Annotated in this window: 105 protein-coding genes and 2 pseudogenes (2 of these 107 only partly in view); 28 read left to right on the top strand and 79 right to left on the bottom strand. The window is 70.4% G+C overall.

Annotation, left to right across the window (positions count from 1 at the left end):
- The 6 genes from ACFHW1_RS11605 to ACFHW1_RS11580 all read left to right on the top strand — a co-directional run.
- Positions 1-2,121, top strand: partial view of a nitrate- and nitrite sensing domain-containing protein gene (locus ACFHW1_RS11605; RefSeq protein WP_416554279.1) — the 3' portion only. Its footprint begins 378 nt before the window's first position; only the last 2,121 of its 2,499 coding nucleotides appear in the window; its start codon lies beyond the left edge, outside the window; the stop codon is at positions 2,119-2,121.
- Positions 2,122-2,160: 39 nt separating this feature from the next.
- Positions 2,161-2,577: a roadblock/LC7 domain-containing protein gene (locus tag ACFHW1_RS11600; protein WP_416554277.1), complete on the top strand. Its 417-nt coding sequence runs from the start codon at positions 2,161-2,163 to the stop codon at positions 2,575-2,577.
- Positions 2,578-2,587: 10 nt separating this feature from the next.
- Positions 2,588-2,974, top strand: coding sequence for a DUF742 domain-containing protein (locus ACFHW1_RS11595; RefSeq protein ID WP_123600961.1), 387 nt, complete (start codon positions 2,588-2,590; stop codon positions 2,972-2,974).
- A complete protein-coding gene (locus ACFHW1_RS11590; RefSeq protein WP_416554275.1) occupies positions 2,955-3,557 on the top strand; it encodes a GTP-binding protein in 603 nt (200 codons plus the stop codon). Before ACFHW1_RS11595 ends, ACFHW1_RS11590 begins: the two co-directional genes overlap by 20 nt.
- Positions 3,558-3,707: 150 nt before the next feature.
- A complete protein-coding gene (locus ACFHW1_RS11585) occupies positions 3,708-4,256 on the top strand; it encodes a hypothetical protein (RefSeq protein WP_416554273.1) in 549 nt (182 codons plus the stop codon).
- 524 nt (positions 4,257-4,780) lie between these two features.
- The gene (locus ACFHW1_RS11580) at positions 4,781-5,125 is read left to right on the top strand and encodes a histone-like nucleoid-structuring protein Lsr2 (RefSeq protein WP_282230225.1); all 345 of its coding nucleotides are present in this window, start codon (positions 4,781-4,783) and stop codon (positions 5,123-5,125) included.
- 157 nt (positions 5,126-5,282) lie between these two features.
- On the opposite strand, the gene ACFHW1_RS11575 is transcribed toward ACFHW1_RS11580, so the two are convergent.
- From ACFHW1_RS11575 to ACFHW1_RS11555, 5 genes are all read right to left on the bottom strand, one after another.
- Positions 5,283-6,182: a DUF2726 domain-containing protein gene (locus ACFHW1_RS11575; protein WP_416554271.1), complete on the bottom strand. Its 900-nt coding sequence runs from the start codon at positions 6,180-6,182 to the stop codon at positions 5,283-5,285.
- A gap of 330 nt (positions 6,183-6,512) precedes the next feature.
- The gene (locus ACFHW1_RS11570) at positions 6,513-6,758 is read right to left on the bottom strand and encodes a ferredoxin (RefSeq protein ID WP_416554269.1); all 246 of its coding nucleotides are present in this window, start codon (positions 6,756-6,758) and stop codon (positions 6,513-6,515) included.
- 247 nt (positions 6,759-7,005) lie between these two features.
- Positions 7,006-8,064, bottom strand: a complete 1,059-nt coding sequence (locus ACFHW1_RS11565) for a ferric reductase-like transmembrane domain-containing protein (RefSeq protein ID WP_416615371.1) — start codon at positions 8,062-8,064, stop codon at positions 7,006-7,008.
- On the bottom strand, positions 8,061-8,999 hold the full coding sequence (locus ACFHW1_RS11560) for an FAD:protein FMN transferase (RefSeq protein WP_416554265.1): 939 nt from the start codon (positions 8,997-8,999) through the stop codon (positions 8,061-8,063). The genes ACFHW1_RS11565 and ACFHW1_RS11560 overlap by 4 nt, the downstream gene beginning before the upstream one ends.
- 4 nt (positions 9,000-9,003) lie before the next feature.
- Complete coding sequence (locus ACFHW1_RS11555) at positions 9,004-9,372, bottom strand: hypothetical protein (protein WP_416554263.1); 369 nt, start codon at positions 9,370-9,372, stop codon at positions 9,004-9,006.
- A gap of 239 nt (positions 9,373-9,611) precedes the next feature.
- Here ACFHW1_RS11555 and ACFHW1_RS11550 point away from each other — a divergent pair, with 239 nt between their 5' ends.
- Positions 9,612-11,558, top strand: a complete 1,947-nt coding sequence (locus tag ACFHW1_RS11550) for a hypothetical protein (protein WP_416554261.1) — start codon at positions 9,612-9,614, stop codon at positions 11,556-11,558.
- A gap of 434 nt (positions 11,559-11,992) precedes the next feature.
- Here ACFHW1_RS11550 and ACFHW1_RS11545 read toward each other — a convergent pair whose 3' ends face one another.
- Entirely contained in the window at positions 11,993-12,640 is a 648-nt protein-coding gene (locus ACFHW1_RS11545; RefSeq protein ID WP_416554259.1) for a DUF4360 domain-containing protein, read from the bottom strand.
- 479 nt (positions 12,641-13,119) lie between these two features.
- On the opposite strand from ACFHW1_RS11545, the gene ACFHW1_RS11540 reads away from it, so the two are divergent.
- A complete protein-coding gene (locus ACFHW1_RS11540; protein WP_416554257.1) occupies positions 13,120-13,770 on the top strand; it encodes a DUF4360 domain-containing protein in 651 nt (216 codons plus the stop codon).
- A 239-nt stretch (positions 13,771-14,009) separates the two neighbouring features.
- On the opposite strand, the gene ACFHW1_RS11535 is transcribed toward ACFHW1_RS11540, so the two are convergent.
- Positions 14,010-14,492, bottom strand: coding sequence for a type II toxin-antitoxin system PemK/MazF family toxin (locus ACFHW1_RS11535; protein ID WP_416554255.1), 483 nt, complete (start codon positions 14,490-14,492; stop codon positions 14,010-14,012).
- A 107-nt stretch (positions 14,493-14,599) separates the two neighbouring features.
- Positions 14,600-17,206, bottom strand: coding sequence for a rhamnogalacturonan lyase (locus ACFHW1_RS11530; RefSeq protein WP_416568257.1), 2,607 nt, complete (start codon positions 17,204-17,206; stop codon positions 14,600-14,602).
- A gap of 394 nt (positions 17,207-17,600) precedes the next feature.
- Between ACFHW1_RS11530 and ACFHW1_RS11525 the strand changes: the two genes are divergently transcribed.
- The 5 genes from ACFHW1_RS11525 to ACFHW1_RS11505 are packed head-to-tail and all read left to right on the top strand — an operon-like array spanning position 17,601 to position 22,984.
- Positions 17,601-19,178, top strand: coding sequence for an ABC transporter substrate-binding protein (locus ACFHW1_RS11525; RefSeq protein ID WP_416568256.1), 1,578 nt, complete (start codon positions 17,601-17,603; stop codon positions 19,176-19,178).
- A gap of 9 nt (positions 19,179-19,187) precedes the next feature.
- The gene (locus ACFHW1_RS11520) at positions 19,188-20,132 is read left to right on the top strand and encodes an ABC transporter permease (protein WP_416554249.1); all 945 of its coding nucleotides are present in this window, start codon (positions 19,188-19,190) and stop codon (positions 20,130-20,132) included.
- Positions 20,129-20,986, top strand: coding sequence for an ABC transporter permease (locus tag ACFHW1_RS11515; protein ID WP_416554247.1), 858 nt, complete (start codon positions 20,129-20,131; stop codon positions 20,984-20,986). The genes ACFHW1_RS11520 and ACFHW1_RS11515 overlap by 4 nt, the downstream gene beginning before the upstream one ends.
- Positions 20,986-21,996, top strand: coding sequence for an ABC transporter ATP-binding protein (locus tag ACFHW1_RS11510; RefSeq protein ID WP_416554245.1), 1,011 nt, complete (start codon positions 20,986-20,988; stop codon positions 21,994-21,996). The genes ACFHW1_RS11515 and ACFHW1_RS11510 overlap by 1 nt, the downstream gene beginning before the upstream one ends.
- Positions 21,989-22,984 (top strand): ABC transporter ATP-binding protein, encoded by a 996-nt coding sequence (locus tag ACFHW1_RS11505; RefSeq protein WP_416554243.1) that lies wholly within the window; start codon positions 21,989-21,991, stop codon positions 22,982-22,984. The genes ACFHW1_RS11510 and ACFHW1_RS11505 overlap by 8 nt, the downstream gene beginning before the upstream one ends.
- Here ACFHW1_RS11505 and ACFHW1_RS11500 read toward each other — a convergent pair.
- From ACFHW1_RS11500 to ACFHW1_RS11385, 24 genes are all read right to left on the bottom strand, one after another.
- Positions 22,972-23,766: a thioesterase family protein gene (locus ACFHW1_RS11500; RefSeq protein WP_416554241.1), complete on the bottom strand. Its 795-nt coding sequence runs from the start codon at positions 23,764-23,766 to the stop codon at positions 22,972-22,974. The two genes, ACFHW1_RS11505 and ACFHW1_RS11500, sit on opposite strands and share 13 nt — an antisense overlap.
- Before the next feature lie 4 nt (positions 23,767-23,770).
- Positions 23,771-24,274 (bottom strand): hypothetical protein, encoded by a 504-nt coding sequence (locus ACFHW1_RS11495; RefSeq protein WP_416554239.1) that lies wholly within the window; start codon positions 24,272-24,274, stop codon positions 23,771-23,773.
- 83 nt (positions 24,275-24,357) lie between these two features.
- Positions 24,358-25,218 (bottom strand): HpcH/HpaI aldolase/citrate lyase family protein, encoded by an 861-nt coding sequence (locus ACFHW1_RS11490; protein WP_416554237.1) that lies wholly within the window; start codon positions 25,216-25,218, stop codon positions 24,358-24,360.
- Positions 25,218-26,375: an acyl-CoA dehydrogenase family protein gene (locus ACFHW1_RS11485; protein WP_416554235.1), complete on the bottom strand. Its 1,158-nt coding sequence runs from the start codon at positions 26,373-26,375 to the stop codon at positions 25,218-25,220. The genes ACFHW1_RS11490 and ACFHW1_RS11485 overlap by 1 nt, the downstream gene beginning before the upstream one ends.
- Positions 26,376-26,417: 42 nt before the next feature.
- Positions 26,418-26,897 (bottom strand): Zn-ribbon domain-containing OB-fold protein, encoded by a 480-nt coding sequence (locus tag ACFHW1_RS11480; RefSeq protein ID WP_416615369.1) that lies wholly within the window; start codon positions 26,895-26,897, stop codon positions 26,418-26,420.
- The gene (locus tag ACFHW1_RS11475) at positions 26,897-28,054 is read right to left on the bottom strand and encodes an acetyl-CoA acetyltransferase (protein WP_416568254.1); all 1,158 of its coding nucleotides are present in this window, start codon (positions 28,052-28,054) and stop codon (positions 26,897-26,899) included. Before ACFHW1_RS11475 ends, ACFHW1_RS11480 begins: the two co-directional genes overlap by 1 nt.
- Complete coding sequence (locus ACFHW1_RS11470; RefSeq protein WP_281554296.1) at positions 28,051-28,500, bottom strand: MaoC/PaaZ C-terminal domain-containing protein; 450 nt, start codon at positions 28,498-28,500, stop codon at positions 28,051-28,053. The genes ACFHW1_RS11475 and ACFHW1_RS11470 overlap by 4 nt, the downstream gene beginning before the upstream one ends.
- The gene (locus ACFHW1_RS11465; RefSeq protein ID WP_416554227.1) at positions 28,497-29,000 is read right to left on the bottom strand and encodes an FAS1-like dehydratase domain-containing protein; all 504 of its coding nucleotides are present in this window, start codon (positions 28,998-29,000) and stop codon (positions 28,497-28,499) included. The genes ACFHW1_RS11470 and ACFHW1_RS11465 overlap by 4 nt, the downstream gene beginning before the upstream one ends.
- Complete coding sequence (locus ACFHW1_RS11460) at positions 29,000-30,277, bottom strand: Rid family hydrolase (RefSeq protein WP_416554225.1); 1,278 nt, start codon at positions 30,275-30,277, stop codon at positions 29,000-29,002. The genes ACFHW1_RS11465 and ACFHW1_RS11460 overlap by 1 nt, the downstream gene beginning before the upstream one ends.
- Positions 30,278-30,291: 14 nt before the next feature.
- A complete protein-coding gene (locus tag ACFHW1_RS11455) occupies positions 30,292-31,650 on the bottom strand; it encodes an MmgE/PrpD family protein (protein WP_416615367.1) in 1,359 nt (452 codons plus the stop codon).
- A 10-nt stretch (positions 31,651-31,660) separates the two neighbouring features.
- On the bottom strand, positions 31,661-32,908 hold the full coding sequence (locus ACFHW1_RS11450) for a CaiB/BaiF CoA transferase family protein (protein WP_416568252.1): 1,248 nt from the start codon (positions 32,906-32,908) through the stop codon (positions 31,661-31,663).
- A complete protein-coding gene (locus ACFHW1_RS11445; protein ID WP_416554219.1) occupies positions 32,905-33,942 on the bottom strand; it encodes an LLM class flavin-dependent oxidoreductase in 1,038 nt (345 codons plus the stop codon). The genes ACFHW1_RS11450 and ACFHW1_RS11445 overlap by 4 nt, the downstream gene beginning before the upstream one ends.
- Positions 33,939-34,472 (bottom strand): MaoC family dehydratase, encoded by a 534-nt coding sequence (locus tag ACFHW1_RS11440; RefSeq protein WP_281554290.1) that lies wholly within the window; start codon positions 34,470-34,472, stop codon positions 33,939-33,941. The genes ACFHW1_RS11445 and ACFHW1_RS11440 overlap by 4 nt, the downstream gene beginning before the upstream one ends.
- Before the next feature lie 160 nt (positions 34,473-34,632).
- Positions 34,633-35,409 carry a FadR/GntR family transcriptional regulator gene (locus ACFHW1_RS11435; protein WP_281555537.1) on the bottom strand — a complete coding sequence of 259 codons (777 nt, stop codon included), beginning with the start codon at positions 35,407-35,409 and terminating at the stop codon, positions 34,633-34,635.
- A 94-nt stretch (positions 35,410-35,503) separates the two neighbouring features.
- On the bottom strand, positions 35,504-36,430 hold the full coding sequence (locus ACFHW1_RS11430) for a TIGR03564 family F420-dependent LLM class oxidoreductase (RefSeq protein WP_416615366.1): 927 nt from the start codon (positions 36,428-36,430) through the stop codon (positions 35,504-35,506).
- Between the two features lie 8 nt (positions 36,431-36,438).
- Entirely contained in the window at positions 36,439-37,209 is a 771-nt protein-coding gene (locus ACFHW1_RS11425; RefSeq protein ID WP_416554215.1) for an enoyl-CoA hydratase/isomerase family protein, read from the bottom strand.
- Positions 37,206-37,745 carry a MaoC/PaaZ C-terminal domain-containing protein gene (locus tag ACFHW1_RS11420; protein WP_416615364.1) on the bottom strand — a complete coding sequence of 180 codons (540 nt, stop codon included), beginning with the start codon at positions 37,743-37,745 and terminating at the stop codon, positions 37,206-37,208. Before ACFHW1_RS11420 ends, ACFHW1_RS11425 begins: the two co-directional genes overlap by 4 nt.
- Positions 37,742-38,563, bottom strand: coding sequence for an ABC transporter ATP-binding protein (locus ACFHW1_RS11415; RefSeq protein WP_281554286.1), 822 nt, complete (start codon positions 38,561-38,563; stop codon positions 37,742-37,744). The genes ACFHW1_RS11420 and ACFHW1_RS11415 overlap by 4 nt, the downstream gene beginning before the upstream one ends.
- On the bottom strand, positions 38,560-39,423 hold the full coding sequence (locus ACFHW1_RS11410) for an ABC transporter permease (RefSeq protein ID WP_289206805.1): 864 nt from the start codon (positions 39,421-39,423) through the stop codon (positions 38,560-38,562). Before ACFHW1_RS11410 ends, ACFHW1_RS11415 begins: the two co-directional genes overlap by 4 nt.
- 33 nt (positions 39,424-39,456) lie before the next feature.
- Positions 39,457-40,491: an ABC transporter substrate-binding protein gene (locus tag ACFHW1_RS11405; protein WP_416590850.1), complete on the bottom strand. Its 1,035-nt coding sequence runs from the start codon at positions 40,489-40,491 to the stop codon at positions 39,457-39,459.
- A gap of 248 nt (positions 40,492-40,739) precedes the next feature.
- Positions 40,740-42,266, bottom strand: coding sequence for a class I adenylate-forming enzyme family protein (locus ACFHW1_RS11400; RefSeq protein ID WP_416590851.1), 1,527 nt, complete (start codon positions 42,264-42,266; stop codon positions 40,740-40,742).
- Positions 42,267-42,271: 5 nt separating this feature from the next.
- Complete coding sequence (locus ACFHW1_RS11395) at positions 42,272-42,664, bottom strand: hypothetical protein (protein ID WP_416554206.1); 393 nt, start codon at positions 42,662-42,664, stop codon at positions 42,272-42,274.
- Between the two features lie 37 nt (positions 42,665-42,701).
- Positions 42,702-43,508, bottom strand: coding sequence for an enoyl-CoA hydratase/isomerase family protein (locus ACFHW1_RS11390; protein ID WP_416554204.1), 807 nt, complete (start codon positions 43,506-43,508; stop codon positions 42,702-42,704).
- Positions 43,505-44,440, bottom strand: a complete 936-nt coding sequence (locus ACFHW1_RS11385) for a hypothetical protein (protein ID WP_416554202.1) — start codon at positions 44,438-44,440, stop codon at positions 43,505-43,507. Before ACFHW1_RS11385 ends, ACFHW1_RS11390 begins: the two co-directional genes overlap by 4 nt.
- Before the next feature lie 248 nt (positions 44,441-44,688).
- On the opposite strand from ACFHW1_RS11385, the gene ACFHW1_RS11380 reads away from it, so the two are divergent.
- Positions 44,689-45,963, top strand: coding sequence for an MFS transporter (locus ACFHW1_RS11380; RefSeq protein WP_416554200.1), 1,275 nt, complete (start codon positions 44,689-44,691; stop codon positions 45,961-45,963).
- An 11-nt stretch (positions 45,964-45,974) separates the two neighbouring features.
- Here the strand turns inward: ACFHW1_RS11380 and ACFHW1_RS11375 are convergent, their stop codons facing one another.
- The 11 genes and pseudogenes from ACFHW1_RS11375 to ACFHW1_RS11325 all read right to left on the bottom strand — a co-directional run.
- The gene (locus ACFHW1_RS11375; protein WP_416554198.1) at positions 45,975-47,123 is read right to left on the bottom strand and encodes an NAD(P)H-dependent flavin oxidoreductase; all 1,149 of its coding nucleotides are present in this window, start codon (positions 47,121-47,123) and stop codon (positions 45,975-45,977) included.
- Positions 47,120-47,944 carry an aspartate/glutamate racemase family protein gene (locus ACFHW1_RS11370; protein WP_416615363.1) on the bottom strand — a complete coding sequence of 275 codons (825 nt, stop codon included), beginning with the start codon at positions 47,942-47,944 and terminating at the stop codon, positions 47,120-47,122. The genes ACFHW1_RS11375 and ACFHW1_RS11370 overlap by 4 nt, the downstream gene beginning before the upstream one ends.
- 121 nt (positions 47,945-48,065) lie before the next feature.
- Positions 48,066-49,379: an RNA polymerase sigma factor gene (locus tag ACFHW1_RS11365; protein WP_416554194.1), complete on the bottom strand. Its 1,314-nt coding sequence runs from the start codon at positions 49,377-49,379 to the stop codon at positions 48,066-48,068.
- A gap of 6 nt (positions 49,380-49,385) precedes the next feature.
- Positions 49,386-49,739, bottom strand: coding sequence for a YciI family protein (locus ACFHW1_RS11360; protein WP_416554192.1), 354 nt, complete (start codon positions 49,737-49,739; stop codon positions 49,386-49,388).
- A gap of 96 nt (positions 49,740-49,835) precedes the next feature.
- Positions 49,836-50,444 (bottom strand): PadR family transcriptional regulator, encoded by a 609-nt coding sequence (locus tag ACFHW1_RS11355; protein ID WP_416554190.1) that lies wholly within the window; start codon positions 50,442-50,444, stop codon positions 49,836-49,838.
- A gap of 153 nt (positions 50,445-50,597) precedes the next feature.
- Complete coding sequence (locus ACFHW1_RS11350; protein ID WP_416615361.1) at positions 50,598-52,181, bottom strand: cellulose binding domain-containing protein; 1,584 nt, start codon at positions 52,179-52,181, stop codon at positions 50,598-50,600.
- A 328-nt stretch (positions 52,182-52,509) separates the two neighbouring features.
- Positions 52,510-53,733 (bottom strand): MFS transporter, encoded by a 1,224-nt coding sequence (locus ACFHW1_RS11345; protein ID WP_416554187.1) that lies wholly within the window; start codon positions 53,731-53,733, stop codon positions 52,510-52,512.
- 91 nt (positions 53,734-53,824) lie between these two features.
- Positions 53,825-55,345: a glycoside hydrolase family 43 protein gene (locus tag ACFHW1_RS11340; protein WP_416554185.1), complete on the bottom strand. Its 1,521-nt coding sequence runs from the start codon at positions 55,343-55,345 to the stop codon at positions 53,825-53,827.
- A 67-nt stretch (positions 55,346-55,412) separates the two neighbouring features.
- Positions 55,413-56,714: an SPFH domain-containing protein gene (locus ACFHW1_RS11335; protein WP_416554183.1), complete on the bottom strand. Its 1,302-nt coding sequence runs from the start codon at positions 56,712-56,714 to the stop codon at positions 55,413-55,415.
- Positions 56,714-58,273 (bottom strand): SPFH domain-containing protein, encoded by a 1,560-nt coding sequence (locus ACFHW1_RS11330; protein WP_416554181.1) that lies wholly within the window; start codon positions 58,271-58,273, stop codon positions 56,714-56,716. The genes ACFHW1_RS11335 and ACFHW1_RS11330 overlap by 1 nt, the downstream gene beginning before the upstream one ends.
- A gap of 231 nt (positions 58,274-58,504) precedes the next feature.
- Positions 58,505-58,627 (bottom strand): annotated as a pseudogene (locus ACFHW1_RS11325) (nitroreductase family protein); the annotation flags it as partial.
- A 231-nt stretch (positions 58,628-58,858) separates the two neighbouring features.
- Between ACFHW1_RS11325 and ACFHW1_RS11320 the strand changes: the two are divergent.
- Positions 58,859-60,349, top strand: coding sequence for an RICIN domain-containing protein (locus tag ACFHW1_RS11320; protein ID WP_416554179.1), 1,491 nt, complete (start codon positions 58,859-58,861; stop codon positions 60,347-60,349).
- Between the two features lie 91 nt (positions 60,350-60,440).
- Here the strand turns inward: ACFHW1_RS11320 and ACFHW1_RS11315 are convergent, their stop codons facing one another.
- Positions 60,441-61,835, bottom strand: coding sequence for a short-chain fatty acyl-CoA regulator family protein (locus ACFHW1_RS11315; RefSeq protein WP_416554177.1), 1,395 nt, complete (start codon positions 61,833-61,835; stop codon positions 60,441-60,443).
- 192 nt (positions 61,836-62,027) lie between these two features.
- Here ACFHW1_RS11315 and aceA point away from each other — a divergent pair, with 192 nt between their 5' ends.
- Positions 62,028-63,365, top strand: coding sequence for an isocitrate lyase (gene aceA / locus ACFHW1_RS11310; protein ID WP_416554175.1), 1,338 nt, complete (start codon positions 62,028-62,030; stop codon positions 63,363-63,365).
- Complete coding sequence (gene aceB / locus ACFHW1_RS11305) at positions 63,362-64,966, top strand: malate synthase A (protein ID WP_416554173.1); 1,605 nt, start codon at positions 63,362-63,364, stop codon at positions 64,964-64,966. Before aceA ends, aceB begins: the two co-directional genes overlap by 4 nt.
- 105 nt (positions 64,967-65,071) lie before the next feature.
- Here aceB and ACFHW1_RS11300 read toward each other — a convergent pair whose 3' ends face one another.
- The gene (locus ACFHW1_RS11300; RefSeq protein WP_416554171.1) at positions 65,072-65,620 is read right to left on the bottom strand and encodes a type 1 glutamine amidotransferase domain-containing protein; all 549 of its coding nucleotides are present in this window, start codon (positions 65,618-65,620) and stop codon (positions 65,072-65,074) included.
- A 316-nt stretch (positions 65,621-65,936) separates the two neighbouring features.
- Between ACFHW1_RS11300 and ACFHW1_RS11295 the strand changes: the two genes are divergently transcribed.
- From ACFHW1_RS11295 to ACFHW1_RS11285, 3 genes are read left to right on the top strand one after another with little or no spacing between them, the layout of a single operon-like run.
- Positions 65,937-66,989: a patatin-like phospholipase family protein gene (locus ACFHW1_RS11295; RefSeq protein ID WP_416554169.1), complete on the top strand. Its 1,053-nt coding sequence runs from the start codon at positions 65,937-65,939 to the stop codon at positions 66,987-66,989.
- Positions 66,989-69,595, top strand: coding sequence for a hypothetical protein (locus tag ACFHW1_RS11290; RefSeq protein WP_416568242.1), 2,607 nt, complete (start codon positions 66,989-66,991; stop codon positions 69,593-69,595). The genes ACFHW1_RS11295 and ACFHW1_RS11290 overlap by 1 nt, the downstream gene beginning before the upstream one ends.
- A 39-nt stretch (positions 69,596-69,634) precedes the next feature.
- Positions 69,635-69,901, top strand: a complete 267-nt coding sequence (locus ACFHW1_RS11285; protein WP_416554165.1) for a hypothetical protein — start codon at positions 69,635-69,637, stop codon at positions 69,899-69,901.
- 29 nt (positions 69,902-69,930) lie between these two features.
- On the opposite strand, the gene ACFHW1_RS11280 is transcribed toward ACFHW1_RS11285, so the two are convergent.
- Positions 69,931-74,190 carry a carbohydrate-binding protein gene (locus ACFHW1_RS11280; protein WP_416615359.1) on the bottom strand — a complete coding sequence of 1,420 codons (4,260 nt, stop codon included), beginning with the start codon at positions 74,188-74,190 and terminating at the stop codon, positions 69,931-69,933.
- A gap of 322 nt (positions 74,191-74,512) precedes the next feature.
- On the opposite strand from ACFHW1_RS11280, the gene ACFHW1_RS11275 reads away from it, so the two are divergent.
- Complete coding sequence (locus ACFHW1_RS11275; RefSeq protein WP_416554161.1) at positions 74,513-75,148, top strand: MOSC domain-containing protein; 636 nt, start codon at positions 74,513-74,515, stop codon at positions 75,146-75,148.
- A 138-nt stretch (positions 75,149-75,286) separates the two neighbouring features.
- Here ACFHW1_RS11275 and ACFHW1_RS11270 read toward each other — a convergent pair whose 3' ends face one another.
- Positions 75,287-75,586 carry a hypothetical protein gene (locus tag ACFHW1_RS11270; RefSeq protein ID WP_416554159.1) on the bottom strand — a complete coding sequence of 100 codons (300 nt, stop codon included), beginning with the start codon at positions 75,584-75,586 and terminating at the stop codon, positions 75,287-75,289.
- Positions 75,587-75,614: 28 nt separating this feature from the next.
- Positions 75,615-76,562 carry an alpha-ketoacid dehydrogenase subunit beta gene (locus tag ACFHW1_RS11265; protein ID WP_416568239.1) on the bottom strand — a complete coding sequence of 316 codons (948 nt, stop codon included), beginning with the start codon at positions 76,560-76,562 and terminating at the stop codon, positions 75,615-75,617.
- On the opposite strand from ACFHW1_RS11265, the pseudogene ACFHW1_RS11260 reads away from it, so the two are divergent.
- Positions 76,489-76,644 (top strand): annotated as a pseudogene (locus ACFHW1_RS11260) (cupin domain-containing protein); the annotation flags it as partial. The gene ACFHW1_RS11265 and the pseudogene ACFHW1_RS11260 overlap by 74 nt on opposite strands.
- 197 nt (positions 76,645-76,841) lie before the next feature.
- Here ACFHW1_RS11260 and ACFHW1_RS11255 read toward each other — a convergent pair.
- The 3 genes from ACFHW1_RS11255 to ACFHW1_RS11245 all read right to left on the bottom strand — a co-directional run bounded on the left by ACFHW1_RS11255 (position 76,842) and on the right by ACFHW1_RS11245 (position 79,621).
- Complete coding sequence (locus ACFHW1_RS11255; RefSeq protein ID WP_416554155.1) at positions 76,842-78,122, bottom strand: glycosyltransferase; 1,281 nt, start codon at positions 78,120-78,122, stop codon at positions 76,842-76,844.
- The gene (locus tag ACFHW1_RS11250; protein ID WP_416554153.1) at positions 78,119-78,580 is read right to left on the bottom strand and encodes a GbsR/MarR family transcriptional regulator; all 462 of its coding nucleotides are present in this window, start codon (positions 78,578-78,580) and stop codon (positions 78,119-78,121) included. The genes ACFHW1_RS11255 and ACFHW1_RS11250 overlap by 4 nt, the downstream gene beginning before the upstream one ends.
- A 126-nt stretch (positions 78,581-78,706) precedes the next feature.
- Positions 78,707-79,621, bottom strand: a complete 915-nt coding sequence (locus ACFHW1_RS11245) for an SDR family NAD(P)-dependent oxidoreductase (RefSeq protein ID WP_416615358.1) — start codon at positions 79,619-79,621, stop codon at positions 78,707-78,709.
- Between the two features lie 87 nt (positions 79,622-79,708).
- Between ACFHW1_RS11245 and ACFHW1_RS11240 the strand changes: the two genes are divergently transcribed.
- On the top strand, positions 79,709-80,284 hold the full coding sequence (locus ACFHW1_RS11240) for a TetR/AcrR family transcriptional regulator (RefSeq protein WP_416554149.1): 576 nt from the start codon (positions 79,709-79,711) through the stop codon (positions 80,282-80,284).
- An 89-nt stretch (positions 80,285-80,373) separates the two neighbouring features.
- On the top strand, positions 80,374-80,547 hold the full coding sequence (locus ACFHW1_RS11235; RefSeq protein ID WP_416554147.1) for a hypothetical protein: 174 nt from the start codon (positions 80,374-80,376) through the stop codon (positions 80,545-80,547).
- A 34-nt stretch (positions 80,548-80,581) separates the two neighbouring features.
- Here the strand turns inward: ACFHW1_RS11235 and ACFHW1_RS11230 are convergent, their stop codons facing one another.
- From ACFHW1_RS11230 to ACFHW1_RS11210, 5 genes are all read right to left on the bottom strand, one after another.
- On the bottom strand, positions 80,582-81,757 hold the full coding sequence (locus ACFHW1_RS11230; RefSeq protein WP_416568236.1) for a helix-turn-helix domain-containing protein: 1,176 nt from the start codon (positions 81,755-81,757) through the stop codon (positions 80,582-80,584).
- Positions 81,754-82,038: a hypothetical protein gene (locus tag ACFHW1_RS11225; RefSeq protein ID WP_416615356.1), complete on the bottom strand. Its 285-nt coding sequence runs from the start codon at positions 82,036-82,038 to the stop codon at positions 81,754-81,756. Before ACFHW1_RS11225 ends, ACFHW1_RS11230 begins: the two co-directional genes overlap by 4 nt.
- Positions 82,035-82,208 carry a hypothetical protein gene (locus ACFHW1_RS11220; RefSeq protein ID WP_416615355.1) on the bottom strand — a complete coding sequence of 58 codons (174 nt, stop codon included), beginning with the start codon at positions 82,206-82,208 and terminating at the stop codon, positions 82,035-82,037. Before ACFHW1_RS11220 ends, ACFHW1_RS11225 begins: the two co-directional genes overlap by 4 nt.
- Positions 82,209-82,440: 232 nt before the next feature.
- The gene (locus ACFHW1_RS11215) at positions 82,441-83,556 is read right to left on the bottom strand and encodes a helix-turn-helix domain-containing protein (RefSeq protein ID WP_416554141.1); all 1,116 of its coding nucleotides are present in this window, start codon (positions 83,554-83,556) and stop codon (positions 82,441-82,443) included.
- Between the two features lie 163 nt (positions 83,557-83,719).
- Positions 83,720-84,055, bottom strand: a complete 336-nt coding sequence (locus ACFHW1_RS11210; RefSeq protein ID WP_416554139.1) for a hypothetical protein — start codon at positions 84,053-84,055, stop codon at positions 83,720-83,722.
- A 192-nt stretch (positions 84,056-84,247) separates the two neighbouring features.
- On the opposite strand from ACFHW1_RS11210, the gene ACFHW1_RS11205 reads away from it, so the two are divergent.
- Positions 84,248-84,931 carry a transposase family protein gene (locus ACFHW1_RS11205; protein WP_416554137.1) on the top strand — a complete coding sequence of 228 codons (684 nt, stop codon included), beginning with the start codon at positions 84,248-84,250 and terminating at the stop codon, positions 84,929-84,931.
- Here ACFHW1_RS11205 and ACFHW1_RS11200 read toward each other — a convergent pair.
- The 5 genes from ACFHW1_RS11200 to ACFHW1_RS11180 are packed head-to-tail and all read right to left on the bottom strand — an operon-like array spanning position 84,885 to position 89,736.
- Positions 84,885-85,592 (bottom strand): DUF624 domain-containing protein, encoded by a 708-nt coding sequence (locus ACFHW1_RS11200; protein WP_416615354.1) that lies wholly within the window; start codon positions 85,590-85,592, stop codon positions 84,885-84,887. The genes ACFHW1_RS11205 and ACFHW1_RS11200 overlap by 47 nt on opposite strands.
- Positions 85,593-85,603: 11 nt before the next feature.
- Positions 85,604-86,425 carry a carbohydrate ABC transporter permease gene (locus tag ACFHW1_RS11195; protein ID WP_416568806.1) on the bottom strand — a complete coding sequence of 274 codons (822 nt, stop codon included), beginning with the start codon at positions 86,423-86,425 and terminating at the stop codon, positions 85,604-85,606.
- Complete coding sequence (locus tag ACFHW1_RS11190) at positions 86,422-87,369, bottom strand: carbohydrate ABC transporter permease (RefSeq protein ID WP_416554131.1); 948 nt, start codon at positions 87,367-87,369, stop codon at positions 86,422-86,424. Before ACFHW1_RS11190 ends, ACFHW1_RS11195 begins: the two co-directional genes overlap by 4 nt.
- Positions 87,370-87,378: 9 nt before the next feature.
- Positions 87,379-88,665, bottom strand: a complete 1,287-nt coding sequence (locus ACFHW1_RS11185) for an ABC transporter substrate-binding protein (RefSeq protein WP_416554129.1) — start codon at positions 88,663-88,665, stop codon at positions 87,379-87,381.
- 57 nt (positions 88,666-88,722) lie between these two features.
- Positions 88,723-89,736 carry a hydroxyacid dehydrogenase gene (locus ACFHW1_RS11180; RefSeq protein ID WP_416554319.1) on the bottom strand — a complete coding sequence of 338 codons (1,014 nt, stop codon included), beginning with the start codon at positions 89,734-89,736 and terminating at the stop codon, positions 88,723-88,725.
- 169 nt (positions 89,737-89,905) lie between these two features.
- Here ACFHW1_RS11180 and ACFHW1_RS11175 point away from each other — a divergent pair, with 169 nt between their 5' ends.
- Positions 89,906-91,003 (top strand): substrate-binding domain-containing protein, encoded by a 1,098-nt coding sequence (locus ACFHW1_RS11175; RefSeq protein ID WP_416554127.1) that lies wholly within the window; start codon positions 89,906-89,908, stop codon positions 91,001-91,003.
- Between the two features lie 2 nt (positions 91,004-91,005).
- On the opposite strand, the gene ACFHW1_RS11170 is transcribed toward ACFHW1_RS11175, so the two are convergent.
- From ACFHW1_RS11170 to ACFHW1_RS11130, 9 genes are all read right to left on the bottom strand, one after another.
- A complete protein-coding gene (locus ACFHW1_RS11170; RefSeq protein WP_416554125.1) occupies positions 91,006-93,000 on the bottom strand; it encodes a DUF2264 domain-containing protein in 1,995 nt (664 codons plus the stop codon).
- On the bottom strand, positions 92,997-94,943 hold the full coding sequence (locus tag ACFHW1_RS11165) for a heparinase II/III domain-containing protein (protein WP_416615352.1): 1,947 nt from the start codon (positions 94,941-94,943) through the stop codon (positions 92,997-92,999). Before ACFHW1_RS11165 ends, ACFHW1_RS11170 begins: the two co-directional genes overlap by 4 nt.
- A 10-nt stretch (positions 94,944-94,953) precedes the next feature.
- A complete protein-coding gene (locus ACFHW1_RS11160) occupies positions 94,954-95,742 on the bottom strand; it encodes a sugar phosphate isomerase/epimerase family protein (protein ID WP_416591956.1) in 789 nt (262 codons plus the stop codon).
- A 73-nt stretch (positions 95,743-95,815) separates the two neighbouring features.
- Positions 95,816-96,820 carry an XRE family transcriptional regulator gene (locus ACFHW1_RS11155; protein WP_416615350.1) on the bottom strand — a complete coding sequence of 335 codons (1,005 nt, stop codon included), beginning with the start codon at positions 96,818-96,820 and terminating at the stop codon, positions 95,816-95,818.
- A gap of 130 nt (positions 96,821-96,950) precedes the next feature.
- Complete coding sequence (locus ACFHW1_RS11150; protein WP_416615348.1) at positions 96,951-97,130, bottom strand: hypothetical protein; 180 nt, start codon at positions 97,128-97,130, stop codon at positions 96,951-96,953.
- 119 nt (positions 97,131-97,249) lie between these two features.
- Positions 97,250-97,420, bottom strand: coding sequence for a hypothetical protein (locus ACFHW1_RS11145; protein WP_281554227.1), 171 nt, complete (start codon positions 97,418-97,420; stop codon positions 97,250-97,252).
- A gap of 184 nt (positions 97,421-97,604) precedes the next feature.
- Positions 97,605-98,792 (bottom strand): helix-turn-helix domain-containing protein, encoded by a 1,188-nt coding sequence (locus ACFHW1_RS11140; RefSeq protein WP_416554113.1) that lies wholly within the window; start codon positions 98,790-98,792, stop codon positions 97,605-97,607.
- Between the two features lie 138 nt (positions 98,793-98,930).
- Positions 98,931-100,142, bottom strand: coding sequence for a helix-turn-helix domain-containing protein (locus ACFHW1_RS11135; RefSeq protein ID WP_416615347.1), 1,212 nt, complete (start codon positions 100,140-100,142; stop codon positions 98,931-98,933).
- Between the two features lie 137 nt (positions 100,143-100,279).
- Positions 100,280-100,765, bottom strand: a complete 486-nt coding sequence (locus ACFHW1_RS11130; protein ID WP_416615346.1) for a hypothetical protein — start codon at positions 100,763-100,765, stop codon at positions 100,280-100,282.
- A 492-nt stretch (positions 100,766-101,257) separates the two neighbouring features.
- Between ACFHW1_RS11130 and ACFHW1_RS11125 the strand changes: the two genes are divergently transcribed.
- Positions 101,258-101,629: a DUF805 domain-containing protein gene (locus ACFHW1_RS11125; protein ID WP_416615345.1), complete on the top strand. Its 372-nt coding sequence runs from the start codon at positions 101,258-101,260 to the stop codon at positions 101,627-101,629.
- Positions 101,630-101,712: 83 nt separating this feature from the next.
- Here ACFHW1_RS11125 and ACFHW1_RS11120 read toward each other — a convergent pair whose 3' ends face one another.
- The 9 genes from ACFHW1_RS11120 to ACFHW1_RS11080 all read right to left on the bottom strand — a co-directional run bounded on the left by ACFHW1_RS11120 (position 101,713) and on the right by ACFHW1_RS11080 (position 112,353).
- Positions 101,713-102,870 carry an MFS transporter gene (locus tag ACFHW1_RS11120; RefSeq protein ID WP_416568803.1) on the bottom strand — a complete coding sequence of 386 codons (1,158 nt, stop codon included), beginning with the start codon at positions 102,868-102,870 and terminating at the stop codon, positions 101,713-101,715.
- Positions 102,871-102,980: 110 nt separating this feature from the next.
- Positions 102,981-104,114 (bottom strand): sugar kinase, encoded by a 1,134-nt coding sequence (locus ACFHW1_RS11115; protein WP_416568802.1) that lies wholly within the window; start codon positions 104,112-104,114, stop codon positions 102,981-102,983.
- Positions 104,111-104,872, bottom strand: coding sequence for a hypothetical protein (locus ACFHW1_RS11110; protein WP_416590867.1), 762 nt, complete (start codon positions 104,870-104,872; stop codon positions 104,111-104,113). The genes ACFHW1_RS11115 and ACFHW1_RS11110 overlap by 4 nt, the downstream gene beginning before the upstream one ends.
- Positions 104,860-106,911, bottom strand: coding sequence for a hypothetical protein (locus tag ACFHW1_RS11105; RefSeq protein ID WP_416554101.1), 2,052 nt, complete (start codon positions 106,909-106,911; stop codon positions 104,860-104,862). Before ACFHW1_RS11105 ends, ACFHW1_RS11110 begins: the two co-directional genes overlap by 13 nt.
- Entirely contained in the window at positions 106,911-108,485 is a 1,575-nt protein-coding gene (locus tag ACFHW1_RS11100) for a heparinase II/III domain-containing protein (protein WP_416554099.1), read from the bottom strand. The genes ACFHW1_RS11105 and ACFHW1_RS11100 overlap by 1 nt, the downstream gene beginning before the upstream one ends.
- Positions 108,482-109,249 carry an SDR family NAD(P)-dependent oxidoreductase gene (locus ACFHW1_RS11095; RefSeq protein WP_416554097.1) on the bottom strand — a complete coding sequence of 256 codons (768 nt, stop codon included), beginning with the start codon at positions 109,247-109,249 and terminating at the stop codon, positions 108,482-108,484. The genes ACFHW1_RS11100 and ACFHW1_RS11095 overlap by 4 nt, the downstream gene beginning before the upstream one ends.
- Positions 109,250-109,261: 12 nt before the next feature.
- Positions 109,262-110,125: a carbohydrate ABC transporter permease gene (locus tag ACFHW1_RS11090; protein WP_416554095.1), complete on the bottom strand. Its 864-nt coding sequence runs from the start codon at positions 110,123-110,125 to the stop codon at positions 109,262-109,264.
- Positions 110,115-110,957 (bottom strand): carbohydrate ABC transporter permease, encoded by an 843-nt coding sequence (locus ACFHW1_RS11085; protein WP_416554093.1) that lies wholly within the window; start codon positions 110,955-110,957, stop codon positions 110,115-110,117. The genes ACFHW1_RS11090 and ACFHW1_RS11085 overlap by 11 nt, the downstream gene beginning before the upstream one ends.
- A gap of 109 nt (positions 110,958-111,066) precedes the next feature.
- Positions 111,067-112,353 (bottom strand): ABC transporter substrate-binding protein, encoded by a 1,287-nt coding sequence (locus tag ACFHW1_RS11080; protein ID WP_416615344.1) that lies wholly within the window; start codon positions 112,351-112,353, stop codon positions 111,067-111,069.
- A gap of 254 nt (positions 112,354-112,607) precedes the next feature.
- Here ACFHW1_RS11080 and ACFHW1_RS11075 point away from each other — a divergent pair, with 254 nt between their 5' ends.
- Positions 112,608-113,092, top strand: partial view of a LacI family DNA-binding transcriptional regulator gene (locus tag ACFHW1_RS11075; protein WP_416554089.1) — the 5' portion only. It continues 577 nt past the right edge of the window; the window shows 485 of its 1,062 coding nt (coding positions 1-485); the start codon lies at positions 112,608-112,610; the stop codon falls past the right edge of the window.

Raw genomic sequence — 113,092 nt, 5'->3', positions numbered from 1 at the left:
GTCACCCGCGACGCCGTCGAGGCACGGGAAGTCGACCGGGGCAGCGCACACGAGGACTACACCAACACGATCGCCGCGTTCTTCCAACTGTTCGGTGCGCTGGGCAATCTCGACGAACGCGACATCGCCGACGACACGGCGACCCTGACCGATCTCAACCGGAGTCAGGAACTGGTCGCCCAGCAGGATGCGCTGATCGCCGGTGTGATCGTCGCGAAGCGGTTCACCGCGGCCGAGCACACCCGGTTCGTACAGCTGGTCGGCGCACAGGAATTCCTCGTCAACGCCACCGTGGTGAACCTGCCGGAACCGGACCGGGCCCGGTACGCGGAACTGGTCGACAGCGACAGCTACAAACGTTTCCGGAACGCTCAGCAGCGGATCGTCGCGAGCGGGCCGTCCTCCTCGTCGGCACCGTTGACCGAGGCGCAGTGGCGGCCCGCGACCGACACGACCATGTCCGATCTACGCACGATCGTGCTGGCCGGCGGCGACGACCTCGTCGACCGAGCCGTGCCGGTGGCCCTGCTGGTACTGCTCCGGCTGCTACTCGCGGCCGGTCTCGGCATGCTCGCGGTCGTCGCGTCGATCATCATGTCGATCACCACCGCGCGGGCGATCGTCGCCCAGCTCGAACGGCTCCGGGACGCGGCGCACCGGCTGGCCGAGGATCGGCTGCCGGGCGTGGTCGACCGGCTCGGCCGGGGCGAGGAGGTCGACGTGGCGGCCGAGGCACCGCCGCTGGAGTTCGGCAACGACGAGATCGGGCAAGTGGGCCGCGCGTTCAACCGGGTGCAGGAAACCGCCGTGCGCACCGCCGTGGAACAGGCCGAGCTGCGGCGCAGCGTACGCGACGTGTTCCTCAGCCTGGCCCGCCGGACCCAGGCGCTGGTCCACCGGCAGCTCACCCTGCTCGACTCGATGGAACGCCGGGAGGAGGACGCGGACAAGTTGGAGGAGCTCTTCCGGGTCGACCACCTGGCCACCCGGATGCGGCGCAACGCAGAGAATCTGATCGTGCTCTCCGGCTCGACCCCCGGCCGGACCTGGCGCCGCGACGTGCCGATGGTGGACGTAGTCCGGGGTGCCATCGCCGAGGTCGAGGACTACACCCGGGTGACCGTCGCTCCGATCGGGCAGGTCTCGTTGGCCGGCCGGGCCGTCGCCGACGTGATCCACCTGCTCGCCGAACTCATCGAGAACGCGTTGTCGTTCTCCCCGCCGCACACCACCGTCCAGGTCAAGGGACAGTTCGTCGCCAACGGCTACGTGGTGGAGATCGAGGACCGCGGGCTGGGCATGAGCGACGACGAGCGAGCCGCCGCAAACGAACGGATCACCGAGCATCCGGAGTTCCGGTTGTCCAGCACGGTCCGGCTCGGCCTGTTCGTGGTCAGCCGGCTGACCGAACGCACCGGCATCCGGGTGCACCTGAAGGAGTCGCCGTACGGCGGATCCACCGCTGTCGTGCTGATCCCACGGGAACTGGTGGTGCCGGGCGACGAAGCCACCGACCCGGATCTGCGCTCCAGCGGCCGGCTCCCAGCGACGGTGCCTGCTACCTCCGACACCATCGATACGCTGCCCTTGGCGGCCGCAGCCGGCCCGGGTCGGGCCGCCGAGCGGCATTCCACCGTGCGGGCGGTCGCCCCGGTGGCCGCCACCGCCCGCTCCGAGCCCGGACCGGCACCGGACGGCGACACACCGGCGACGGCCGCACCGGCGGGACGTCCGGCCGGGCCGGCGGAGCCCGAGCCCCAGCCTGACCGCGTCCGGGCCGCCCCGCCAGCCGGGCCACACACCTCGACGTACACCCCGTCCGGGCTACCGGTCCGGGTACGCTCCGCAGCCGCCGGATCCGCCGGTGGACCGGGTGCGAACCGGCCCGACAGGTCGCAGCGGGACCGGCACCCGGACGGCGAGCCGGCCGATCCCCCTGCCCGCCCGGCCGAGCAGGTACTACGGATGATGAGCGCATACCAGAGCGGAACGAGGCAAGGTCGATCGGACGCGGCACGACTGCCCGACGCGCCGCCGCCCGAGGACTCTGCGACGGCGCCGCAAGGACAGTCACCGGCCACCGCACCGGTCAGCGACGACCGGAACCCACCATCGGCGTGAGCCTCAGCGCTAGGGCTGGCACGAACAGGAGAACCACTGATGCAGCAGACCGCCTCGATCGCGGACCTCACCTGGTTGCTCGACGATCTGGTCGGTCGGGTCAAGCAGGCCGAGCATGCGATCGTGCTTTCCGTGGACGGCCTGTTGATGGCCGCCTCGGCCGGCCTGGGACGCGACGACGGCGAGCACCTCGCAGCACTGGCCGCCGGAATCCAGAGCCTCGCCCGCGGCGCCGGCAAACGGTTCCATGGTGGACCGGTACGACAGACCATCATCGAGATGGAGTCCTCGTTCCTGTTCGTCACGGCGGCCGGGCATGGTGCCTGTCTCGCCGTACTGGCCAGCGAGGAGACCGACGTGGGACTGATCGCCTACGAGATGGCGATGCTGGTGACCAGGGCCGGCAAGTACCTGGCCTCCCGCACCCGCCCGGCCGAGAACCACACAGAGAAGTGACCCGGCGACGATGAGCCAGTCCGACGAATCCGGTGAGGACCGGTGGATCGACGACCACGCCGGGCCGGTGGTCCGGCCGTACGCGATGACCGGCGGCCGCACCCGGCCACGCCGCGGCCGGTTCGACCTCATCTCGTTGGTGCTGGCCAGGCCACGGACCCCACCGGGGGAAGCCGGTCTCGGCCCGGAGCACCTGGCGATCCTGGACCGCTGCCGCGAGCCGCTGTCGGTGGCCGAGGTCGCGGCCTACCTGGATCTGCCCCTCGGCACCGTCCGAGTCCTCCTCGGCGACCTGCTCGAACACGCACTGGTCGAGGTACAGGAACCCCGTTCGGCGTCGAACCCGACTGACGACAGCGTATTCGAGGCGGTTATCAATGGACTACGAGCGCTCTGATCCGGCCGGCACCAGGCCGATCGCGCCGACCGCGGTGAAGGTGCTCATCGCCGGCGGCTTCGGGGTGGGCAAGACGACCCTGGTCGGTTCGGTCAGTGAAACCCGGCCACTGCGCACCGAGGAACTGCTCACCGAGGTCGGGGTCGCCGTCGACGACGTCTCCGGCGTGGAGGAGAAGTCCACCACCACGGTGGCGATGGACTTCGGCCGAATCACCCTCAGCGAGGACCTGGTTCTCTACCTGTTCGGCACCCCCGGCCAGGAGCGCTTCCTCTTCGTCTGGGACGAGCTCGCGACGGGCGCGCTCGGAGCAGTGGTTCTCGCCGATACCCGGCGGCTGGCCGACTGTTTTCCGTCCATCGACTACTTCGAGCAGCGGGGAACCCCGTTCATCGTCGCGGTCAACTGCTTCGACGGTGCCCGGCAGTACGCGCTCGGCGAGGTCCAGTTGGCGCTGAACCTCGATCCGGACGTGCCGGTGGTGCTCTGCGACGCCCGGCAACGGCAGTCCGGCAAGGAGGTCCTGGTGAAGCTGCTGGAACACGCCCGGGATTACTCGCGCCGGTCGGCTGCAGTCGGATAGCCGCCCCTGATAGCCGCCGGCCCGACCGACCTCCGGCACCGGCCGGCGGGACTTCCGGCCCTGCCGCCCTGCCGGGAAATCCCCTGACAATCGATGTGTCGGAGAGAGCGCCGGACACCGACACCGGTCAACGACAGGGGAGGGATCGAGATGGCAGGCACCACACACCCGGCACCAGCCACCACCGACAGGGGATTCGCCGCCACGCCAGCCGAGACCCGGTTCGGCGAGGTCGTCTGGGCAGTGACCAGACTGGCCCTCGGATTCGTCTTTCTCTGGGCTTTCCTCGACAAACTCGCCGGTCTTGGCAAGTCGACCCCCAGTGAGCGAGCCTGGATCAATGGCGGATCCCCGACCACCGGGTACCTCAGCAACGTGGAGGGCCCGTTCAGCGGATTCTTCAGCGGCATGGCCGGTCAGGCCTGGGCCGACTGGTTGTTCATGGTCGGCCTGCTCGGCATCGGCGTGGCGTTGATCCTCGGCGTCGGAATGTGGGTCGCCGCAGTATCCGGCTCGTTGTTGCTGACCCTGATGTGGCTGGCGTCGCTGCCGATCGCCACCAACCCGTTCCTGGACGACCACCTAGTCTACGGCCTGGTGCTGCTCGGTCTGGCCGCGACGGGCGCCGGTTTTCGGTACGGTCTTGCCAGCTGGTGGCGGAACCTGCCGCTGGTACGGCGCAACGCCTGGCTCCGCTGACCCACCCGGGTCGGTCGACCGTCACGGCCCCGCTGAGTGAACTCAGCGGGGCCGACCGCTGTCCGCGCAATTCGACGGCAGGGATCGCACATGAGCGCCGGCTGCGGTGATCACCGCAGCCGGCACCCACGTCCATCAAACGGCAGCTACCGAGCATCCGAACCGGATGCTCACCGCTCCTGCGGTCGTCGCCTGAACCAGGCGATCGTCACTGCTCCTCTATCCTAGAGAGCTGCCGTCGGTTCGGTAATGGATTGTGGGCCATCCCACGTGGTGTGGGCGGCCAGTGCCGGCGGACCAGATGATCAGTGACCCCGCCGGGCAGGCATTGACCCCCGCGCCCGGATGCCGGTTTTCCTCGACCGACCGCCCCCTGGCCAGCGCCAAATGGTGTCCGGATCGAGATCCGGAGCCGGCGAACGCCGACCGCCTGACCACCGACAATGGCCGAAGTGTTGCGGAATCGATGGCCAATGCGTCAGACTCAATTCCGAACACGGCCGTATCCCGAGGAGTGAGCATCTGTGGCCAAGAAAGTCATTACTCTGCTGACCGACGACCTCGACGGCAGCGAGGCCGACCGGACGGTCGAGTTCTCGCTGGACGGTGTCACTTACACCATAGATCTGTCCGAGAAGAACGCCGGCAAGCTGCGCAAAGCCCTGGACACGTACATCGCCGCCGGCACCCGGGTGAGCCGCAGCAGCGCCGGCGGCCGGGGCGGCCGCGGGAGCTACTCGGCCGCGCCGGCCCGCTCCGACCGCGAGCAGAACCGCGCCATCCGCGAATGGGCAGCTAAGAACGGCTACCCGGTCTCCGAACGCGGCCGCATCCCGGCAAACGTGATCGCCGCGTACCACAAGGGCTGACCACCCGTCGGTCACATTCCCGGCAGAGTTGCCCACGCGTCACTCGGGCAGCTAGGTTATCGGCGCCGGCGGCACCGCCGGACGATTTTGTCCAGCGGAAGGGCGGACATCCGCCGGCGCCACCGCCCCATCGGCCAGATGGCCGGGAGGCACGCGATCAGTCGAACGACACATGGTCGAACGCGAACTCGCCACTCATCTCGGCACGGCGGGACAGCAAGGCCCGCAACTCGCCGGCCAGCTCGTGACGCTTACACAACTGCGGCTCACTGAGTTCCAGTGTCGTCAACCGCTCCCCGACGGCCGCCGCCGCCAGGTCTTCAGCGAATCGTCCGGGCGCTATCCCGAAGTGCAGCCGGTGCGGCCAGATCCGTACCCTTTCGAACAGCAGCCCACCCTCGCCGGCAGTCAGCCAGGCCCAGCCCTCTGCGCCGCCGTCCTTCCATTCGAGGTGCAGGCCACGTAGGAGCGGATCGGACAGCTGCCGGCTGACGAAGGCCTCCACTGCCCGGACGCGGGCCACCGCGCCCAGATCATTGACCCGGCCGGTCCGACCGTCTGGCAACCGGCCGACGATGTCCCGGTAGCTGATTTCCCCGACGATCTCGCCGGACCACAACCCGGCCGCGCTCTGCTGGAACGTTCGTGCGTCGAGCACGTACTCCACCACCCGCCGGCCCGGACCGGTCGCCGTCAACGCCGCCGACTCGACCCGCAGCACCGCCAGGCCCACCGCTTCGCACACGGCGTCGGTCATTCGTTCGTCGCGTCGCTGCTCTGCGGTCCGGTCGGCGGGGTCGACGAAGTCGGCCACGAAGACCGGACGGTAGTCGTCGGCAGCACAGACCACGAAATCGAACCGCGCCCGAGTGGCCACACTCCATTGCCGGGTGGTAACACCCGGCGGACGTCCACCTACCAGCTGCCCGAGTCGCCGGCCCGGCACGATGACACAGCCGGCACGGTCGAACAGCTCGCCGCGCCGAACGCCCGCAGCGTGTTCCGCGAGGCTGAGAACCGGGCGCAGCCAGGGCTGCCGGACGTCGTCGTTGGTCATCAGATGCCTTCCGTGGATACTGCGGCCTTTCAGGCAGGGGAGGATACGGACTCCTGCGGAGCAGGGCAGGGAGAGTCGACTCGCCGCCGGAGCGCATCGACGTCCACGTTGCCTTTCCGGTGACGGCAGGAGATTCGACCCGTGAGAGTCGAATCTCCCCGCTTCAGCAGAGGAAGATGTCAAGGTCGTGTCCTTGGCTTGCTCGCCACGCCGCGACCGACGAGGCCTGCCCATGCTAGACGCCTGTCGACCAGGGAAGGACGGCGGCGGTACGTGTGGGTCAGCGCGGCGACAGCGGCACGCGGTCAGCGGCGCCGACGGCAGAACCGGTCAGGGTCGCCGACGCGCCGGCTGGGCGGAGGTCAACCGCAACGCGAGCTCCGGGCAGTTCGCCACGGCACGGTCGGCGTGCCGGCGCAGCTCCGCAGGCACCGCCGGCTCCCGGCTGCCGTCCCGGGAGATCGGAAAGCCCCAGTCGTCACGGATCAGCAGCTCGGGCAGCAGCTCGATGCAGAGACCCCGACCGTCACAGCGAGCCCAGTCAATCTGCAACCGTGCACCGTGCGGATCGTTCACCTGTCGTCACTCCTAACGACGTCACCCGGTGAGCCCGGGTGTGGATCCTCTTCACGCTGGCATCCTATCCGCCCTGAAGCTGAAGGACAGAGCTGCACGAGTTACACGTACCGTGTAGGTCTATGGCTGAACACGAAGGCATCCGTACCGGCAGACATTGCGTTTCGCGATGCATGCCCACTTGGTCTTCGTGACGGAGTTTCGCACGAGGTGTTCGGCGATCGGCACCCGGCCCGCATTGAGGCGATCATGCGGGACGTGTCCGGGCTCTCACCCCGCCCTGAGGGCCGGAACGCTGGCCCGCAATCCGATAGCCGTCGGAGTCACCGGACGGCGGGATGGCACCGGCCTCGGGTGGTCGCCGGGCGACGAAGTCACCATCGGCGTCAGCGTCGGGCAGCCAGCCCGGCGGGTCCGCCGGCTGGGAGACCGATCCCGGCTTGCGGTACATGTCCAGCAGGCTGGACGGTACGGAGGCGGCCCGTCCGCCTCCGTAGGAACCGACCGGGTGCTCTGCCTGACCTGCCGCCGCAGGCGGCCGGTCCCACATCGGCCCGGTCGGCTGGTACCTGGCAGGTTGGTAGCCGGCGGGTGGGTACCCGGCGAGAGCGGCAGGTGGGTACCAGACAGGCGCGCGGTCGCCTGGCGGATCGGCGGGCAGCCAGTCGGTCGGCGGGCGGACGGCTGCCTCGTCGGTTGTGGGTCCCGACCGCCGGTGCGATCCGCCGGGGGCCCGCCCCCCGGGTCGGGGAGCGTCGTCGGTGGCCCGCCGTCGCGACCGGGGCCGCACCCACAGCAGCAGGCGCCAACCGAGCGCGCCCAGCACAGCCGCCAGACATCCGGCGTTGACCGCCACCATCCAGGTCTGGCCGCTGTCCGTACCGGTTCCGACCGAGTGGCCGAGCGCCGCCGGCCAGGCGGCGTACGCCAGCCAGTGCAGCGCCCGCCACAACCGCACCTCGATCCGCCGACGCAGCAGACTGGTCACCACCAGCACCAGCATCACGTCACTGGCGAGCGTGCCCAGCCCCATGTACAGCGGACGGTACTCGGCGCCGAACGGCACGAACAGGTCGTACACCCGGAGCTTGGCGTACGGGTCGAAGAGCAATGTGACCACGTGGACCGTCAGCAGCCCAACCGCCAGCAGCGCCGCGTTGCGGTGGACCAGGCTCACCGCAAACCGGGGCAGCCCGAACACCGGCCGGCCCGACCGGCTGCCCACTCCCAGCACCACGACCACCGACAACAGGACGAGCGCCGTCACCCCGGTGCCGCGCGCGACGAACCACCCTGCCTCCGTCACTGTGTCTCCTCCTCCGCGGACCAGCCTCCGACGGTCCGCACCGTGCCGTCCCCGGCCACCAGCCGGGCCGGTGCCCCGAGACCTGCGAGCCACCGATCGGCGGCCGCACCGCGCACCAGCGCCGCGGTGCTCAGCGTGTTCGCCCGCACGCAGCTGTACGCCGCCACGGAGACGCTGCGCCACACCCGGCCCGTCGGCGTACCGGTGCGGGGGTTGACGATGTGGTGCATCGTGGCGTCTCCGGCGGTCCACTGCCGGCTCACCGTGCTCGAGGTGGCCACCGCGCCACCGGCCGGCAGACCGATCACGCACGCCGGATCCGACGGACGGTCCTGCACCCGGATCCGCCAACGCTCGTCCGGGGCCGGCCCCGCAGTGGCGATGTCGCCGCCGAGGGCGACCAGCACACCGACCCGGCACCGGCGGGCGACGTCCCGAGCACAGCGATCGGCTGCCCAGGCCTTTGCGGTCGCGCCCAGGTCCAGCTGCACCCCGTCCGGTACGGTCAGTTCGGTCCCGTCGAGCCGGACCTGACGCCAATCCGCGGCCGGCAGGACGGTCCGCGCCACGGCGGGCCGGCCATGCAGGGTCACCCAGCGCAGATCCTCGTCGTAGCCCAGCCGGCACAGCGTCGACCCGACGGTCGGGTCGACGTCGCCGTCGGTCTCGCGGGCCGCCCGCAGCGCCACCGACACCAGGCCGGCGAGCAGCGGGCTGATCCGTACCGGCGTTCCTCCGCTGCGGCATGCCCGGACCAGTTCGGAGTCGGCGCGGAACCGGCTGCAGGCGGTGTCGACGGCGGCCAGCACGTCGTCGACGATCGTTCGGGCCGCCGGCACCGCCGCAGGGTCGCTCACCACCACCCGGGCCAGCGTCCCCCACACCTGCCACTGCGCGCAGTCCGGCCCGACCGGGATGGTCTCCAGCAGCGGCATCGCCTCACGACCCGCCGGAGGTGGCCTGGCCGGGTTCGCCACCACCGCCGGTCACCGGCGGAAACTCCGCCGTCGGCGGGGCCTGGCCGACCGGCTGGTCCGGCTCGGTCGCGCCGTCCGGGGCAGGTTGTCCGTCGCCGGCCGTCGCCGCCGGATCGGTACCCGCCAGACCCGGGGCGGGTTGCCCGTCGACACCGGCCGGCTGCGGCGCGGTTTCGCCCTGCACGCTGTCCGCCGGAGTGTTCGCGTCCTGGTCCGCCGTGTGATCGGCGTGCGCCACCACAGCGACGCCGAGCGTGCCGGCGATGCTCGCCACGGCCAGCCCGCCGGTGATCATTGTTACCCGCCGCAGCCCCAGCTCCCGCTCCCCCACGTGGCCTCCCGAATCGCCGTACCCAGCGGACCGCCCGCCGTCAACCCGGGATACGGCTCCGACGGATGCCCGGTTCAACCGACCGGGCACACACCCCCGGCGGGTTCGTCAGGTTCTACCGGCGACGGATTTACAGCGCTGATGATCGATGACACCGTGTCCACAGCGGAGGGCAAACGCCCCTGCCACGGGTGGCTGACCGAACCGGCGACCGCCTGTCGTCTATGGAGGGAAACTGAATGTCGACAAGGACAACGACGAGGTCCACAGCGGCAACCCTGACAGCGGCGGCGGCGGCACTACTGATGCTCGTCGCCGCGGCACCGGCCAGCCAGGCGGCGACGCCGCACTTCTCGCATCTTGATCCGGGCGGCGCGCCGGCGCTCACCGAGAAGGTTCCGGTGAACGTGGTCTTCCTCGGCTACAGCCGGACGCAGGTGGACCGGTCGGCGTACCTCGACGAACTGCCACAGCGCTACGAGCCGGTGGTCCGCTCCCGGCTGTGGTACGACCAGGTCGAGAAGCTGGGCCTGACCTACACCTACGACTACCACCTCCGGTACGCGAACAAGCGGTACGAGGACCGGTTCTTCGCCGAGTTGCAGCGGCTGGCCACGCCTGCACCGCTCACCGCCTACCAGGAGCTCTACAACGAGCAGCAGGGCAACGTCGCCACGATCACCGACAACCACCACATCGACGCACCGAGCGTGGAGCGGTGGCTGGCCCTCAACCCACCGGCCGGCGTCGACACCCGACGCAACACCATATTCTTCATCAACTGGTTCGGCCGGTCGGACTTCAAATTCCACGTCTACACCAAAACCGACGAACCTGATCCGGACACCGGGCACAACTTCGGCGCTGAGCGGGACAGCCGGAAGATCTCCGCGTGGGGCGGCACCACCGCCGACGACGAGGAGAACGGTCTCGGTTCCACCCGCCGGGTGTGGTTCCACGACCTGTCGGCCGGGCCGGAGTCGTGGACCGAGAACTGGAACGTCGACGCTCCCGATCTGGACGGCAACGGCATCGAGGACTACCGGATGCCGCCGGTCTGGGAGTACGCCGCCGCCGGCTACCGCTCCCCCGAAGCGCTCACCGGCGATCTCGCTCTGATCACCCGCTACGTGGCGATCAACCTGCTGTTCACCACGTCGCCGCTGTACCCGGCGGAGCTGCCGAGTGCCGCGCCGCCGAAGACGATCAACATCGACAGCAACGTCTACGAAGGCTGGGACGGCGTCAACGCCTCGGTCCGCTACATCGACGAGGAGCTACTGCAGCTGGAGTTGCGGGAACTGCGGTGGCGCAACGTGCTGGACTACGACGGACAGAACCTCGCGTTCGAAGGTGACGCCGAACGCTGCTACTACGCCGTGCTGCTCGACGACGAGTCCTGCTACCCGGAGCTGGGCTACCCGCCGTTCGCCAACTTCTATCTGCAGAACAGTTTTGAACTAGACCGGGTGCTCGACGATCAGAACCGGGTCGACTACGAACTACCGGTGTTCAGCTACGCGTTGCCGGCCGGCACCCCGGTGCCGGCGCTGGGCTTCGCCGACGACAACTACACCGACGGTACGCAGTCGTACGTCTTCGCGTTCGTCTCCCCGGAGATTGTCGACAGCGGCTACGGGCTGACCACCACGCTGATCCACGAGGTGGGACACCACCTGGGCATGAGTCATCCGCACGACGGTTACGACAGCGAAACTGGCATCGACTACGGCCCGGAGGACGACTTCTTCTTCGCCTGGTCCGGCGACCAGGTCAACTCGATGATGAGCTACATCGACCTGAACTGGGACTTCAGCCAGTTCGACCGGGACAACAGCGACCGGTTCCTCACCGCCACGTACAACGAGGCGGCAAACCGGCTCGCCGAGTCGGTGCTGGACGGTCCGCACCCCGGCCGGGCCCATCGGGACCTGCGGGCGGCCGACCGACTGATCGGTGCGGCCGAGCACGCGCTCGCCCGGCACGACTACCGGCGTGCGCTGGTCCTGGCCGAGCAGGCGTACGGGAAGGTCGTCGACGCTGCCGAGCGCGCCGGAGTGCCGGCGGGGACCGTGGCCGAGCGGATGTCTGCCCGGGCGCAGCAGGCCCGGACGGCGTCCGAGGTGACCGGACCGCACGAGTTCATCGACACGCTGGGCCCCGACAGCCCGCGTAGCCAGCCCTGACCAGCAGGTAACAGCAGATCAGGAGCCGGGCGGCCTGGGCCGCCCGGCTCCTGGTCTGCTCGCGGACCGCCGTTGCTCTCCCGGTGTCCGTCCGATGGGTGGGCCGGAGCCGGGCCGGGTGAACCGGCGCACTGCTGGACCATCGATTCGGAAGCCCCCGGTCAGCCAGCTCTACCCCGACGCCGGGCTCGCGTACGCCAGTTTGTCGGCCCGGCGCCGGCACCCGCCGGCCGGCCCGCAGCAGCAGTCCGACCAGCAGCCGGGTGGGTCGTCGTGGCAGGACCGTTCCTTGACGGTGACCGGAGTACGTACCGACGGCCCGGTAGGGGCCGTCGGGCTGGGCCGGTACGACGGCGCGGCCCCGGGGATGAACCCGGTCGAGGGTGGCCGGTCGCGCCGGCCACCCTCTGTCATCGGTTACGGGGAGAGTCAGTTCACGGGCAGGGCTGCCAGGCCAGGTGGTACATCGTCTCGATGCTGCCGTCCGTCGAGTCCATGGTCAGGAAGCTAACGTCCGTCGACGATCCCTTGCTCAGGCGCAACTCGGTGTTGATGTTGAGGTTACGGATCTCGCCACACGGATGCCAGACCACGGAGGCGATCGGCACCTCGTCGCTCACCATCCAGTTGTCGTCCAGCGGAGCCGGAATCGGATGGTTGCTGAAGGTGCCCTGAGTCATTCCCTGGAAGTAGTAGTTGGCCCGCTGTGTGGCGATGGCACCCGGGCTGAGCAGCCCGTAGCCGCGGTAGTCCACCTTCACGATCGCGAAGGTGTAGCCCGCCGGCGCGTGCACCAGCACGTTGAGCTGACAGTTCCGGCGACCTTCGGTGACCGAGATACCCGGACCCGCCTGCACCAGGTAGTCGCTGTAGATGGCAGTGAAGGCGGTGTTGTCCGGCGAGACGGCGACGTCGGCGGTACCTGGCCGACAACCGGAACCCGCCATCGCGACCAGGTCGATCACGACCTGGTCATCCGGTGGGTCATCCAGGATCCCCTTGGCAGACGCGGGTGCGCCCGAGATCAACGATGAGGCGAGCAACGCAAGCACCACGCCGCCACGCGTCAGCAGTTTGCGCATGAAACCTCCTCCGATGTGTGATGCGACGATGCGTGCGCAACAATCTACGTACAAGCATTGATCGTTGTCAACGTAAATTTAATTCCCTGAAGTGGCTTCCAGAAATTGGTCGCACGCCATCTCGCCACCAACCACCGACCCAACAGACGGAGCAGGCGGCGACCGTGCCAACCGCACAAATCACCCACAACATGCCTATAGGTCGTTCAAACTGCCTCCCATGACCGGCTAGTTGATCTCACCGGAACGAACACACCACGTGCAACCTGGGCGGAATCAATATCAACATTTCGACGCTAGAAGATACTTGCATGAATCGACGCGCGTCGCTATCATCTTTTCGCAGGACGCCCCGCCGAAACACTCTGGACCCAATCCCCATGATCCAAAGGGCCCAGCAGACGAAGATCAACGGCGCGGTTGTTCCGCAAAGTCGTGTGTGCCCCAGCCGTCATAACCTGAGCCCCGAGGGGAACGGAATGAAAAGAAGCCTCACCGGCGCGAGACACGGATTGTCCGCCGCACTCGGCACGGTTCTCGCGCTGACTCTGACCGCTCCGGCCCATGCCTCCCCGGCAACGTCGAGCGCCCTGCCGGACAGCGACATCACCGTGGAGGTGGTGGCCGCCAGTGGTTCAGGCTGCGCGCCCGGCACGGCCAGGGTCGTTGCCAACCCCGACAACACCGGCTTCCGGATTCGCTACTACGACTTCCTCGCCACCGTCGGTGACGGGGCCGACCCGACGGACAGCCGGAAGAACTGCCAACTCGGTGTGCTCGTCAAGGTGCCGGCCGGCTGGACCTTCGCGGTCGCCACCGCGGACTACCGGGGTCGGGCCCGGATTCCCAGTGGAGCGACCGGCCGGCAGCAGACGAACTACTACTGGCAGGGTTCGTCCGACAACAGCCGTACCGACGCCACGTTCGGCGGACCGTACAACGGCTTCTGGGCCACTGCCGACCACGCACCAGTGCTGGTGTACGTCCCCTGTGGGCAGCAGCGGGTACTGAACATCAACACCGAACTGCGAGTGGACGCCGGCACCTCCAGCGGCCAGGCCAGCATGTCGATGACCACGACCGAAGGCAACGTCGACACCCTGTTCAACCTGGACTGGGCCAGGTGCTGACCACCTGATCCGCCAGTCAACGCCGGGCGCGGGCAGCTCGATGCCCACGCCCGGCGCTGTCGTACGCGGAACCGGGTGAGGTCGGAGACCTCCAGCCGGTCCGGGGCGAGCTCGGCGAGTAGGCGGCCTACCCGGTCCGTAACCCACCGGAGCTGCCGGTGATGAAAATCGCCAGCCGAACGATCCTCATGATGCCGTCACCATGCGGCCAGCATGGCAACCGCCGGGCGTTAGCCCGGTCAGGACCAGCCGTAACCGGCCCGCAATGCCTGGCACACCCGGTCGAACCGGCCCCGATCGAGGATGGCACCCTCACGCCGGATGCTGTCCTCCCGCATAGTGAGCACCCGGTCGAGCCGGATCCAACTCGGCCGGCTGTCGTCGCCCCAGGTACCTAGCGACAGCCAGTGCCGCTGCCCGTCGCGGTCGGACTGGCTGGACAGCATCAGCCCGAACAGCGTGCGGCTGCGCCGGCCCACCACCAGGACTGGGCGGTCCTTGCCCTGCCGGGGGTCCTCCTCGTACGACACCCAGGTCCAGACGATCTCGCCGGGATCGGCGTGCCCGTCCAGCTCGGGTGCGTACGACAGCTGCCGCCGTTGCAACGCGGCCACCTGCCGGCGGCGGGCCAGCTTGGCCGGCGTCGGGCGCCGTTGCGCCGGTACGCGTTGACTGGCCAGCCGGCCGACGGTCGCGGTCACGCCCTGCCACAGTCTTCCCACGAGCGACGACCCTACCGGTAGCCGCCACCGGCGGTGCGCGACGGGCTCGGCCCGTCGCGCACCGCCGGTCAGCTCCCGTGGTCGGCTCCCGGTCTGTCGAGTCGTGGTCAGCCGAGCATGCCGATGACTGTCCGGGCCCGGTGGGTCAGCGCGGCCGCGGCGGCCGGGTCGACACGGTCGCGCCGGTGCGGATGCGCCAGATGGTGCACGAAGCGCTGCAGGGCCTGCGTCGCCGGGCCGGTGCGCCCCCGGTCGAGGTGCCACTGTGCCTGATGCAGCGCGGCGGACAGCCGGTGGGTGATCGGTCCGGTGATCGCGCCGTCGCGCCGGAACCCGTCGTACGCGGTCCGCAGCGCGGGCAGGCTGCCCGGTGCCCAGAGGTCCGGCACCGGCACCTTTCCGAAGTCGGTGTCGGCGGCCAGGTAGAAGCCGGGGTACGACGGCTGGTTGTAGGTGGTCTGCTGGCGAGCCACCTCGGCGCGGTACTGCGGATCGTGCATCAGGGTGTACATCTTGCGATCGGTCACCTCGGTGCTCAGGTGGATCCGGATCGCGGTGCTGTCGACCGTACGCAGCAGTAGCTCCTCCCGCCAGTCGCCGAGGACGTCGGCGACCAGGCCCGGGTTGCCCTTGGTGTAGTTGTTGGTCCGGGTGCCTTCGGCGGTGAGCAGCCGACCCCGGCGCCAGTCGTCGATGGTCGGGGTCTGGTCGATCGCGCCGTCGACGATCTGGGTGGTGCCGTCGGCCGCCCACCGGATGCTCATGTTGGTGCCGGGGATCTGTGAGCCGAGCGGCTCGCCGGCGGCGGTGTGCAGGCCGAGTCCGCTGACCGCCCACGCCTCGTGGCCGGGGTGCTGCGGGTCGATGTCGCCGATCATGCCCCGGCCGGTGTCCACTCCGGAGTAGGCACCGAAGATCACTTCGCCGGTGGCGGCGTCGAGCAGTCCGTGCCCGTACGGCGCCCACCGCCCGCCCTCGAAGACCAGGTACGCCTCCAAGCCGGGGCGATGCGGGTCGATGTCGGTGACGTGCATGGCGTCGCCGTGGCCGAGCCGGGCCAAGGTGCCCGGGGCCGCGCTGCCCGGCGGCAGCTGCGCGAACGCGCTGTACAGCAGGCTGCCGTCGTCGTCGATGGTGGCGGCGCCGTAGACGATCTCGTGCCGGCCGTCGCCGTCGACGTCGGCCGCGCTGATCGAGTGCTGCCCCTGGGTGGTGATGGTGGCAAACTCGTCGTCGGTGCCGTCGCGACCGTGTGGCGAGTCGTTGAACGGGTTGGTCATCGGCGTCCAGCCGCTGTCGACGTACCACTGCTCGGTGAGCTTGCGCCCGTCCCACCCGTAAGCGACCAGGGTGGAGCGGGTGTAGTAGCCGCGGGCGAAGACCGCCGACGGACGGCGGCCGTCCAGGTAGGCCACCGCGGCGAGGAACCGGTCGACCCGGTTGCCCGGCTCGATCCGCGACATCGCGTAATCGCCCCACATCAGGCCGTCGTCGTGCCGACCGGGCTGGTAGCGGACGGTCTGCAGCTCTTGCCCGGTGGCGCCGTCGAACACGGTGAGGTACTCGGGGCCGTCGACGATGAAGCCCTCAAAGGCACGCAGGTTGTTGCGGCTGCTGCGGGCCGGGGCGTAGACGTCGATGAAGTGGTCGGCGAGGGCCTGCGCGTCGGTCCGCGACAGCGGATACTCGTACGCCGGGTCGATGCCGAACGCCGCTTCCAGGGTGGCCGGCCAGTTGCCGGCGATCACCTCCGGGTGGGCGTGCCAGCCCTGGAACATGTCGACCAGGTGGTCGTGGTAGTCGGCGGCGGACATCCGGTAGTCGTCGCGGTGCGAGTAGCCGGCCCGCCGGTCGGATTCCGGGATGGTGACGTAGCGTTCGTCGGCGACCCGGCCGTCGGGCCGGTAGCTGATCGTCCTGGTGCCGGGGGCGGTCTTCAGCATCATCTCCGAGCGGCCGTCGCCGTCGAAGTCGTAGACCAGGAACTGGGTGTAGTGGGCGCCCGCCCGGATGTTGACCCCGAGGTCGATGCGGTGCAGCAGGGTGCCGTCCAGCCGGTACGTGTCGAGGTAGACCGGTCCGGTGTAGCCGACCTGAGAGACGTCCTTGGAGTTGGACGGATCCCACTTGACGACGAACTCGTACCGCCCGTCGCCGTCGACGTCGCCGACGCTCATGTCGTTGGCGGAGTAGGTGTACGCCTCACCGGCCGGGGTGACCCCGTCGGCGGGCCGACGCAGCGGCAGGTCGAGGTAGGCCTGCGACCACGGGTGCGCCGGACCGCTGCGGTCGACCTCGACGCCGTCGACCACGGCGGCGACCTGGTAGCCGGCGCCGGTCACGGGGTCGGTGTCCAGGTAGTTGGTGCTGTCGGTCACGGTCGCCAGTCGCCGGCCGTCCCGGTAGACGTGGAAGTCGGCACCGGTCATGCCGGTGGCACCGGATCTGGTCGCCTCGTGGCCGAGCAGTCGCCAACTGAGGAAGACGCCCTGGTGGGTGGTGGCGGCGACCAGGCCGCGGTCGAGATGTTCGAGTTGGACGGCGTCGGGGCGACCACCATCGGTCGGTCCGCTGGCGGGGCCGCGGACAGGGTCGGCCCGATCGGCGGACGCGGCGCTGGCCGGTAGGCCGAGGGTCAGCGTGAGGACGCCGACGAGCAACGCCACGGCGGTGGGTGGACGGTGGGGACGGCGACGTCGGGTACGACGGTTCATCCGGAAATCTCCTCGGTCGACGGGCGGCGTGGCCGGCTCTGGCCGACCGGCCGGCCGCAGGACGGTGTCAGGCACCCGTGACAGTCGATGAAACGATACAAGAAACTGAAGGCTATGAATGTGTTTGCCAGTGTGTCAAGGCGAGCTGTCGCTGAATGAACCGTTCCATTCGGACTGTGGACCGACCCGACGTGGACCACGGTCACCTAAGGTCATCGAGTTGTGACCCCTGCGGCGATCGACTAGGGTCGGTGCACCGATCCGCAGCCAGTCGCGGCAACATCCGGCGGCACCACGCAGTTGGCGATGTGCACCAGCCCCGACGTGCACCATCCCGTCGACGCAACCCGGCCCGTCAAGCCCGTAACGGCGACAACGAGGTAGGAGACAGACGGTGAATCCCTCCCCAGCGTTCCCGCACCGGCAGCGATCCGCGCGTACCACCCGGTCGGCCGGGCTGGCGACGAGCCTCGCCGCCGCGGCGGCGCTCGCGCTGGCCAGCTGCTCGGCCGGCGAGTCCCTGGAGACCGACGACGGGACCCCCACCTCCGACGGCACCCTGGTGGTGGCCATCTCCAGCGAGCCGGACAGTTTGGACGTGCACGTCTCCACCGCGTCGTCCACCTTCCTGGTGCTGGAGAACGTCTACGACACCCTGGTGGAGCCGGCCCCCGACCTGAGTTTCCAACCCGCGCTGGCCACCGAGTGGGAGGTCAGCGAGGACCTGCTCACCTGGACCTTCCAGCTGCGCGACGGCGTCACCTGGCACAACGGGCGGGAGTTCACCGCCAGCGACGTGGTGTCCAGCTTCGAACGGATCACCGACGCGGAGACCGCCGCGAACGCCTGGCGGTTCGAGACCGTCGATGAGGTACGCGAGGTCGACGACCGTACGGTGGAGTTCGTCCTCAACCAGCCGACCCCCAACCTGCTGGCCAACATCGGCGGGTTCAAGGGGATGGCGATCGTCGCCCCCGAGCTGATCGACGGCGACGGGCTGACCACCGACGCGATCGGCACCGGGCCGTTCCGGTTCGTCAGCTACACCCCCGGTGACCGGATCGTGCTGGAGGCCAACCCGGACTACTGGGGCACCGGTCCGTACGTCGACCGGGTCGAGTTCCGGTTCGTCTCCGAGCCGACCACCGCACTGACCAATCTGCGCACCGGTGCCGTGCACCTGACCAACAACGTGCCGGCCCAGGAGATCGCCACCCTGCGCGACGACCCCGACGTCGAGCTCGGCCAGCAGGCCAGCAACGACTACTGGTACTTCACCTGCAACTTCGACCGGCCGCCGTTCGACGACATCGACGTACGCCGGGCGCTGTCGTTCGCCATCGACCGCGAACAGGTGGCCCAGGCCGCCTTCTTCGACGCCGCGACGCCGGTGCAGTCGGCGATGCCGCCGGGCAACTTCTGGGCCACCGACTACGCCCCGTTCAGCCACGATCCGGACCAGGCCCGCGAGCTGCTCGCCGACGCCGGCGTCACCGACCTCACCGTCGACCTGATGCTGACCAACGAGTACCCGCACACCCTGGCCGCCGCCGAGGTGATCGCCAGCCAGTGGGGCGACGCCGGCGTCAACGTTGAGATCCGTACCCTTGACTTCGCCAGCTGGCTCGACGAGCAGGGCAACGGCAGCTACGACTGCTACGTCCTCGGCTGGCTGAACAACCTCGACGGCGAGTACGCCTACTACGCCCAGCACCACTCCGCCGGCTCGTTCAACTTCCACGGCTACGCCAACCCGCAGGTCGACCAGTACCTCGACCAGGCTCGGGCCAGCGTCGAGGACACCGAACGGCGCGACCTCTACCACCAGGCGGCCGGGCTGATCATCGACGAGGTCAGCTACGGCTACCTGTACAGCCCGCAGGCCACGCTGGCCTGGGCGCCGCAGGTGTCCGGCGTGGAGATGCACCCGGACGGCAAGACCCGGCTGCGGACCGTACGGTTGACCGACTGAGCCGGCGCGATGGCGCGTTTCCTACTGTGGCGGGCGCTGCAGACGGTCGTCGCGATGCTCGGGGTCAGCGTCGCGGTCTTCCTGATCGTCCAGCTGGTGCCCGGCGACCCGATCCGGCTGGCCCTGGGCACCCGCTTCGATGAGGAGCTGTACCAGGCGATGCGGGCCCGCGCCGGGCTGGACCAGCCGCTGTTGACCCAGTACGGCGGCTGGCTGGCCCGCGCGGTCACCGGCGACCTGGGGGTCAGCTTCCGCAGCGGTGAGCCGGTCACCCGACTGCTGCTGGCCCGGCTCGGCCCGACCAGCCTGCTCGCCGGCGCGGCGCTCGCCGTCGCGCTGGCGATCGCGCTGCCGTTGGGCATCGTCTCCGCGGTGCGCTCCGGGTCACTGGTGGACCGGATCGCCACCGGGTTCAGCCAGCTGTGGATCTCGGTGCCGGACTTCTGGAGCGGGATCATGTACATCCTGCTCTTCGCGCTGCTGCTGGGTTGGCTGCCGGCCTCCGGTTACGTGTCGCCGTTGGACGATCCGGCCCGGGCGGCCCACCACCTGGTGCTGCCGGCGATGACCGTGGGGCTGATCTCCGGTTCGGTGCTGACCCGGTTCGTCCGCTCGGCGGTGCTGGAGGCGCTGCACCAGGACTACGCCCGTACCGCCCGGGCCAAGGGGCTGTCCCGCTGGCAGACGGTCCGCCGGCACGTGCTGCCCAACGCCTGGATCTCCATCGTGACCGCCGTCGGTCTGCAGCTCGGATTCCTGCTCGGCGGGGTGGTGATCGTCGAGGTGATCTTCGAGTGGCCCGGTCTGGGTCGGCTGGCGTACGACGCGGTCGTCCGGCGTGACTACAGCCTGCTGCAGGGCGCGGTGCTGGCCATCGCGTTGATGTTCCTGGTGGTCAACTTCCTGGTGGACCTGCTGTACGGCTACCTCGACCCGCGGGTACGGCGCCGATGACCCGCCGCCTGTTCCTGTTGCTACTGGGCAACCGGCTGGCCCTGGCCGGGCTGCTGGTGCTGGCCGTGCTGGCGGCGGTCGCCGTGGTCGGGCCGTGGCTGGCCCCGTACGACCCGAACGCGGTCGACGTGCCGGGCCGGCTCGCGGGCCCGTCGTGGGCGCACCCGTTCGGCACCGACAATCTCGGCCGGGACGTGCTCAGCCGGGTGCTGGTCGGCGCCCGGGTGTCGCTGCAGGTCGGGTTCGTCGCGGTGGGCATCTCGCTGACCGCCGGGCTGCTGATCGGGCTGGTCGCCGGCTTCTACTCCGGCGCGACGGACGCGCTGCTGATGCGCACCATGGACGTGCTGTTCGCGTTCCCGGCGATCCTGCTCGCGATCGCGGTGCTGGCCATCCTCGGCCCGGGCATCACCAACGCGATGATCGCCATCGGCATCGTCTACACGCCGATCTTCGCCCGGATCGTGCGGGCCGCGACGCTCGTGGTCTCGGCCCAGCTGTACGTCCGGGCCGCCCGCGCCGTCGGCGCCGGCGACCTGCGGATCCTGCTCCGCCACGTGCTGCCGAACATCGCCGCGCCGGTGATCGTGCAGACGTCGCTGAGCCTGGCGTTCGCGATCCTGGCCGAGGCGGCGCTGTCGTTCCTGGGTCTGGGCGTGCAGCGACCCGATCCGGCCTGGGGCCGGATGCTCGCCGAGGGCCGCGACTTCGTCAGTCAGGCACCGTGGATGGGCGTCTTCCCCGGTCTGGCGATCTTCGCGACCGTGCTGGCGTTCAACGTCGTCGGCGACGGGCTGCGCGACGCGCTCGACCCACGGCAGCGGTCGGTCATCGAGTCGAGGGGGCAGGGCTGATGGCCGGCGACCCGGTGCTGTCGGTACGGGACCTGACGGTGCGCATCGGCACCCGGCGAGGGGTGGCGAAGGTGGTCAACGGGGTCAGCTACGACGTGCGCCCGGGTGAGACGCTGGCCATCGTCGGCGAGTCGGGGTCCGGCAAGTCCGTCGGCGCGCTGGCGGTCCTCGGCCTGCTCGACGAGGCGGCCACCGCCACCGGGCAGGTGCTGCTGGACGGTGTGGACCTGCTGGCCGCCGGTGAGCGCCAGCTGCGGCGGATCCGTGGCAACGAGATCGCGATGGTCTTCCAGGACCCGATGACCTCCCTCAACCCGGTCAAGACGATCGGGTCGCAGTTGGTCGAGCCGATTGAGCTGCACGGCGTGGCCACCGGCACGGCGGCCCGCGACCGGGCAGTGGAATTGCTCGAACAGGTCGGGCTGCCGGACGCCCGCGAGCGGCTCGGCGACTACCCGCACCGGTTCTCCGGCGGGATGCGCCAGCGGGTCATGATCGCGATGGCGCTGGCCTGTGAGCCGAAGGTGCTGCTCGCCGACGAGGCGACCACCGCGCTGGATGTCACCACCCAGGCGCAGATCCTCGAAGTGGTCGCCGGGCTGCAACGACGGCTGGGTCTCGCGGTCGTCTGGATCACCCACGATCTGGGGGTGGTGGCCGGGATCGCCGACCGGGTGGCGGTCATGTACGCCGGACGGATCCTGGAACAGGCACCGGTCGACGAGCTGTACGCCGCGCCCCGGCACCCGTACACGATGGGATTGTTGGCGGCGGTGCCCCGGGTCGGCGCCGATCGGCCGCGCCGGCTGACGACGATCCCCGGCCAGCCGCCGGATCCGACGGCGCTGCCGCCGGGCTGCGCGTTCCATCCGCGCTGCGGCTACCGGCACGACCCACGGGCGGCCACCGAGGTGCCGCCGCTGCGCACGGTCGGCCCGGACCACCGGGTGGCCTGCTTCTACGACGTCGTCGGTGGCACCGCCACCGGTACGGACGGTGGGGATGACTGAGCAGCCGCTGTTGAGCGTGACCGACCTGCGGGTGCACTTCCCGGTCGCCGGTGGCGGGCTCCGCCGCCGGCAGAATGCGGTGGTCCGGGCGGTCGACGGGGTGAGCTTCACTGTCGCGGCCGGCGAGACGTTGGGGCTGGTCGGCGAGTCGGGGTGCGGCAAGAGCACCACCGGGCTGGGCCTGCTGCGACTGGTCGAACCCACCGGTGGGCGGGTCAGCGTGCGGGGCACCGAGGTCACCGCGCTGCGCCGACGCGACCTGCGGGCGATGCGCCGGCACCTTACGATGATCTTCCAGGATCCGTACGCGTCGCTGGACCCCCGGATGACGATCGGTTCGGTCGTCGCCGAGCCGTTGGCGGTGCACGGCCTGCACCGGGGGTCGCGGGCCCGCCGGCACCGCGTCGGTGAACTGCTGGAACTCGTCGGCCTCGACCCGGACCACGCGCACCGGCACCCGCACGAGTTCTCCGGCGGGCAGCGCCAGCGGGTGGGCATCGCCCGCGCGCTGGCCTGCGAGCCCGAGCTGATCGTCGCGGACGAGCCGATCGCCGCCCTCGATGTGTCTATCCAGGCGCAGGTCATCAACCTGTTGGAGGACCTGCGCGACGAACTCGGGCTGGCGTACCTGTTCATCGCCCACGACCTGGCCGCGGTCGGGCACCTCAGTGACCGGATCGCGGTGATGTATCTCGGCCGCATCGTGGAGGTGGCCGACCGGGCGACGCTGTTCGCCCGGCCGGCGCACCCCTACACCCGGGCGTTGCTGTCCGCGGTGCCGCTGCCCGACCCGGTCGCCGAGCGGGCCCGGGAACGGATCATCCTGCGGGGTTCGGTGCCGTCTCCCGCCGACCCGCCGAGTGGCTGCAACTTCCGGACCCGCTGCCCGGCGGCGTTCGACCGGTGCGCCGTCGACGATCCGGTGCTGACCGCACGCGGCGACGGCCACCTGGCCGCCTGCCACCTACCGCAGGATCACCCCGGCTGAGTGCCAGGCGGGACGGCGCCGTCGGCCGCTCGGTCCCGGTACGGATCCCGCCACTGAATCGCCCGGCCTTGACGGAGCTGGGCGATCGGATTACCGGCCCGGTCGTGCAGCGTCGACTCGTCGACACAGAAGCCGGCCGTCGACCAGACCGTCCGGTTGGTCACGTGGTGCCATTGGCCGGCGACGTCACCGAGGTCGGGTGCGAAGTGAATGGTGAAGTCCACCGACGGCACGAAATGCGGCGGCTGGGACAGGGCGAACAGCCCCGGCGGCAGCGCGTCGAGGTAGATCGAGGCGACGGCGTGCGGGCCGAGCGTCCCACCCAGATCGGTCTGCGGCGAGATGCGGACCCAGGCGGCGGTGCCGTCGGTGAGGCTCGGCGGCCCGGCGGCCCGCACGTCCAGTTGGGCGCTGTAGGCCAGCGGCCGGTGCCGGGGCGCGTACGCCGGCAACTGCTCGGGGTCGCCCCACGCTGCCGGATCCTCGCGGCGACGCCAGCTGAACTTCTGCCCGACCGGCACCAGGGACGCCATCGCGTGTACCCGGGCCCGACCCTGCTGGGCCAGGGTGATCCGCAGGCTGGTGGTGGACCGCCCCCGGTGCAGCGTCTCGGTGGTCAGCTCCACCGGACCGGGTCGGACGCCGGCCACGAAGTGCATGGTTACGGCCTGTGGGGCGAAGCCGTCGACGCTGTCGGCGACGTCGACGATCCGGCCGAGGACGAAGCCGCCGAAGATGCCCTGCATGCCGAGCCACCGCTGGGTGAAGACCGGAGCGCCCATCCGGCTACTTCTCCACGCGGACGTAGTCGCCCGGCCGTGGTGCCGGTCCGGCACCGAGCCGCCGCCAGCCGGACAGGTCGGCGCTGACCACGTCTCCGGCGGCCCCGCCGGGGACCTGGTCGCCGGGCGCCCAGGTGGCACCGGGCAGGTCCGGCAGCGCGGCGTCCGGTCCGAGATGAACGGTTTCGGCGACCGGGGCGGCACCGGCCGGCAGCTGGTCCGCAGGATGGAACACCGCCGGGCCGCCGAACCAGGCGAGCACGGTGGCACCGCTGGGCGCCCACATCCGGGTCCGGACTGCGCCGGCGGGGATGAACGTCAGGTCGCCGCGCCGGTAGGTGGCGTCACCGAGGTGCAGCTCCCCGGCGAGCACGACGAACTCCTCGTCGACGAGGTAGCCGCCAGCGACGTCGCGGGCAAAACCGGGCGGGAAGTGGCCGTGCACGACGAACGCCCCCGACCGGGAGGCCAGCCGGGTGAGGTGGAAACCGAGGTTGGCACCGGGCATCGGCACCTCCTGCCACGGATGCCGTGCCGCGGTCAGGTCGACCTGCTCCGGCCGTGGAGCGCGTGGGGCACGGTTGCCGCCGCTCATCCCAGGCCCGCCCGTTCGGCCAGGGTCAGCGTACGGCGGGCGCCGCGCAGCACCGCCGCGTCGACGAGCCGGCCGGCCGTGTCCAGCACCACGCCGGTGCCGGCGGCGGTGGCCGTCTCGAGCAGGGCGATGGTGTCACTGGCCGCCCGGACCTCGGCGGCCGTCGGCGTGTAGACCTGATGCACCACCGGCAGCTGGTTCGGGTGAATGCAGGCCCGGCCGACGAAGCCCTGCCGGCGCAGCCGCCGGGTCGACGCGTCCAGTGCGGCGTCGTCGGCGGTGATCCGCGACACCGGGCCGACCGGCGGATGGATGCCACCGGCCGCGCTGGCCACCACGACCTGGCTGCGGGTCGGGACGAACTCGGCGTCGTCGGCGCCCGGTTCCAGGCCGAGTTCGCCGGCCAGGTCGACCTCACCGAGCTGCAGCTGGTACACCCGGGGTTGCCGGGCGATGGCGGCGATGTCGAGCAGCGCGGCGGCGGTCTCCACCATCGGCATCAGCAGCGTGTCGTGGTCAGCGGCGTCGGCGAGCACCCGGGCGGCGTCAGCGACCTCGCTGGCAGTGCCGACCTTGGCCAGTACCACGCCGGTGAGCGCCGGCTGGCCGGCGACGGCCCGCAGGTCCGTGTCGCGCAGCGGGCCGGAGTTGACCCGTACCCAGATCGGCAGGTCGCCGGGTCCGGCGGCGAGCCAGCCGACGACGGCCTCGCGGGCAGCGGCCTTGCCGGCCAGCGGCACCGCGTCCTCCAGGTCGACGATCAGCGCGTCGGCGCCGCGCCGGGCCGCCTTGGCCAGCTTGTCGGCGGCGTGGCCGGGCACGTACAGGTAGGACCGGGGTGGCACCGGGTCGCCCATCAGACGGTCACCTCGCCACGTACGAGGGCCTTCGCCACGACGGTACGCAGCACATCGTTGGTGCCTTCGCCGATGCTCATCAGGATCGCGTCGCGGTACAGCCGCTCCACTTCGAACTCGGTCGAGTAGCCGTAACCTCCGTGGATCTTCATCGCGTCGATGGCGGCCTCCAGGGCGACCTCCGAGCAGAAGATCTTCGCCATGCCGGTCTGCGCGTCGGCGCGACCCTGGCGGACCGCGTCGGCCGACCAGTACGCCATCAGCCGGGCCGCCTGCACCTGGGTCGCGATGGTGGCGAGCTTGAGCTGGATGGCCTGGAACTCGGCGATGTGCTTGCCGAACGCCTTACGTTGGCGGGCGTAACCCAGGGCCTCCTCGTGGGCCCGCTGGGCGATGCCGACCGACCGGGCGGCGATGTTGACCCGGCCCCATTCCAGGGCGGACAGCGCCTGCTTGAGACCGATCCCTTCGACTCCGCCGAGCAGCCGGTCGGCGGGCACCCGGACGTCGTCGAGCAGGATCTCGCAGGACTCGGTGCCCTTGTAGCCTAGTTTGGGGATGTCCTTGGTGACGGTGAAGCCGGGCAGGTCGGCGTCGATCAGCAGGATGCTCATGCCCTTGTGTGCCGGGCTGGCCTGCGGGTCGGTCTTGACCAGGACCGGCAGCGGGTCGGCGTACCGGGCATTGGTGATCCAGATCTTGGTGCCGTTGACCACGTAGTGGTCGCCGTCGCGGCGGGCCGTGGTGCGGATGCCCTGCAGGTCGGTGCCGGCGTCGGGTTCGGTCAGCCCGATGCCGGTGCGCCGTTCACCGCTGGCCAGAGCGGGCAGGTACGCCTGCTTCTGCTCCTCGGTGCCGTGCATGACGATCATGCGGCAGGCCAGCGAGTGGCTGCCGAGGATGCCGGCGATGCCCATCCATCCCCGGGATATCTCCTCGAAGACCAGGGCGAATGACACCGGGTCGAGGTCGAGGCCGCCGTAGGACTCGGGGACGGTGACGCCGAACAGGCCCATGTCGGCCATGCCTTTGACGATCTCCGTCGGATAGCGGCCGGTCTGCTCCCATGCCCGGGCCACCGGGATGATCTCGCGGTCCACGAAGGAGCGCAGCAGCTGCTGGAACTCGCGCTGTTCCTCGGTGAGGGTGAAGTCCATCGGGGCCTCCTGGGTGGTCGGCGGGCTCAGCGAAAAGCGGGCTCAGCGGGGATCGGCCGGCGTGGGTCGGCGTGGCGTGGGTCGGCGTGGCGTGGGTCGGCGGAAGACCGGCAGGGCGCGGCCGTCGGGCAGGTCGACCCAGTCGACGGTGACCGGGTCGCCGATCCGCCAGCCGGCATCGTCGGCGTCATCGTCCGGTTCGGTGCCGGGGCTGAGGCCGTCGAGGCGGGTGAGTAGCAGCGGGCCTTCGGCGAGCCGGACCCGGGCGATGGTGTACGGCACCGCCAGGTCGCGGCGCGGCGCCCGGTGCACGACGGTGAACGTGTCGACGGTGCCGTCGCCGCTGGCTTCGGTGAAGCCGAGCCGCGTGGTGTCGCCGCAGCGGACGCAGACCGCGCGGGGCGGATGCTGATGGTGCCCGCAGCCGGTGCAGGTCTGCAGCACGAGGCGGTGTTCACAGGTCGCCTGCCACCAGTCGGCGGTCAGGTCGTCGGCGGGTGGTACCTCGGGCAGCGGGTTCATCACGACACCCCCAGCACGACGGTGGCGTGGGTGGACAGGATCGCGCCGGTGCCGTGCGCGACGGCGATCCGCGCGCCCGGCACCTGCCGGGCACCGGCCTCGCCGCGCAGCTGGCGGACCGCCTCGACCAGCAGCAGCACCCCGAACTGGCCGGGGTGGCAGTACGACAACCCGCCGCCGGAGGTGTCCAGCGGCAGGTCACCACCGGGGCGGATCCGGCCGCCGGCGATGTAGTCGAGCACCTCGCCTTCGCCGCAGAAACCGAGAGCTTCGACGCTGAGCGCGGCGGTGATGGTGAACGAGTCGTACACCTGCAGCACGTCGACGTCGGCGGCGGTGATCCCGGCCCGGGCGAACGCCTCCGCGCCGGCCTCGCGTGCCCCGGTGTCCAGGATGTCGTCGGCGGCGGTCATCGACGTGTTGGTGGAGCGTTCGCCGTAGCCGAGCACCGCGACCGGCACCCGGCGCAGGTCACGGGCCCGGTCCGCGCTGGTCAGCACGATCGCGCCGCCGCCGTCGGTGACCAGGCAGCAGTCGGCGACGGTCAGCGGGGTGCAGACCGTCGAGGCGGCCCGCACCTCGTCGACGGTCAGCGGCGGCGCACCGTAACGGTAGGCGGCCGGGTTGAGCCGGGCCCATTCGCGGGCGGCGACGGCGATCTCGGCCAGCTGCTCCGGGCTGCCGGCGTAGCGGTGCAGGTACGCCTGGGCGGCCATCGCGTAGTAGGAGATCGGGAACAGCGGCGCGTACGGCGTCTCGAACTGCGCCTCCGGGGTGTGCTCCTCGATCACCCCGGCCAGGCTGCGCGACCGTGCCGACCGCTGGTTGGAGGCAAAGCTGATTGCCACGACGCTGGCCTGGCCGGCGTCGATGGCCTGCACGGCGCGGGCCACCATCATCTCGGCGGCGCTGCCGCCGACGAAGCTGGCGTCGACCCAGCGGGGCCGCAGCCCGAGGTGGTCGGCGAGCGCGGTGGTCGAGAAGCGGGAGATGCCGGTGGTGGCCAGCCCGTCGACGTCGGCGAGGGTGAGCCCGGCGTCGGCCAACGCCCGGGTGACCGCCTGGGTCTGCAGGGTCAGCGTCGACGCGGTGGTGACCCCGAGGTCGGATTCGGCCGCCCCGACGATCGCCACCGCCGCCCGGTCCCGCCCGGTCACGGCACACCGTCGGCGGTGCCCGCGCCTGGTCCGTCGGCGGTGCCGAGCAGGACGACAGCCCGGGCCGGCCGGGCCGCCGGACGTTCGGGGCCGTAGTCGCTGGCGGCGATGACGGCGGCCAGTTCGACCTCGATCCGGTCGCCGTCGACCTTGACCACCGTGCCTGTGCAACGCACCGTCTCACCGGCGAACATCAGGTTGCGGAAGGTGAAGGAGAGCTGCCGCACGAAGCAGTACGGCCCAAAGGCGTCCTGTACCAGTTCGACGAAGAGCGCGCCGAAGACCTGGCCGTCGACGACCGGGCCGGGCACCTTGGCGGCCGCCACGAACTCCGGGTCGTAGTGCAACCGGTACCAGTCCCAGGTGGCGCCGGCGTAGGCGACCATGTCGGCCAGGGCGATGGTGCGTTCCAGCCCCGGCAGGGTGTCACCGACCTGCGCGATCACGTCGGATCACCGCCCATCGCGACCAGGATGATGGTTTCCTCGTTGACCGTCAGTAGTTCGCCGTGCTGGTTGGTGTAGGTGGCCCGGGAGCCGACGACCAGCATGTCGTCGCCGCCCCGGGTGCGTTTCTCGGTCAGGTCGTGGATCTCCCAGGTCGCGGTGATCACGTCGTCTGGGCGGACCCGCCGGTGGAAGGTGTACGTGTTGCCGCCGCGTACCTGCCGGGTGCCGGGCACGTCCAGGTGCCAGGAGTGGCCGGCGTAGCCGTCGGAGGCCATCGGCAGCCCGGTGTACTGGCCGGTCTCGCAGATCAGCGTCGGCGGGGCGGTCACCCCGGGCAGGCCGTGCGCCCGGGCGTAGTCGCCGTCGCGGTAGATCGGATTGTCGTCGCCGACCGCCATCGCGAAGTAGCGCCCGGCGGCAGCACCGAGCGCCTCCGGCGCGGTGTAGACCTTGCGGGTGCCGAGCAGCGCCCGCAGCTCGTCGGTGAGCAGGCCCATCAGCTACCTCCAGCGGTGCTCGGCCCGTCGGCGGGCTCGACCCGGTCGACGGCCAGCTCGGCCGGTTCGTCGGCGGGCTCGGGGTAGACGGCGGTCGGGAAGACCTCCAGCAGGAACTCGGGGCGCAGCAGCGCCGCGCAGATCGCCCCGGTCGACGCCGGCCAGGGCGGGCTGAGCAGCCGCTCGCGTACCCCGGCGACCGCCCGGTAGTCGCCGATCGCCGAGGCGACGCAGAATTCGGTGGTCTCCACCAGGTCCTGCGGGCCGAGCCCGGCGTGGTCGAGCAGTTCGCGGATCGCTCCGTAGGTCACCTCGGCCTGCGCGCCGATGTCGTCGGGGTGCAGCGCCTGCTGGGTCCGCATGTCCAGGGCGGCGAAACCGGACATGTACAGGGTCCGGCCGGCCTTCACCCCGGGGGCGTAGGTCAGCGAGTCGTACCGCGACCAGCCGGGGTTGACCAGTTCCAGCGGATGCCGCGACGCGGTGACGTCGATCGCGACCAGCGCATCGGGATGGTGCAGCCGGCTCATCAGGATGCCACCGGCTCCCGGGTAGACGCCGGCACCGCCGAGCCGTTCGGCGCGGACCCGGTGGGTCCTGCGGTACACCTCTCGGGTCGCCGGGGTGGAGTAGTCGTAGGTGGTGACAGCGGCGTCGAGCGACAGACCGGCGGCGACGAGCAGGTCCTGCGCCCGGTCCAGGCAGTACGCGTACTGGCTGACGAAGTCGCCCGGGTGGACCACCTCGCCGGTGGCGTCGACCGGCAGCATGGTCGGCAGGTAGACGGCACCGTCGTGGCCGCCGCGCACCGGTGAGGGCACCCAGCTGCCGGCGGCTCGCGGTTCGCTGGCGACAAGCAACTGGCCGCCGCCGCCGACGGCGTGCAGTTCGATCTCGATCAGCGCGGCCCGGCGGACCAGCCGCTCGACCACGACGGTACGGACCACCGGCTGGTGCTCGCCGAACACCTCGGCGCGCGCAGCGGCCGCGGCGGCGTAGTCGTCGAGGCCGGCCACGGTGACGTTCTCGGTGACCCGGGTGACGTCGGCCGGTCCGTAGCCGGCGGCTTCCAGGATGGTCAGCACCTTGCGGTACGCGGTGGCGGTCTGGGTGGCCAGGTCACCGCCGACGGTCATCTTGCCGAGCGTGGTGTCGAGCGCGGCGGCGGTGTGCCCGGAGGTCCAGGCGGCGTCGCCGTCGGCCAGCCCGAGGCAGAAGGTGAACCCGTCGTACGGGAACCAGGGAAAGTCGGCGGGTCGGATCGCGGCGGGCGGCACGGGCGTCTCCCTGGTCAGTCACCGGCGGCGGCCAGCGCCGCCATGATCGGGTCGAGGTCGTCGAGGTCGTCGAGGCGGCGCAGCAGGTCGACGACGGGCGCGCCGGCCGGGCCGGCGTTGCCGAGGAACTTGGCGGCCAGCTCGTCGTCGGTCAGCGGGGTGTCCGGGCCGCCGCCGCTGCGCGGCACCACGCCGCGTACGGTCGTGCCGTCGGCCAGGGTGACCACGACGGAGCCGGGGGCGTCGGCGGCATGCCCGCCGGTGGCGACGATCCGCCAGTGCAGCCGGGCCGCGAGGGCGGTCACGTCGGCGCGGTCGATGGCGTCGGGCCGGTAGCTGGCGGTGGTCAGGTCGCCGTCGAGCAGTGTCGCGGCGACGCTCCACGGCAGCGAGAACTTCGCCGCGTACGGGGTGGCCGGCCGGGTCAGGTCCCGGCCGGGCCCGCAGACCGTGGGTGCCGAGTCGGGGTGCACGTCGACGTCGATCCGGGCGATCGCGGCCGGGTCGGCGGGGAAACCGGGCTGGCGGCGGGCGGCGCGGGCGGCGTCGATCGCGGCGTGCGACAGCTGGCAGGCCGGGTAGGGCTTGATGCCGATCCGGAGGGTTTCCCAGCGTTGGCCGAGGCCGGCGATGATCGACGCCGGGTCGACGGGGCCGGCGGCCAGGGCGTCGAAGACGCCGTGCGGGCCGTCGAAGACGTTCGCCGGGCCGGCCGCGCCGGCGGCGGCGAGCCGGGCGGCGAGGATGCCGGCGTGCGAGGCGAAGCCGGGGTGCAGTTGTTTGGTGGCCGCCCCGGTGTGCAGGAAGGCGAGCAGCCCGCCGGCCTGGCTGCCGGCGATGCCGAGCGCGTCGGTGGCGCGGGCGGTGTCCAGCCGCAGCAGCCGGGCGGTGACCAGCGCGCTGGAGAAGACCCCGGCGACCATGGTGGCGTGCAGGCCGCGGGCGTGGAAGCCGTGCGGGGCGGCGGCGGCGACCCGGCAGACCGTCTCGTACCCGGCGATGGCGGCGTGCAGTACGTCGCGGCCGCTGGCACCGATCTGCTCGCCGACGGCGAAGGCCGCGGGCAGCACCACGGCGGTGGCGTGCACCAGGCCGGCGGCGTGGGTGTCGTCGAAGTCGAGCGCGTGCACCATGGCGCCAGCGGCCAGCGCGGCGGCGGGGGCACCGATCGTGTCCCGGCCACCGAGCAGGGTGGCTTCCGGTGGGCCGCCGAGGTCGCGGGCGACGTGCAGCGCCGGGTCGACGGTGCCGCCGCGCCGGCCGGCCAGGGCGGTGCCGAGGCCGTCGAGCAGGTGCCGTAGCGCGGCCCGCCGGACCGCCGCCGGCGGGTCGAGCGGTCCGGTCGCCCAGTCGGCGAGGGCTGCGGCGATCATCGCGGGCCGGTCATCGTGCGGTGTCCTCGGAGCCGGCGGCGGCCGGGCCGGGGCTACGGGGGGCGCCGAACGCGCCGGCGGCGGTCAACTCGGCCAGGGTCTGCGGGTCGAGCCCGAGGATGTCGCCGGTGACGGTCGCGAAGTCCTCGTTGCGTTGCGGCGCGCGGCGGTACGCGGGCGGTTCGGCGCCGACCCGCACCGGGCTGGCGAGCTGCGCCACGGTGCCGAACCGGGGGTGTTCGGTGGTGACCACGAGGTCCCGGGCGGCGGTGTGCTCCTCGGCCAGCGCCGCCGGCACGTCGTTGATCGGCCCGCAGGGGATCGCGGCGGCGTACAGCTGGGTCAGCCACTCCTCGACGGTGCGCTGCCGGAAGATCTGCTCCAGTTCGGCGAGCAGCTCGTCGCGGTTGTCGCGGCGGGTGCCGAAGGTCCCGTACGGCGATCCGGCGGCGGCCCATTCGGGGTGGCCGACGACGTCGGCGAGCCTTCCCCAGAACTTCTCCTTGGCGCAGCCAACCACCATCCAGCCGTCCTTGGCCTGAAAGACCTGGAACGGCACCAGCGACGGGTGCGCCGAGTGGTGGGTGCGGGCCGGCTGGAAGCCGGCGTTGAGATGCCAGGTGGCCGGGTAGGTGAGCATCGAGATCGCGGTGTCGTAGAGGCTGACGTCGCAGTCCATGCCGACGCCGTCGCGGCGGGCGGCGTGCACCCCGGCGAGCAGCGAGATGGCGGCGACGAACCCGCCAGAGTAGTCGACCAGGGACAGTCCGGACTTGGTCGGTGGTCCGTCGGGTTCACCGGTGAGCTCCATCCAGCCGGCGAGTCCCTGCAGGATGTAGTCGTAGCCGGGTTCGGCCCGACGCGGGCCGGTCATCCCGAAGCCGGTCAGCGAGACGCAGACGATCCGCGGGTTGATGTGCTTGAGGTCGTCGTAGCGAATTCGCATCTTCTCCGGCACGTCGCCACGCAGGTTCGAGTAGACGACGTCGGCGACGGCGACGAGCTTCTCGAACACCTCGCGGCCGGCGTCGGTGGTCAGGTCCAGTGACAGGCTGCGTTTGTTGCGGTTGAACGTCTCGAAGAACAGCGAGTCCTCGTCCTCGGCGTACGGCGGCACGTAGCGGCCGACGTCGCCGCCGGCCCGTGGATCCTCGATTTTGATCACTTCGGCGCCGAGGTCGGCCAGGTGTACGGTGCCGAACGGGCCGGCGCCGTACTGCTCCACGGCGATGATCCGGATGTCGGCCAGCGGCGTCATGCTGCGGCTCCGGTCAGCTCGGCGATCAGCGCGATGATCTCGTCCTGGGCGGCGCGGGTCTCGGCGGCGGGCAGCCCGTGGGTGGGTGGACTCAACTTGACCGAGTCGGCGATGCCCGCGTACCCGGCGATCCGCTCGGCAACCTCGGCGCGGTCACCCGCCAGGGTCAGCGTGTCGACCATCCGGTCGCTGACGGAGTCGGCGAGGTGGTCGGCGCCGGCGCCGGCCCGGAACGCGTCGATCACCTGTTGCTGGTCGTCGGCGAGGCCGTGGAAGGCGAAAAAGTCGGCGTAGGTGCGCACGGTGGCGTAGAAGCCGACCAGGCCGGCGGCGCGGCGGCGGGCCAACGCCCGGTCGTCGGCGACCGAGCAGCAGGCGGAGACGACGACGTCGAGGTCGGCGCGGGTCCGGCCGGCCCGATCGATGCCGGCGGTCAGGTCGGGCAGGATCTGCCCGGCCAGGTACGCCGGAGAGCAGAGTTCGTGGCTGATCCAGCCATCGCCGATCTGCCCGGCCAGCCGGGTCATCAGCGGCCCCATCGCGGCCAGGTAGACCGGGATGCCGGCCGGCGGCACCGGGAACGGGCGTTCGTAGCCGCGGATGCGCATCGGCTCGTGCTCGCCGTCGAGCATCATCGGTTCGCCGGTGGCGCAGTTGGCCCAGAAGTGCCGGATGTTACGGACGGTCTCCCGCAGGTGGGCGACGGGTTTGCCGAAGTCGACGTGGTGCCAGTCCTCGTTGAGTCGCCGGACGCCGGTGCCGAGGCCGAGGATGAACCGTCCATCGGAGAGCTCGTCGAGGTCGAGCGCCTCCAGCGCGGTGATCATCGGGCTGCGGGTGAAGGCCAGCACGATCGAGGTGCCGATCCGGGCGGTCGTGGTGGTGCCGGCCAGCGCGGCGGCGGTGCCGGTGGCACTACGGTGCAGTTCGGAGACCCAGAGCACCTCGGCGCCGGCCTGCTCGGCGCGACGGCCGGCGGCGGCGAGTTCGGCGAGGGTCTCTCCCCAGGGCTGGTAGGTCAGGCGCAGGCTCATCCGGTCGCCTCGTTCTCCAGCGACAGCGGGGTGGCGGCGGCCGGGAAGATCCCCTCGACCTGCTTGGCGCCACGCTTGTAGACGTAGAAGGTACGTTTGAAGGCGCAGACCTGTGCGCCGTCCTGGTTGAGGGTGCGGGTGCGGACCGTCACGATCCCGGCGTACGGGCGAGACCCGGATTCACGCTTGTCGAGCACTAACGATTCACTGTAGAGGGTGTCGCCGGCGAACACCGGGTGCGGCAGGACGATCTCGTTCCAGCCGAGGTTGGCAAAGGCGTTCTGAGTGAGGTCGGTGACGCTCTGCCCGACCGCGATGGCCAGGGTCAGGGTGGAGACGACCAGTGGCCGCTCGAACTCCGACCGGGCGGCGTACTCGGTGTTGAAGTGCATCTGGCTGGTGTTCATCGTCAGCAGGGTGAACCAGGTGTTGTCCGCCTCGGACACGGTGCGCCCGAGGGGATGCTGGTAGACGTCGCCGACGCCGAAGTCTTCAAAGAAGCGTCCGGTCCACCCCTGCCGTACCGACATCGACCGATCCTCTCGCCCGCCCGTGAACTGCCACCAGCTTATTTGTCTGACTTTTACGAGTCAAGGGTCAGCAACTCAACCAGGCCAACGAAAACGCCCTGCTCAGCACGACAGCAGGGCGTAGTTCCGAAACATCAGGTATTTAGTTGTGAGATTGTCTTCAGTGTCCGTCGTACGCCCGGCGGACGGTACCCAGGTGGGCCCGCATCGCCGCCTGCGCACCCTCGACATCACCGGCCTCGACATAGCCGCAGATCTCGGTGTGTTCGGCGTCGATCTGGCTCCAGTACTCCGCGGGCATGTCGCGGTCGGCGGTCCGCGCCTGCAGCACCCGGAAGACCGGCTCGGCCATCACCCCGAGCAGCTGGTTACCGGTCGCCTCGACCAGCACCCCGTGGAAGGTCCGGTGCTCACGGAACTTGCGGCCGCGGGCCCGAGTCGACTTCTCCCGCTCCACCGCTTGACGCATCAGCACCAGATGTTCGTCGGCGCGGCGCAGCGCGGCCAGCCCGGCCGCCGGCACCTCCAGGCACTCCCGCGCCTCCAGCAGGTTGTCCAACGTGATGTCCCGGGCCCCGGACATCAGCCCGAAGCTCATCTCCAGATACTCGCTCACCTGGTCGAACTGCACCCGGGCCACGAAGGTGCCGCCGGTGGTTCCCCGGGTGGTGCGGATCAGATCCTTGGACGCCAGCACCCGCAACGCCTCCCGTACCGTGCTACGGCTGACCCCGAAGATCTCCGACAGTTCGACCTCGGTCGGCAACCGGTCCCCCGCGGTCAGCGACCCGTCCAGGATCCGCTCCCGCAACTGGTCGGCGACCTGCTGGTACGCGGGTTGGACCCGGGTCACCCCGAGCACCCCAGGATCCCGGCGGTGCCCCGGGATCGCCTTTTCCGACCGGCTCGCCGGCTCGTGCGTCACGTCCTTGGCCATGGTCACTTCGGCTCCGCATCCTTTCGGACCCGCACACCGCAGTGCGGATTCGTCGCGAACCACCACGGTAGGGCATGGCGGACGCCGATCCGCGTCACTGTCGGCCATCCCCGGTCGAACGGGTGGTCCCGGCCAGCTCGCCGATCAGCGCCCGCGTTGCCGCCCGTTCCTCCGGGGTGCCGTAGAACTGGGCCGCGAAGGTGCTCGCCCCGGCCCGCGCATAGCGGTCGATCTCGGCCCGCACCTCGTCTGCGTCACCGACGATCGCCATCTGGTTGGCCCGCTGTAAACCTTCACGGTCCAGCATCGCCCGGTAGGACGGCTTGTCGTCGTACCAGCCGAGCACCGGGTCGATCGCCGCGCGGGCCCGGGTCGGGTCGTCGGTGACGCAGACCGCGGCGGTCACCACGATCTCGGGGGTAGGGCGGCCGGCCGTCCGCGCGGCGGCGGTGATCGCCGGTACGGTCAGCTCGGTCAGCGTGCGCGGGCCGACCATCCAGGTGATCGTGCCGGCGGCAAGGGCACCGGTCAGCTCCAGCATCTTCGGGCCCAGCGCGGAGACCATCACCGCCGGTGCCGGCGGGTCGCCGCTGATCGTCAGGTCACCCCGGGCGGTGATCACCTCACCGGTGTAGCGGACCCGCTGGGTCAGCGCGCCGGTCAGCGCGGTCAGGTACTCGCGCATGTAGCGCGCCGGCCGCTCGTAGGACATCCCCCAGCAGGGCTCGACCACCTGCGGGTGCGACGGCCCGACGCCGAGCACCAACCGGCCGCCGAGCAGCATGTTGGTGGTGAGCGCCTGCTGGGCCAGGGCCATCGGGTGACGCGGGTAGACCGGCACCACGGCGGTGCCGATCCGCAGCCGGCTCAGCTGCCGACCGTACGCGCCGATCACGGTCAGCGCGTCGTGCCCGAAGCCCTGCGTCAGCCAGTAGCTGGCGATCCCGTCGGCGTCGGCGGCCCGCAGGTCACGCTCGAGGTCGTCGAGCCGTTCGATGTGGCTGAAGATCCCGTAGTCCATCGTGCCCCTCAGTGCCGGAATTCCCGCATGGACTCGCCGCGCCGGGCGGTCGAGGCGTCGGAACGGGCCAGCATCGCCAACCCGAACGCCTCGGCCGCGGACCGCTGCGCCTGCACCGCCGTCCACACCGTCTCCACCGTGGTGGTCAGCACGTCGAGCGGATGCTGGGCGATCTCGGTGGCGATGGCCAACGCCCGGTCCACCAGATCGGCGGGAGCGGTCACCTCGGTCACCAGACCGAGCTCCAGCGCCCGGCGGGCGTCGATGCGGTACGCGCGCCCGGTCAGCACCATCCGCATCAGCTCGCCGAGCGGCAGCCGCCCCAGCGCGCCGACCGCCTCGACCGGGTTGGCCAGGCCCACGTCGTGGTGGGTGTCGAAGAAGGTCGCCGTCTCGGTGCAGAGCACCACGTCGGCGTCGTTGACGAAGTGCCAGCCACCGGCGCAGCAGTGCCCGTTGACCGCCGTCACCACCGGCTTGTAGACGCCCAGGTCGCGGGCGGTCAACGCGACCCGGCCGGCGTGGTCCAGCGACGGACTGGTGACCCCGGCGTCGAGGGTGTCGTCGACGTCGAAGCCGGTGCAGAAGCCGCGCTCGCCGGCTCCGGTCAGCACGGCGACGTGCAGGCCGTCGTCGGCACCGAACCAGCGCCAGGTACGCCGCAGTTCGTCGACCATCACCCGGTCGTAGGCGTTGAGCCGGTGCGGCCGGTCCAGGGTGACCAGCAGCACCCGCCCGTGCCGGGCCAGCGTGAGGGTGCTGGTCGACGGCGGTTTCACGGCTGCTCCGGGTTTGCCGCGCCGACGCCCGGCGCAGAATCGGACTCGGACTCGGACTCGGACTCGGGCAGTGGGCGCAGCAGGTAGGAACGCGTCATCCGCAGGACGGTCTCGTCCCGCTGGTTGCGTACGTCGTCGTGCACCACGCCCACGTACATCCGCCCGCCCGGGGTCGGCTCCAACCGCGTCACCTCGATACGCACGCGTAGCGTGTCACCGGCGGACACCGGCCCGGTGTACCGGATCTCGTCGATGCCGAGCGCGGCGTGGCAGTCCAGGCCGGCGGCGTACCAGGCGGCGTACATGGTGGTCGAGGTGAGCCCGGCGGCGAGCGCGATCAGGCACGGCCCGCCCAGGATCGGCCGGCCGAACCCGGTGCCGCGCATGTACTCGGCGTCGGTGTGCAGCGGGCCGTTCTCCCAGGAGACGTTGACGATCGCGGCGAAGTCTCCGTCGGTCAGCGTCCGGGCCGGGGTGAGCAGCACCGCCCCGGCCGCGAATGCGGTCGGCAGCCGGGGTCGCAGCGCGCCGGTCACGACGCACCCGGCCCGGCGAGTCGGGTGTGTGCCTCGTCGACGACGAGACCACCGTCGTCGGTGGCGGTCATCGTCGAGATGATCTCGTGGGTGAGTTCGCGGCTGACGTCGAACAGCCGGGGATCGTCGTAGCTGCGCGGCAACGGCACCTCGACGTCGACCACCCGGCGTACGGTCGACGGCCGGTTGGACATCAGCACCACCCGGTCGGAGAGCACCGCGGCCTCGAACACGTTGTGGGTGACGAAGACGAACGCCTTGCCCGCCGTCTGGGTACGCAGTTCCAGCAGCAGCTGACGCAGGCTGCGGGCGGTGAACTCGTCCAGCCCGCTGAACGGCTCGTCCATCAGCATCACCGGCGCGTCCAGCACGAACGCCCGGGCCAGCGCGGTGCGCTGCTGCATGCCGCCGGAGATCTGGTGCGGATAGTGGTTCTCGAAGCCGGCCAGTCCGACCCGACGCAGCACCGGCATCACCCGGTCGGACCACTGCGCCCGGTCCACCCCGGTCGCCTTCAGGGCGAACTCGACGTTCTGCCGGACTGTCTTCCAGGGCAGCAGCCGCGGCTCCTGGAACACGTAGCTGAACTGCACCCCCGGTGCCCCGCTGCGGATCTCGGCTGTGCCGGTGAAGTCGGTGTCCAGCCCGCTGAGCATGTTCAGCACGGTCGACTTGCCACAGCCGGACGGTCCGACCAGCGCGACGAACTCGCCGTCGGCGATCTCCAGGTTCATCCGCTCGATGACCGTGATGAAGCCGTTGCGGGTGTGGAAGCCCTTGACCAGGTCGGATATGACGATCCGGGCGTCGGCGCTCATCGGGCCCCCTCCGGACGCCAGCGGAACAGCTTGGCCTCGATCGGTTTGAACACCGCCAACTCCAGCACCACCATCAGGATCGAGAAGAACAGCGTGAGTGCGAAGACCTGTTCCATCCGGAAGAGCTGGAACCAGTAGTTGAGCCGGTAGCCGATGCCGTCGGTGCGGCCGAGCAGCTCGGCGAGGACGACGACCTTCCACACGATGCCGAACCCGAACCGGGCCGAGGCCATCACCGCCGGCAGCACCTGGGGCAGGGTCACCTCCCGGGTACGCAGGCCCCGCGACGCACCGAGAGTGCGGGCCATCTGGCCGAGCCGGGGGTCGATCGCCTTGACCCCGGACCACATGTTGATCGCGATGATCGGAAAGGACGTCAGGGTGATCGCCACGACGGTGGCGGTGTCGTTGAGGCCGAACATGATGAACGCGACGATCACCCAGCAGAGGCTGGGGATGGTCTGGCCGACGGCGATCCAGATGTCCAGCAGCCCTTCGGCGATCCGGGACAGCCCCATCACCAGACCGACCAGCACACCGAGCACCATGGAGGCGGCGAAGCCGATCAGGATCCGGACCATGGTGACCTGCAGGTCGGTCCAGAAGACCGTCTCCTGCACGCTGGTCACCAACGCCGACGCGGTGGTCCACGGGGTCGGCAGGATCCGCTCCCCGACGGCCAGTGAACCCAGCCACCAGATGACGATCAGCATGAACACGGAGGCGATCCGCAGCGAGACGCCGTGCCGCAGGAAGCGGTGGGCGCCACCGCGCCCACCGCCACCACGGCCCCCCGCCGCGCCACGATCCGCCGCGCCGGCTGTCGCGAGCGCCGGTTGGGTGGTTTCGGACAGGGTCATCGTGCGTCTCCTCGCGAGGCGGGGTGGTCGAGGTCAGACGAACAGTCCGTCGGGCACCTCGGGCAGGAATTCCGGCTCACCGTTCTCGCTCAGGAAGGTGAGCAGCTCGGCGGCCTGCTGCTTCTCCTGCTCGCCCCACTGCTCGACGAGTCGGCCGCGCTGGTTCTCCCAGATCACGTCGAGCACCGCCTGGTCGTCGATGTCGTACAGCTCCCGCAGGGCGGCGTCCCACAGCGACTGGTCGCTGTTGAACCGGGTCTGGTATTCGAGGTTCACATCGACGAAGGCCTGCACGGCCTCCTGGTTGGCGTCGATGAAGTCGGTGGCGAAGTCCCAGCCGGCGGTGAACGCCTGCAGCCCGGTGGCCTCCTCCAGCAGCACGCCGAGGTCGCCCAGCGACCGGTACTCGCCGCTGACCACTCGGTCCGCGCCGGCCGGGTCGATCACCAGCGCCATGTCCACGTCGCCCTCGCCGAGCAGTTCAGCCATCAGGTTCGGGGCGCCGTACTGCACCTCGCAATCGGTGGTGGGGTTGAAGCCGTGGTACTCGCGGCAGAGCGCGAAGAACTGGTTGGTGGAGGAACCGATGGCACTGCCGAACAGTCCGAGCTTGCGCCCGCGCAGGTCGGCGAGGGACTGGATGTCGCTGTCGGCGCGCACCAGGATTCCGTTGGTGGTGCGCTGCAGCGCGAAGACCACCTTGCGGTCGACGCCGGTGGCGACCAGGTTGGCGGTGGACGGGATCCCGCCGAGGCCACCGTCGACCTCGTTGGCCCGGTACGCGGTGTAAACGGCGGCCGCCTCGGCGTACTCCTCGTACTGGATGTCGAGGCCGGCGGCCTCGAAGGCACCGTCGGACATGGCGAGCTTGAACGCGGCGAGCGCCGAGGCCGGTAGTCCGGCGAGTCGGATCGTGGTGAGGCCGCCGTCGGCGGCCCCGGTGGAGTCGGAGTCGGAGTCGCCACTACCGCAGGCGGTCAGCAGTACGCCGCCCATGAACGCGCCGCCGAGACCGGCGAGCACGGAGCGACGGGAGAGGGCGGCACCGGAACTATTGAAGTGGGACACGATGGCCTCCTGATCACGAAGTCCGTGCGGCCGACGGGTGAGCCGCGAGCCGCATCGGGACCTTGGTGCGGATGACACTAACGGCCCCTGAGCAGCCAGTCCACTAAAAGTCAGAGTTTTACCGTACTGACATACTCGCCACTGCTAGCAGCAGCCAACGAGCGGCAGGCACCACGTCCCACAGCGGAACGACAGCGAGAACCGCCACTTACCGGAATTGGTCAGACATTAAAAGTAGAGGCACGCAATCAACCCTTTCCAGGTTGACTGACGTACTCGTCACGGATCGTCCGCTTGAGGATCTTTCCACTCGGGTTGCGCGGCAACTGATCGACCAAGTGCCATTCCCGGGGGACCTTGTACCGAGCCACGTGCTCCCGTACGTAGCCGTCCAGCGCGGAGACGTCGATCTGCTGGCCGTAACGGCTTACCACGAACGCGGCGATCCGCTCTCCGTACACCTCGTCCGGAACGCCGACCACCGCGACCTCGTCCACCGGCCCGTGCCGCGCGATGACCTCCTCGATCTCGCGGGGGAAGATGTTCACCCCACCCGCGATGATCATGTCCTTCTTTCGGTCGACGATCGAGATGAAGCCTTCCTCGTCACGGACCGCTATGTCGCCGACCGAGAAGAACCCGTCGGCGTCGTACCCGGCCCGGGTGGCCTCCTCGTCGTTGAGATAGCCGGTCAGCAACAGCGGCGAACGCGCGTACAGCTCGCCGGGCTCGCCGGGACCGACCTGCGCCCCGTCCTCGTCGACCAGGCGTACCTCGTTCCAGAACCACGGATGGCCCACGCTGCCCGCCCGGTCCAGCGCGAACTCCGGCCGCAGGTTGGTCACGATCGAACACTCCGTCGACCCGTAGAGTTCGTGCACCTCCACGCCGGGGAACGCCTCGATCACCCACTCCTTGAGCGCGACCGGCAACGCGGCGGCGTTGAAGTAGAGGGTCTTCAGCGCCGACAGGTCGTAGCGGGCCACCGGCTCCGGGCAGAACCGGCGGATGTGCTGGGCGTGCGTGGGCACCAGGAAGACCGTCTCCGCCCGGCTGCTCACCATCAGATCGAGCAGCCGCTCCGGATCCCAGGTCGGCAGCACGGTGCAGGAGCCGCCGAGCATCGGTGCCGCGTACGCGAACTCGAAGCCGGCGCCGTGGTACATCGGGGCCACCGCGATCGTGCTGCGGTTCGGGCCCAACCCGTAGTCCAGCCCCACCCCGAACGCGGTCAACACCCGGCCCCGGTGGGTGAGCAGCACACCCTTGGGCCGTCCCGTGGTGCCGGAGGTGTACGTGACACAGAACGGGTCCAGCTCGTCGACCGGCACCTGTGGGTCGACCGCCCGCCCACCGTCGAGGAACCTCCCGTAGTGCTCGCCCACCCCGCCGTCGAAGCTGAGCACCAGCCGCAGGCCGTCGAGCAGCCCGTCGACCCGATCGGCGAGGTCGTCGGCCAGAATGATCCCCTGGACGGCCGAGTGGGCCAGGATGTACGCGTTGTCGGTCACGTTGTTGCGCGGGTTCAACGGCACCGTCGGGATGCCGGCCTTGGCCATCGCCGCGGAGATCTCGAAGTACTCGTACCGGTTGTTGCTCAGCACCGCGATCCGCTCTCCGGGCGCCAACCCCCGGTCCAGGGTCGCACTGGCCAGCTGGCTCGACCGCTGGTGCAGGGCACCGAAGGTGACCTCACGGTCGCCGTCGACCACCGCGACCCGGCGTGGCGTGGCGCGGCCGAACTCCCGGATCCCGGCCGCCATGTTGAGCTGCACACCCGTCACCTTTGGTCCGCCTTTCCCGATTCGTTCATCAGCATGACGGCTTCGGCCTCGGCCACGGGCGCACCGTCGGCGTCAACGGCGGTCCACCGCAGCTCGGCCACGACCTTGCCGCTGGAGGTGCTCCGGCTGGCGAGGCGCTCAATCCGCACCCGCAGCGTGGCGCCGGCCCGGACCAGCTGATGGAACCGCATCCGGCGCAGCTCCAGCAGCGCGATCGCGTCGTCGAGCTGCCCGGACTGCTCGGCCAGGCCGCCCATCAGTAGCAGCACCGCCTGGCCGGGCAGCGGCGGGCCACCGCCACTGCCCGGGTCCGGCGGGTTGAACAACGGATGGGTGTAGCCGCCCCGACTGATCAGGGTGTCGACCAGCTCCGCGGTGACGGTGACCAACGGCGGATCCGCCGACGGCGAGGGCGGGGCCGACGGTTCAGGCAAGGCCGCGGACATCGACGTCCCCCCAGACCGGCTCGCGCTTGTCGACGAACGCCCGGTAGCCCTCGGCCGCCTCGGGCACCTCCTCGTGCAGCCGGGAGAACATCTCGCGCTCGTAGCGCAGGCCCTCCTCCAGCGTCATGGTGTGCACCGAGTTGAGCAGCCGCTTGGTGATCGCCATCGCCGGACGGGACCGGCCGCGCAGCGACGACAGCAGCTTGCCGACCTCGTCGTCCAGCTGCGCCCGGGGTGCGCTGGCCAACGCGACACCCCACTGCACCAGCTCCGGCCCACGCAGCCACAGCGGGGTGAGCATCAGCGCCTTGGCCCGCTGGTCGCCGAGCTTGCGCGGCGCGCGCTGGCTGGAGCCGGCACCGGGCGGCATGCCGAACTCCAGGTGGATGTCGCCGACCTTCGCCTCGTCGGCGGCGATCACGAAATCACAGGCCAGGATCAGCTCGAAGCCACCGGCTCGGGCGAGGCCGTTGACCCGGGCGACGACCGGTACGCCGAGCTGCTCGATGCGACGCAGCACCGCATGGTACGAGCGCAGGAACGGCAGGAAGATCCGTTGTGGGTCGTCGAAGCAGGATTCCAGGAAGTCGATGTCCATCCCGACGCTGAACGCCCGGTCCCCCACTCCGGTGATCACCACGGCCCGCAGGGTGTGATCGACCTCGGCGGCGGCCAGGGCGGCGTCCAGTCCGGCGATCGCCGCCGGCGTCAGGCTGTTCATCGAATCCGGGCCGTCGAGGACGATCGTCATCACCTGGTCGTCGGTGGCGAACCGTACGTCGGTCACGTCGTCGCCTCCCCCACCTTGACGAACAGTTCGACGTCGGTGTCGGCGACGAACGTGGGTGCCGGTGCCCCGGCCGGTACGTGCACCAGCGAGCAGGCGGTCAGGGTCCACCCGGCGACCGTCGCCGTCCCGCTGGTGGTGACGAGGAACCGTTCCCGGTCGACCGGTTGCGGCGTGCCGGTGTACCCGGCCGGTAACCGGACCAACGCACTGCACGCCCCGGTGGCCACGTTGCGGCTCAGCGGCTTGCCGACTGGCACGGTCGGTGACGCGACGCCCGCCGGGCCGGCGCCCGGCGTCGCCGGCCGCACCGCTGCGGCCGCCCCCGCCGGCAGACCGAGTACGCCGGGGTCGAGGCCTGACCAGTTGGCGTCGATCGGTGCCCAGGGCAGATGCCGGGACTCGACCCGGCGCAGGTAGCCGCGCGGTCCGACGCCGCCGGCGGGCGAGCCGGTCTCTCCTACCAGGGCGGCGAGGGCCTGCTCTCCGGCCTGGTGGTCCGGGCAGACCACCCGGGTCACCCGGTCGCTGCCCTCACTGGCGACCGCACCCTCCATGCAGAGGATGTTCTCGAATCCCTCGTCGCTCCAAGCCTTGTGCACCCAACCCGGCGGACGCCAAAAGTAGTCTCCGGCGATCAGCCGCCCCTCGGCGCTGAGTTCGGCGGCACCGTCGAGAAAGTACGCCTCCTCGACGCTGTCGTGGTACGCCTCGCTGAGATCGCGGTAGCCCGCGACCGCCCGGATGTGATCGATCCGTCGGGTGCTGTCACGGTCCAGCCACAACGACCGCATCCAGTACCGGGACAGCAGTTCACGCACCTGGTCGGGGTCGCCGCCGAAGTTGTCGCGGAAGGCGGGCTCCATCGAGTCGTACACCTGCTCGCCGTTGACCCACGGCACGTCCTCGGCGTCGACGATCGTGACTGTCATCCGGGTACCTCCACCTCCCGCCGCCACCGGCGAGTGCGCCCACGGTCTCAGCCTAATATGTCTGACGTTAGTCGGGTAGATATCGGCGTCGGACATCCGAAGCCGGCTCTGTTTCCACCTGGTAGACCAGGAACCGCCAACACATCAGCACTTCCCGACCACACTCTGCCGGCGGGAGACTCGGTCTGGCAAGACCTTGACAGCCGCCATCCTTATTCATCAGACTTTTGCCCGGAAGGCGGTGGCCGGTGTCGACCTCTCCGCTGGAGGAACCCCCACGGCGCGGCGACGCGACCGACAGCCCGGTCATCGTCGACCGGCGGGCCCCGACGACCGGATCGGCGTACCTACCGTCCGCGCGGATGGCCGCCGCCGCCGGCGCGCTGATCCTCGTCGCCGTACTGGGCAGCTTCGCCGCCTCACCGCTGTTCCCGATCTACGCCGACCGCTGGCAGCTGACCCCGGCGCAGATCGCTCTAGCGTTCGCCGGCTATCCCGTCGGGGTGGTCCTGGTCGTCACGCTGCTCGGCGGCCTGTCCGACCGGATCGGCCGGCGGGCGGCGATGCTCGGCGGCGTCGCGCTGGTGCTGGCGGCGTGCCTGGTGACCGCGACCGCGACGTCGCTGCCGGCGCTGGTCGCCGGGCGGATCGTGCAGGGGATGGCGACCGGGATGGTCAGCGCCACCACCGCCGCCGCCCTGCTGGACTTCCACCCCCGGGGCACCCGGGCGGGCACCCTGACCCACGCGGTCTGCACCACCCTCGGTATGGGGCTCGCACCGTTGATGTCCGGGCTGCTGGCCGACCATACCCGGTACCCGCTGGTGCTACCGTTCGTCGTCATCGGCGCGGCCGCTCTGGTGCCGCTGGTCCTGCTGTTCCGCACGCCGGCCGACCGCCGGACGACGCAGCGGGTCCGACTGGTCCGGGCGGTCCGGGTCCCCCGCGACATCCTGCTGCCGTTCAGCATCGCCGCCTGCTCGCTGATGACCCTCAACGGCTGCATGGCGCTGTTCGGTACCTTCGGCTCCCGCATCCTCGCCGAAGGCGCCGGCGTCACCGCCGCCGGTGGCGCCGGCGGACTGCTCACCCTGCTGATCGGCATGACCCTGCTGTCCCAACTGCTGCTGAACCGACTCGACGCCATCCGGTCGGTCTGCTTCGGCGTCGTGGCGATCACGACCGGTGCCGGCGCCACCGCGCTGGCCCTGCACCTGGGCAGCCCGGCGGTCACCGTCACCGGGGCCGCGCTGATCGGCTTCGGTGGCGGACTGACGCTACTCGGCGCCACCCGACTGATCGGCGAGTCGGCGCCGACCCACCGGCGGGCGGAGATCTTCGCGGCGTGGATGGTGGCCGCCTTCGCGACGCTCGGCGGCAGCTCGCTGCTCAGCGGCCTCGCGTTGACCGGGGCCTTGCTGCCGGCGGTGCTGACCGTCGCGACCGGCGTCATCGCCCTACTCTGCGCGTACACGCTGGTCGCCGGCGCGGTCCACGCCCGTCGCGGGCGCGCACCACGCTGAGCCACGGCACGTCAGTCGCTGGCGCGGACGCCGATGTTGTCGCTGGTGTCGTCGGAGTTGGCCAGGGCGGTGAGATCGCCGACCGCGTCGGCCATGCCGGTACGCAGGTCGTCCAGCACACTGGCGACGGAACGCACCCGGTCCACCAGACCGACCGCCTGACCCGCCGCCGAACCCATCACCGGCGTGACCTGGTGCTCGAAGGAGCTGACCACGGCGTCGCGGGCCAGCACTTGCTGCACCGGGGAGGCCAGTGGCGCCGGAGCGTCCGGTTGCCGCCAGGCCTGGGTCCACGCGGTGGTCAGCTGCCGGGTCGGCTTGCCGGTGTACGCCGTGGTCTTCGCGGTGTCGGTGGCCGCCGCCGTCACGATCTTGTCCTTGACGACCGGGTCGAGATCGCTCTCGGCGGTGGCGAGCCAGATCGAGCCCGTCCACACCGCCTGGGCACCCAGTGCCAGCGCGGCCACCACCTGACGGCCGGTGGCGATGCCACCGGCGGCGACCACCGGCACGTCGCCGGCGGCAGCCACCACCTGCGGCACCAGCACCATCGAGGTGATCTCACCGGTGTGTCCGGCCGCCTCGTAGCCCTGGGCGACGATCACGTCGACGCCGGCGGCCAGCTGGTGGCGTACGTGTCGTGGGTCGCCGACCAGGCCGGCGACCAGCATGTCCAGTCTCGTCGCGGCGGCCCGCACCTGGGCGGGAGGCGGCCCGAGCGCGCTGGCCACCAGCCGCACCGGGTGGGCCCGCACGACCTCCCACAGCGCGAACGCGTTCGCGTGGGTCATCAGGTGGTCGATCTCGGTCGGCATCCCGCCGAGCCGGGTCCGGCCAGGTTCACTGCGGCGCAGCGGAATCCCGAGCCGGGTCTGCAGCCCGGCGACGAAGTCCTGGTGCCCGGCCGGGATCTGGGCGAGCAGGTCGGTCGGGTCGTCACCAGCGGACCTGGCGGGAAAGAGCAGGTCGACGCCGTACGGGCGACGCCCGCACTCGCGATCAAGCCAGGCGAGATCCTGTTCGAGGTCGTCGGGGGACATCGAGGCCGCGCCGAGTACCCCGAGCCCACCACCCCGGCTGACCGCCGCCACCACGTCGCGGCAGTGGCTGAAGGCGATCACCGGCAGGTCGATGCCGATCCGTCGACACAGCGGGGTCACGACGACGTGCCCAGGGTCACCGCGCAGACCTCGCAGCCGTCGTCCTCGACGGTGCAGTTCGAGCCCGACTGCGCCGCGACGCCCAGGTAGGCGTCGACCAGCGCGCTGACCGCGCCGAGCCGGCCGGTCGGCGGTGCCGGTCGGGTCGCGGCGAGGGCCGCGGCGTGCCCGGCGGCCAGTCCGACGACCGACGGGTCGCCGATCTCGATGCCGACCCGGCCGGCCACCTCGGCGGCCACCGGGGTCATGCAGGTGCAGCCGAAGAGGATCAGGTCAGTGCCGTCCCGGTCGGCGGCCCGCAGACACGCGGCGGAGATGGCGTCGACGACGTCGGTCTCGCCCCGGGCCATCCGTGCCTTGACCCCGGCGTCGGTGCCGACCCGGTGCAGTTCCGTCTCGTCGGACAGGTAGTGCACCCCGGCGGCGAGGGCACCGCCGGCGCAGCTGCTCAGCCGCTCGGCGTAGAGATAGTCCATCGAGGCGGGCCAGACGGTGACGATGCTGAACCGCCGACCGAGCTGGCCCGCCCAGGCCAGGGAGGCCTCGCCGGCACCGACGATCGGCACCGAGGTGGCGGCGCGCAGCCGGCCCACGCCGTAGTCGCCGAACGTATCGATGTAAACGGCGTCGCAGCCGGCGACGATCGCCGCCTCGGCGACGTCGACCGTGTCGACCTCGGTGAGTAGATGCTCGTACGGGGTACGGGCGAATCGGCGCAGCCGTGGTTCGACGAGTTCGGTGACGAGGCCGGGTGGATCGGGCAGCACCGGGGCCCGCTTCGCGTCGGAGTTGATGACCGCCAATCGTCGCAGCTCACTCATGTCGACCTCCCGCCAAAAGTCTGACCTATGAATGTCAGTGGTGTCAACGACTCCGTCCACTCCGGCTTCTAGCTTGATGGGCTGCTTGCAAGTAAAAGTCATACCTTTGACAGCCAGATGGTCAGTCCGCTACAGTGGCCGCCGCCTCGGCGGCAGTTAGCCGACGCCGTAGATGTTCCCGATCCGGTTCGGTGCCGGCCAGGCCCACCGCCTGCCGGTAGGCGTCGGCCGCGTCGGCGTACCGGCCGAGCCGGTGCAGCAGATCGGCCCGGGCGGCCGGCAACGGGTGGTACGACCGCAGGCGCGGATCGGCGACCAGCTCGTCGAGCAGGGCCAGACCGGCTGCCGGGCCGTCCCGCATGGCCACCGCCACCGCCCGGTTCAACGCCACCACCGGCGACGGTGCCGCCCTCAGCAGTACGTCGTAGAGGGCGACGATCTGCGGCCAGTCGGTGCCGGCGACGTCGGGCGCCTCGTCGTGCAGCGCGGCGATGGCGGCCTGCAGCCCGTACGGGCCCGGTGGGCCGCCGGTCAACGCCGTGCGGGCCAACGCACAGCCTTCCCCGATCATTGGACGGTCCCACCGACGCCGGTCCTGCTCGTCGAGGAGTACCGGCACCCCGTCCGGTCCGGTCCGGGTGTGACGGCGGGCGTGCACCAGCAGCAGCAGGCCGAGCAGTCCGGCGGTCTCCCGTTGCGCGGGCAGCAGCCGGTGCAGGATGCGGGCCAGCCGGATGGCCTCCTCGGCCAGGTCCAGGCGTTGCAGGCGGGGGCCGGAGCTGGCCGCGTACCCCTCGGTAAAGATCGAGTACACCGCCTGCAGGACACCGGGAAGCCGCTGCGGCAACTCGTCGGCACCGGGCACTCGGAACGGGATACGCGCGTCGCGGATCTTGCGTTTCGCCCGGACGATCCGCTGGGCCATGGTCGCCTCCGGCATCAGGAAGGCCCGGGCCACCTCGGCGGTGGTCAACCCGCCGAGGCAGCGCAGGGTCAACGCCACCCGGTCCTCGGCGGTCAGCGCCGGGTGGGCGCAGGTGAAGAACAGGGCGAGCCGGTCGTCGGGCAGGTCCCGGTCGACGTCCGCCGCCTGAGCCGGGTCGGCCCGGTCCGCCTCGGTCTGCAGCACCGCGATCCGCAGGGCCAACGTCCGGTCGCGGCGGATGCGGTCGACGGCCCGGCGGCGCGCGGTGGTCAGCAGCCACGCGCCGGGCCGGGTCGGCACCCCGGAGACCGGCCAGTGCGTCAGCGCCGCCTCGATGGCCTCGGCGGCTGCCTCCTCGGCCAGGTGCAGGTCACCGAAGCGGCGTACCAGGGTGGCGAGCAGCCGGCCGTGTTCCTCGCGGAACACGGCCGCCACCGATGCGTGTACCGCCGCCGGGTCCGTTTCCGGGGCCCGGGCGGCCGGGTGGTTCTGCGGCTCGCCGCCGATCATCCGGTGTCAGAGCCCGAACTCGGCGATCGGACGCACCTGCACCGATCCCCCGTCCCGAGCGCCGGGCGAGCGGGCCGCCCAGTCCAGCGCGACGTCCAGGTCCGGTACGTCGATGACGTCGTACCCGCCAAGCACCTCCCGGCTCTCGGCGAACGGACCGTCGGTGACGATTCGTTGTCCGTCGACGTCGACCTTGACCGAGGTGCAGGTGGTCAGGTCGGCCAGGGCGTTGCCGCTGACCCAGATGCCGGCGTCCTTCATCTGCTTGTCGTAGGCCATCCAGTCCTCGACGGTGCACTGCGCCCCGGGCTGGTCCGGGCCGTCGGTCGGCGGGCTGACGAACAACAGCATGTACTTCATGTCGGGCTCCTCGCAGGTGGTGGTGTTGTCGTACGCCTTGACGACGATCGGCGGACCGCCGTTTCGACAGCTGATCCCTGCGAATCCTGCCGGGACCTACTCGGAGTCGGCCAGGATGGCGTACAGCTTGCGGCGGGTCTCGTCGAGTACGGCCAGGGCCCGCTCCCGCTGCTCGGGGGTGCCGTTCATCATCACGTGGCGCAGCGCGTGCAACGTCTGCATACCGGATTCGCGCACGTCATGCCAGCTCTCCACGGTTTCCGGGGCGAACTGCGTCCACGGCGCCTGCTCGGCGGCCTGCTCGGCCTCGGGGCGGCCGGCGTCGGTCAACGCGTACTGCCGGCGGCTGCCGCCGGCCGCGTCCACGGTCCCGACGACCAGCCCTTCGTCCTCGAGCAGTTGCAGGGTGGGGTAGATCGATCCCGGGCTCGGTCGCCAGGCACCGCCGGTGCGGGAGTCGAGTTCCCGGATCATCTCGTACCCGTGCATCGGTCCTTCGACGAGCAGGGCGAGCACGGCGGCACGCACGTTCGGCCGGCGGCTGCGGCCGCCGCCCCGGCCCCGCCGCGGGCCGCCGCCCGGCCCTGCGCCGAAGCCGGGGCCTGGGCCGGGACCGAACCCGAGGCCGGGGCCGAACGGCGGGACTCCGAATCCGCCCCGCATCCATGCCTGCCGTCCGCCGTGGAACCGGTGGTGGAACTTCATGTCTGCCTCCAAATGCGTTGTCGATACTTTGACGATATATCGCCGACCAGTCATCGACAACACGAATGCGCCTGACGGGGCGTACAGGCCCGTCAGGCGCATCGGGATGCAGTGGAACTTTGTGGTAAGAACCGCTAATTGTCGCTTTCGTGGTCAGCTGCGGGCCCCAAGGTTCGGGTAGCTGCGTGGTTGCAGGAAGGCAGAGCTCCGGATCCCGCCGTCTGTGTCGCGCGGTCCGATCAGCACCGACGGATCCGTGCTGAGCAGATCCGAGTTGCTCCAGGAACTCTTGATGTTCCACGAGTTCCTGGTCGCCGTGGAATTGCCCAGCGACACCCCCGCCCCGTTGCCGACCGCGAGGTTCGCGGTCAACCGCGAGGTCGAGTTCGCAAACTTGTACCCGCTGCCGCCGTTGTTCCAGGCCGTGGTGCGGTCCACCGTGATGGTGCCCGGGTTGCCGTTGTCGATGAACCCGCTCACCGCGTTGCTGAACGAGAAGCTGTTACGGATGGTGTGGTTCGCGGCCGGGTCGGGGTCACCGCCGCCCATCTTGAACCCGTTGCCGTCGCCGGTGTAGTTGGGCAGATCCCACCGGTTGAAGCCGTTGCCCCAGGCCGCAGAGTCCTCGACGAGGATCGGAGAGGCGAACTCCCAGGCGTCGAAACCGTCGTCGGAGTTGTTCCACAGCCGGACTCCGCGTACCACGTTGCCGGTGCCGGAGCCCTCCTTGATGGCCAGGCCGTCGGCGCTCTCGCCGTTCTTGCGTGGGTCCCGGTTGCCGTACGAGTCGAGGTCGATCACCTGGTTGTTGCTCGCGGCGCCCTGGATCTGCAGGCCGGACTCGTAGTTGTCGCGGGTGACGAGGCGTTCGAAGACGTTGTTGCTGCAGTCGCGGCAGAAGATGGCGTACGGCCCGTGAATAATCTCCAGGTCCCGTACCCGCCAGTAGTCGGCCTCCATGTGCAGCACGCCACGCTCGAGGTTGGGGATGCTGCCACCGACCGGCGCCGGGGTGTGCGGCAGGTCCTCACCGTCGAGAACCACCCGCTCCCGGTTGTAGCTGGTGATCGTGTAAGGGTTGGCCGCAGTGCCGTCCTTCATGATCCGCACGTTGGTGCTGAACTGGTAGGTGCCGCCCCGCATGGCGATCGTCGTGCCGGGGGAAGCCAAGGTCACCGCCCGAGCCAGGGTCGCCAGCGGAGCCCCGACTGTGCCAGGGTTCGCGTCGTTTCCGTTGGTCGCGACGATAAGCGTGTTGCCCGGTGGCGGCACGGTCGGCGGCGGCACGGTCGTCGGCGGCGGGCTGGTGGGAGCGGGTCCGTTGCAGACCGTGCCGTTCAGAGTGAAAGTGGTCGGCACTGGATTCGACAAGTTGTTCCAGGTGCCGTTGAATCCCCCGGTCACAGTGCCGCCGGTAGGGATCGACGCGTTGTAGCTGACGTTTCGCACGACGACGGTGCCACTTGCCGGGTCGGCAGTAAATCCCCAGGACTGGGTGATGGCCTGGTCGGCAGCAAAAGTCCAGCTCAGCGTCCAGCCGTTGATCGGCGCACCGTGGTTGGTAATGGCGAGGTTGGCGCCGAAGCCACCCGGCCATTGCGCGGCGACGGTGTACGTGACCTGGCAGCCACTGGCAGCGCTGGCCGACAGGGTGGTCACCGCGGTCATTCCCGCAGTGAGAGCCACGGTGGCCACAGCCGCCACCGGCCACGCCGGCCGTTGGAGGTGTCGAGTCATGAGTTCTCCTGATGGTCGGTCCAGCGGTCACCGGCGGGCGGCACGCCCCACTGACGACCGGGATCACTGGTGAGTGAGGTTCGACGACGAGCAAGCCGACGGGCCGGTGCCGACCGGCCGGCCGAGTCACCTCCTGGACTTCGACGGCCTGCGGTGAGGTGCGTGAAAGCGCTTTCCACACATCATATTGATAGATGTCATCCCGTCAACAGCCGGGAGCCAGCTGCCCGACAGCGTCGACCGGGTGGGCCCTTGCTCGCTCACACCAGGGCTGGGACCGCGCAACCACGACCGGGCCGGGCCCGGCTGGGTGAAGGCCCGCGACGCGTCAACGGAACGTGGGATGGATCAGGACGAAGCCGGTCACGCTGGCCATCAGCGCGGCGCCGATCAGCACCGGAAGCGGCACCCAGACGGCGTACAGCGCTGTACTGGCGGTCGGCGCGAGCACGAAGGTGAGCCCATTGGTGGCGCCGATCACTCCGGCCAGCCCGCCCTGCTCGTCGCGGCGGACCGCCAGCGTCGGACCGGCGACGTAGCCGGGCATCGCGATACCGAGACCGAGTCCGATCATGGCCATCGCGGCGACCAGGAACCCGATGTGCGTGTCCGGCACCAGCAGAACGAACCCGACCAGCCCGACGGCCCCACCGACCCGCAGCAGCCTCGCCGGCCGCCAGCCGCTGCGCGGCACCACGACGGTCTGCGCGAACGCCATCCCGACACCGGCGGCAAGCAGCGCCGCACCGGTGACCAGACCGGTGGCCTCCGCGTCCAACCCGAACCGGTCCTGGACCAGGAACCCGCTGACCACCTGGACGAAACCGAGCGCGGTGAACATGCCGAACCCGGCGAGCAGGTACGGCCACACCCGGGCGTCGAACGGGCTGACCCGGACCGGCTTCTCGATCAACTCGGTACGGCTCTCCCGGCGCAGCCGCACCGCGACGACGGCCAGCCCGACGGCGAGCAGCACCGGCACCACCACCAGCGGAGCCATCAGCCCGAAACCGGCGAGCAGGCCACCGACCAACGCGCCAGCGACCATTGCCCCGCCCTGCACCGCCCCGATCCCGGCCATCCCTCTGACCCGGGCGGACTGGTCGACCGTGACGTCGGCGATGTACGCCTGCGCGGTCGGTGGCACAGCAGCCATCGCGGTGCCGAACCCGACGCCCCGGAACACCACGAACAGCAGGAACATGGTGGTGCCGGTGACGACGCCCCGCATGCCGAGGTCGGCGAGCAGCGCGAACAGCGCCATCGTCAAAGTGGCCAGGGTAAACGCGGCGACCAGCACCGGCTTGCGACCCCACGACTGGGACCGACGTCCCCACAGCTGGCTGGTCGCTACCACCATCAACGCGGAGATGCTGATGGTCACCCCGACCTGCCACTCGGCGAGACCGATCTCGCGGGCCAACGGGGCGATGATCGGACTCATCGACATCTGGCCGAGAAAGACCAGGAAGACCGCGCCGAGCAGCAGCGGGATCTGCGGCCGCGGGACCCCGGCCGGCCTGTCGACGGGGACCGCGCCGGGTGAGACCATCCGGCCACGCTAACCACCGGTGATCATCTGTACCAAGGACGCCCGTCACACCTGCCACCCCGGCTGTGACCTGCCCGGACACCAGTGGTATTCAGATCTGGCAAGCCACATCCGGTTCGTAGTCGAACCAGTCGAAGCGGACCGTACCGGCGGCGGCGTACATGCCGATCACCCGGCCGGTGAAGCCTCCGGCGACCTCGGTCGACAGGTAACGGCCGTCGAGCTCGGCCAGTACGGCGAACTCACCGTCGGCGGTTTCGAAGCCGAGCCGAAGCACGTCCGGCCCCTGCCGGGGATGCCAGGTCGGCGACGGGACGGCGTCGACCCGTAGCACCACCGGCCCGGCTGGTACCGGCTGGAAGTCCAGCACCGGCCGCAGCGGGCCGATCCGGGCCGCGGCCCGCACCTCGCCACCGCCGGCCTCGACCGTGTAGTGGTGGTTCTCGTCCATCCGCACCGCCAGGCCGCCCCGGCCGGCACCCGGGTCGATCAGGGTCCGGACCCGGCAGGACAGGTGCTGCTGGCGGCGGCCGACGAAGGTGACGTCGGCGTCGCCGAGCGACGCACCGCGCGCCTGCAGGGTCAGCCAGCCCGGCGGCCGGGTCGTCGACCACACGTCGTCAGGCCGGGACCGCACCGACAGCCACCGTGGGTGCAGCCGGTCGGCGTCGAAGTCGTCCCGGGTCGGCGGTGGCGTCACCGGTGCCGCAGGCCAGCGCGGTGCGGTCATTCGCCCGGTGAGCGCGCCGACGACCGGCCAGCCGTCGACCCAGTCGACCGGGGCGAGGAACGTCTCCCGGCCGAGCACGTGCCAGCCGGGGGTGCCGCCGCGCGGCCGGACCCCGAGCAGCACCAGCCACCAGGAGCCGTCCGGTGCCTGAACCAGGTCGCCGTGGCCGGTGTTCTGGATCGGCCGGTCGGTACCGCGGTGGGTGAGGATCGGGTTCGCCGGGCACGGCTCGAACGGGCCGCCCGGCGCCGGGCCCCGGGCGACGGAGATGCCGTGGCCGCGTTCGGTGCCGCCCTCGGCGATCAGCAGGTACCAGTAGGCACCGATCCGGTACAGGTGCGGGGCCTCCGGCGCCTGGGCGCCGGGGGTGCCGGACCACAACCGGCGGGTCGGCCCGAGCGTGGCACCGGTCCGCGGGTCGATCCGCACCTGGTGGACTCCGGCCGTAGTGCACCAGCAGTGACCGTCGTCGTCCCAGGCCAGGTCGGGGTCGATGCCGGCCACGCCGGCCAGGCGCACCGGGTCGGACCACGGCCCGGCCGGGTCGGCGGCGGTGACCAGCAGGTTGCCGCCGCCGTTGGCCACGTTGGTGGTGATCAGCCAGAACCGGCCGTCGTGGTGGCGCAGGGTGGGTGCATACACCCCGCCGGACGACAGGGTCGACGCGGGGATGGCCAACTGCCCGGGGCGGTCCAGCACGTTGCCGATCTGGGCCCAGTTGGCCAGGTCGCGGCTGTGGTAGATCGGTACGCCGGGGAAGTACTCGAAGCTGGAGCAGGCGAGGTAGTAGTCGTCGCCGACCCGGCAGACACTCGGGTCCGGATGGAAGCCGGGCAGTACCGGGTTGGTGAACCCGCCGTCGACCCATCCGTCCACTGTCATGTCGGCCTCCCCGGTCCGGTGTGCGGTGGATGCACCGTACCCGGACCGGGGTCGGACCTGTGTCGGGTCAGCCGTCGTCGTCCCCGCCTGCGGTGGCACCGCGGGCCGGCAGCGCCACGGTACGCGGCAGCAACTGCGCGGTGAGCAGGGTGGACAGTGCCGAGACGTCGCCGCCGCCGGTACCGTCGGTGCGTACCACCACCGGCTGCGGGGCCTTGCCGGCGAGCGCCGCGCCCACCTCGAGCCGGCGCAGCGCCAGCTCGTACTGCAGCACCGCCCGGTTGTCCCGGTACGACTGGGCCAGCCGGCGTTGCGCCTTGGCCTCGTTCTCGGCGGCGATCAGCCCGCTGCGGCCCCGGGTCTCGATCTCGAACCGGACCCGCTGCGCGTTGGTTTCCTGCTCCTCCAGCAGCTGCGCGACCTGCTCACGAGCCTTGTTCAGGGCCGCCTTGACCTCGACGAACCGGGCATCTCGCACCTTCTTGGCCCGCTCGATGTCCATCTGCAGGCTGTCGATGCGCCGTTTGCGGGTCAGCCCCCACTCCTGCTCGTACGCGGCGTGCTCCTTGGCGACCCGTTCCCGGGTGGCCAGGTGCTGCTGATACTGGGTGGGCAGCTGCACGTCGGGAATGTTGCAGCCGGTGATCCGCACCCCGTAGCGGGACAGCTGCCGGTTGAGCAGGTCCTGCATGTCGGCCACGTCGGAGCCACGCAGGTCGTACGCCCGTTCGGTCTGCACCTGGCGGGCCCGCTGCCGGATGGCGTCCTGCACGGCGCTGGACAGCACCAGGTCGAAGTTGCCGGCGCCGATGGTCCGCACGAACAGCACCGCGTCGGTGATCCGCAGCTTCATGAAGAACTCGATCGACCGCAGCGGCACGTTCTCCCGGGTCGGGCAGGCCATCACCGGCGCCGAGTACGGGATCTCGGTGGCGACGTCGACGACGAAGTCGACCCGTGACCAGGGGTGCCACAGGTAGTGCCGGCCCGGCTCCAGGGTGCGGGTGACCGCGCCGTAGCGGGTGAGCACCCCGTGGGTGCCCTGCTCGATCTCCACGATGGACGAGCGCCACCACCAGAGCGCACCGATCAGCAGCAGTACCACCCCGGCCAGGTAGCTGGCACCGGCGAGGGCCCCGTACGCGGCGCCGATCAGCCCGTCGACACCGTTCAGGGTGAACATCACGCCGGACAGCAGGGCGAGCAGACCGAGCCAGAGCGGCACCATCCAGCCGAGCCGTCGCCGGTGCTTGGGAATCACCACCGGTACGAGGCTGCCCGCGTCACCGCCGCGCAGCAGCTGGGCGAGCTCGCTCCACGGCGCTACCGCCTCGGAGATGACCGACCTGCCGCCACTGAGTTTGCTCATCACCACTGTGCCTCCGGGTCGTCGTCGGTCGGCTCCGGCGCACCGGGGGCCAGGGAAACGCCGGCATCGGTGCCCGGCACGGTCGGCTGGTCGGCCGCACGGAGCGCGGCGATCTCCGGCTCACGTCCGGCGATCCGGGCGGCGACCTCGGCCAGCCGGGTGCGCATCGCGGCCATGTCGGTCTCGCTGAACAGGTCGGCACCCCGCTCGCCGACCAGTTCACGGGCCAGCTTGAGCAGGTCCACCCCGACCGCACCGTTCGGGTCGGTGGAGCCGCCGATGCGCACCAGCCGGGGCAGGTGGTCGGCGACCTCCTCCAGGGTGTCCAGCACCTCCCGCTGGTAGCGGTAGTCGAGGATCTCCGGCGCTTCGGCGGCGGTGACCGCCCGGATGTCCAGGGCCTGCGCCTCCAGCAGGGCGGCGTTGGCCCGTGCCTCGGACTCGGCCAGCACGTACCGCTGGCGGGCCAGTGCCTCGGCGCGGTTGGTCTCCCGCTCCACCGCAGTGTCCATTTGCGCCTGGTACTGGGCGATCTCGGCCTGGATGCCGGACAGGGTCTCGTGCAGGGTGGCCAGCTCCTTGGCCAGGTCGCCCTCGTCCTGCTCCTTGCGTAGCTGCAGCGCGTACTGGTGGGTGTAGGCGTCCTTGGCGACCCGCACCATCTCGGGCGCGGCGAGGTCCATCCGGTACTCCCGGTCGGCCGGCTCGGCGTGGGTGATATTGGCGTTGGTCAGCTCGACAGCCGGCAGGAACTGCTGGTTGAGCTGCTCCAGCAGGCGACCGGTGTCCTCGCCGACCATGTTGTAGATGTCGGCGGCCTGCTGTTCGTAGATCAGGCTACGGATGGTCTCGCTGACCGCGTTGCTGAGCTTCTCCTCGAAACCGCGGACCGCGCCGAGGGTGTAGACGAACTCCACCGGGTCACTGATCCGGAACTGGATGAACAGGTCGATGGACGCCTTCACGCCGCCCTTGGTCGGGGCCTCACGCACCGGTGCGTTGAACGGGTACTCGCGGGTGGTGTTGACGATGTACGACACCCGCTTCCACGGGTTCAGCAGGATCACCCGGCCGGGGCCGACGACCTGCTCCAGCTTGCCGAACCGGGTGATCAACGCGGCGCAGCCGTCCGGCACCATGACCATGCCCTGGCGCCACCAGACGAAACCGACGGCGAACAGCGACAGCACCCAGTAGTGGATTCCGAACAGCGGGTTGAGAAACAGGTTGCCACCGCCGACCGAGACCACCGCGGAGCCGAGTACGCCGAGCACCAGCAGCAGCGACACCGGCAGCATGGTGACCAGCGAACGACCGCGCGGAATCACCATCGGGCAGATGACGTGCGCCGCCCCGCCCTCGCCGCGCCGCTGCTCGCTGCGGTTGAGCACCTCACCCGCGTCGTCAAGCGGCACCCGGCGCTGCTCCATGACGGTGTCGATGCTGCCGCCGAGGTCGCGGGCAGCCGGAAAGTCGACCGGATCCATCCCGTCCTCGACCGACTGACCTCCACCAGCCCCACCGGTCACGACACCGCCACGGCGGCCCAGTTCGGCCATGGCCAGCTGGCGAGGATCATTACCTTCAGCGATCGCAGAGGCAGCCTTGCGTATACCCTGTTGGACCCGTGACACGGTTCCCCTTCCGTAGATCTCGGTCGGCGCCTGGCTCGGGCAACTCGGCGCACCGGTCCGGCGAAATGCTAGCCACCCAGGTCAACCAGGGTGACAGCTACGCCGGGTCGGGGACCGACGTGGGCATCGAAGCCGCCGAGCTGGTGCACGGCGAGCCCTTCGTGCTGGGCTGGGTGCCCAGCGTGCGGCTTCCAGCAGCGCGGTCAGCTGCCGGTCGGTGAGCCGGTGCTCGGGGTCGAAGGCGCGCGGGCTCCACCGGTCGGCGAGCAGCGGGTGCAGCGGCTCGGAGGTGGTCGCGGTCTTCGCGAGATCGGACACCAGGTGCTCCTGTCAAGCTCGAGGTCGAGAGTCGAGTGTCGAGGATCGGCGGTCGGTACGACCGTACGACGATCCGCAGGTGACCGGCGACCCAGCATATCGATTTATGTCGCTTCTATGCCTAGTCTGAGTCGACATACGTGGTGTCGTACGTCCGCGACACCAGACCCGGCCACCTGAAGGAGGCACCCGATGCCTGCCGCACCCCGCACCCGGCGACGCCCCCACCGACGGCGTCTGGTCAGCACCGCCTGCGCCGCTCTGTCCGTCCCGCTCATGCTGGTCGCCGCGCTCGCGCTGGCTGCCCCGCCGGCCGCCGCCGCACCGGTCACCGTCACCAATGCCACCCAGTTCACCGACACCACCGGCGCCGGCGTCCACGCCCACGGCGGCGGCATGATCAAGGTGGGCGGGTACTACTACTGGTTCGGTGAGAACCGCCACGACGACCATACCTTCCGGTACGTCTCCGTCTACCGGTCAACCGATCTGCGCACCTGGGAGTTGCGCAACCACGTGCTGCGGCAGAACAGCAGCCCGGAGCTCGCTGTCGCCAACATCGAGCGTCCCAAGATCCTCTACAACCCGGCCACCGGCAAGTACGTACTCTGGATGCACTGGGAGAACGGCGTCGACTACGGCCAGGCCCGGGTGGCGGTGGCCACCTCCGACACCGTCGACGGCAACTACACGTACCTGGGCAGTTTCCGGCCACTCGGCTACGACTCACGGGACATGACCGTGTTCCGCGACGACGACGGCACCGCGTACCTGATCTCCTCGACCCGGGTCAACGCGGACCTGAACATCTACCGGCTGACCTCCGACTACACCGGCGTCGCCGGCCTGGTGCAGACCCTGTGGCCGGGCAACTACCGGGAGGCGCCGGCCATGTTCAAACGTAACGGCGTCTACTTCCTGGTCACCTCCGGCGCCACCGGCTGGCAGCCCAACCAGGCCCGGTACGCCACCGCCTACAGCATCACCGGCACCTGGACCGCGCCGACCGCGTTCGCTGACAGCATCACCTACGGCTCCCAGCCGGCCTACGTCCTGCCGGTGCAGGGCACCGCCACCACCTCATACCTGTACCTTGGTGACCGCTGGGCCAGCGCCTGGGGCGGCCGGGTCAACGAGTCCCGCTACGTCTGGCTGCCGTTGACCTTCCCGTCGGACACGTCGCTGAGCATGAGCTGGCACCCACAGATCAGCATCGACACCGCGACCGGGCAGGTCACTGGCGTCGGCGGCGGGTACGCCTACGAGACGCTACGGGCCCGGCACAGCGGCAAGTGCCTCGATGTGCTCAACGAGTCCACTACGGATGGTGCCGGCGTCGCCCAGTACGGCTGCCACAACGGCGGCAACCAGCACTGGCAACTGCGTGACCTGGGCACCGGCTACCACCAGCTGGTGGCCCGGCACAGCGACCGCTGCCTGACCGTGTCGAACGGCTCCACCGCCGACCACACCGCCGTTGCCCAGTACGCCTGCCAGCCGGGACGCACCGACCAGCAGTGGCAGCTGGTCGACGCCGGCTCCGGCTACCAGCGGATCGTGGCCCGGCACAGCGGCAAGTGCCTCGACGTCGCCGGGTACTCCACCGCCGACAGCGCCCGGGTGATCCAGTACACCTGCGGTACCGGCGGCAACCAGCAGTGGCAGCGGGTCGGAGTCTCCTGAGACCGGTGCCGGCCAGGCCGCGGGACCGGGCGGCGTGGCATCGCCGCCCGGTCCCGCAACGTCACAGGTCGGTCCCCGCAGCAGGTACGGATCAGTCCCGCAGCGGGTACGGGATGAAGGTGCTGCGGTTCTCGTCGACGTCGAGCCGCCGGCTGATCGGCGGAGCGGCCCGCTGCGGGCAGGTCATCCGTTCGCAGGTCTTGCAGCCGGGGCCGATCGGGGTGGCGGCGTCGGCGGCGTGCAGGTCCATCCCGGCCGAGTAGACCAGCCGACCGGCATGGCGGGTCTGGCAGCCGAGACCGATCGCGTACACCTTGCCGGGTTGACCGTAGCCACCGTGGTGGCGGATGACGGTCCGGGCGATCCACAGGTAGCGCTGGCCGTCTGGCATCGCGGCGACCTGGGTGACCACCCGGCCCGGCGAGCCGAACGCCTCGTAGACGTTCCACAGCGGGCAGGTGCCGCCGGTACGGGAGAACGGGAACCCGGTCGCCGACTGACGCTTGGACATGTTGCCGGCCCGGTCGACCCGGACGAACGAGAACGGCACCCCGCGCGAACGGGGCCGCTGCAGGGTGCTCAACCGGTGGCAGACCGTCTCCCAGCCCATCGCGAAGTGCTCGGTGAGCAGGTCGATGTCGTAGCGGCGAGTCTCGGCGGCGGAGAGGAACCGCTCGTACGGCAGAATCAGCGCGGCGGCGAAGTAGTTCGCCAGGCCGACCCGGGTGAGGATCTGGGTCTGGACATCGTCGAACCCTTCCTCCTCGATGATCTCGTCGATCACGTCGGCGTACTCCAGCAGGGCGATCTGCGCGGCCATCCGGATCGCCTCCTGCCCGGGGCGCAGCGAGGTGGACAGGTGCAGGGTGCGGGTCTGCGGCCGGTAGCGGTGCAGCTCGCCGCCGAGGGAGTCGGCGTCGTCGCGGGAGATCCGTACGCCGTGTCGCTGCGCCAGCCGGTCCTGCAGCGCCGCCCGCGCCTCGCCCCGGCGGATCCCGATCTGATCGGACAGCCGCTCGGCGGCCTCGTCGACCGCCGGAACGTAGTTTTGTCGCCGGTAGAAGAACTCAGTGACCTGGTCGTGCGGGCTGTGGCCGATCCGCTCCCGGTCGCCGACCAGTTCGGACAGCTGCTCGTCGGCCTGCTGGTAACGACGGTGCAGGTCGAGCACGGCCTCGGCCACCTCCGGCAGCCGGGAAGCGAACTCGGTCAGGTCGCCGATGCCGGTGCGGGAGCCGAGCGCCTCGCGCAGCCCGGCGACGAGTCGCGGGGTGTCGTGCGGGGCGAAGCTGGTCGGGTCGACGCCGAAGACCTCGGTGATCCGCATCAGCACCGCGACGGTCAACGGCCGGGAGTCGTGCTCGATCTGGTTGAGATAGCTCGCTGAAATGTTGAGCTGCCGGGCCAACTCGGTCTGACTGATCCCCCGGTCCTCACGCATCCGGCGCAGTCTGGCACCGGCGAAGGTCTTGGCGATCGCCCTCACCTCCACGCTCGTTCCAGCTGTGATCCGCCAACGTTAACACGCGACCGGCCTGCATTAGCAGGGCTGCGAATCGCTGCTTTCACAAGTTGGCAGAATGGGCCGGAGACTTTCCAATAATTGGCTACTTTCGTCTCTCGACCAGTCGCCGGCGTCATGTGACCGTTGGTCGCACGCCACCCGAAGGAGACGACGATGCACACCGCAGTAGAGACCGTGCAGAGCGCAGTGGATCAGTTGCGACACGAATGGGACACCGATCCGCGCTGGCACGGGGTGCGGCGCAGCTACCGCCCCGAAGACGTGGTGCGGCTGCGCGGCGCCATCACCGAGGAACACACCCTGGCCCGGCACGGGGCTCGGCGGCTGTGGCAGCTGCTGCACAGCGAGGACTACGTCCACGCCCTCGGCGCGCTCACCGGCAACCAGGCGGTGCAGATGGTCCGGGCCGGGCTGAAGGCGATCTACCTGTCCGGCTGGCAGGTGGCCGCCGACGCCAACCTTGCCGGGCACACCTACCCCGACCAGAGCCTCTACCCGGCGAACTCGGTGCCGGCGGTGGTCCGCCGGATCAACAACGCGCTGCTACGGGCAGCGCAGATCAGCACCGCCGAGAGCGGTACGGACGGCGCCGGACCCGACAGTGCCGGGCCGGGCGGTGGGCACGGCCCGGCGACCGACTGGCTGGCCCCGATCGTCGCCGACGCCGAGGCCGGCTTCGGCGGCGTGCTCAACGCGTACGAGCTGATGACCGCGATGATCGCCGCCGGCGCGGCCGGGGTCCACTGGGAGGACCAGTTGGCCGCCGAGAAGAAGTGCGGCCACCTCGGCGGCAAGGTGCTCATCCCGACCGGCGCACACCTCCGTACCCTCGAAGCCGCCCGGCTGGCCGCCGACGTGGCCGGCGTGCCGAGCGTGGTCATCGCCCGCACCGACGCGCAGGCCGCCACCCTGCTGACCACCGATATCGACGAGCGGGACCGGCCGTTCGTCACCGGCGAGCGCACCGCCGAAGGCTTCTACCGGGTGCGCAACGGCATCGAACCGTGCATCGCCCGAGGCCTGGCCTACGCGCCGCACGCCGACCTGCTGTGGATGGAGACCAGCACGCCGGACCTGGAAGTCGCCCGCCGGTACGCAGAGGCGATCAAGCGCGAGTACCCGGACCAGCTGCTGGCGTACAACTGCTCACCGTCGTTCAACTGGCGCAAGCACCTCGACGACGCGACCATCGGCAAGTTCCAGCGGGAGCTCGGCCACATGGGGTACAAGTTCCAGTTCATCACCCTGGCCGGCTTCCACGCGCTGAACTACTCGATGTTCGACCTGGCGCGCGGCTACGCCAGTGACGGGATGAGCGCCTACGTGTCGCTGCAGGAGCGCGAGTTCGCCGCCGAACCGGCCGGCTACACGGCGGTGAAACACCAGCGGGAAGTGGGTACCGGCTACTTCGACCTAGTCTCTACCGTGCTCAATCCGGCCGGCGAGACCACCGCGCTGCGCGGCTCGACCGAGGAGGAGCAGTTCGCGTGAGGTACGAGATTCTCGGCCCGATGGCCGACCGGTTCAACGAAGTGCTCACCGCCGAGGCGCTGGAGTTCCTGATCGCTCTGGACGGCGAGTTCGCCGCCCGGCGGGTGGCGCTGCTGGACACCCGCCGCGCCCGGCGGGCCCGGTACGCCTCCGGACAGCTGCCCGACTTCCTGCCGGAGACCGAACACATCCGCACCGACCCGACATGGCGGGTCGCCCCGCCCGCACCCGGGCTGGTCGACCGGCGGGTGGAAATCACCGGGCCGACCGACCGGAAGATGACCGTCAACGCGCTGAACTCGGGCGCGAAGGTGTGGCTGGCCGACTTCGAGGACGCCACCAGCCCGACCTGGCGCAACGTGATCGGCGGTCAGCTGAACCTGATGGACGCCCTCGACCGGCGGATCGACTTCACCGACGAGCGCGGCAAGCGGTACGCCCTCGGCGACGACCTCGCGACGATCGTGGTCCGCCCGCGCGGCTGGCACCTGGTGGAGAAGGGCATCGTGGTGGACGGGCGGCCGATCTCGGCCAGCCTGGTCGACTTCGGGCTGTACTTCTTCCACTGCGCCCGCCGGCAGCTCGACGCCGGTGCCGGGCCGTACTTCTACCTGCCGAAGTTGGAAAACCACCGCGAGGCGCGGCTGTGGAACGACGTGTTCGTCCTCGCCCAACGCCGGCTCGGCCTGCCGCAGGGCACCATCCGGGCGACCACGCTGATCGAGACGATCACCGCCGCGTTTGAGATGGAGGAGATTCTGTACGAGCTGCGGGAGCACTCGGCCGGGTTGAACGCCGGCCGGTGGGACTACATCTTCAGCGTGATCAAGAACTTCGGGCAGTGGCCGGACTTCGTGCTGCCGGACCGTGCCGAGGTGACGATGACGGTGCCGTTCATGCGGGCGTACACCGAACTGCTGGTGCGGACCTGTCACCGACGCGGCGCGCACGCCATCGGCGGGATGGCCGCCTTCATCCCCAGCCGGGACCCGCAGGTCAACGAGGCCGCGCTGGGCAAGGTGCGGGCGGACAAGCAACGCGAAGCCGGCGACGGCTTCGACGGCTCCTGGGTGGCCCACCCGGGCCTGGTGCCGACCTGCCGGAAGGTCTTCGACGCGGTGCTCGACGGACGTCCGCACCAGGTCGACCGGTTGCGCGACGAGGTGGCGGTGACCGCGACCGACCTGCTGGCGGTGGACAAGACGCCCGGCCAGGTGACGGCGGCCGGGGTCCGCGCCAACGTCGCGGTGGCGCTGCGGTACGTCGATGCCTGGCTCAGCGGCGCCGGCGCGGTGGCGCTGTGGAACCTGATGGAGGACGCGGCAACCGCCGAGATCGCCCGCTGTCAGCTCTGGCAGTGGCTGCACCACGGCACCCCGCTGGCCGACGGCGGGTGCGTCACCGAGGACCTGGTCCGGTCGATCCTGGCCAAGGAGCTGGTTGCGCTGGTCGACGGACGCTACGGACCGGACCGCGACCGCGCCGAGGCGGCGGCCCGAATCGTCGAGGAGACCGCGCTCGGCGAGGAACTGCCGGCGTTCTTCACGACCGAAGCGTACGCCCGGCACCTGTCCCCCGCCGCGGTGACGGACCAGCGCTGACGCCGCCCCGCGGTCACTGCGGGTTGCGGACAGCCGCCAGCCACCGGCGGCGGACCGACGGCCGGTACGGGCTCAACGACGCGCCCGTACCGGCCCACCGTGCGGTCAGCGCCGGCCCTCGGCACACTCCTCGACGAGCTTGGCGCAGAACGCCGGCAGGTCGTCCGGTCTGCGGCTGGTGACCAGACCGTTGTCCGCCTGGCATTCGGTGTCCACCCAAGTCGCCCCGGCGTTGGTCAGGTCGGTACGCAGACTCGGCCAGGAGGTCAGGGTGCGGCCTCGCACCACCCCGGCCTCGATCATCGTCCACGGCGCATGGCAGATCGCCCCGACCGGCTTGCCCGCGGTGAAGAACGACCGGACGAAGTCGACCGCGTCCGGGTCGGTGCGCAGAAAGTCCGGGTTCGCCACCCCGCCGGGCAGCACCAACGCGTCGTAGGCATCCGGATCCGCCTTGTCCGCGGTGACGTCCACCGGATACGTCCGGGACTTGTCCAGGTGGTTGAAGGCCCGGATCTCGCCCGGCTGGACCGACACCAGTTCGACGGCGGCGCCCGCCGCCTCGACCGCTTCGCGGGGCTGGGTGTACTCGACCTCCTCCACCCCGTCGGCGGCCAGGAAGGCGACCCGTTTGCCCTGCAGTGTCGTCGCCATCTGCGGCTCCTCTCACTCGCGTACGGTGTCCAGTTGGTACATCTGCCCCAGGACCACCCGCTCAAACCCGACGTGACAGTGAAGTGCGTGACGCGCGATGTGACGGTCGAGCGACAACGGCGGTGAAACCTGGACCATCAGAGTCTTCTTCACGAAGGGGGCGCCGGATTCGTAGATCAATTCCCGGGGGATTCGGCATCTGCGAATACTCGCGTTTGCCGAATAGATCGGTCGACTGGCAACATCGGTAGAGTGAGTCCATCGTCGATGGTGTCGCCCGCCGGTCACGGCACCGCCGAGAAGGTCGGTTGAGATCGTGGGCGAGTCACCGGACGCCATCGAGATGCAGCCTTGGGACGCCGAGCACCCGGTGCTGAAGATCATTCGGAAACGGCGTGACTCCGGCAGTCGGCCCGGTGCCCGCGATCACGGTGACACAGCGAAGGTCGGCCTCGCGGTCGAGGGTGGCGGGATGCGGGGAGTCGTCTCGGCGTCGATGCTCGCGACGCTGGAGGACCAGGGTTTCAGCGGCGCGTTCGACGCGGTGTACGGCTGCTCGTCCGGCGCGGTGAACAGTGCCTATTTCCTCGCCGGCGGGACCTGGTACCCCGTTTCGATCTACTACGACGACCTGACCAGCCACCGGTTCATCGACTTCACCCGCGGCCTGCGTGGCGGGAACATCCTCGATCTCGACTACGCGTTCGGAGAGATCGTTGAGATCATCAAGCCGCTTGCCTATGACCGCGTTCTGGCAGCCGACCTCCCACTTCATATAGCTATCACCGATGTCGATGCAATTTCCACCCGGCTGATATCCGATTTCTCCGACCGTGCCGACCTCAAGGCAGCGCTGCTGGCCTCCGCCTGGCTGCCGATCGCCGTACGGGGGACGGCGCAGTTCCGGGGCTGGCGGGCTCTCGACGGTGGCGTGGTCACCGCGCTGCCGTTCCGGCTCGCGCTGCGCGACGGATGCACCCACGTGCTCTCCTTGAGTACCCGGCCCATGCGCAGCGGCAACGGCGGGCTCGGTCTGCAGCACCGGTACACCTACCGCTACCTGGAGAAGATGAAGGAAGGGCTGGGCGCCGCCTACCTTGCCTCGGTCCGGCAACGGCTCCGCGACCAGGTCGACCTCGCCGCCCGGCGCGGCACCGCGAGCCAGCTGCCGCCGTACGTCCTCGACCTCGCCCCGTTGCCCGAGGACACCGAGGTCAAGCGGCACGAACTGCGCTCGCATCTGCTGATCAGCGCGGCGCGCCGAGCGTACTCCCTGATGTACTGCGCGGTCGAGGGACGACCGGCGGCGCTGCTCCGTTCGGGCCGGCTGCACGCGGTGCCCCGCCTGATGGTCGTGGACCAGCGCTGATGGCTGGCCGACCCACCCTCGACCAGCTGGTCGAGGAGCTTTCCCGACCGCCCACGCCGCCCGGCCCGGAGCTCGACCGGCTGACGAAACTACTGCTGCCGGCCAGCGGTCAGGCGGCCGCCGAGCGGCGGGCGACTGCGGCGGACCGACCGACGGCTGACGAGCTGACCTCCTGGCGGGCGCTGCTGCGTGACGTCCCGTTCGACCAGCGGTCCTTCGACGATCGGTTCCGCCCGGGCAGCTGGAAAGCGGTCCTCGACAACCTGGCGCGACAGTGCGACCGGCTCGCCGATGGTGCCGCCGACCTGCCGGCACCGCGTCGGCAGACGGTCGGCTTCCTGGCGCTGCTGTTGATCACTCTGACCGGCCTGGCCGAATCGAGTGACCGCCGGACCGCCACCGCGCCGGCCCGGGCGGGTACCGCCGACGGGAGCGCACCCCTACCCGGCCACGACTGTCCCGGCGTGTGCGGGCGTCTTGTACGGCAGCGGCCGGTACGCGAGACGATCCGCGAGCTGTACCGGCCGGTCGGCGGACCGCTTTCGGACCAGGCCGGCCAGGATGCCGTCGCGGGGTCCGAGTGGACCGCCGGAGTCGACTTCGACACCCTCGAGTTCCACGAACACGGGACCACCTCGCTGATCCTGCGCGGGTCCGGCACGCGACGGGGTGGGCTGCGTCGACCCTTCGCCCTCAAGTTGATCCTCTACCCGTACCTGCGGATTCCGCGCATCGCGAGCACGACGAAGGCGTACGCCGGGCTCTACGATCTCGCCGGCGTCCCGGCGGACCATCTGGTCGCGGTCTGGGCCAGCTCGCAGAGCTGGATCCTGATGGACTTCGTCGCCGGGCGTCCGCTCCACGAGGTGTGGCGGGAGCGTGCCGCACGACGCCGCTCCGCTCGACGCGTGCGGCCCGGGCGGTCGGCGACAGCCGGCGACGACCAGGGCCTCGGCGAGGCCTCGGTCGACCGGTTCGCGCTCCTGGCCGACCTGCGGGCCTACGGCACGGCCGCCTTCCTGGCGCTCGCGGAACTCGACCGGTTTCTCAACGCCGGCAACCACCCCACCGAGCCGACCAGGCGGGGGCACGGCGACCTCGCCCCGTCGAACATCATTGTGACCTACCGGGATGGCCGGCCCGTCTTCCGGCTGATCGACATCGGCGCGAACTACCTGTACACGTACGCCTTCGGTGCGCTCGAAGGCCCGGACGGACAGTTCGTCGCTCCTGAGGTCAAGGCCGACGGGACGGCCGGTGACAAGTCCGACGTCTACTCGCTGGGCAAGTTGCTGACGATGTTCGGTGGCGGGGAACCGGGTGATGTCGTTCCGGACGAGTTCTACGCCCACGCGCCGCTACTGGCCCGGTTCATCGAGGACCTCATCGACACGCACCCGGACCACCGGTTGCTGCTGTTCTCGCCGGACGCCGATCCCACCGAGCTGTGCCCCGTAGCCGGTGAAGAACATCAACCGGCACCGGACATCTCCCGGTACGCCCGACTCCACGCCGCCTTCACCGCGGAACTCGATGCCGAGGCGGCCCGGACTCCGCCGACCGACGACCGGCTGGTCCGCGGCACCTGGGAACTGTTTCAGACCCGACTCACCCTCGGACTGTTCCGGCCACTCGCCGGTGCCCCCGGTCAGCTGCGCCGCATCTACCGGACCCGCCGAGGTGAGTCGGGTGCCGCCAGCCGCGCGTCGGCCCTCGTCGCGGCCCGGCTGTTGGCCTGGTCCTGGCTCTCCTCGGTGGCCTGGGCGGTCACCTTCTCCATCACCCTCATCTGGATCGTCCGGCAGTTCGACTGGTCCTGGGGCAACCGGATGGTGGAGGCGCTGCAACGGATGCTCGGCGGCTCGGAGGACCGCTTTCCGGTCCTCGACTCGCTCCGCGCTCCGGGCTATTCCATACCGGACATCGAGACGAACGCGCCGGCCCTGTTGGTCGGTCTGACGTACGCGATGGTGTCGGCGAAGTACTACCACAACCTCTTCGCGGGCATGGATCCGCTGGCCGCCGGCTGGCGGGCCGGCGGTCTCACCGTCCGCGCCGTCCTCGCCCAGTTCACCATCCGGATACAGACGATCACCGGTGCCCTACTGGTGCTGCCGATCGTGCTCTACGACCCCAGACTCTGGCCGATCAACAGTGCCATCGGCCAGACCCTGTCGCTGTTCACGAACAGCGCGGTGCTGCTGTTTGCCCGGCGCGCTCTGGCCGACGCGCGGCGACGCGGGCTGAGCACGGTGCCGTCGAGCGACGCGAAGGCAACCGGGCTCGCGTCGTTCGCGGAGTGGACGCCGACCTCGCTTTTCTACGCGGGGATCGTCTGGACAATCGGGCTCGCGGTCTACCAGGGCGCGCTGCAGGACGTGTACGTGTACGCCTTGTCCGTGGCGTCGATCAACCTCTTCCTCTTCTACATGATCAAGTGTGGCCGGGGAGCGGCCGAGGTCAGGACCGCGCTCACTCGGGCCACCAGCGCGGCCGAACGACTGCGGTACCTCGCCCTCGCCCGCGACCTGAACCACCGCTGGCCCGGCCCCGACCCGTCCCGGGGCCGGGCCAGCGGCCCGGCGACGACGCATGAGCGGCGCTGAGCGGCGCTAGCGCTCAAGCAGGGGGGGCGCAGCATCTTGATGATTTCCTCGGGTGCCTCCTCGGCTATGAAGTGCCCGGCCGAGGTGGTGCGGTGCGCGCTCTGCGCCCGCAACAGTCTGGCGACGTACGAGATCCTCGGTCATCTCGTCCGGTTGCAGGCCCGCAGCGGGGGGGTCTGGCACGGCGAGGCGATCCGCTTCGACGACGACACCGGCTGGGGTCGCTACCGGCCCTGGGCGGCGAGCTGGCCGGGACCGCGCCGGACACCGGGTGGCGGCCGGCGCCGCCCGACCCGGCAGACATGATCGGCGCGGGACGGGCGGGCGGAGCGGGATCAGCAGGCACCAACCCGTTTCCAGGGGCCCCACCCGGAGGCGGCAGGTTGCTGGTCCCGCGTCCACCACTGTGCGGTCCACAGCTGCCCGTCATGCTCGACGGTCTCGCCGCCGGTGTAGATCCACGACGACGTCCACTCCGGGTAGAAATCGCTGCCGCAGTGCTGGTAGGCACCGAGCTCGGCCCAGGCACCCCACTGCGTGGCACCCGGTACCTGGTTCCTCGTCCACCACTGGGCCTGGTACGCCCGGCCGGCGTGGAACACGAGATCACCCTCGGTGTACACCTGCGACGGCTCCCAGGTGGGTACCACCGGCGTCCACTGGGCGTACAGCGTCGCCGCGGTTTGGGCCAGGGCCGACACCTCGGTGGCGGCGGTCACCGTGGTGCCGCTGCCGTCGGCGGCGGTGTTCCAACCGGCGAACTCGAACGCGGGCCTGCGCAGACCGGTGCCCGGCGCGTCCAGACCCGCATCGGTCCGCAACAGACCATTGCGCGCCTCGGGGGCCGTGCCGATGCCGCCGTTGACGTCGTACGACACGGAGTAGACCCCCTCGACCGCAGCGGCCCACGACAGCATCGGCGACTGGTTGTTGGTCGCCCGCAGCCGGATGGTCACCGGCCCGGCCGCGGCCAGGTCGATGTCGTAGCTCAACACCCTCGACGGCGTGGCGGTGTCGAGGGTGACCTGCGCTCCGACCTGGTGCGCGGCACCGTCATAGTCCAGGAACACGTCGTAGCCGCGACTGTTGCCGGGCCACCAGGAGTGGCTGCCCGCCACGATCGTGTGGCGACCCGCCGGCAGGGTGAAGGTGTAACTGAGGGTCGCCCCCACCTGGTTGGCCGTGTACACCCCCGTGGTGGTCGTCTTGCTGTAGTCACCAGCGACGATCCCCTTGTACCGGATGTCACGGTCGCCGGCGGCGTTGGACGCCCCGAGGCCCCAGGTCGCATCGCCTTCGAGGACCTGGTCGGGTGCGCCGTTGCGCAGATCGTCGCCCAGCAGTTCGGCGACCGCCGCGTGGGCCGGCGAGTTGTAGCCCAGGGTGCCGGCCGCGGTCCCGTTGACGTCCGCGAAGTACCTCAGCCCTGGCGGCACGACCTCGACCCAGGCGGTCGTGGTGGCACCACCGTGGCTGCCCCGGACGGCGACCGTCGTCCACGCCTGGCTGACGTCGATTCCGTCGAGATCCCAGGTCACCGCGAGATCCCGGGTGGTGCCGTCGGTGAGCGTGGCGGGCAGCGTCGCCGGCAGGTCGTCCGGCGCCTGGCCGAGGAAGGTCGCCCGCCAGACCTGCGGCAGCGCGGCCACCCGATTGGCCAGCGGGTAGCTGGCCGCCTGAAGCCGGGAGACGATCTGCCGGGCGCCCTCCCCGTCGAGCCGATAGCCCACCGGGTCGGCCACCGCACGACCGGCCATCGCGATGTTGGACTGCAGCAGCGCCCAGTCCCGGTCGGTGAAGTCCTCGGTCCGCTCGATCCGCGAGGCTACCGCCAACGCCTGGCTGACAGCATCGCTCGACGCCGGCTCGGTTGCCGGCGTCCCCAGGACACCGACCGAGTCGACCACCAGCGTCCCGGCGATCACCTCAAAGGTCACAGTGTGCCGACCCCACGGCAGTCCTCGCACGGCCACGGTCTGCTGGAAGTTGGTGACGGACCTGGTCGGCAGGTTCGTCGCGACGAGTTCGCCGTCGACCCGCACGTCGAGCCGGGCGCTGCCGTCGTTGACTCCCGTGACGTCGATCCCGGAACCGGTGAACGTGTACGCGAGGGTGGCACCGGGCCCCCGACTGGTCGACGACGAGCGATGATATTCGTACATGCTGCCGCCGTTGGCGTGCCGCCAGTCTCCGCTGTAGGCGAGCCGTGCGGCCGGCGGGTCGGCCAGGTCGTTCATCTCCAGATTGTCGAGGAGTTCGCGGTAGTACGGCAGGTAGCCCGGCACCCGCTCGATCGTCAGGTTGTCGAACCGGGTGTGGTGGAAGCCGCTGGCGAGGTCGACGCGACCGGACAGGTACGGCACGTCGTCGGTCCAGCTGAACACCTGGTCGCCGTTGACGAAGCCGGTGATCTGGTGACCGGCGACCCGGATCGCCAACCGGTGCCAGGCGGTGGCGTCGAATCCGGCGACGGTCCCGCCGGAGATCGTCCTACCGGTACGGCGGAACTGCCAGGTCCCGTCGGAGGCCAGCAGCAACGCATAGGGTGTGCCGCTCAGACTGTGTGAGCTGCCACCGCCGGTCGAACGCGCGCCGATGGCTGCGTAGTTGTCCGACGCCGGGCCCCGGTCGAACCGCACGTCGACGCCCGCCTGGTAGTTGGTCCAGCGCAGATCACCGACGCCGGTGACGGGATCGGCGCTGTTCCAGGCACCGCCGACACCGGTCGTCGCCCGGTCGATCTGCTGGCGCAGCACGTTGTTCCCGTCGCCGGTCCGCACCGTCTCGAAGGCACCGTTCCGGTCCCAGGTGTACAGCGGGATGGCGCCCGTGTCGCCGCCACGGGAGTCGATGAAGCTCTCGGTCTGGCTCGTGACGACGCCACCCGGACCGATCACCGGCACGGTCCGGCCGACGTAGTCGAAGTCGTCGGCCCACAGCACGCCGTGCTCCGGGTCGGCGTCGAGCACCGTGCGCTCGCCCTCGACCGGCAGCGGCGTGGCCCACTCCGGATCTGCGGTGACGTCGAGCGAGGTGACGGTGACGATGGAGTATGGTTCGACGCTGACCTGGTAGCCGCCGGTGACGCCGGGCACCGCATCGGCGACGTGGCGCTTGTAGTTGGCGTCGAACGCCTCGCCGCCGCTGGCAGCCCCGGTCTGCCAGACGGCGAGTTTCGGGTCGACCCCGAGATCGAAACCGACCGGCGTGATCTCATAGGTCCGTGCGTACTCGGAGTCGTTGACGATCACGGTCGAGAAGTCCGACCGGTCCGGCGCGGCCATGGTGAGGTAGTTGGGCTGACCGTTGCGCCCGACGACCGGGTTGGTGCCGGTGGCGGTGGAGGCGCTGGCCTGCGGGACAACCCGCCAGACCCCGGCGGTGTTGGAGTCGTTCTCCCAACCGGTCTGCGCGAAGCTGGTGAAGTGCTGCAGCACGGCGAGTCCCGCGTCGTAGTGAATCCACCCTGACCACGGGTCGCGGGCGGACACGAGCTCCTTGAAGGAGTACTGGCCGCCTTCGAAAAACGAGCCGATGGCGGGTTGGTAGACGAAGTGCGTCCGCCGCGACATCACGAAGCCCTTGACGATGGTGTTGGCCATCTCCAGCGCGCTGCCCGTGCCGCCGATGCCGGTGCCCGGCACGGTCGGGTCTGCCGTGTTGTTGTTCTGCCGGAACGACGAGTTGCTGAAGGTGGCCTGCGCCTCGCTGTTCCAGATTTCCTTGTCGAACTGCTCGGCGAGCCGGGTGAAGTTGTGCTGACCGTCGTCGTTCGTGTTGTAGTGGTAGCCGGCCACCGCGACTGCGTCGCGCAGCTCGGCGTCGCCGACCATCGCGCCGCCGAAGCTGCCGATGCCGACCTCGTCGGAGATGACGACCTTGATCTGGTGGTAGAGCTGCGCCTCGCCGGGGCGGAAGCCGGCCAGTGCGGGATCGTCGCTGACGTAGCCGGTGGTGTCGCTGCGCACCTGGTTCGCGTACTGCTTGGTCCAGGTGAGATCGGCGGTGTGCTCGTTCACCCCGGGGTTGACGTAGTCGACCATGAAGCCGTACTCGCGGTAGGCCGCCAGGATGGTGTTCTTGTACCAGGTGTAGATCTTGTCGTTGGTGTTCGCCCACGCCGGCGCGTTCCACCGCAGGATGCTGACCTTGAGGTCGGGGTTGACCTTCCTGGCGTCGGCGGCCAGTTGGAAGCCCGGGTGCCGGGCCACGTTCGCCGGCTCGGTCTCCCGGCGCATGGTGGCCGGGTCGGGTCCGGTCGAGTTGTTCCGGTCGTTGCCCATCTCGATCTTGACGTGGCTCATGACGGGTCGGTCGCCGCCGAAGAGGACCCGCAGCAGCCGCGCGTACGTCTCGGGGTGCTGGGCCTTGTAGTCCATCAGCACGGCGCTGGTGCTGTTCGCGCTCAGCACGCCGAAGCCTTTGAAGGTCAGGCCGTTGACGTTGTCAGCCGCGACGACGCTCGCGTCCACGGTGATGTCGACGGTCGCCGCAGCCGCAGGTGCAGCCGCAGCGGTAGACGTACCAGAGACCAGTTGAGCTGGCGCGATCATCCCGAGCACGAGCAGGGCTGCGACGGCTGATCCACGTCTCATGAATATCTCCTTCTGCCGACCGCATGTTTCTGTCCGATGCACGGCTGGTCTCGCGACAGTAAATCGATCGAAAGACACCAGTCAACAACAGAAAAGAACAGAGTCGATCGCATCCGATCGCAATCGACCGCACCGCACTGGCCGGGTGCGCCCTCAGGTGATCCCGGTTGGCATCATGGTGCCAGTAACCGCAGCCAGCCGCCCTACGCGGCGGCGCAAGGTGGTCACAAAGAAACAGAACCGATCACGAAGCTTCAGTCGGCGGGAACGCGGTCGGCCAGACAGCAGGCGACGACGCGAAAAGCTTTGGCACACTACGGGCATGGACCGGCCCACGGCGCACACCACGACTCCCCGCCACCTGACCACCGCCGAGCTCACCGCCGGGCTCGCGGAGGTGGCTCGCTCCCCGCGCGGCTCCGGCACGCTGCACCTCGTGGTCCGCCGGCCGGCCGTTGCCGAGCGGGAACTGCTGGCCGAGGGGAGGCTCGACATCACCGACGGGCTGGTCGGCGACGGCTGGGCGCAGCGCGGCAGTTCGGCGACCAGTGACGGGTCTGCGCACCCGGACCGGCAGCTCACCGTGATGAACTCCCGGTTCGTCCGGCTGGTCGCCGGCGACGACCCGCAGCACTGGGGGCTGGCCGGCGACCAGCTCTTCGCCGACCTCGACCTGCACGCCGACGCGCTGCCCGCCGGCACCCGACTGGCGGTCGGCGACGAGGCGGTCATCGAGGTGACGGCCGAGCCGCACACCGGGTGCGCGAAGTTCGCCAACCGCTACGGACGCGACGCGCACAAGCTGGTCTGGAGTGAGCAGGGTCGCCAGGCCCGGCTGCGTGGCCTCTACGCCCGCGTCGTGGTCGGTGGCGTCATCCGGCCCGGCGACCAGATCCGGGTACTCGGCACGGCCGACGCCACCGAGGGAACCGCTATGGCCCTCAACCCGCCGGTTTAAGGGTCATACAGGTTCCCTCGTCACGAAACGCCGGTCGTCAGCCCGAGCGCCGTCGCCAGCCGGGCGACGCCGGCAGTGTCCGGCCCGCACCGGGCAGTCTCCGCCACGAGGGTACGGGCGGAGGGCCGGCAGCGGATCTCAGCCGGTGCGACGCGGTCCGCCTCGACCACCCACCGACCCGCCGCTTTGAAGTCGCCGACGTCGAGGTACGCCCGCGCGGAAGCTCGCCTGCCGGTAGTTCGGGCCGTCCCCGATCTGCCTGGCCACCTCAGCAGCCTGTGCGATCAGCTCGTCGACGCTGCGGGTTTCGCCGCAGCCGGCGGCGGCCAACCCGGCCTGCAGCAGCAACGTCCCGTGCACCGCGCCGCACTCGACAGACGCCGCGGCGACCCGGCCGGCGGCGGCGAACACTGGGTCATCCGCCGCCGTACCCGCCACAGCGCCACCCGACGCCCCACCGCCACACTCACCGCCGCCCACCCGCGTCGACCCACGTCCACGACACGAAACGCTCGTACAACTCGGCCGGATCGGTGATCCCCGCCTCCTCGACGGCGACCGTCAGCAGCTCACCGACGTCGACCGACAGCGCCAACGGCTCACCCACGTACGCCTCCGCCAACTGCGTCCGACCCGGCGGACACGGCCACGGCGTACCCTCCGAACAGACCGCACAGCACCACGACGGCCGCACCGGCTCATGCACCGGCCCTTTGCCGGTTCCGGGTGTCCTCATCGCAGGTAGTGCCGGCGGAATGTGCGGGGTGGTGATCCGCTGGACCGGCCCGTCCAGGTCCCAGAACACCAGCGGCACCAGCGACCGGACGTCGATGACCTCGACGTCGATGCCCCGGCCAGCGAGTTCGTCGGCGGCCTGCAGCGCCCGGGGCACCATCAGGCCGAGGGCGACGACGGTGGCGTCCCGGCCCGGCCGGCGGATCTTCGCGGTGCCGAGGGTGTCGACGATCTCCCCGTCGGGCACCTCGGCCCGCCCCGCGTACAGTCCCTTGTGTTTGAAGAACAGCACCGGGTCGTCGCTGCGGACGGCGGCGGCCATCAGGCCGATCACGTCGGTCGGGGCGGACGGGCTGACCACCTTCAGACCGGGTACGGCCATCGCCCGGTTCTCCACCGACTGCGAAAGCTGGGCACCGAACCGCAGGCTTCCGCCGTTGCCGGACTTGATCACCAGCGGCAGGCTGACCTGGCCGTTGGTCATGTACCGGGTCTTGGCGATCTGGTTGACCACGATGTCCCAGCGGACCGCGAAAAAGTCGGAGAACATGATCTCGGTGACCGGGCGCAGCCCGGTCATCGCCGCGCCCAGCACCGCACCGAGGATGGCCTGCTCGGAGATCGGGATGTCGACGACCCGGCGCGTCCCGCGTGTGTCCGGCCGGTTCCAGCGACACACCGGCCACGAGCACGCCTACATCATGGAGGGTGAGCTGACCTGCCAGGTCGGCTTCCAGGAGGTCGTGCTCGGCGCCGGGGACAGCATGGTGTTCGACTCGTCCCGCCCGCACCTGCTAAAGAACCGCAGCGACTGGCCGGCGTCGGGTGGACACCGGCATCGATCCGGTGCCGCTGGCTGTACGACGAACAGGTCGGCAACCAGGACGTGCACGCGATCTGGTTCATCGTGCGCCCCAAACCCGACTCGGGACCGTGAACGTCGACGACCCGGGGTCGGTCACGCCGCTGCGGCTTCGATCCGTGCCACCGCGCTCGCGACGCCGTCCTCGGCCGTGACGCGCCGCCCCAACCCGGCCGCCGCGTCCTGGACGTCGGCGTCGGTGGTGACCTGGCGGATCGCGGCGGCGAGCCGCTGCGCGGTGAGTGTGGACTGCGGCACCGGGGCGCTGCCCGCGCCGAGCGCCGCGACTCGCCGACCCCAGAAGAACTGGTCCAGGATGAACGGACAGATCACCGACGGTCGGCCGGCGCGCAGCGCGGCGGCGGTGGTGCCGGCCCCGCCGTGATGCACCACGGCGGACACCCGGGGAAACAACCAGTCGTGCGGAGCCTGCGCGATGGGCAGGACATTGTCCGGCAGGCCAGCCGCGTCCAGCCCGCCCCAGCCGGTGGCGACGATGCCGCGTACGCCGGCCAGGCGCAACGCTTCCCCGACGGCGCGGGTGAGGCGCCGCGGGTCGCGCCCGGCCATGCTGCCGAAGCCGACGTACACCGGCGGGTCGCCTGCGTCGAGGAAGTCGACCAGCTCGGCCGGTGGCTGCCAGCCGGTGGCATCGTCGAGGAACCAGTATCCGGTGAGCTGGGCGTGGCCGGGCCAGTCGGCGGGGCGCGGCAGGACGTGGCCGCTGATCGCGTGCAGCACCGGGATCGGCCGCCCGTCGGGCAGCCGGGTGGCCAGGGCCGCGCCCCTGGTCCTGGTCAGCCCCAACGTCTCCTGCCGGAAGGTGTTGACCATGCCGTCGTACATCCGGTAGCCGGCACCGGCGAGCCGGTAGGTGAGCCGGTTGTACGGGCGGCCCAGCGGCAGCGACGGCATGCCGATCATCGGGAAGTCGCCGGTCGCCACGGACATCGGTACGGGCACCGCCTGCACCGCCGGCACGCCGAGTTTCTCGGCGACGTGTGGGCCGGCCAGCGCCTTGGGGTGGTAGACGATCACTTCCGGGTCGGCCTGGCGGGCCGCCTGCCAGACGTCGGCCAGCAGCCCCCGGTTGATCGGGTTCGCCTGCCGGGCCAGCCTGATGTTGGTCTTGATCGAGCCGAGAAGTCCGGTGGTGTCCTCCATCGCGGCGCGGCCCGCCGCCGAGTCGAGCAGTTGCAGGATCTCGTCGCCGAGGTGGCCGTACGTCAGGCCGTGGTCGGTGACGAAGGACCGAAATCTGGCGCAGGTGGCCAGGGTGACGTCATGGCCGGCCGCCCGCAGCCCGGTGCCGAGCGCCAGGTACGGCTGGACGTCGCCGCGCGATCCGACGGTGACGATCAGGACCCGCACCGTCACACGCTCCTTCCGGTCTGCCGGCGGAACTCCTCCATCAGCGCGGGCGTGCGTTCGATCATGAACGTGTAGAAGTCGCGGGTGTGCCGGAGCCGGTCCGCTTCGGGAGCGTCCGCGTCGCCGACGAGGTCGATGCCGCGCTGCATCAGGTCGATGAAGGTGCGCATCTTGTCTGTGGGGTCGATCGCCCGGGCGAAGGCGTCCGGGTGTATCTCGTACGCGTGGCCCCGGCCGCTGGTCGGCACCCGGCGCACCATGCCGGACTGCTCCAGGGCCCGCATCCCGGCCGAGACGGAGGCCTTGGACAGCCCGACCGCCTCGCACAGTTGTGCGGTGGTCTGGCCCGGCGGGTCGCAGATCAGCAGCCAGCCCAGCAGCTTGCCGAACGCCGGGGTGGTGCCCATCTGAGCGAGGGCGACACCGACCTCTTCGGCGTACCGCCGCCCGGCGTCCGGGTCCACGCGTCATCTCCTCCGTCACCGGCGACATCCCACCACGGGACATCAGTATCACGAACGTTCAGGACTTCCCGAACGTCAACGGTAACACGGCTGCTGGTGACGCGATCCGCAGCGGTCCCACTCAGCTCAGCGGCGGGCGAGCGCCTGGTCGATCAGTTGCTCGCTGTCGGCCCAGAGCTGCTGGGCCCGAGCGACGTCGTACGACTCGGGTGAGGACGGGGCGATCTTCGGACCCTCCAGGTAGGCGCCGGTGGTGCCGTCGAACCGGGCGTCGCTGACCAGGTCGGCCAGGTGCCGGGCGGAGGCCCGGGAGCTGCGCGCGCCGGGCAGCAGCGCGCTGATCAGCGGAGCGGCCATCCGAAAGCCGGTCCGGACGAGCGTCGGATAGTCGCGGGACAGGCTGGTGTCGGGCATCAGCCCCGGGTCGTACGCGTTGACGCTGATCGGCCGCCCGTCCAGGCGGCGGGCGAGCTCGTAGACGAAGTAGATGTTCGCCAGCTTCGACGTCGAGTAGCGGACCCGGCCCGCCGTCGGGGTCGCGTCGGCGTCGGACGGGTCGACGAGCTCGCGGGCACTCGTCCAACGCGGCTCCGGGAAGCCCATGCTCTTCTCCCGCCAGTGGGTGCCGCTGCTGACAATCGCGATCCGGGCCCCGGCGGCCAGGTCATCCAGCAGCCCGGCGACGAGCAGGTGGTGACCGAGGTGGTTGGTGGCGAAGGTCAGCTCGTAGCCGTCGGCGGACCGGCGTACCCCGTCGATGACCTGGACGCCGGCGTTGCCGACGATAGCGTGCAGCGGCGGACGCTGCCCGGACCGGCGCAGTGCCCCGGCCGCGTCCGCGACCGAGCGCAGGTCGGCCAGGTCGATCCGGAGCAGTTCGAGGCTCGCCGCAGGGGTCCGGCGACGGATCTGCCGGGCCGCCGCTTCTCCCCGGCTTTCCGCCCGGTAGCCGAGCACAACGTGCCAGCCCTGGGCGGCGAGCCGCCCGGCGACGCGCAGTCCGAGGCCGGTGGTTGCCCCGGTGATGACGACGGTCCTCATCAGAATGAACCCCTTCATGGGTTGACGTTGTCAACCTGACCTTACGTCGCCCAGGTTGACAGCGTCAACCTGATCTAGGATCGGGCGATGAGCACCCGGGACGACCTGGTCGCCGCAGCGACCGCACTGCTCGACGAGGGCGGCCCCGATCGGGTCACCCTGCGGGAGGTCGGGCGTCGGGCCGGCGTGTCACACAACGCGCCGTACAAGCACTTCACCGACAAGCAGGCCCTGCTGGAGGCCGTCGCCATCCAGGAGTTCGACCGGCTCGACCGGGTCATGACGGCGACGCCGACGCCACGGACCGAGGCCGCCGCGCCGCTGCGGCGCGTCCTGCTCGAATACGTACGCTGGGCGCAGCAGCACCCGCGACGGTTCGCGCTGGTCTACGGGTGGTCGATGAACGCCTCAGCGGACCTGCACGAGCGGGCCGGCGCCACCTGGCGGCGACTCGTCGAGCTGACCGCCGAGGCGCAGGCCGCCGCCGCCCTACCCGCCGGCGACCCGGAACGGGCCGCCGCCCTCGTCCGCGCGTTGGCGCACGGCGCCGCCGACCTGGCCATCACCGGCCACCTGGCAGCCGACGGAAAGGGCCACGCCAGCGCCGAGGACCTGGTCGAGGACCTGCTCCGGGTGCTGGGTCAGGCCGGACGGTCAACCTGATCCGGGCGTGACGCCTGCTCCAGCGCCAGATCGTGGCGCAACACGGCGATATGGATGGCCTGCCCCTCGACCCGCCGACAGGAGAGGCAATGACCGAGTTCCACGACTGGGACGACGTCCGCAGCGAACTGCACGATGGGGACGATGCCGCGCTGGCGACGGAACGCGCGCGTACCGAGGCATGGATCAGTGCCTTCCACCTCACCGAGGAACGCGGTGACGCTGCCCGGCTGACGCTGGCGAGGGAACCTGTATTGTCGTGAAACTGGCGGGTTGAGGGTCATACAGGTTCCCTCGTTACGAAACGCCGGTCGTCAGCCCGAGCGCCGTCGCCAGCCGGGCGACGCCGGCCGCGTCCGGCCCGCACCGGGCGATCTCCGCCACGACCGTACGGGCGGAAGGCCGGCAGCGGATCTCAGCCGGTACGACGCGGTCCGCCTCGACGAGCCAGCGTCCTGCCGCTACGAAGTCACCGACGTCGAGGTACGCCCGCGCGGCGTCCACCAGGTACGCCGCCCGATGCTCCGCCGGCAGTCCACGCCACGTCAGCTGCCGGGTGGCCGTTTCGTGTCGGCGTACCGCCTGCCGGGCGTCGCCCGACTCCACGGCCGCCGCGACGTGCGCCAGCTCGACAGCCGCCGGGCCGAAGCTCGCCGTACGGTAGTCCAGCCCGTCGCCGATGCGGCCAGCGACGTCAGCGGCCCGGCCGAGCAGCTCGTCGACGCTGCGGGTTTCGCCGCAGCCGGCAGCGGCCAACCCGGCCTGCAGCAGCAACGTCCCGTACACCGTGCCGCGCTCGACAGACGCCGCCGCGATGCGGTCGGCGGCGGCGACCGTCGTCGTCATCGCCAACCGGTCCTGGCCCAGCCCGCGCAGCGCCTGCCCGAGCGGCACCGCCGCCGAACCGGCCAGCACCGGATCGCTGCCGGCCACGGCCAGCGCCCGATCGGCCGCCAACCAGGCCAGCTCGGGTTCACCGACCTTGACCAGCACGAGCGCGATAATCCGGTAAGCGCGCACCAACAACTCCGCCCCAGGCGCAGGCCGGGTGGCGTGCAGCCGCCGGGCAGCGTCCAGCAACTCCGGCACCGTCCGCAGCAGCCGGGGATAGTCGCCGTGCTGGTACGTCGACCAGGCGTGCTCCACCCGCTGCGTGACCTCCTGTTCCCCTGCCGGTCCGCTGTCGGCGGCGGTGAACACCTCGTAGCTGGCCAGCGCCGCTCGGACCGCCGCCACCCCGTCGACCGCCCCACCGGCCTCCGCTGGCCGGTCCGGGCCGACCAACTCCGCCGGGTCGACCCGCAGCACCTCGGCGACCTGCCGGATCAGCGAGAACCGGTCCAACGTCCGGACACCACGCTCCACCTTCTCCACCCAGCTCTTAGACCGACCGACCCGGTCGGCGAGCACCTGCTGGGTCATCCGCCGCCGTACCCGCCACAGGGCGACCCGACGCCCCACCGCCACGCTCACGGCCGCCCACCCGCATCGATCCCGGTCCCGTCGATCCAGGTCCAAGAGACGAAGCGTTCGTACAGCTCGGCCGGGTCGGTGATGCCGGCCTCCTCGGCGGCCAGGGTCAGCAGTTCGCCGACGTCGACCGACAACGCGACCGGCTCACCGACGTACGCCTCCGCCAACTGCGTGCGGCCCGGCGGACACGGCCACGGCGTCCCGTCCGGACAGACCGCGCAGCACCACGACGGCCGCGTCGGCTCGTGCACCGGCTCCCTGCCGGTTGCGGGTGTCCTCATGGCAGGTAGTGCCGGCCGGCGTTACCGCCCCTGGCCTGCGCCCGGTCGGTACGGGTCGCCGGCCGCCGATCCGGCGGCGGCGCCGTCCGGTCGGCGTACCGCCGCCGGCCCGGCACCGGATAGACCACGTCCATCGGTACGTCCGCACGCTGAAACCACTTCCCGAGCACGCTGCCCCCTCAACGAGTGTTGGAAGGGCGGCGACCCGAGGTGGCTCTCCACGTCGACCCCGAGCCGCCGCCCAGCAGGCGGGCCCGACGCGCGAAAAGGGCGATTACGGGATGCGACGCCGGGCCCAGCTAACGCGAGGCCGCGCCACCGCCGAACTCACAACCCGATACGGGAAGCGATGGCACAACCTCTGCAAGTAGCCTGCCCGGCACATTCAGTAAGGTCCACTGGTCAGCCGTTCGCCGGCCGCTTGCGAACAGCTTGACGCAGACGCGCCGACCCAGTGGCGTCGGCGACCACAGCGACTTCGTCCAACGCCTTCGTCGCCGCTTTCCGGTCGCCGATCGCCGAATGCACGTCGGCCAATGCGAGTAGATAGTCACCGGCCCACTCCGCATGCCGCTGCTCGTAAGGAAGGGCAGCAAGACCAGCGGTCAGGTCTGCGATCGCGGCATCGGCGGCATGCCGGTCAACGCCGGAATGGATCGCGTGTACGAGGCCGCGTTCCATTGTCAGGAAGGCAGACGACCGGTAGTAGTGCCACGGCGGCGGGTCGTCGCCGCTGATCTCGAACTCCGCCCCGAGTTGATCAGCTTCTCGGATTGTCTCAGTCGCTACTTGCCGGCCGTCCACGTGCGCCACGGCCCGAGCGAGCTGAAGTGTGTCATAGACCCGCTCACCGATATAGACCTCGGCGCCGCCAGCAAGCGCTGCTCTGGACAGTTCCGCAGCTTCCGCCGGACGCCCGCACAGTTCCGCCAGATGTCCCTGGAAGCTGATCACGAGAGCGGTCAGGTCGACGTCCCCCGCAGCCACTGCCGCCGCTTCGGCCTGAGCGAGAACTCGACGGGCTTGCGCGTACCGGCCGAGGGTCATCTGCAGCCATCCGACCAGTTGCGCGGACTGTGCGACGACATGCAGCAGCCTGGCTCGACCAGCCCCGGTGGCGCTGGAAGCCAACTGCTCGACCGCAGCCATGTGCGCGGCTGCGGCGTCAACGACCGCAGCCGACCCGACGACATCTTCGAGATGGCGATGTTGGGCGAGGATCACTGCCAGCGCCTCTGCTGCGGCGGCGCTGGTGTCGCCGGCCGCGAGACGGGAACGCTGGTCGTCGTCGAGTTGCCCGGCATCATCGACGACGAGTTGCGCCAGCCGGCCGCTCGCGCCGAGAGCCACGTCGAGGTGCCTGGCGACCTGGATCGTCGGTGTCTTGCGGCCAGCCTCAAGTTCGCACAGGTAGCTGGACGAGTAGGCGACTCGTCGTCCAAGTTCCCGATAGGAGAGACCAGACTGCTTACGCAAGGCACGCAGGGTGGTCGGCCAGCGTGGATCAACGATGATCATCGTCGGGCTCCCTAGCGGGCGGCGTGGAGGGGCGCGGCCGAACCGAGCGCCACCACGTCCGACCGTACCCCTCTCCTGGGACAATCCCCTTGCGACACACGGTTCTGCCAGGAGACCACGTCAGCGGAGCGGCATTTGTCCCAAGGGCCAGCGGCGGCGTCGGTCAGGCCAGTTCACCGTAATGCCGCAGCAGGCTGTTGACCTTGCGCAGCTTGTCGATGGTGTCGGGCGGTGGCGGGTCCGGGTTGAAGTGCATGACGTCGTTGCGGATATGCCGGATCTCGTGCAGTCGGTCGATGAACGTCCGACGGTCGAGTGGCCAACCCAACGTGCTCCAGACGCTGGTGTCGTCCAGGACCCGCAGGTAGTCGCCCATGCTGAGATCGTCGAAGGAGTTGATCGAGCGGTTACACAGCTTGCCCACCTGATCGAGGTCGACCCGACGGGTGATGATCCGGCGCAGGCTCCGGTCCAACTCGCCGATCTGAAAGAAGGGCATTGCCATCTCGCCGTACGCCTGCACCACGTCAGCGGTCGCATGGCCGTTTCAAGATCATTGTGACCGTGGGTGACTGTTGGTGTGTTGGCGTGTCGAGTAGGGACGAAGCTCCGTTAGGACGAGGTCTTCTCAAGGATCTTGTCCACCCGGAGCTTCGTCATGCCGCATTCTGTCACCCCTACCGTCGATCCGGTGTCCACGCCGGTCGTCGGTGACGTCGCGTCGTCGTGTCACGACCTGCTGGAGCTGTTGATCGCGGTGTCCGACGGCCGGTCGGCACAGGGGCGCGACCATCCGGTCGCGGTCGTCCTGACGCTGGTGGCGGCCGCGACCGTGGCCGGAGCGACCGGCTACACGGCGATCGCGGGCTGGGTCGCCGACGTACCGGCCGAGATCATGGACAGCCTCCACGAACGGGTCGCAGCCCGCCCGGCGGGACCGCCGTCCCGGTCGACGATCTGGCGGGTCTGCGCCGACGCCGACGCCGACGTGCTCGACGCCGTCATCGCCGAATGGACAACGACACGACACGCCCACGTCAGAGCCGGCGCGCCGACCCAGTTACGCCTGGACGGCAAGACCGTCGGCGGCGCCGTCGACGACGACGGGAACCAGTTGCACCTGCTGTCCGCTCTCGCCGGAGACCCGCGACCGGGAACGGTGGGCCGTCTGCCCGATCTACCAGGGCACCGTCGCTGGCTCCAGCGTCATCTGGTACGTCGACATCATGGACAGCCTCGCCGAGTACGGGGCCACCATCGCCCCGTCCTGATCATCCGCCGACGGGAGCGGCGTCACCACGTACAGACAAACGGTGACGCCGTTCTCATCACCGAGGGTGCGGCAGGGCGGGGGCCAGTGCGGCGCGGCTGTTGACCCAGACGACCAGCAGCGCGCAGCCGGGCAGCGTCGACAGCGCCAGCAGCGGTGCCTGGTTGACCGACAGCAGGGCGGCCAGCAGCACGACCAGGCTGAGCAGGCTCAGCGGTGCGCGGCGTACCGCCGACCAGGCCGCGGCCCGGACGGTCGCGCGGAGGCCCAGGCCCGGGGCCAGCTCGACCAGGGCCAGCAGCAGCACCGTCGTGGCGGCCACCAGCACGGTCAGCACCACCAGCAGTGGTACGAGCACCGCCGGCCAGCCGGCGTCGTGCAGCCAGACGATGTCGGTCACCAGGACCGCGATCAGCGCTGTCGCCGCCGCCCAGCGCCGCGTCGCTGCGGCGAAGTTCCGCCGGTACGCGCGGAAGTACTCGCGTACCGGTGCCCGGTCGTCGTCCTCGGCCTGCCGCAGGTAGCCGAACGCGGCGGCGACCGCCGGCCCGACGCTGACCGACAGCAGCCCGAAGAAGACCGGGTAGCGCCACGGCTGGGCGACGACGGCGAGCGCGACCAGCAGCGGCAGGTTGGCCACGGCCAGCCCGAGGTTGACCACCAGCACCCGGTGCACCAGTGACCAGATCGTCGACCAGGTGTCCGCGCCGACGTTGATCCGCGCGGTCAGCGGCGGCCGCAGCGGCTGCCGGGCCGGTTGGTGCATGCCGGCCGCCGTCATTTCAACCCACTCGTGGCGATGCCCTGCACGAAGTAGCGCTGGCCGAACAGGAAGACGACCAGGATCGGCAGGATCGACAGCACCGAACCGGTCATGATCATGGCGTACTCGGCCTCGTAGAGCCCGATGAAGGTCCGCAGCCCGATCTGTACGGTCCAGAGGTCGTTGCTGGTCAGGTAGATGAACGGTCCCATGTAGTCGTTCCAGGTGTTGACGAAGGTGAGCAGCGCCAGGCTGGCCAGCGCCGGCTTGGACAGCGGCAGCACGATGCGCGCCCAGATGCCGTACTCGTTGAGGCCGTCGATGCGGGCGGCCTCGGTCAACTCGTCGGGGATGGTCAGGTAGTACTGCCGCATCAGGAACACCCCGAACGCGCCGAACGCCTGCAGCAGGATCAGCGACAGGTGGGTGTTCACCAGGCCGAGCCGCTCCATGATGATGTACTGCGGCACCATGTACGCCTGCCAGGGCACGGCGATCGTGGCGATGTAGGCGAGGAACAGCAGGTCGCGGCCCGGAAAACTGATCTTCGCGAAGCCGTACGCGGCGAAGCTGCCGGTGAGCACCTGCAGGAACGTGATGGTGACGCTGAGAAACATCGAGTTGTACAGGTAGGTGCCGAGCGGGATCCGGTCCCAGATGCGCAGGTAGTTGTCGAAGTGGAACTCCTGCGGGATCCACTGGATCGGCACGGTGAGCACCTGCGAGTCCAGCTTGACTGAGGAAACCAGCATCCAGCCGAACGGCACCAGCACGGCCAGGCCAAGGACGGTCAGCAGCAGCTGCAGGACGGCCCGGCGCAGCACGGCGACAGTCATCGTTCCCCCCTCCGCTGCAACTGGAACTGGACCACCGTGATCACCAGGACGATCACGAACAGCACCATGGCGATCGCCGATGAGTAGCCGAATCGGCCCTGGGTGATCCCCTCCCGAAAGATCAGCTGCGACAGCACCAGCGTGGACCGGCCCGGACCGCCTTCGGTCATCACCTGGATCAGGTCGAACACCTTGAAACTGGAGATGGTCAGCATGATGAGGACGAAGAAGGTGGTGGGTCGCAGCGACGGCACAGTGACGTGCCAGAACCGCTGCCAGGCCGACGCCCCGTCGGTGCGGGCCGCCTCGTACAGCTCGGCCGGGATGGTCTGCAGCCCGGCCAGGTAGAGCACCATGTAGTAGCCCATGTCCCGCCAGACACTGGTGATGATCACTGCCGGCATCGCCCAGGTCGTCGAGGTGGTCCAGCCCGGTGGGTTGTCGATGCCGATCGCCCGCAGCAGCTGGTTGACCGGGCCGGCGTCCGGGTTGAACAGCATGTTCCACACCACCGCGACGGCGACCAACGCGGTGATGTAAGGAAAGAACAACGCGGTACGGAAGAACTGGACCCCGCGTAGTTTCCGGTTGAGCAGTACGGCGAACCCGAGGGCGGCGACCAGGGTCAGCGGGATATGGCCGAGTGCGTAGTAGGTGGTGTTGTAGAGCGCGGTCCAGAAGCTCTCGTTGCTCGCCATCCGCCGGAAGTTGTCCAGCCCCACCCACTCGGGGGTGCTGTACGAGTTCCAGTGCATGAACGCGAGCGCCAGGGAGGCGACCACGGGCACCAGGGTGAGTGCGGCGAAGCCGACGAAGTTCGGCAGGATGAAGCTCCAGCCGGCCAGGGTGTTGCGCCGGCGCAGCCGGCGTGCCGCACCGGTACCCGGCGGCGGACCGCCGGGTACCGGTGTGCGTACGGTGTCGATCGGGGTGTGGATCGCCATGGTGCTGGGTCAGTCGACCTCGGAGGTAACCCGCTCGCCCATCTCGGCGAGTCCGGCGTCGAGCTCCCGCTCCCCGATCATAATCAGCTCGTGCTCCTCGGTGAGGATGACGTCCACGTCGGAGGACTTCTCGCTGACCGGCATCTCCAGCACCACCTCGTCGGGCTGGAACGCCGCCTGGGCGACCTCGTCGTTGGTCATCCCGTCGACGCCGAAGTAGGTTTCGGTGATCGTCTCGTCGGAGTAGGCCGGGTAGACGCCGATGCTGGCGATCGCCGCCGCGCCCTCGGGGCCGGCCGCCCAGGCCACGAAGGTCCGGGCGGCTTCGGAGTTGCGGGCCTTGTTGTTGACCGCGAACGCGGTCGGCGAGCCGAAGGTGGTCACCGGGCCGCCCTCGGTGACCTGCGGCAGCGGCGCGATGCCCCAGTCGACGTCGATGCTGCCGGCCTTTTTCTCCTCGATCAGCCGGGCCGCGTACCAGGTGCCCATCGGCAGCATCGCAGCCTGCTCGGTGGCGAACATCGTGTGGTACTGGACCTTCTGTGTCGACGCGGTGGCCCACGGCAGAGTGGCACCGGCGTCCTGCAGGTCGAGCACCATCTGGTAGCGGTCCTTGAGGAAGCCGTACTCGCCGCCGATCAGGTCGCCGCCGCTCTGCGCGGCCGCCGTCGAGTGGATGATGGAGCGCCAGGTGTGGTGGTAGGTGCCGTAGACGGTGTCCTGGCCGCTACCGCTGGTCAGCCGCTTCGCCAGGTCGGCGTACTCGGCCCAGGTGAGGCTGGTCAGGTCGGCGCCGGTGTCGGCGAGCATGGCCTTGTTGTAGTACAGCACCCAGAAGTCCTGCCGGTACGGCAACGCGAAGTAGTCCCCGTCGAGGTTGAACGGCTCCAGGCCGAGGTACTTACTCTGATCGAGGTCGGCGGCCTCGTCGGCCACCGACGCCAGCTGCCCACGCAACGCGTACCGGGAGTAGTCGGTGACGTTCTTCATGGTCAGCACGTCGGTACGGTCCCCGCCGGCCAGCATGGTGGTGACCTTCTCGGAGTAGTCGTCCGCCAGGATGTCGACCGGTTGCACGTCGATGTCCGGATGGGCGGCCTCGAATCCGTCGATCAGGGCCGCGAACTCGGGGGTGCTGTCGTAGTTCCACAGGGCGATGGTGAGGATCTCGCGGCCGTCGTCGCCGATGGCCGGCTCGTCGCCACCACCGCAGCCGGCGGTGACGAGAACCAGTGCGGTCGCGGCGGCCACCGCCCTGCCGATGTGACGGTTCATCCTGCCGGTGTGTCGGTTCATCAGGTGACTCCTTTTGCGGAGGGTGCGGGGTTTCGTATTGGTACGGAGCCCGGCCAGTCAGGCGTGCAGCGTGAACGCGTCCGGGGTGACTTCGGCGTGCAGTGGTTCCCCGCCGGTCCAGCGGGCCAGTTCGTCGAGGGTGTGGTCGGTCAGCCGGTGGATCTCGGTGCCGAGGGAGCCGGCCAGGTGCGGGCTGACCATGACGTTCGGGCTGCCGCGTAGGGCGGCGTCGACGGGTAGCGGTTCGGGGTCGGTGACGTCGAGGATCGCGTACAGCCGGCCGGAGCGGCATTCGGCGGCGAGCGCCGCCGGGTCGACCAGGCTGCCCCGGGCCGTGTTGATCACGGTCGCGTGGTCGGGCAGCAACGCGAGTTCGGCCGCGCCGATCATGCGGTACGTGCTGGGCAGCTCCGGCGCGTGCAGGGAGAGGATGTCGCTGTGCGGCAGCAGCTCGGCCAGCTCGACCAGGGTGCCGCCGGCGAGGGTGACCTCGGCCGGGTCGGCGTACGGGTCGGCGACTAGGCAACGGGCCGAGTCGAGGCAGCCGATCAGGTCGACGACCCGGCGGCCGATCCGGGAGAAGCCGACGACGCCGATGGTGCGGCGGTAGTTGGACAGGTCGCCGTGCCCGTGGTGGTGGCTCCATCCCCGGTACGCCCGGTCGGGGTCGGCGGCGATGAACGGCACCTTTTTGCCGGCGAAGATGATCGCGGCGAGGGTGTACTCGGCGACCGGCACGGCGTTGGCGTCGGCGGCGGTGCTGACCTGGATGCCGCGCCGCCACACCTCGTCGGTCACCAGTGACCGGACGCTTCCGGCGGCGTGGAAGACGGCACGCAGGGCGGGCGCGGTGTCCAGCCGCTGCCGGGTCAGCGCGGGCGCTCCCCAGGACGTCACCAGCACCTCGACCGTGGCCAGCCGGGCGCGTACCGCCGGCGAGTCGAGTTCGTCGGCCCAGACCGGGTCGGCCAGGGCGACGAGGCGGCCGAGGCGCTCCAACCGAGGCTCGTCGAAGTGGGCCCGGTAGGAGTCCCGGTCCATCACGACGAGCGCCTGCGGCGGGGTGTGCACCGTCAACGTGTCTCCTCGGGTGGCGAATCTCCGGCCGACGTCCGACGTCGTGGGGACCTGCTGGATTCGCCGATGTGACATGGTTAACCTACGGTGAACATGCTCGCTACCAGCCGATCTCAATCGGTCGGAAACGTTCACTAACGAACATGGACAGGAGTCGAGTCCCATGCCGGCGGACCGGATGTTCAACCTGCAACGGCGGGAGCGGCTGCTGGAGGAGCTACGCCGACACGGATCGGTACGGGTGGCCGACCTGGCCCCGCTGCTCGGGGTGAGCGAGCTGACCGTACGGCGCGACATCGCCGCCCTGGCCGAGAGCAACCTGCTGACCAGAGTGCACGGTGGCGCCACCCTGCCCACCCAGCTCGGGCCGGCACCGAGACGACCCCGGGTGGCGCCGACCCGGTTCACCATCGGCATGGTCGTGCCGTCACTGGACTACTACTGGCCGCAGATCGTCACCGGCGCCCGCAGCGCCGCCGCCTCGCTCGGCGTGCACATCCAGCTGCGCGGGTCGAGCTACGACCCCACCGAGGACCGACGGCAGATCACCCGGTTGATCGACGCGCAACAGGTGCAGGGTCTGCTGCTGGCACCCAGCCTGGACACCGACGGTGCCGCCGACATGATCGCCTGGATCGGCAACCTGCCGGTGCCGACGATCCTGGTCGAACGGCAGGCCCCCCGGTGGACCCCTACCCTGCGCCAGCTCGAATGGGTCCGCAGCGACCACGCCCTCGGCCTGGAGATGGCGGTACGGCACCTGCACGAGCACGGTCACCGCCGGATCGGGCTGGTGCTGTCCAAGGGCAGCCCCACCTCCGCCCACCTCGCCCAGGGTTGGGCGCTGGCCTGCGCGGACCTCGGTTTGCCCGCCGACCTGGTCATCCGGGAGGCGGTGGCGTTGGACGCCCCGGGGCACCGGGGAATCATCGGCGACGTGCTGCGGCGGTGCCGACGCGAAGGCGTCACCGCGCTGATCGTGCACGGCGACCCGGACGCAATGTCGGTCGCGCAGTACTGCGCCGAGCAGGGCGTGCCGATCCCCGACCAGCTCGCCCTGGTGTCCTACGACGACGAGGTGGCGCACCTGGCCGAGCCGGCGCTCAGCTCCGTGCGCCCGCCGAAGAACCAGGTGGGCCGGGTGGCGGTCGAGCTGATGGTGGCCCGGCTGTCCGAGGGCCGACGCCGACCGGTGCAACGGGTGCTGATCACTCCCGAACTGGTGATCCGCGACTCGTCGACGCCTCGGCCGCCGCGCTGATCTCACCCCGGTACGGCCGGCAGCAGCATCGTCGAGGTGTGGCCGTCCGGCCAGCGGATGTCGATCGTGTCGCCGACGCCGCCGGCCGTCACCACAACCACCGGCGCGGCCGCGAGGGCCGGGTCTTCCCCGGCGCCGGTCAGGGTCACCGCCGCCATGTACACCCGGCCGGGCACCGGCGCGGCGGCGGTCCGCAGCACCGGCACCGCCACCTGATCGGCCAGCGGCGAGGTACCCCGCTCCCGGCGTACCTGCGCATGCTCGAAGCCGGCCAGGCCGACCAGCCGGGACGTCACCGCGGCATCGGCCGCGACGGACACCGGCGGGTCGTTTCCGGTACGCGCCGACGGCGGTACGTCACCAGTCACCGGCCAGCCACTGAACTCCAGCACGGTGCCGTCGTCGAAGCCGTCGGCAGAGTCGAGCCGGGCCAGCCGTACCTCGATCGGACCGCGCACCGCCGAGGCCATCGTCACCACCGGGCCCCGGCGGACCGGTCCGGCGCGGCCGGACCCGTGATCCGGGCCGGTGTCGTCGGCGGTGTCGACCCAGTGGGTGTCAGCCCGCGACACCGCCCGACCGACCCCGTCGACCACCCGGCAGTCGAGGGTCACGAACCCGTTGCGGTGACTGCGCCGGCCGGTCGCGTCGACCATCGTGATCGAATTGTCCGACGGGTCGCCGATGGTGGCCCCGGTCAGCGGCGGCATCGTCGCCGTCGAGTAGCCGAGCCGGGCGTACAGCGGCGAGTCGGCACGCTCGTCACCCGGCACCGCATGATCGGTGCCGTGGTTGACCACCCGGACCACGCCGTCACGGCGGGTGCCGACAACCAGCCAGCCCGGCGTCGGCAGCGCGACCATCAGGTCCGCCCGCTCGACCGGCAACGGCTGTTCGGTCGCCGTCCACACCGGATGATCGGCCGGCAGGGCCAGCCCCAGCATCCCCTTCGCCACCCAGTACGGCGACCCGGGCCCCGAGTACGACTGGGCCATCGCCGGCCACTCGTGGTGCCAGCCGATGGGCAGCAGGCCACGCCCGTCCGGTGCCCCGTGGTCGTGGAAGTGGCGCAGCATCCCGCTCGCCGCCCGACGCAGCACCCCCGGCGCCACCTCGGTCGCACCGGTCATCGCCCCGACCCACAGCGGTGCAGCCGCCGCGAACCGGTACGCCAGGCTGCGGCCCTGCACCAGCGGCGACCCGTCAGACCCGATCAGCCGGACCGCGTCGTCGAGGAACCCCGCGAGCCGCTGACGCCACGCCTGACGCAGCCCGTCGGGGCACAGGTCACCGGCCTGATCGGCCCAGAGCAGCGGGTAGACGTGCAGCGCCCAGCCGACGTAGTGGTCGTAGGACCGCTCCGGTCCGTCGGAGTACCAGCCGTCGGCCCGGTACAGCGACTCGTGCACCCGCAGCCCGGACTCGATGTCCTCAGCCGACCAGGGGCCGCCGACCGAGCGCAGGAACGTCTCCACGACGATCTGGAACCACACCCAGTTGATCGGCGGGTACGGCTGCCCGACGACGGTGGCGAGCCAGTCGACGGTGCGCTGCCGGGTCGCCTCGTCGAGCCGGTCCCACAGCCAGGGCCGGGTCAGGTGCAGGCCCAACGCGATCGAGCAGGCTTCAACCTTGGCCTGGTCCAGCCGGTCCGGCCGGGGCCAGGCGGTCGACGAGGTCGGGTCGGTGCCGGCGCGCAGCCCGGCGGCGTACCAGTCGGCCAGCCCGTGCGGGTCGGCGCCGGCCTCGCCGCGCAGCCGGACCGCCGCCAGCAGGAACGACCGGGCGAACGCCTCCAGCGAGTCGCTGTCCGGGCCGTAGGCGCTTGACCGGCCGGGCAGGTCGATCCGGGCGTGGTCGAGTGAGGCGTACGGACGCAGCGCCAGCAGAATCCGGTCGGCGGCCGCCGCCCAGTGCGCGCGGGTGTAGCCGGTGTACGGGGAGAGCCGCCGGTCTTCGGCGATCTGCTCCTCGGCGGCCTGGTCATCGGCGTTCATTCGGTGCCTCCGGAGACGGTCACGGTGACGGAGCCGGTCCGCTGGGCCGGCAGGGTGAGCACCAGCCGGTGCACGGCGGGCCCCCAGACGTCGCGCAACAGCGGGTCGTCGACCGGCTGTCGCTCCAGCCGGCCGGCCCCGAGCAGCGGGTCCCAGGCCAGCACGGCGATTCCGCCGGTCAGGGCCCGTACGGCGAGCCGCCCGGTGGTGTGGGTCAGCGGTTCACCGGCGACGACGTGGTGCAGCCGCAGGTCGGCCGGGTCGTCGACGCGCCACCGCTCGGTGACGGTCACCGTCGCCCGGCGGCGGTCCAGCCGCACCTGCCGCCGCCAGGACCGGCAGCCGGCCTCCGGCGGGTACGCGCCGGCCAGGTCGAGCCGCAGCGCGTCGGCGTCGACGGCGGTATCGGTGGCGGTATCGGTGGCGGTATCGACGGCAACCGTCGACGCCCGGAAGTCGCGGCCCGCGGCCTGACCGTGGCCGCCGACGACCGGCAGGTTGTGCCACTCGCTGCGGGTGACCCACTGCTCGTACCGACGGTCGGTGAATGAGATCGCGGTGTAGGTGGGCTGGCCGAGGTCGACCAGCACCGGGCACCCGTCCAGGGCGACGAGGTACGAGCCGACGTCGTTGTGGTTGTGGTTCTCGTCGTTGTGCCCACCCTTGACCGCGACGGTCAGCCCGGCGGTGCTGCCGGCCCGTTCCCGGCTGACCAGTAGTTGCAGGTCGGGTAGCCAGGTGGTGGCCGGCAGCGGCGGAGCGGTCGGTGATTGGGTGAGCCACTGCGAATCGGTCAGCCCGCGTACCGCCCGGCCCAGCCCGGCGGCGACCGTCACGGCCGGTTCGCCCGGGACACGGTGGCTGGCCGCGAAGTCGATCACCTGCCGGTCGCCGGTGGCCCGGCCCCAGCGGTGCAGCACCTGCCAGGCCTGCGCGGCGCTCGGCCGGGCCGGCCCGTCGCCGACGTTGACGTACCAGCCGCCGCCGAGAGCCATCCGGTGCGGGTAGCGGGCCAGCTGCGGCAGCGGCGGCCACCGCCACGGATCCAGCCGGCCGCCGAGGACCCGGTCGAGCAGGTCGAGCGCCTCGGCCAGCCGGGCCGGGCCGTTCCACCAGTACGCGTACCCCTCGTCGCAGCCGCCGTCGGCGGGCAGCGAGCCGAGGTAGCGGTCGAGCCCGTCAACGACAAGGTCGACCACCTGGGTCCGGATGTCCGCGTCGTCGACCAGGAACAGCGCGGCGGCCAGCAGATGGCCGTGGATCCACGGGTTCCAGTTGTGCAGGTGCCCGTCCAGGCCGAGCCAGTGCCAGTCGCGGCTGCCCAGGAAAGGCTCGATGATCCGGGTACGGGTCTCCCGGCGGATCCGCTGACGCAGCCCCGGGGTGCGCTCGTCGAGCGTCGTACCGAGGATCAGGTCGGCCCAGGCCAGCACGGCGACCGTCTCGGCGGCCCCGAGGTCCAGGTACGGCCGGTCGACGTCGGGCACCACCCGACCGGCCTCGGCGGCGAACCGCTCGTGCGCGGCCCAGCACCAGGTGCTCTGCTCGCAGAGCTGCAGCAGGCCGTCGGCGGCCTCGTCGAGGTAGGGCTGGCCGTGCAGCGCGGCGGCCAGCGCGGCTGTGGCGGTACGCCGCCGCAGCTCACCGGCGGGCTGCTCGTATGCGGTGCGGACCCCGTCGCGCCAGTAGCGGGCGTAGTCGGACAGCAGCAGTCGGGGCCAGGCGGTGCCCCGGTCGGCCTCGGCCGCGTCGACGATGGCCCGCTCAGTGACCTCGTCGACGTGCGGCCAGGCCGCCCGGCCGGTGCCGGCGGCGAACCCGATCGCCTGCCGTGCCCGGCCGAGCGCCGCCGTCCGCAGCTGCGGATCCAGCGACGCCCACCGGCGGACGAGCGGTCCAGGCCCGACCGTCGCTACTGCCGCCGGGTCTGCCTCAGCTGCCACCGGACCTGGCTCAGCCGGCACGATGGTCCGTGGTGATCAGTCGGGTCAGCGTCGCCGCTTCGATCGCGACCCGGTCGGGGTCGTCGTCGACAACGAACTCCAGCAGGGCGTCATAGTCGCGCCCGGCGGCGCGCAGCACCGCGAACACGTCGGACCAGAGCCGGTCGCGGGCGGTCAGCGGCAGCCGCTCGTACCCCGGCCACCAGGAGAAGACGTGCACCGCGTCGACCCAGGGCAGCACCTGGCGCAGGTCGTCGACGGCGACGGCGTCGGGCAGGTCGAGCGGCGGCTGCCAGTACGTGCGTACCGCCGGATGGTCGACGTCGGCGAGCAGCCGCAGCGTCGACTCGGCGGTGTCGGTCAACGTGCCGGAGTGGTATTCGAAGGCGAGGCCGATGCCGGCGTCGGCGGCCCGCTGCGCGGCGGCCCGGGTGGCCCGGACCACCGCTCGGCGTTGCTCGGTGCTGGCCTCGGCGGAGCCGAGGGTGCCGGCCCAGATCCGGATCCGGGGGGCGCCGAGCGCGACCGCGCTGGCGAGTACGGCCGCGAAGTCGTCGGCCGGGTCGGAGCCGGCCCGGTAGTAGGAGCCGTAGGAGGCAACCGTCACACCCCGGTCCCGCCCGGCGTCGCGCACCGACGTCGCGGCCCGGGTGTCCCCCGGCGGTACGTGCACGTCTCCGCCCCATTCGATGCGGGACAGCCCAGCGCGGGCGGCGACGTCGAGTACGGCGAGCGCCGACTCCTGCCGCAGGGTGACCGAACACATACCGCTGCGGATCTTCGGACTGGTCTCCGGCACGCGCCCTCCTCGCTGGGTCGGCAAGCGCTTTCCGCGAGACCCTAGAGCAGCGGTTTGGGCGAGTGCAACAGGCTCACCGGGTCAGCCCGAGCGTCGCAGCCAACCCGGCCACACCGGCAGCCGACGGCGCGCACCGGACGGCCTCGGCGACCACCGTACGGACGGACGGCCGCAGCCGGACCTCGGCGGACGCGACCCGGTCGGCGTCGACCAGCGACCGGCCCGCCGTGACCAGGTCACCGGACTGCAGGGCCGCCCGCGCCACGTCGACCAGGTACGCCGCCCGGTGCTCGGCCGGCAACCCGCGCCAGCCGGGACGCCGCACGAGCGCGGCATGCCGGCGTACCGCTTCTTTCGCCTCGCCGAGGTCGCCGGCCGCCACCGCCCGGGTCAGCTCGACCGCCGCCGGCCCGAAACCGGTCCACCGGTGGTCATGACCGTCGCCGATCTGGTCAGCGACGTCTCCGGCCTGCCTGGTCAGCTCCCGCACGGCGGCGGCGTCGTCGCATTCGGCGGCGGCCAACGCGGCCTGCAGCAGCAGCGTGCCGTACACCGACAGCCGCCCCGGCGGACCATCGTCGGCCGGGTCGGTCCGGTCTGTCGGTCCGGCCGGGTCAGTCGGGCCGGCCGGGATGAGCCGGTGCGCGGCGGCGATCGTCGTCGACATCGCCAACCGGCCCTGGCCGACCGCGCGCAGCGTCTGCCCCAGCGGCACCGCCGCCGTCGCCGCCAGCAGCGGGTCACCCGTAGTTGACGCAACCGTCATCGCCCGGTCGGCCGCCAACCAGGCCAGGTCGGTCTCGTCGAGTTTGACCAGCACCTGCGAGGCGGCCCGGTGCACCTGCACCAGCGGCAGCGCACCGCTGACCGGGTCGGCCGCGTGCCGCCGCCGCGCTGCGGTGAGCAGGTCGGGCAGCATCCGCAGCAGCTGCGGGTAGTGGGCGTGCTGGTACGCCAGCCAGGCATGCTCGACCTGCCGGGTGGTCGCTTCAACAGCCGGCGGGGCCGTGTCGGCGTCGGCGTCGGCGTCTGAGCCGAAGATGTCGTAGCAGGCGAGGGCTGCGCGCACCGCCGACACGCCGGGTGCCTCGACTTGCCGATCCGGTCGGCGAACACCTGCTGGGTCATCCGCCGCCGGGTCCGCCACTGCGCCACCCGGCGACCGATCGGCAGGTCGTCACCGACCCGCATGGCACCACTGCCGACCGTCACCGCCGCGTCACCTCGGGTGCCGGTGCGGCCGCGCCGACGAACGTCCACGACACGAACCGTTCGTGCAGCTCCGCCGGGTCGACGAGGCCGGCCTCGTCGGCGGCGCGCGGCATCATCGCCGCCAGGTCCGCCGCCAACCCGATCGGATCGACGGCGTACGCCTCGGTCAGCTGCACCCGCGCCAGGGAACACGGCCACGGCGTGCCGTCCGGGCACACCGCGCACGTCCACGCGGGCCGACACGGCTCATGCGCCGGCTCATCCGATCCGGGCAGTCGCGGCGGCTCCGACGCGGTCACGGCAGGTAGTGTCGGCCGGCGTTACCGCCACGGCGCTCCGCCCGATCGGTACGGGTGGCGGGCCGCCGGTCCGGCGGCGCGCACCGGTCGGCGTACCGGCGGCGACCCGGCACCGGATAGACCACGTCGATCACGACGTCCGGCCGCTGAAACCATTTTCCGAGCACGATGTCCCCCTCATGGCATGTGGAGGGCGGCGACCCGGGGTGGCTCTCCGTGTCGACCCCGGGCCGCCGCCGCTAGGCGGGCCCGACGCGCGAAAAGGGCGATCGCGGGTACGGCGTCGGGCCCACACACCACGCTATGAGCAGGCCGGTCATTCAAGAGGGACAATCTGTACCCCAGGTACAACTACCAATCGATTCCCATCGCCAGCGCGAGTTCCCGGGCGTCCTCGCCCACCACGCCGGTTCGCCCTACCAATTCCATGGCCATGCCCCGGGCGTGCGGCTGGTGGCGGACAGTTTCTACCGACTCGCGCAGGGCCCGGCTCAGAAGATGCACCACCGCTACCTCGTCCCGTCGCATCAGATGCGCCCGAGCGGCGTCGATCAATCCACCGGCCCGCCGGGTCCGTGACGGCAGAGCCGAGTAATCGACCCCCATCGCCCGGCGCACCGCCTCACCCGGGCGTGCAAGGTCGATTCCGATAGTTACCCCGAAAGCGTCGACGACCACCGAACCGAACATCAACCACGGGTGCACGTACCCGATACCCAGCCGACGTGCGACGGAATCCGCCGAATCCCAGTAGCGCCAGGCCTGCCCGGCCCGGCCGGCTCGCGCATGGCCCAGGGCCAAGCCGAGCTGCAACTGTCCCCACCTGGCTAGTTGATCGTCACCACCGCTGCCCTCCAACGCATCGAGCGCGTCGACGAGCACCTGCTCGGCGGCGTCGGGCTGCCCATCAGAGCGATAAACGTGGGCGTAGTACCAGGCGGCAGCAGCTATCGCGCCAGGGTCGTCCGCATCCTGGGCAGCCAGCATCGCCCGGTCGGCCGCCAACCAGACCAGCTGCGGCTGTGGCTGGTGCGCCGCGTACAACTGCACCAGATGGTAGACCCGAGCCAGTTCGGTCGCAGCCTGTCGGCGCTCGGCACCGTCGAGAAGACGTGCCGCGAGCCGGGCATCGGCAAGGAGTCTTGGCAGCAGCGCGGCCACCGCAGTCCGCTCAGCACTGGCGTGATGCCAGGCAGTCCACGCCTGGTCCACCCGAGCGCGAAGGGCAGCGGCCGCCAACGGATCACCGGCAGGGAGGGTAGTTCGGTACATTGCCGCAGCGACGCCGTCGATGGCGGGGTGGCCGGCGCGGGTGACTGAGGCAATGGGAAGAGACTGATCTCCCGTCAGCACGGACAGGTCGTCGATGTCCAGGACTTCCGCGAGCCGCAGTAGCATCGGCAGCCGGGGGGTAAGCAACCGACCAGATTCGAGGGCCTTGACCCATTCGGCGCTACGGCCGACGAGACCGCCAAGCACGGCCCGGGTCTTACCGCTGCGTTCGCGAAATGTCCGCAGCCGTGATCCGAACGTATCCATGATGTCTCCCCAGGTAGAGGCTGGGCGGCGGCGCGGTCGGGGCCTCTACCTCCCGGCGCGCCGCCATGCCAGACGGTACCTGGTCCCGCGTCGCCGCAGTCAACACCGCTTGTCGTGATTGCCGGCGCTCACGGCGAGCTACGCGAGCAGGCCAACCTTCAACGCGAGGTCACGAGCCTCATCCCGCATCGCCCGTGGCCCGTCGAGCAGGTCGAGGGTGATCTGCCGGGCGTAGCCGTTGAAGCGAATCGTCTCCGGTGCCGACTCGTACGCCTGCCGCAGAGTTGCCGCAGCCGCCTCGGTGTGGCCCTTGCCGTGATGGCCACGGGCTACCTCTATCAGATGTCGGGCCCGGCGCGGCCGCGACGGGATTGCCGCAGGATCGATACGTCGTGACTGCCGCACCGCCTCGCCGGACTTCTGCAGCTCCACCGCCACCGTCACCGCATGGACGCCCATGATGATCTGGGAGAACGATGTCTGCTGTTGGTAGAAGGTCTGTGGGAGTCGCTGAGCAACTTGGTCTGCGCGGTCCCAGTACCGCCAGGCACGGCCCTCCTCGCCGGCACGGGCGGCGGTGTAGGCGGCCTCGAAGTTAAGAGCTCCCCACAACGCGAGCAAGTTCACGCTCGACTCGGCCATCTGGGGTTCCAAGGTCGAAACGACATCCAGCGTCACCGCCATTGCGGTGTCCCAGTCTCCCGCGTCCCGGTGCACCTGGCACAGGAACCAGCCAGCGCACGCCAACGCTTCGGCATCTCCCGACTCCTGAGCCGCGACCATCGCACGGTCCGCGACGCGCCACAGGAGTTCCGCCGCCGGCTGGTAGGCCAGGAACATCTGCGCCAGCCCCAGCACCTGTGACAGCAGCGCCTGCGCCTGCCGTCGCTCGTCGCCCTGGTACGTCAGCGCCGCACGCTGCGCGTCCCGCAACAGCTCGGGCAGCAGTGCACCCAGCACCGTACGGTGATCAGCCGCCTGATGGCGTGCTCGCCACGCCGCCGCGAGGCGTTCGCGGATCTCGTTCAGCGGCGGTGGCGCGACGTCATTGGACAGTGCCGTGCGATTCACGGCGTCACGGACCGGCGCCAGTGCGGGATGCTCCGGTCCGTTCACCACGGCCGAGCGGCCGCCCAGCTCACCGATCAGCACGGATACATCCACCTTCAGCACGCGGGCGATGCGGTCCAGCATGTGTACGCGCGGCGGCAGGATTCGATCGGTTTCCACTGCCTTGACCCACTCGGCGCTGCGACCGACGAGGCCACCAAGCACTGCCCGGGTCTTGCCGGATCGTTCACGGTAGACCTTCAGACGCTGCCCGAAGGTCAAGCCAGGCGTGGGGTCCATCCCGAACCTCCTCGTCGCACGAAAACGCGATCACACCCCGGATCGCATCTCCTGCCACGCTACTGGTTGTCGCCGCGCCAGATAACCCCAGCTACGACAAGACGAGTAGTTACCAATTCTGCCATTGAAGGCGTGCCTTAATAGTACTCGCGGATGTAGTCGAGTGCGCGGATGAAGACGTCGTTGTCGCGGATCTTGAACTTGATGTAGAGGGTCTTCCGCAGTGCCTGTTGGACCAGACGGTCACCCTCGTAGGTGTCCTGCCATCCGCTGAAACGGACCGCGCGGACCACCTCGTCGACCTCGTTGACGACGTTCTCGACGATGATCGGGGGTGTCTTCGCCCTTGAGGGATTCGAAGAGTTCGGTGAGCGCCGCTTCCCCTGCTCCTCGGGCGGAACCCCGGCGGCGGCCTTTTCCGCAGCCACGGTGTCACGGGCGAGGGCGAAGAGTTCCTTGAGGAATTCAAGACTGGCCTGCTGCGCGTGAGCGTACTTCTCGCGCCGGGCGGCGAGCCGCTTGCCGAGCTCGACGAAGACCGGGGTGCCCTTGTGCTTGGCGATGCGGGCGGTGATCCACCGCTCGACCTCGACCGGGTCGACGTCGTTCCTCTTGCCGGTCATCAGCCGGTGGATGCAGTGTCACCTCGCCGGGTCGGGGTACCAGCTAAGCTTGATGCCAGAGATGCATCGAGATGCACCTGTGGCATCACGTCCTCGGAAGCACCTCGGGTTTGCCCCGGAGTGCAACAACCTCACCGGGCCAGCCTGAGCGTCGCGGCCATCCCGGCAGCCGGCGGTGCGCACCGGGCGACCTCGGCGGACGCGACCCGGGCGGCGTCGACCAGCAACCGGCCCGCCGCACAAGAACGCCTGGTTCAGCGGAGTACGGAGAAGGTGGACAAGCTATCAGCACCAGCAGACGGCGAGGCGGTGTTCCTAGCATCCAGGTGAACACCTTCGAGATCGACGCTGCGACCGAAGGGACCGACGGCTCGATGTGCGGGGAGATCATCCCGGACAGGGTCTGACGGATCAGACGCCAGAGCGCGGCGGACGCTCGCGTACCCTGATGCCGCGCCTCTGCTCATCTGTCCACAATGCTGGAGCAACGTCATGTCGTTCACCGAAGCTGTCCGTTCGGCCCTGACCCGGTACGTAGGGTTCAGCGGCCGGGCTCGCCGCGCCGAGTACTGGTGGTTCGTCCTGTTCTCGACCGCCGTCGCCATCGTAGGGTCGATCCTCGACCTCCTGCTGGGGACCGGTCTGGACGGAGGCAACCTCGGCATCTTCTATGTGGTTGCCCTCCTGGCGCTCGCGCTGCCCTCGCTGGCGGTCGCCGTCCGCCGCCTGCACGACACCGAACGATCCGGCTGGTGGGTGCTGATCTCGCCGATCCCGCTGATCGGCCCCCTCGTGATGCTGATCTTCACCGTGCAGGACGGCACCCCCGGCCCGAACCGCTTCGGTCCCAGCCCGAAGTACTAGTCGGCGTACGGCTGCACCCGGTCCGGATCGTCGGGGTGCAGGAGCGTCGGTGCGGCCGGCCAGGTGGGCCGCCGCATCGACGCTCAATCGCTCCTGACTGGTGTCGACGGTCGGAGCACCAACAGGTAGGCGACCGCAGCCGCCGCGCCCCAGCCGGCGAACACCGTCCACGGTAGCCAGTTGCCGGTGTCGTCGCCCAGGTCGAGCAGCCACCCGCCGCCCAGGTTGCCGATCAGTCCACCGAGGGAGAGCACCAGGCCGTTCGCACCGAAGTACGACGCGACCGCGCCCGGTGGGGCCAGCCGCGAAACGGTGCCGTTGACCGTCGGTAGCAGTAGAACCTGCCCGAGCGTGAAGACGACGACGCCGGTGACCACCCCAGCCGGTCCCGGCAGCACACCCAGCAGCAACAGACCGACGGAGAGCATGGCCGTGGCCACGGCGAGCGTCCGGCCGGTCGTCAGATACCGCTCGGCAAGGCGGGTCGACGGAACGGTCGCCACGACCATGACGACCGCCGCGACGGTGTAGACCAGGCCCAGCGACGTCGCTCCCGGCAGGACCTGCCCGACCCGCACCGGAACGGCGAGGTAGAGCTGACTGAACAGCGCCCATGCGAAAGCACTGACCACAACGAACCGTCGAAACCCGCGATCTCGGGCAACGGTCCGCAACCGGTGCAGGGAGGACATCCGTGCCGACGTTTCGGTGGTAGGCGGGTCGGGTCGCAGTCCGATCCAGGTGATCGCACCGGCGAGCAGGAACAGGCTGGACGCGACGATGCACAGCGCCGGGAAGTTGGTGGCCGCGAGGAGGCCACCGAGCGCGGGCCCGAGGACGAAGGACACGTTACTGGCCATCTCCCGCACGGCGTAGGCACGGGTACGCAACGGCGCCGGTGTCAGTTCGGCGTACAGGGCATAGCTGGCCGGGTGAAAAAGGGATCCGCCCAGGCCGGCCAGGACCGAGGCGACCGCGAGTCCGGGTACGGCGTCCACGACACCGAACGCGGCGAAGCCGGCGGCACGCAGCAGCACGCCCACGCAGATCGCCCGACGGTGACCGAACCGGTCGGCCAGCATCCCCGACCAGAGCATCATGCCCTGTTGACTGGCCGACCGTACCCCGGCGAGCAACCCGGTGAGCGCGATGCTGAGCCCCAGGTCGTTCAGGAGGTGGTACGCCAGCAGGGGGACCAGGGCGTAGAAGCCGAGCCCCATGAGGAATGTGTCGGCGACCATGATCCGCAGGCCGGACGACCACCGCATGCGTCGGCGGCCGGCCGGCGCGTCCCCCGAGCAGGACGCCGGCTGCCCGCGCCCTTGGACGACACTCGTACGACGGGTGGTACTCAGCGGAGTGCCCGGGCGTTGAATTCGGCGGCCAACGCCTCAACCTCCGCCAGAGCGGCCATCGATGCGTCCCCCGGCGTGGTCATCGCCAACGCGCCGTACGCCGCACCGAACTCGACACCGATCCGCAGGTCGCCGAGCCGCAGCAGGCCGTAGATGAGGCCAGCGGCGAAGCCGTCGCCGCCGCCGACCCGGTCCAGAAGCTCCAGACCCGGTCGGTACCGGGCTGCGACGGGGCCGAGGTCGGCGGACCAGGCGACGGCCCCCCAGTCGTTGACCGAGGCGGACCGAACGGTGCGCAACGTCGCCGCCACGATCGACAGATTGGGGTAGCTCCGGGCTACCTGCTCCAGCGAAGTCTGGGCATCGCCCAGGTCCGGACGGACCCGTTCGCCGGGAGCCTCCCACCGGCCCTCGCAATGGTCCACGCCGGAGTCCGATCGGCCGGCACCGAGAACGGTACGGAAGTGTTCATCGTTGCCGATCAGCACGTCGACCGTCCGGGCAATGCGCTGGTTGACGAGTCGGGCCCGGTCCGGGCCGCCGATGTCGCGCCACAGACTCGACCGGTAGTTCAGGTCGTACGAGACGACTGTGCCGTGCCGACGGGCGGCTGCGGCGGCGGTGGATGCGGTCTCAGCGGCGGCATCGGACAGGCCCGCGTATACGCCACCGGTGTGCAGCCAGCGGACCCCGAGGGTGCCGAACAGGTGGTCCCAGTCGATCTGGTCGGAGCCGAGTTGACTGACCGCAGTATGGCCGCGGTCCGAGGTGCCAACCGCAGCACGCACGCCCTCGCCACGTTCGGTGAAGTTGAGCCCGTTACGGACGGTACGGCCGACTCCGTCGTAGGGCACCCACCGGATCAACGAGGTGTCCACTCCCCCTTGACGTACCAGGTCCTCGATGAGCCGGCCGATCTCGTTGTCGGCCAGAGCAGTGACCACGGCGGTCCGCAGGCCGAAGGCCCGGCGTAGCCCACGTGCGACGTTGTACTCGCCACCGCCCTCCGAGACGGCGAAGGTGCGTGCGGTCCGTACCCGCCCCGCACCGGGATCGAGACGAAGCATCACCTCACCGAGGGAGAGCAGATCGAAGTGACACTCGGCAGCGGGACGGATCGTCAGGGTCATCGGACCCGCTCCCTGGATCTGCCGCTACGCTCCGCCGCCCTCGCGGCAGCCGCATCGGACCGGTCGCCGGTCGCACCGACCCACGCCGTGACGGTGCCTCGTCGTCGTGTGCTGTCCGCGAGCCGCAGGCCGAGTAGCAGCGGCAGAGTGGCACCGAACAGCAACGGCCCGAAGGCGAGCGGCGCGGTGACGAGCGGCGCCGCGACAGCAGCCGCGAGCAGGGCCAACCCACGTCGGGGAGCGGCGAAGGCGAACAGCAGCGCGGCACGTCCCCAGCGTCCGGCTTCCCCGCCGGGGTCACCGGCGGCGGTGACGGCCAGTGCCAGGTGGTACGGCACCAGTGCCAGGATCAGCCCGATCTGCAGGGCCAGCAGGGCTGCGGCGTGGGCACCTGGACGGGTGGCCAGGAAGACGATGTTGGCCGCCAACAGTGCAGCGGCGACCGTGGACAGGATCGAGTGCCGCCACAACCGCCGCCAGTAGTGCCCGAACATGGTCAGCGCACCGACGAACGGCCGGGCCCGTCCATCCGTACGCCACTGCTGCAGCGCGTGTGCCGTAGCGGCCAGCGCCGCAAGCCAGGTGACGACGCCCAGACTCAACAGGAGCAGGGCGCAGCCCGCCAGCGCCGGGTAGGCGACGAACTCCAGCACCCGCAACGTGGTGGCCGCCCAGCCACCTTGGGCGGCCGCCACCTCGCTTCGACGCCGGGCCGCCCCCCGTCCGGTGGCGGACGGCGCGGCGCTCAGGCCGGCCACGGCAGCACCCCGGTCACCGGTTCGTCGCTGCGCACCAGGTCGCGACCAGCGACATCCACGTGGGTCGCCGCGACCACCCCCACCTGTGCCGGGCGGTCGGCGGAGCCAGGCAGCAGGATCACGGCGGCGGCGGCGGCCCGCACGTCCGCGCCGTCGATCCGACGGTCGGCCGGCGCCAGCAGCACCGTCTCGCCGTCGGTCCCGAACCGCACCCCGGCTCCTTCGGCACAGTCCACCGGCTCGGCGACGGCCGCGCTCGGGGCCAGCGCGGAGGTCGGTTCGACGCTGGTGAGGATCCGGGTACGGACGACCGGCGCCACCTGGACCCGAACGGTGTGCAGCGTGCGGACGATCCGCAGACTCGGCGTACTGCCGGTGGGGTTGGCCTCGATCTCCGTCGTCGTCTGACTGACGGTGGCGGCGTCCGGGACGACCTGGCGGACGTACGCCTGCGCCGGTCCGGACCGGAGCACGATGTCGCCGCCGACGAGCTCGGCCGGCCAGTCCGAATGCAGCAGAAAGGTCCACTCGCGTGGCTGGTCGGCGGCGAGGAGGTCGAGCACGACCAGCCGGCCGGCCGGGGTGAAGACAAGTGTCCGGTCGACGCGCCGGACGCCGAGCGCCGGATCGAACATCGCGGCAGATTCGGCTGTCGCGTGCACCAGCCCGTCCTCGGTGAGCACGTCCCGCAGGCGGGCCTGGCGCTCGTGGGGCAGCCCCTGGTAGACCTGGTAGCGGTCCTCGCCGGCCCAACCCTGCCCGTCGACCAGGACGAGGTTGTGGTGGGCGGCCCGCTTACGGTTGCAGTACCCGTCGTCGACGGCGAGGAACTCGCCGTACGCGCCGAACACGAACGCCCCGGCGTCGGGGTGGTGGTGACCGGCGTTGAGAGTCTGCCAGCCCTTGTCCCGGCGCAACTGCTCAGCGGTGTCCCAGGCGGTGTGTCCCCCGCCGGGGGCCGCCTTGAAGCTGACGAAGGCCGCGCCCGACTGCCAGCTGGTACGGGCGGTCACCTGTCCGAGGTCGGGAAAATGAGCGGAGGTCGGCACCGTGTCGGCGGGATCCACGGCCGGCACCTGCGGGTCGTACCAGAGCAGTTCGTAGCCGGCCTCCGGCATCACGCCCGGTCTGACGCCGGAGGCGTACGCCTCCCGCCAGAAGTGTCGATCGGCGACGCGGTCGGCAAGCCAGCGGGCGCGGCCGTCGCGGTACGCGGCGGCGAGCTTGTAGTAGAGCGCGACGCTGTGCCCGGACCGGCGGTCGTGGCAGTCCCCGTGGTCGATGTTCTCCTCGAAGCCGGGGGCGCACTGGTGCAGCCGCCATTCGAAGGTGCGACTCAGAAAGTCGCCGCGCCGCCACCAGTCGATGCCTTCAGCGTGTTGCAGCAGGTCGAGGTGGATGGCCAGCCATGGTACGCCGTACCGCCAGTAGACGACACCCTCGGAGTCCGATCCGTCGCCCGGCATCAGGTCCAGCACCGTCGCGAGATTCTCCCGTGCCCGGTCGCTCCACCGTGGTTCGTCGAGGACGTATCCGGCGGCGGCCAGGCCGGCGTAGCAGATCCAGTTGTGGTTCTGCCAGTAGCTCGACGACCACCAGGAGCCTTCGGTCTCGACGGCGAAGGCGTACAGGCGCTCACCCTGCAGGGTGAGCTTTGCCCGCAGCGCCGCCGCCTCGTCGTCGGGCAGGTCGTCGCGCAGCCAGGAGTACGCCAGGGACAGCCCGTGCAGCAGCCAACCCGCGTCGAGGTCGTGGTCGGGCATCTTCGCCTTGCCCCAGTGCGGGTAGGACACGGCGGTACCGATCCAGCGGCGGGCTTCGAGCAGGTAGCCGGGCTGGCCGGTGAGGCGGTAGGCGAGGGCCAGGTTCATCGCGGCCGGGCCGAGGTAGGTGATGCTCGCGGTCGGATGCTCGGCGGGCGGGCTCTGTCCGCGGTACCAGGCGCATTGCTCGTACAGCCGCCGCCACTGGGCGGCGTGAGTGGTGGTGAGCGCCGCGCGCAGTTGCCCGAGGCGGTCACCGATGAGCAGGGGTTGCATCAGCTCTCCATCCGGTAGATCGATCGGAACGTCACTGTGGTCGCGTCGGTCGCGGTCCAGTCGACCCAGCGGCGTACGCGCTGCGGGTCGTCCGCCGGTCCGGGTCCGGGACGGCAGACGACGTCGGCGTCGACGGATACGGTGTGCCGGCCGTGCAGGGTTTGCCGGCCGGGCCAGACCGTTTCCAGGGTTCGGTCGGCGACAGCCCGAACCGCCAGGTCGACATCCGGTCTGAGCTGCGCGCTGATTCGGCGGGGTCGGTCGGTCTCCACCCGCAACTCGTCGACCAGCACACCGCCGCGCAGGGTCAGGTGGCGCCGGGCGGTCACCCCGGGATACGCGGTGTCACAACCGATGGCGGCCGAGCTGCTGTCGTACCCGATCAGATGCCCGGTGCACTCCGCCTGCTCGAGCCCGTCGACTGCGAAGGTGGGATGGGCGGCGGTCGAGGCGTAGTGGTGCCGCCAGCCGTGGTGGCCGTACGGCACCTGACCCGGGTCGGGCTGCCAGGGAGTGTCGGCACCGTACAGGTACAGGGCCAGCTTGTCGCGGTGCCCGTGCGGGCCACCGTGCGGGCCGAAGTCGGCGACAGCGTGCAGCCCCGATCCACGCAGCACCACATAGCCCCCGTCGGGAAAGATCGTCACCGGCTGCGGCTCCGTCGGCCCACGGCCCAGCAGGGGCAGCAGTTCCCGGAGTTCGTCCAGCTCGTACCGGGCCGCTGGCCGGTCGTACGGGCCGTCGTGCAGGGCTGGTAGCAGACCTCCGTCGGTGGCCAGGGTCTCGAGCACCGTGGCCATCCCGGCGAGTCGGGCGTGCGTCTGCGGTGGCACCAGAGTTTGCGGCAGTGACTGGAGGGTCAACAGGTACGCCCGCAGGACGAAGCCGTGGTAGTAGGTGGCTGCCTCCCACTCCCACCCGTCCGGGCGAATCGCCGTCGAGACGTGGTCACACAGTCCGTGCCGACCGGTCAGCCAGTCGGGGCGGCCCGAGCAGACCGCGCCAGCGGCAATCAGCCACGCGGTGTAGTTGGACTCGAACTTGCCGGCGTCGACCAGCGCCTGGCGGGCCTGCCCGGCTGCCTCGACAAGGGCTTGGAGCAACTGGTTCACCTCCGTGGGCAGTGGTTCACCGCCCGCCCGCAGCGCTGCAGCGGCCTGGCCGATGGTCACCGCCCAGATCGCCTCGGTCAGCGCCTGATGGAACAGCCGGCCACGCAGCATCCAGTCGGCGGCTCCGTCGTGCGGTGCCGCGCCGAGTGCCGCGTACTGGCGGGCGTACGCGGTCAGCAGGTCGACAGCTGCCCGGCGGTCGTCACCCCGGGGCGACCGGGCGAGCAACCGGATACGTCGGGCACTCGCCTGATGCGCCAGGACGGTCCAACCGCCCCGGACCGACGGATTGTCGACCCGGCAGCCGTGGCGGCACCGCGCGCCGGCGTCCGGGAACGCACCGTCGAGCAGCCGGTCGTGATCGAGTTCCACGCCGTGCGCGGGGCAGACGTATGCATGCCACCAACCGCCCCGCTCGGACGGGAGTACCGGCGCACGCAGGGTCGGCGTCGGCACGGTCACCGGAACCAGGCTCCACCGTCGATGTCGATCGTCGACCCGGTGACGTAGGAGGCCGCCTCGGAGGCGAGCCACACGGCTGCGCCGGCGACGTCCTCGGACCGGCCGCCACGGCCGAGCGGTACCCCGGCGATGATCGCTTCCTGAGTCTGTGCCGGGGTGAACGTCTCGTGGAAGGCAGTGCCGCCGATGAATCCCGGGGCGACCGCGTTCACCGTGGTCCCGGTCGCCGCCAGCTCCTTGGCGAGCCCCTTGGTCAGGCCCCGCACCCCCGCCTTTGCCGCAGCGTAGACCGCTGATCCGGCACCGCCACCGTTGTGTGCAGCCAACGACGACATGGTGATCACCCGCCCCGCCGTACCGGCGGCCCGCAGGTGCGGAATCGCGGCCCGCACCGTTCGGAAGGTGACGCCCAGGTTGAGGTCAACGACCTGGGCGTAGTGCTCGTCGGTCATCTCCGCCACCGGGCTCCGGCCGACCATTCCGCCCGCGTTGCAGACCAGGATCTCCAGGCCGCCGAGGAACCCCGTAGCCTCCTCGACGAGTGCGGCCACCTCGCTCGTCCGGGTGAGGTCGGCCTGCCGGACGACGGTCTTGCGACCCAGCGCCTCGATCGCCGAGGCCACTTCGGCGGCCGGGCCGGCGGAGTGTCCGTGGTGGACGGCCACGTCCGCCCCGGCCTGGGCGAGCGCCACGGCGATGGCGGCCCCGATACCGTGGCCGGCACCCGTGACCAGGGCTCGACGCCCAGACAGATCGATACTCATTGAGATACCCCTTTACTTGATTCCGGCGGTGGCGAAGCCCTGCACGAAGTACCGCTGGGCGAACAGGAACAGCACGATCATCGGTACGGTGGCCAGCGTCGATCCGGCCATCAGGTAGGACCATTCGGTCCGCTCGGCCTGTTGGAAGGCTGCCAGACCGACCTGGATCACCCGCAGGTCGTCGCGGGTGGTGACCAGCAACGGCCAGAGAAAATTGTTCCAACTGCTCTCGAAGGTGACCAGGGCGACCGTCGCGACGGCTGGTTTCACCAAGGGGGTCATCACCCGGGCGAAGATCCCGAACTCCCCCATACCATCAATGCGGGCGGCCTCCTCCAGCTCGCGGGGCAGCGAGAGGTAGAACTGCCGGAACAGGAAGATCGCGAACGGGGTGAGCGCGCCCGGAACGATCAGGACCCACCACGAGTCGAGCCAGCCGTAGCCGCCCCGACCGAGGTAGTCGTTGCCGCCGAAGAACGGCATCCCCTTGGCGATCAGGTACTGCGGGACGATCTTCGTGTAGGTCGGGATCATCATCATCGCGAGGATGGCCATGAACAGTACGGTCCGGCCCCGGAACGAAACCCGGGCCAGCGCGTAACCGGCCATCGTAGCCAGCATCAGGTTGATCACCGTGTGCCCGATGGCGATCAGCAGGCTGTTGCGGAAGTACGTCCCGAACGGGGCGTAGTCCAGTGCTGCCTGGTAATTGCTCCACACCCATTCGGTCGGCAGCAGTTGTGGCGGGTAGGCGGCGATGTCGGCGCGGCTCTTGAGTGACGTCAGGATCATCCAGACGAACGGAACGACCATGATGAGTCCGCCGAGACCAAGCAGCAGGTGCAGCACCCAGCGGGCGTCGAACTTACGCTTCATCGCCGTCCTTCCCGGTCAGTCGGCGCCCGATCACCGTCAGGACGAGCAGGAAGGCAAACAGCACCACGCTTTGCGCACAGGCCGCCGAGATGTCGAACTCGCCGAACGCCGTCCGGTAAATCTCGTATGTCATGACGGTTGTCGAGTTCGCCGGGCCGCCATCGGGAGTCAGGACGTACACCTGATCGAATACCTGAAACGCGTCGATCATGGAGACGATGAAGACGAAGAACGTGGCGGGTTTCAGCAACGGCAGGGTGATCGCGAAGAACTTGCGGGGGCCGGAGGCGCCGTCGATATCCGCCGCCTCGTACAGATCGTGCGGAATGTTCTGCAGCGCCGCCAGGTAGATGAGCATCTTCAGGCCGATGCCCTTCCAGATGCTGACGAGGATGACCGCCGGCATCGCCCAGTCGGGGTCCGATAGCCAAGCCGGCCCGTTCACCCCGATCCAGCCCAGCAGCAGATTGAACAACCCCAGGTTGGGCTCGAACATCCACATCCAGACCAGTGCGATCGCGACGGTGGCGGTGATGTGCGGCATGAAAAACGCCGCGCGGTACCAGGCCAGCGCCTTGATCCGCTGGTTGAGCAGCACCGCGATGACCACCGCGATCGCCATCGCCACCGGAACGGTGAAGAAGGTGAAGACGACGGTATGCCAGATCGACAGGTTCCAGATGTCGTCGGCGAAGATCTCGCGGAAGTTCTCCAGACCGGCCCACTCGACGGTGCCGGCGATGATGTCGTAGTCGGTGAAGGCCAGGCCGAACGTGGCCACCACGGGTAGGCCGATCCACCAGACCAGGTGGATGACCGACGGGGCCAGCATCAGGTACGCCGCGCGACGACGTTCGGCACCCAGCCTTCGGCGACGGCGGGGCGGGCGTGGCGCCCGACTCGCGGACGCCACGCTCACGGTCTCGAGGGTGCTGGTCATGTCAGCCCTTGGCGATCGCTGCCTGGGCCTTGGCCACCAGCTCGTCGAGTACCTGCTGCGGGTCCTTCTGGCCCAGCAGGGCGGACTCGATGGCCGCCTTGAAGTCGCCCCGGATCTCCAACCAGGCCGGCACACCCCCTTCGGAGTAGGCGGCGTCGAGGTTCGCCATGGCGAACTGCGCGGCCGGGTTGCTCTGCACGTAATCGGAGTCGGCCAGGCTGTTGAGGGCCGGCACGTTACCCCGCTGCTCGTTCGCGGCGAGCGACGCCTGTTCGTCGGTGAGGAAGCTGACCAGCGCCTTGGCTGCCGCCGGACGCTGCGACTTGGCCGAGACCGTTGCCAGGGTCCCGCCCTGGAACATCGCGGGACGCTCGTTACTGATCATGAAGAAGCCGATTTTGTCTTCCTCGATCAGCTCCGGTGCCTGCTCCTCGATCGCCAGTAGGTGGTTGTTGTGCCCCGCCATCATCGCCGCCCGTCCCTGGGCCAACGGCAGGCCGGTGGCACCGGGCTGAGTGAAGCCGAAGTCCTCGCTCTTGTCGGTGAGGATGATGTCGGTCATCAGTTGCAACGCCCCGACCGCCTCCGGGCTGTTGAAGGCCGGCTGCCCGTCGGAGGTCCACAGCTCGCCACCGTTGGCCCACATCAGCGGGAGGAAGGTCTGGCGCAGATCGTTGGAGAGGATGTCCACGCCAGCGCGGGTGAGCTTGCCGCTTGCGTCTCGCACGGTCAGCTGGCGCCCGATCTCCCGCAGCTCGGCGAAGTTGCTCGGCGGGGCGGCGATGCCCGCCTCGGCGAAGATGTCCTTGCGGTACAGACCGAACCGGGTGTCCAACATGATCGGCAGGCCGTACACCTTGCCCTGGTAGATGCCGGGCTCGACGACCCGCTCGTTGTACCGCTCGGCAAGCTCCTGCTGGTTCTCGTCCAGCTCGGCCAAGGCACCCTTGGCTGCGAACGGCGGGATCCAACCGACGCCCATGAGCATCACGTCGTACGGCCGACCACCTGCGATCGACGTGGTGAGCTTCTCGTTCAGCTTGCCGTACGAGGTGTAGTCGACCTCGACGGTGATGTCCGGGTACTCCTCCTTGAACGCGTCGAGCTGCTCCTCCAACACGGTCTTGCCGTCGGCGCCCTCAAAGATCGGCGTCAACAGCCGGATCGTGCCGCTGGTCTGGTCGTCGCCCTCCGTTGTGCCCGCCGGTCCGCCGCACGCGGTGGCGAGCAGCGCGGCGACGAGCACCATCGTCACCGCACGGGTCCGACTCCCCCGGGTTCTGGTCATCCTGGCCTTCTCTCCCGCGGCGCGCTCCGCCGCTCTGGTTAGCTGCGACACCACGATCTAGCTCGTGGCAGGAAGATCTTTGCATCGATTTACTGGTAGATCGTTGCAGCAAGGCTAGGAGCGAGGTGCAGACATGTCAATGGCTAGACACGGCGCCGAAACACCGGCTTTACTGGTAGGCCCACGGGCGGTCACGAGCTGGTAAACCTCTACACTCAGCTGGTTCAGATCGCCAACAAGGGGGAGCACGCGACGTGAGCGGTGTGACGATCTACCAGGTGGCCCGCGAGGCGGGCGTCTCGCCCAGCACCGTGTCGAACTTCCTCAACGGACGTCCCGGCCGCATGCTCCCCCAGACCCGCATCCGGGTGGCCGCCGCAATCGACCGGCTCGGCTACCGGCCGAACCGGGCGGCCCGGCAACTGCGCACCGGCCGGATCCAGGTGATCGGGCTCGTTGTGCCGTCGGTCGCCAATCCGTTCTGGGGCAGCTTCGCCCGCTACCTCGAACGGGCCGCGTTGAGCGACGGCTACCACGTCCTGCTCTGCAACAGCGAACGGGAACCCGACCGGGAACGGCGCTACCTCGAGGAGCTCTGGGCCGACGGCATCCGGGGCGTCGTCCTCTGCTCCTCGCTGCCCTCGCTGGATCACGTACTGCCACTGGTCGAGACCGGGCTCAGTCTGGTCGCGTTCGACCGCACCGCTCAGGCCGGTGACCCGGGGACTCTGGTCAACAT

Source organism: Micromonospora sp. LOL_014 (assembly GCF_048060245.1).
Lineage (GTDB): Bacteria > Actinomycetota > Actinomycetes > Mycobacteriales > Micromonosporaceae > Micromonospora_E.
The sequence above is the reverse complement of the archived record's forward strand: the minus strand, read 5'-3'. Positions and strand labels throughout refer to the sequence as shown.

What these genes read in the sequence shown, in the direction of transcription:
- ACFHW1_RS11600 (WP_416554277.1), top strand. Translation starts at nt 2,161, where the DNA reads ATGCAGCAGACCGCCTCGATCGCGGACCTCACCTGGTTGCTCGACGAT.
- ACFHW1_RS11595 (WP_123600961.1), top strand. Translation starts at nt 2,588, where the DNA reads ATGAGCCAGTCCGACGAATCCGGTGAGGACCGGTGGATCGACGACCAC.
- ACFHW1_RS11590 (WP_416554275.1), top strand. Translation starts at nt 2,955, where the DNA reads ATGGACTACGAGCGCTCTGATCCGGCCGGCACCAGGCCGATCGCGCCG.
- ACFHW1_RS11585 (WP_416554273.1), top strand. Translation starts at nt 3,708, where the DNA reads ATGGCAGGCACCACACACCCGGCACCAGCCACCACCGACAGGGGATTC.
- ACFHW1_RS11575 (WP_416554271.1), bottom strand. Translation starts at nt 6,182, where the DNA reads ATGACCAACGACGACGTCCGGCAGCCCTGGCTGCGCCCGGTTCTCAGC.
- ACFHW1_RS11560 (WP_416554265.1), bottom strand. Translation starts at nt 8,999, where the DNA reads ATGCCGCTGCTGGAGACCATCCCGGTCGGGCCGGACTGCGCGCAGTGG.
- ACFHW1_RS11550 (WP_416554261.1), top strand. Translation starts at nt 9,612, where the DNA reads ATGTCGACAAGGACAACGACGAGGTCCACAGCGGCAACCCTGACAGCG.
- ACFHW1_RS11545 (WP_416554259.1), bottom strand. Translation starts at nt 12,640, where the DNA reads ATGCGCAAACTGCTGACGCGTGGCGGCGTGGTGCTTGCGTTGCTCGCC.
- ACFHW1_RS11540 (WP_416554257.1), top strand. Translation starts at nt 13,120, where the DNA reads ATGAAAAGAAGCCTCACCGGCGCGAGACACGGATTGTCCGCCGCACTC.
- ACFHW1_RS11530 (WP_416568257.1), bottom strand. Translation starts at nt 17,206, where the DNA reads ATGAACCGTCGTACCCGACGTCGCCGTCCCCACCGTCCACCCACCGCC.
- ACFHW1_RS11520 (WP_416554249.1), top strand. Translation starts at nt 19,188, where the DNA reads ATGGCGCGTTTCCTACTGTGGCGGGCGCTGCAGACGGTCGTCGCGATG.
- ACFHW1_RS11515 (WP_416554247.1), top strand. Translation starts at nt 20,129, where the DNA reads ATGACCCGCCGCCTGTTCCTGTTGCTACTGGGCAACCGGCTGGCCCTG.
- ACFHW1_RS11510 (WP_416554245.1), top strand. Translation starts at nt 20,986, where the DNA reads ATGGCCGGCGACCCGGTGCTGTCGGTACGGGACCTGACGGTGCGCATC.
- ACFHW1_RS11505 (WP_416554243.1), top strand. Translation starts at nt 21,989, where the DNA reads ATGACTGAGCAGCCGCTGTTGAGCGTGACCGACCTGCGGGTGCACTTC.
- ACFHW1_RS11500 (WP_416554241.1), bottom strand. Translation starts at nt 23,766, where the DNA reads ATGGGCGCTCCGGTCTTCACCCAGCGGTGGCTCGGCATGCAGGGCATC.
- ACFHW1_RS11495 (WP_416554239.1), bottom strand. Translation starts at nt 24,274, where the DNA reads ATGCCCGGTGCCAACCTCGGTTTCCACCTCACCCGGCTGGCCTCCCGG.
- ACFHW1_RS11490 (WP_416554237.1), bottom strand. Translation starts at nt 25,218, where the DNA reads ATGGGCGACCCGGTGCCACCCCGGTCCTACCTGTACGTGCCCGGCCAC.
- ACFHW1_RS11485 (WP_416554235.1), bottom strand. Translation starts at nt 26,375, where the DNA reads ATGGACTTCACCCTCACCGAGGAACAGCGCGAGTTCCAGCAGCTGCTG.
- ACFHW1_RS11480 (WP_416615369.1), bottom strand. Translation starts at nt 26,897, where the DNA reads ATGAACCCGCTGCCCGAGGTACCACCCGCCGACGACCTGACCGCCGAC.
- ACFHW1_RS11465 (WP_416554227.1), bottom strand. Translation starts at nt 29,000, where the DNA reads ATGGGCCTGCTCACCGACGAGCTGCGGGCGCTGCTCGGCACCCGCAAG.
- ACFHW1_RS11455 (WP_416615367.1), bottom strand. Translation starts at nt 31,650, where the DNA reads ATGATCGCCGCAGCCCTCGCCGACTGGGCGACCGGACCGCTCGACCCG.
- ACFHW1_RS11450 (WP_416568252.1), bottom strand. Translation starts at nt 32,908, where the DNA reads ATGACGCCGCTGGCCGACATCCGGATCATCGCCGTGGAGCAGTACGGC.
- ACFHW1_RS11445 (WP_416554219.1), bottom strand. Translation starts at nt 33,942, where the DNA reads ATGAGCCTGCGCCTGACCTACCAGCCCTGGGGAGAGACCCTCGCCGAA.
- ACFHW1_RS11440 (WP_281554290.1), bottom strand. Translation starts at nt 34,472, where the DNA reads ATGTCGGTACGGCAGGGGTGGACCGGACGCTTCTTTGAAGACTTCGGC.
- ACFHW1_RS11435 (WP_281555537.1), bottom strand. Translation starts at nt 35,409, where the DNA reads ATGGCCAAGGACGTGACGCACGAGCCGGCGAGCCGGTCGGAAAAGGCG.
- ACFHW1_RS11430 (WP_416615366.1), bottom strand. Translation starts at nt 36,430, where the DNA reads ATGGACTACGGGATCTTCAGCCACATCGAACGGCTCGACGACCTCGAG.
- ACFHW1_RS11415 (WP_281554286.1), bottom strand. Translation starts at nt 38,563, where the DNA reads ATGAGCGCCGACGCCCGGATCGTCATATCCGACCTGGTCAAGGGCTTC.
- ACFHW1_RS11410 (WP_289206805.1), bottom strand. Translation starts at nt 39,423, where the DNA reads ATGACCCTGTCCGAAACCACCCAACCGGCGCTCGCGACAGCCGGCGCG.
- ACFHW1_RS11385 (WP_416554202.1), bottom strand. Translation starts at nt 44,440, where the DNA reads ATGACAGTCACGATCGTCGACGCCGAGGACGTGCCGTGGGTCAACGGC.
- ACFHW1_RS11370 (WP_416615363.1), bottom strand. Translation starts at nt 47,944, where the DNA reads ATGAGTGAGCTGCGACGATTGGCGGTCATCAACTCCGACGCGAAGCGG.
- ACFHW1_RS11365 (WP_416554194.1), bottom strand. Translation starts at nt 49,379, where the DNA reads ATGATCGGCGGCGAGCCGCAGAACCACCCGGCCGCCCGGGCCCCGGAA.
- ACFHW1_RS11360 (WP_416554192.1), bottom strand. Translation starts at nt 49,739, where the DNA reads ATGAAGTACATGCTGTTGTTCGTCAGCCCGCCGACCGACGGCCCGGAC.
- ACFHW1_RS11355 (WP_416554190.1), bottom strand. Translation starts at nt 50,444, where the DNA reads ATGAAGTTCCACCACCGGTTCCACGGCGGACGGCAGGCATGGATGCGG.
- ACFHW1_RS11350 (WP_416615361.1), bottom strand. Translation starts at nt 52,181, where the DNA reads ATGACTCGACACCTCCAACGGCCGGCGTGGCCGGTGGCGGCTGTGGCC.
- ACFHW1_RS11345 (WP_416554187.1), bottom strand. Translation starts at nt 53,733, where the DNA reads ATGGTCTCACCCGGCGCGGTCCCCGTCGACAGGCCGGCCGGGGTCCCG.
- ACFHW1_RS11340 (WP_416554185.1), bottom strand. Translation starts at nt 55,345, where the DNA reads ATGACAGTGGACGGATGGGTCGACGGCGGGTTCACCAACCCGGTACTG.
- ACFHW1_RS11335 (WP_416554183.1), bottom strand. Translation starts at nt 56,714, where the DNA reads ATGAGCAAACTCAGTGGCGGCAGGTCGGTCATCTCCGAGGCGGTAGCG.
- ACFHW1_RS11330 (WP_416554181.1), bottom strand. Translation starts at nt 58,273, where the DNA reads ATGGCCGAACTGGGCCGCCGTGGCGGTGTCGTGACCGGTGGGGCTGGT.
- ACFHW1_RS11320 (WP_416554179.1), top strand. Translation starts at nt 58,859, where the DNA reads ATGCCTGCCGCACCCCGCACCCGGCGACGCCCCCACCGACGGCGTCTG.
- aceA (WP_416554175.1), top strand. Translation starts at nt 62,028, where the DNA reads ATGCACACCGCAGTAGAGACCGTGCAGAGCGCAGTGGATCAGTTGCGA.
- ACFHW1_RS11300 (WP_416554171.1), bottom strand. Translation starts at nt 65,620, where the DNA reads ATGGCGACGACACTGCAGGGCAAACGGGTCGCCTTCCTGGCCGCCGAC.
- ACFHW1_RS11290 (WP_416568242.1), top strand. Translation starts at nt 66,989, where the DNA reads ATGGCTGGCCGACCCACCCTCGACCAGCTGGTCGAGGAGCTTTCCCGA.
- ACFHW1_RS11285 (WP_416554165.1), top strand. Translation starts at nt 69,635, where the DNA reads ATGATTTCCTCGGGTGCCTCCTCGGCTATGAAGTGCCCGGCCGAGGTG.
- ACFHW1_RS11280 (WP_416615359.1), bottom strand. Translation starts at nt 74,190, where the DNA reads ATGAGACGTGGATCAGCCGTCGCAGCCCTGCTCGTGCTCGGGATGATC.
- ACFHW1_RS11275 (WP_416554161.1), top strand. Translation starts at nt 74,513, where the DNA reads ATGGACCGGCCCACGGCGCACACCACGACTCCCCGCCACCTGACCACC.
- ACFHW1_RS11245 (WP_416615358.1), bottom strand. Translation starts at nt 79,621, where the DNA reads ATGAGGACCGTCGTCATCACCGGGGCAACCACCGGCCTCGGACTGCGC.
- ACFHW1_RS11240 (WP_416554149.1), top strand. Translation starts at nt 79,709, where the DNA reads ATGAGCACCCGGGACGACCTGGTCGCCGCAGCGACCGCACTGCTCGAC.
- ACFHW1_RS11235 (WP_416554147.1), top strand. Translation starts at nt 80,374, where the DNA reads ATGACCGAGTTCCACGACTGGGACGACGTCCGCAGCGAACTGCACGAT.
- ACFHW1_RS11225 (WP_416615356.1), bottom strand. Translation starts at nt 82,038, where the DNA reads ATGAGGACACCCGCAACCGGCAGGGAGCCGGTGCACGAGCCGACGCGG.
- ACFHW1_RS11215 (WP_416554141.1), bottom strand. Translation starts at nt 83,556, where the DNA reads ATGATCATCGTTGATCCACGCTGGCCGACCACCCTGCGTGCCTTGCGT.
- ACFHW1_RS11210 (WP_416554139.1), bottom strand. Translation starts at nt 84,055, where the DNA reads ATGCCCTTCTTTCAGATCGGCGAGTTGGACCGGAGCCTGCGCCGGATC.
- ACFHW1_RS11200 (WP_416615354.1), bottom strand. Translation starts at nt 85,592, where the DNA reads ATGCACCAACCGGCCCGGCAGCCGCTGCGGCCGCCGCTGACCGCGCGG.
- ACFHW1_RS11195 (WP_416568806.1), bottom strand. Translation starts at nt 86,425, where the DNA reads ATGACTGTCGCCGTGCTGCGCCGGGCCGTCCTGCAGCTGCTGCTGACC.
- ACFHW1_RS11190 (WP_416554131.1), bottom strand. Translation starts at nt 87,369, where the DNA reads ATGGCGATCCACACCCCGATCGACACCGTACGCACACCGGTACCCGGC.
- ACFHW1_RS11185 (WP_416554129.1), bottom strand. Translation starts at nt 88,665, where the DNA reads ATGAACCGACACACCGGCAGGATGAACCGTCACATCGGCAGGGCGGTG.
- ACFHW1_RS11175 (WP_416554127.1), top strand. Translation starts at nt 89,906, where the DNA reads ATGCCGGCGGACCGGATGTTCAACCTGCAACGGCGGGAGCGGCTGCTG.
- ACFHW1_RS11170 (WP_416554125.1), bottom strand. Translation starts at nt 93,000, where the DNA reads ATGAACGCCGATGACCAGGCCGCCGAGGAGCAGATCGCCGAAGACCGG.
- ACFHW1_RS11140 (WP_416554113.1), bottom strand. Translation starts at nt 98,792, where the DNA reads ATGGATACGTTCGGATCACGGCTGCGGACATTTCGCGAACGCAGCGGT.
- ACFHW1_RS11135 (WP_416615347.1), bottom strand. Translation starts at nt 100,142, where the DNA reads ATGGACCCCACGCCTGGCTTGACCTTCGGGCAGCGTCTGAAGGTCTAC.
- ACFHW1_RS11130 (WP_416615346.1), bottom strand. Translation starts at nt 100,765, where the DNA reads ATGACCGGCAAGAGGAACGACGTCGACCCGGTCGAGGTCGAGCGGTGG.
- ACFHW1_RS11125 (WP_416615345.1), top strand. Translation starts at nt 101,258, where the DNA reads ATGTCGTTCACCGAAGCTGTCCGTTCGGCCCTGACCCGGTACGTAGGG.
- ACFHW1_RS11120 (WP_416568803.1), bottom strand. Translation starts at nt 102,870, where the DNA reads ATGGTCGCCGACACATTCCTCATGGGGCTCGGCTTCTACGCCCTGGTC.
- ACFHW1_RS11115 (WP_416568802.1), bottom strand. Translation starts at nt 104,114, where the DNA reads ATGACCCTGACGATCCGTCCCGCTGCCGAGTGTCACTTCGATCTGCTC.
- ACFHW1_RS11105 (WP_416554101.1), bottom strand. Translation starts at nt 106,911, where the DNA reads ATGCAACCCCTGCTCATCGGTGACCGCCTCGGGCAACTGCGCGCGGCG.
- ACFHW1_RS11095 (WP_416554097.1), bottom strand. Translation starts at nt 109,249, where the DNA reads ATGAGTATCGATCTGTCTGGGCGTCGAGCCCTGGTCACGGGTGCCGGC.
- ACFHW1_RS11090 (WP_416554095.1), bottom strand. Translation starts at nt 110,125, where the DNA reads ATGAAGCGTAAGTTCGACGCCCGCTGGGTGCTGCACCTGCTGCTTGGT.
- ACFHW1_RS11085 (WP_416554093.1), bottom strand. Translation starts at nt 110,957, where the DNA reads ATGCTGGCCCCGTCGGTCATCCACCTGGTCTGGTGGATCGGCCTACCC.
- ACFHW1_RS11080 (WP_416615344.1), bottom strand. Translation starts at nt 112,353, where the DNA reads ATGACCAGAACCCGGGGGAGTCGGACCCGTGCGGTGACGATGGTGCTC.